Origin of the sequence: Pseudoalteromonas sp. S327, from assembly GCF_005886415.1 — a bacterium.
GTDB lineage: Bacteria > Pseudomonadota > Gammaproteobacteria > Enterobacterales > Alteromonadaceae > Pseudoalteromonas > Pseudoalteromonas atlantica.
The window spans coordinates 1-115,343 of sequence record NZ_PNDP01000003.1; the positions used below are offsets into that span (position 1 = coordinate 1).

Annotated in this window: 103 protein-coding genes and 3 pseudogenes; 28 read left to right on the forward strand and 78 right to left on the reverse strand. The window is 40.3% G+C overall.

Translation table 11 applies throughout. The annotated features are described in order from the left end of the window. Window positions 1-181 precede the first annotated feature (181 nt). The 5 genes from CWB60_RS01565 to CWB60_RS01595 form a co-directional block, all read right to left on the reverse strand. Window positions 182-550: a DUF7079 family protein gene (locus tag CWB60_RS01565; RefSeq protein ID WP_064387087.1), complete on the reverse strand. Its 369-nt coding sequence runs from the start codon at window positions 548-550 to the stop codon at window positions 182-184. Between the two features lie 105 nt (window positions 551-655). Continuing rightward, window positions 656-1,168, reverse strand: coding sequence for a hypothetical protein (locus CWB60_RS01570; RefSeq protein WP_138579802.1), 513 nt, complete (start codon window positions 1,166-1,168; stop codon window positions 656-658). A 567-nt stretch (window positions 1,169-1,735) separates the two neighbouring features. Next, window positions 1,736-2,254 (reverse strand): hypothetical protein, encoded by a 519-nt coding sequence (locus CWB60_RS01580; protein ID WP_138579803.1) that lies wholly within the window; start codon window positions 2,252-2,254, stop codon window positions 1,736-1,738. Between the two features lie 348 nt (window positions 2,255-2,602). Next, window positions 2,603-2,854 (reverse strand): Rho-binding antiterminator, encoded by a 252-nt coding sequence (locus CWB60_RS01590; protein WP_004587073.1) that lies wholly within the window; start codon window positions 2,852-2,854, stop codon window positions 2,603-2,605. A gap of 17 nt (window positions 2,855-2,871) precedes the next feature. Further along, window positions 2,872-3,711, reverse strand: coding sequence for a DUF417 family protein (locus tag CWB60_RS01595; RefSeq protein ID WP_138579804.1), 840 nt, complete (start codon window positions 3,709-3,711; stop codon window positions 2,872-2,874). A gap of 357 nt (window positions 3,712-4,068) precedes the next feature. Between CWB60_RS01595 and CWB60_RS01600 the strand changes: the two genes are divergently transcribed. Next, window positions 4,069-4,434: a GNAT family N-acetyltransferase gene (locus CWB60_RS01600; protein WP_138579805.1), complete on the forward strand. Its 366-nt coding sequence runs from the start codon at window positions 4,069-4,071 to the stop codon at window positions 4,432-4,434. 3 nt (window positions 4,435-4,437) lie between these two features. On the opposite strand, the gene CWB60_RS01605 is transcribed toward CWB60_RS01600, so the two are convergent. The 4 genes from CWB60_RS01605 to CWB60_RS01625 all read right to left on the reverse strand — a co-directional run bounded on the left by CWB60_RS01605 (window position 4,438) and on the right by CWB60_RS01625 (window position 7,457). Further along, window positions 4,438-5,073 carry a trimeric intracellular cation channel family protein gene (locus CWB60_RS01605; RefSeq protein WP_138579806.1) on the reverse strand — a complete coding sequence of 212 codons (636 nt, stop codon included), beginning with the start codon at window positions 5,071-5,073 and terminating at the stop codon, window positions 4,438-4,440. 172 nt (window positions 5,074-5,245) lie between these two features. Then, a complete protein-coding gene (locus tag CWB60_RS01610) occupies window positions 5,246-5,665 on the reverse strand; it encodes a hypothetical protein (RefSeq protein WP_138579807.1) in 420 nt (139 codons plus the stop codon). A 309-nt stretch (window positions 5,666-5,974) separates the two neighbouring features. Continuing rightward, the gene (locus CWB60_RS01620; protein ID WP_096042782.1) at window positions 5,975-6,154 is read right to left on the reverse strand and encodes a hypothetical protein; all 180 of its coding nucleotides are present in this window, start codon (window positions 6,152-6,154) and stop codon (window positions 5,975-5,977) included. Window positions 6,155-6,302: 148 nt separating this feature from the next. Then, window positions 6,303-7,457: an iron-containing alcohol dehydrogenase gene (locus tag CWB60_RS01625; protein ID WP_096042781.1), complete on the reverse strand. Its 1,155-nt coding sequence runs from the start codon at window positions 7,455-7,457 to the stop codon at window positions 6,303-6,305. A 221-nt stretch (window positions 7,458-7,678) separates the two neighbouring features. Here CWB60_RS01625 and CWB60_RS01630 point away from each other — a divergent pair, with 221 nt between their 5' ends. Then, window positions 7,679-8,578 (forward strand): LysR family transcriptional regulator, encoded by a 900-nt coding sequence (locus CWB60_RS01630; protein WP_055255486.1) that lies wholly within the window; start codon window positions 7,679-7,681, stop codon window positions 8,576-8,578. 183 nt (window positions 8,579-8,761) lie between these two features. Here CWB60_RS01630 and CWB60_RS01640 read toward each other — a convergent pair whose 3' ends face one another. From CWB60_RS01640 to CWB60_RS01680, 9 genes are all read right to left on the reverse strand, one after another. Further along, on the reverse strand, window positions 8,762-9,154 hold the full coding sequence (locus CWB60_RS01640) for a DUF4019 domain-containing protein (protein ID WP_096042779.1): 393 nt from the start codon (window positions 9,152-9,154) through the stop codon (window positions 8,762-8,764). Between the two features lie 108 nt (window positions 9,155-9,262). Further along, window positions 9,263-10,276 (reverse strand): MBL fold metallo-hydrolase, encoded by a 1,014-nt coding sequence (locus CWB60_RS01645; protein WP_138576527.1) that lies wholly within the window; start codon window positions 10,274-10,276, stop codon window positions 9,263-9,265. Window positions 10,277-10,285: 9 nt separating this feature from the next. Further along, a complete protein-coding gene (locus CWB60_RS01650; RefSeq protein ID WP_138576529.1) occupies window positions 10,286-12,184 on the reverse strand; it encodes a TonB-dependent receptor domain-containing protein in 1,899 nt (632 codons plus the stop codon). 211 nt (window positions 12,185-12,395) lie between these two features. Further along, window positions 12,396-13,130 (reverse strand): DUF5020 family protein, encoded by a 735-nt coding sequence (locus CWB60_RS01655; RefSeq protein ID WP_004587064.1) that lies wholly within the window; start codon window positions 13,128-13,130, stop codon window positions 12,396-12,398. A 30-nt stretch (window positions 13,131-13,160) separates the two neighbouring features. Beyond that, complete coding sequence (locus CWB60_RS01660) at window positions 13,161-14,537, reverse strand: uracil-xanthine permease family protein (RefSeq protein WP_138576531.1); 1,377 nt, start codon at window positions 14,535-14,537, stop codon at window positions 13,161-13,163. 76 nt (window positions 14,538-14,613) lie between these two features. After that, a complete protein-coding gene (locus tag CWB60_RS01665) occupies window positions 14,614-15,681 on the reverse strand; it encodes a BMP family ABC transporter substrate-binding protein (protein WP_138576533.1) in 1,068 nt (355 codons plus the stop codon). Between the two features lie 67 nt (window positions 15,682-15,748). Next, the gene (locus tag CWB60_RS01670; RefSeq protein ID WP_024032830.1) at window positions 15,749-16,675 is read right to left on the reverse strand and encodes an ABC transporter permease; all 927 of its coding nucleotides are present in this window, start codon (window positions 16,673-16,675) and stop codon (window positions 15,749-15,751) included. Window positions 16,676-16,677: 2 nt separating this feature from the next. Next, on the reverse strand, window positions 16,678-17,781 hold the full coding sequence (locus tag CWB60_RS01675; protein ID WP_138576535.1) for an ABC transporter permease: 1,104 nt from the start codon (window positions 17,779-17,781) through the stop codon (window positions 16,678-16,680). Next, a complete protein-coding gene (locus CWB60_RS01680) occupies window positions 17,778-19,337 on the reverse strand; it encodes an ABC transporter ATP-binding protein (protein ID WP_138576537.1) in 1,560 nt (519 codons plus the stop codon). The genes CWB60_RS01675 and CWB60_RS01680 overlap by 4 nt, the downstream gene beginning before the upstream one ends. Before the next feature lie 200 nt (window positions 19,338-19,537). Between CWB60_RS01680 and xdhA the strand changes: the two genes are divergently transcribed. Genes xdhA through puuE form a run of 8 tightly spaced genes read left to right on the forward strand, consistent with a single transcriptional unit; the run spans window position 19,538 to window position 28,595 of the window. Then, complete coding sequence (xdhA, locus tag CWB60_RS01685; protein WP_138576539.1) at window positions 19,538-21,037, forward strand: xanthine dehydrogenase small subunit; 1,500 nt, start codon at window positions 19,538-19,540, stop codon at window positions 21,035-21,037. Continuing rightward, window positions 21,024-23,363: a xanthine dehydrogenase molybdopterin binding subunit gene (xdhB, locus tag CWB60_RS01690; protein ID WP_138576541.1), complete on the forward strand. Its 2,340-nt coding sequence runs from the start codon at window positions 21,024-21,026 to the stop codon at window positions 23,361-23,363. Before xdhA ends, xdhB begins: the two co-directional genes overlap by 14 nt. Beyond that, the gene (gene xdhC, locus CWB60_RS01695) at window positions 23,356-24,246 is read left to right on the forward strand and encodes a xanthine dehydrogenase accessory protein XdhC (RefSeq protein ID WP_138576543.1); all 891 of its coding nucleotides are present in this window, start codon (window positions 23,356-23,358) and stop codon (window positions 24,244-24,246) included. The genes xdhB and xdhC overlap by 8 nt, the downstream gene beginning before the upstream one ends. Further along, entirely contained in the window at window positions 24,243-24,743 is a 501-nt protein-coding gene (gene uraD, locus CWB60_RS01700) for a 2-oxo-4-hydroxy-4-carboxy-5-ureidoimidazoline decarboxylase (protein ID WP_138576545.1), read from the forward strand. The genes xdhC and uraD overlap by 4 nt, the downstream gene beginning before the upstream one ends. Next, entirely contained in the window at window positions 24,740-25,078 is a 339-nt protein-coding gene (gene uraH, locus CWB60_RS01705; RefSeq protein WP_138576547.1) for a hydroxyisourate hydrolase, read from the forward strand. The genes uraD and uraH overlap by 4 nt, the downstream gene beginning before the upstream one ends. A 2-nt stretch (window positions 25,079-25,080) precedes the next feature. After that, window positions 25,081-26,445: a guanine deaminase gene (guaD, locus tag CWB60_RS01710; protein WP_138576549.1), complete on the forward strand. Its 1,365-nt coding sequence runs from the start codon at window positions 25,081-25,083 to the stop codon at window positions 26,443-26,445. A 4-nt stretch (window positions 26,446-26,449) separates the two neighbouring features. Continuing rightward, a complete protein-coding gene (locus CWB60_RS01715) occupies window positions 26,450-27,655 on the forward strand; it encodes a urate hydroxylase PuuD (protein WP_138576551.1) in 1,206 nt (401 codons plus the stop codon). Between the two features lies 1 nt (window position 27,656). After that, window positions 27,657-28,595 (forward strand): allantoinase PuuE, encoded by a 939-nt coding sequence (gene puuE / locus CWB60_RS01720; protein WP_138576553.1) that lies wholly within the window; start codon window positions 27,657-27,659, stop codon window positions 28,593-28,595. Between the two features lie 136 nt (window positions 28,596-28,731). Here puuE and CWB60_RS01725 read toward each other — a convergent pair whose 3' ends face one another. The 4 genes and pseudogenes from CWB60_RS01725 to CWB60_RS01740 all read right to left on the reverse strand — a co-directional run. Further along, a complete protein-coding gene (locus CWB60_RS01725; RefSeq protein WP_138576555.1) occupies window positions 28,732-29,421 on the reverse strand; it encodes a response regulator transcription factor in 690 nt (229 codons plus the stop codon). Between the two features lie 171 nt (window positions 29,422-29,592). Next, window positions 29,593-31,095 (reverse strand): trehalase family glycosidase, encoded by a 1,503-nt coding sequence (locus CWB60_RS01730; RefSeq protein ID WP_138576557.1) that lies wholly within the window; start codon window positions 31,093-31,095, stop codon window positions 29,593-29,595. Between the two features lie 16 nt (window positions 31,096-31,111). Further along, on the reverse strand, window positions 31,112-32,350 hold the full coding sequence (locus CWB60_RS01735; protein ID WP_138576559.1) for an MFS transporter: 1,239 nt from the start codon (window positions 32,348-32,350) through the stop codon (window positions 31,112-31,114). A gap of 164 nt (window positions 32,351-32,514) precedes the next feature. Beyond that, window positions 32,515-33,525, reverse strand: a pseudogene (locus CWB60_RS01740) (LacI family DNA-binding transcriptional regulator); the annotation flags it as partial. Window positions 33,526-33,804: 279 nt separating this feature from the next. On the opposite strand from CWB60_RS01740, the gene CWB60_RS01745 reads away from it, so the two are divergent. After that, window positions 33,805-36,054: a TonB-dependent receptor gene (locus CWB60_RS01745; RefSeq protein ID WP_055255504.1), complete on the forward strand. Its 2,250-nt coding sequence runs from the start codon at window positions 33,805-33,807 to the stop codon at window positions 36,052-36,054. A gap of 33 nt (window positions 36,055-36,087) precedes the next feature. On the opposite strand, the gene CWB60_RS01750 is transcribed toward CWB60_RS01745, so the two are convergent. The 5 genes from CWB60_RS01750 to CWB60_RS01770 form a co-directional block, all read right to left on the reverse strand. Further along, window positions 36,088-36,609, reverse strand: coding sequence for a hypothetical protein (locus CWB60_RS01750; protein ID WP_126009363.1), 522 nt, complete (start codon window positions 36,607-36,609; stop codon window positions 36,088-36,090). A gap of 58 nt (window positions 36,610-36,667) precedes the next feature. Beyond that, the gene (locus CWB60_RS01755; RefSeq protein ID WP_138576561.1) at window positions 36,668-38,218 is read right to left on the reverse strand and encodes an EAL domain-containing protein; all 1,551 of its coding nucleotides are present in this window, start codon (window positions 38,216-38,218) and stop codon (window positions 36,668-36,670) included. 126 nt (window positions 38,219-38,344) lie between these two features. Further along, on the reverse strand, window positions 38,345-38,968 hold the full coding sequence (locus CWB60_RS01760; RefSeq protein ID WP_249318297.1) for a GDSL-type esterase/lipase family protein: 624 nt from the start codon (window positions 38,966-38,968) through the stop codon (window positions 38,345-38,347). Then, window positions 38,968-39,480 carry a DsrE family protein gene (locus tag CWB60_RS01765; protein ID WP_138576563.1) on the reverse strand — a complete coding sequence of 171 codons (513 nt, stop codon included), beginning with the start codon at window positions 39,478-39,480 and terminating at the stop codon, window positions 38,968-38,970. Before CWB60_RS01765 ends, CWB60_RS01760 begins: the two co-directional genes overlap by 1 nt. A 64-nt stretch (window positions 39,481-39,544) precedes the next feature. Further along, window positions 39,545-40,018 carry a flavodoxin family protein gene (locus CWB60_RS01770; RefSeq protein ID WP_138576565.1) on the reverse strand — a complete coding sequence of 158 codons (474 nt, stop codon included), beginning with the start codon at window positions 40,016-40,018 and terminating at the stop codon, window positions 39,545-39,547. A 77-nt stretch (window positions 40,019-40,095) separates the two neighbouring features. Between CWB60_RS01770 and soxR the strand changes: the two genes are divergently transcribed. Continuing rightward, window positions 40,096-40,557, forward strand: coding sequence for a redox-sensitive transcriptional activator SoxR (gene soxR, locus CWB60_RS01775; protein ID WP_138576567.1), 462 nt, complete (start codon window positions 40,096-40,098; stop codon window positions 40,555-40,557). Window positions 40,558-40,571: 14 nt separating this feature from the next. Here the strand turns inward: soxR and CWB60_RS01780 are convergent, their stop codons facing one another. The 32 genes and pseudogenes from CWB60_RS01780 to tagH form a co-directional block, all read right to left on the reverse strand. Beyond that, on the reverse strand, window positions 40,572-41,738 hold the full coding sequence (locus tag CWB60_RS01780) for a lipase family protein (protein WP_064387120.1): 1,167 nt from the start codon (window positions 41,736-41,738) through the stop codon (window positions 40,572-40,574). Window positions 41,739-41,761: 23 nt separating this feature from the next. Next, window positions 41,762-42,280: a DUF6795 domain-containing protein gene (locus CWB60_RS01785; protein WP_249318299.1), complete on the reverse strand. Its 519-nt coding sequence runs from the start codon at window positions 42,278-42,280 to the stop codon at window positions 41,762-41,764. Between the two features lie 145 nt (window positions 42,281-42,425). Further along, window positions 42,426-43,205: a hypothetical protein gene (locus CWB60_RS01790; protein ID WP_138576569.1), complete on the reverse strand. Its 780-nt coding sequence runs from the start codon at window positions 43,203-43,205 to the stop codon at window positions 42,426-42,428. Between the two features lie 82 nt (window positions 43,206-43,287). Beyond that, window positions 43,288-43,554, reverse strand: coding sequence for a hypothetical protein (locus CWB60_RS01795; RefSeq protein ID WP_138576571.1), 267 nt, complete (start codon window positions 43,552-43,554; stop codon window positions 43,288-43,290). Window positions 43,555-43,630: 76 nt separating this feature from the next. Further along, window positions 43,631-44,110: a hypothetical protein gene (locus CWB60_RS01800; RefSeq protein WP_138576573.1), complete on the reverse strand. Its 480-nt coding sequence runs from the start codon at window positions 44,108-44,110 to the stop codon at window positions 43,631-43,633. Window positions 44,111-44,330: 220 nt separating this feature from the next. Next, window positions 44,331-44,636: pseudogene (locus tag CWB60_RS20850) on the reverse strand (hypothetical protein); the annotation flags it as partial. A 90-nt stretch (window positions 44,637-44,726) separates the two neighbouring features. After that, the gene (locus tag CWB60_RS01810) at window positions 44,727-45,197 is read right to left on the reverse strand and encodes a hypothetical protein (RefSeq protein ID WP_138576575.1); all 471 of its coding nucleotides are present in this window, start codon (window positions 45,195-45,197) and stop codon (window positions 44,727-44,729) included. Further along, complete coding sequence (locus CWB60_RS01815; RefSeq protein WP_138576577.1) at window positions 45,184-46,074, reverse strand: N-acetylmuramidase domain-containing protein; 891 nt, start codon at window positions 46,072-46,074, stop codon at window positions 45,184-45,186. Before CWB60_RS01815 ends, CWB60_RS01810 begins: the two co-directional genes overlap by 14 nt. A gap of 793 nt (window positions 46,075-46,867) precedes the next feature. Then, window positions 46,868-47,353, reverse strand: a complete 486-nt coding sequence (locus tag CWB60_RS01820; RefSeq protein WP_138576579.1) for a hypothetical protein — start codon at window positions 47,351-47,353, stop codon at window positions 46,868-46,870. Continuing rightward, window positions 47,350-52,173 (reverse strand): RHS repeat-associated core domain-containing protein, encoded by a 4,824-nt coding sequence (locus CWB60_RS01825; protein ID WP_138576581.1) that lies wholly within the window; start codon window positions 52,171-52,173, stop codon window positions 47,350-47,352. The genes CWB60_RS01820 and CWB60_RS01825 overlap by 4 nt, the downstream gene beginning before the upstream one ends. Continuing rightward, entirely contained in the window at window positions 52,173-53,024 is an 852-nt protein-coding gene (locus CWB60_RS01830; protein WP_138576583.1) for a hypothetical protein, read from the reverse strand. Before CWB60_RS01830 ends, CWB60_RS01825 begins: the two co-directional genes overlap by 1 nt. Further along, window positions 53,021-54,046, reverse strand: coding sequence for a hypothetical protein (locus CWB60_RS01835; RefSeq protein WP_138576585.1), 1,026 nt, complete (start codon window positions 54,044-54,046; stop codon window positions 53,021-53,023). Before CWB60_RS01835 ends, CWB60_RS01830 begins: the two co-directional genes overlap by 4 nt. Before the next feature lie 2 nt (window positions 54,047-54,048). Further along, complete coding sequence (locus tag CWB60_RS01840) at window positions 54,049-54,339, reverse strand: PAAR domain-containing protein (protein ID WP_096042749.1); 291 nt, start codon at window positions 54,337-54,339, stop codon at window positions 54,049-54,051. Between the two features lie 37 nt (window positions 54,340-54,376). Beyond that, window positions 54,377-54,733 (reverse strand): hypothetical protein, encoded by a 357-nt coding sequence (locus CWB60_RS01845; RefSeq protein ID WP_024032868.1) that lies wholly within the window; start codon window positions 54,731-54,733, stop codon window positions 54,377-54,379. A 7-nt stretch (window positions 54,734-54,740) separates the two neighbouring features. After that, complete coding sequence (locus CWB60_RS01850; RefSeq protein WP_138576587.1) at window positions 54,741-56,618, reverse strand: type VI secretion system Vgr family protein; 1,878 nt, start codon at window positions 56,616-56,618, stop codon at window positions 54,741-54,743. A gap of 74 nt (window positions 56,619-56,692) precedes the next feature. Beyond that, window positions 56,693-57,172: an Hcp family type VI secretion system effector gene (locus tag CWB60_RS01855; protein WP_055015742.1), complete on the reverse strand. Its 480-nt coding sequence runs from the start codon at window positions 57,170-57,172 to the stop codon at window positions 56,693-56,695. A 238-nt stretch (window positions 57,173-57,410) separates the two neighbouring features. After that, window positions 57,411-60,014, reverse strand: coding sequence for a type VI secretion system ATPase TssH (gene tssH, locus CWB60_RS01860; RefSeq protein ID WP_138576589.1), 2,604 nt, complete (start codon window positions 60,012-60,014; stop codon window positions 57,411-57,413). 22 nt (window positions 60,015-60,036) lie between these two features. After that, window positions 60,037-61,026 (reverse strand): type VI secretion system baseplate subunit TssG, encoded by a 990-nt coding sequence (tssG, locus tag CWB60_RS01865; RefSeq protein ID WP_096042746.1) that lies wholly within the window; start codon window positions 61,024-61,026, stop codon window positions 60,037-60,039. Then, on the reverse strand, window positions 61,023-62,849 hold the full coding sequence (tssF, locus tag CWB60_RS01870) for a type VI secretion system baseplate subunit TssF (RefSeq protein ID WP_138576591.1): 1,827 nt from the start codon (window positions 62,847-62,849) through the stop codon (window positions 61,023-61,025). Before tssF ends, tssG begins: the two co-directional genes overlap by 4 nt. Continuing rightward, the gene (tssE, locus tag CWB60_RS01875) at window positions 62,846-63,331 is read right to left on the reverse strand and encodes a type VI secretion system baseplate subunit TssE (RefSeq protein ID WP_138576594.1); all 486 of its coding nucleotides are present in this window, start codon (window positions 63,329-63,331) and stop codon (window positions 62,846-62,848) included. Before tssE ends, tssF begins: the two co-directional genes overlap by 4 nt. A gap of 17 nt (window positions 63,332-63,348) precedes the next feature. Next, window positions 63,349-64,125 carry a type VI secretion system accessory protein TagJ gene (locus CWB60_RS01880; RefSeq protein WP_096042743.1) on the reverse strand — a complete coding sequence of 259 codons (777 nt, stop codon included), beginning with the start codon at window positions 64,123-64,125 and terminating at the stop codon, window positions 63,349-63,351. 2 nt (window positions 64,126-64,127) lie between these two features. Continuing rightward, window positions 64,128-65,654, reverse strand: a complete 1,527-nt coding sequence (gene tssC, locus CWB60_RS01885; protein ID WP_138576596.1) for a type VI secretion system contractile sheath large subunit — start codon at window positions 65,652-65,654, stop codon at window positions 64,128-64,130. A gap of 36 nt (window positions 65,655-65,690) precedes the next feature. Further along, window positions 65,691-67,181 (reverse strand): type VI secretion system contractile sheath large subunit, encoded by a 1,491-nt coding sequence (gene tssC, locus CWB60_RS01890; protein ID WP_055015749.1) that lies wholly within the window; start codon window positions 67,179-67,181, stop codon window positions 65,691-65,693. Further along, window positions 67,178-67,681, reverse strand: a complete 504-nt coding sequence (tssB, locus tag CWB60_RS01895; RefSeq protein ID WP_055015750.1) for a type VI secretion system contractile sheath small subunit — start codon at window positions 67,679-67,681, stop codon at window positions 67,178-67,180. Before tssB ends, tssC (CWB60_RS01890) begins: the two co-directional genes overlap by 4 nt. A 16-nt stretch (window positions 67,682-67,697) precedes the next feature. Then, complete coding sequence (gene tssA, locus CWB60_RS01900; RefSeq protein WP_096042741.1) at window positions 67,698-68,810, reverse strand: type VI secretion system protein TssA; 1,113 nt, start codon at window positions 68,808-68,810, stop codon at window positions 67,698-67,700. Window positions 68,811-69,031: 221 nt separating this feature from the next. After that, the gene (locus CWB60_RS01905) at window positions 69,032-69,829 is read right to left on the reverse strand and encodes a PP2C family protein-serine/threonine phosphatase (protein WP_138576598.1); all 798 of its coding nucleotides are present in this window, start codon (window positions 69,827-69,829) and stop codon (window positions 69,032-69,034) included. Next, the gene (tagF, locus tag CWB60_RS01910) at window positions 69,822-70,550 is read right to left on the reverse strand and encodes a type VI secretion system-associated protein TagF (protein ID WP_024032881.1); all 729 of its coding nucleotides are present in this window, start codon (window positions 70,548-70,550) and stop codon (window positions 69,822-69,824) included. The genes CWB60_RS01905 and tagF overlap by 8 nt, the downstream gene beginning before the upstream one ends. Next, complete coding sequence (tssM, locus tag CWB60_RS01915) at window positions 70,532-74,041, reverse strand: type VI secretion system membrane subunit TssM (protein WP_138576600.1); 3,510 nt, start codon at window positions 74,039-74,041, stop codon at window positions 70,532-70,534. The genes tagF and tssM overlap by 19 nt, the downstream gene beginning before the upstream one ends. A gap of 10 nt (window positions 74,042-74,051) precedes the next feature. Continuing rightward, on the reverse strand, window positions 74,052-75,332 hold the full coding sequence (gene tssL / locus CWB60_RS01920; protein WP_138576602.1) for a type VI secretion system protein TssL, long form: 1,281 nt from the start codon (window positions 75,330-75,332) through the stop codon (window positions 74,052-74,054). A gap of 20 nt (window positions 75,333-75,352) precedes the next feature. Then, window positions 75,353-76,681, reverse strand: a complete 1,329-nt coding sequence (gene tssK, locus CWB60_RS01925) for a type VI secretion system baseplate subunit TssK (RefSeq protein ID WP_138576604.1) — start codon at window positions 76,679-76,681, stop codon at window positions 75,353-75,355. Window positions 76,682-76,695: 14 nt separating this feature from the next. Further along, window positions 76,696-77,160 (reverse strand): type VI secretion system lipoprotein TssJ, encoded by a 465-nt coding sequence (gene tssJ / locus CWB60_RS01930; RefSeq protein WP_024032885.1) that lies wholly within the window; start codon window positions 77,158-77,160, stop codon window positions 76,696-76,698. Window positions 77,161-77,175: 15 nt separating this feature from the next. Beyond that, a complete protein-coding gene (tagH, locus tag CWB60_RS01935; RefSeq protein WP_138576606.1) occupies window positions 77,176-78,450 on the reverse strand; it encodes a type VI secretion system-associated FHA domain protein TagH in 1,275 nt (424 codons plus the stop codon). Between the two features lie 504 nt (window positions 78,451-78,954). Between tagH and CWB60_RS01940 the strand changes: the two genes are divergently transcribed. Both CWB60_RS01940 and CWB60_RS01945 read left to right on the forward strand, forming a co-directional pair. Further along, a complete protein-coding gene (locus CWB60_RS01940; RefSeq protein WP_138576608.1) occupies window positions 78,955-80,928 on the forward strand; it encodes a serine/threonine-protein kinase in 1,974 nt (657 codons plus the stop codon). Between the two features lie 134 nt (window positions 80,929-81,062). Then, on the forward strand, window positions 81,063-81,419 hold the full coding sequence (locus CWB60_RS01945) for a PEGA domain-containing protein (protein ID WP_024032889.1): 357 nt from the start codon (window positions 81,063-81,065) through the stop codon (window positions 81,417-81,419). Between the two features lie 38 nt (window positions 81,420-81,457). Here the strand turns inward: CWB60_RS01945 and CWB60_RS01950 are convergent, their stop codons facing one another. After that, entirely contained in the window at window positions 81,458-81,841 is a 384-nt protein-coding gene (locus CWB60_RS01950) for a DUF1294 domain-containing protein (protein WP_024032890.1), read from the reverse strand. Window positions 81,842-81,894: 53 nt separating this feature from the next. Between CWB60_RS01950 and CWB60_RS01955 the strand changes: the two genes are divergently transcribed. Then, window positions 81,895-82,425: a hypothetical protein gene (locus CWB60_RS01955; RefSeq protein WP_138576610.1), complete on the forward strand. Its 531-nt coding sequence runs from the start codon at window positions 81,895-81,897 to the stop codon at window positions 82,423-82,425. A gap of 63 nt (window positions 82,426-82,488) precedes the next feature. On the opposite strand, the gene CWB60_RS01960 is transcribed toward CWB60_RS01955, so the two are convergent. Further along, on the reverse strand, window positions 82,489-83,031 hold the full coding sequence (locus CWB60_RS01960; protein ID WP_024032892.1) for a carboxymuconolactone decarboxylase family protein: 543 nt from the start codon (window positions 83,029-83,031) through the stop codon (window positions 82,489-82,491). Window positions 83,032-83,163: 132 nt separating this feature from the next. Between CWB60_RS01960 and CWB60_RS01965 the strand changes: the two genes are divergently transcribed. Next, window positions 83,164-83,751, forward strand: coding sequence for a TetR/AcrR family transcriptional regulator (locus CWB60_RS01965; protein ID WP_024032893.1), 588 nt, complete (start codon window positions 83,164-83,166; stop codon window positions 83,749-83,751). A 96-nt stretch (window positions 83,752-83,847) separates the two neighbouring features. Here the strand turns inward: CWB60_RS01965 and CWB60_RS01970 are convergent, their stop codons facing one another. The 5 genes from CWB60_RS01970 to CWB60_RS01990 form a co-directional block, all read right to left on the reverse strand. After that, window positions 83,848-85,968, reverse strand: coding sequence for a methyl-accepting chemotaxis protein (locus tag CWB60_RS01970; protein WP_138576612.1), 2,121 nt, complete (start codon window positions 85,966-85,968; stop codon window positions 83,848-83,850). A gap of 99 nt (window positions 85,969-86,067) precedes the next feature. Further along, window positions 86,068-87,285 carry an organoarsenical effux MFS transporter ArsJ gene (gene arsJ, locus CWB60_RS01975; protein WP_138576614.1) on the reverse strand — a complete coding sequence of 406 codons (1,218 nt, stop codon included), beginning with the start codon at window positions 87,283-87,285 and terminating at the stop codon, window positions 86,068-86,070. A 31-nt stretch (window positions 87,286-87,316) separates the two neighbouring features. Then, window positions 87,317-88,327: an ArsJ-associated glyceraldehyde-3-phosphate dehydrogenase gene (locus CWB60_RS01980; RefSeq protein ID WP_096042729.1), complete on the reverse strand. Its 1,011-nt coding sequence runs from the start codon at window positions 88,325-88,327 to the stop codon at window positions 87,317-87,319. Window positions 88,328-88,365: 38 nt separating this feature from the next. Then, window positions 88,366-88,719, reverse strand: coding sequence for a metalloregulator ArsR/SmtB family transcription factor (locus CWB60_RS01985; protein ID WP_004587025.1), 354 nt, complete (start codon window positions 88,717-88,719; stop codon window positions 88,366-88,368). 188 nt (window positions 88,720-88,907) lie between these two features. Then, entirely contained in the window at window positions 88,908-89,336 is a 429-nt protein-coding gene (locus CWB60_RS01990; RefSeq protein ID WP_004587024.1) for an organic hydroperoxide resistance protein, read from the reverse strand. A 135-nt stretch (window positions 89,337-89,471) separates the two neighbouring features. Between CWB60_RS01990 and CWB60_RS01995 the strand changes: the two genes are divergently transcribed. Continuing rightward, a complete protein-coding gene (locus CWB60_RS01995; protein ID WP_138576616.1) occupies window positions 89,472-89,930 on the forward strand; it encodes a MarR family winged helix-turn-helix transcriptional regulator in 459 nt (152 codons plus the stop codon). On the opposite strand, the gene CWB60_RS02000 is transcribed toward CWB60_RS01995, so the two are convergent. Further along, complete coding sequence (locus CWB60_RS02000; RefSeq protein ID WP_029773656.1) at window positions 89,919-90,818, reverse strand: LysR family transcriptional regulator; 900 nt, start codon at window positions 90,816-90,818, stop codon at window positions 89,919-89,921. The genes CWB60_RS01995 and CWB60_RS02000 overlap by 12 nt on opposite strands. A 113-nt stretch (window positions 90,819-90,931) precedes the next feature. On the opposite strand from CWB60_RS02000, the gene CWB60_RS02005 reads away from it, so the two are divergent. From CWB60_RS02005 to astB, 3 genes are all read left to right on the forward strand, one after another. Then, window positions 90,932-91,942: a zinc-binding alcohol dehydrogenase family protein gene (locus CWB60_RS02005; protein ID WP_138576618.1), complete on the forward strand. Its 1,011-nt coding sequence runs from the start codon at window positions 90,932-90,934 to the stop codon at window positions 91,940-91,942. A gap of 2 nt (window positions 91,943-91,944) precedes the next feature. Next, the gene (locus CWB60_RS02010; protein WP_138576620.1) at window positions 91,945-93,048 is read left to right on the forward strand and encodes an L-dopachrome tautomerase-related protein; all 1,104 of its coding nucleotides are present in this window, start codon (window positions 91,945-91,947) and stop codon (window positions 93,046-93,048) included. 412 nt (window positions 93,049-93,460) lie between these two features. Beyond that, on the forward strand, window positions 93,461-94,807 hold the full coding sequence (gene astB, locus CWB60_RS02015; RefSeq protein ID WP_029773659.1) for an N-succinylarginine dihydrolase: 1,347 nt from the start codon (window positions 93,461-93,463) through the stop codon (window positions 94,805-94,807). Window positions 94,808-94,893: 86 nt separating this feature from the next. Here the strand turns inward: astB and CWB60_RS02020 are convergent, their stop codons facing one another. After that, window positions 94,894-95,748 (reverse strand): mechanosensitive ion channel family protein, encoded by an 855-nt coding sequence (locus tag CWB60_RS02020; protein ID WP_126009447.1) that lies wholly within the window; start codon window positions 95,746-95,748, stop codon window positions 94,894-94,896. A gap of 346 nt (window positions 95,749-96,094) precedes the next feature. On the opposite strand from CWB60_RS02020, the gene CWB60_RS02025 reads away from it, so the two are divergent. After that, window positions 96,095-97,093, forward strand: a complete 999-nt coding sequence (locus CWB60_RS02025; protein WP_138576622.1) for a DUF4382 domain-containing protein — start codon at window positions 96,095-96,097, stop codon at window positions 97,091-97,093. Between the two features lie 228 nt (window positions 97,094-97,321). Beyond that, a complete protein-coding gene (locus CWB60_RS02030) occupies window positions 97,322-98,002 on the forward strand; it encodes an SDR family oxidoreductase (RefSeq protein WP_096042718.1) in 681 nt (226 codons plus the stop codon). Window positions 98,003-98,133: 131 nt separating this feature from the next. On the opposite strand, the gene CWB60_RS02035 is transcribed toward CWB60_RS02030, so the two are convergent. Both CWB60_RS02035 and CWB60_RS02040 read right to left on the reverse strand, forming a co-directional pair. Next, on the reverse strand, window positions 98,134-98,397 hold the full coding sequence (locus tag CWB60_RS02035) for a Txe/YoeB family addiction module toxin (protein WP_024032911.1): 264 nt from the start codon (window positions 98,395-98,397) through the stop codon (window positions 98,134-98,136). Then, window positions 98,390-98,644, reverse strand: coding sequence for a type II toxin-antitoxin system Phd/YefM family antitoxin (locus CWB60_RS02040; RefSeq protein WP_004587013.1), 255 nt, complete (start codon window positions 98,642-98,644; stop codon window positions 98,390-98,392). Before CWB60_RS02040 ends, CWB60_RS02035 begins: the two co-directional genes overlap by 8 nt. A gap of 132 nt (window positions 98,645-98,776) precedes the next feature. On the opposite strand from CWB60_RS02040, the pseudogene CWB60_RS02045 reads away from it, so the two are divergent. After that, window positions 98,777-99,067 (forward strand): annotated as a pseudogene (locus CWB60_RS02045) (SDR family oxidoreductase); the annotation flags it as partial. A gap of 154 nt (window positions 99,068-99,221) precedes the next feature. Here CWB60_RS02045 and CWB60_RS02050 read toward each other — a convergent pair. Next, window positions 99,222-99,458 carry a hypothetical protein gene (locus CWB60_RS02050; protein WP_138576624.1) on the reverse strand — a complete coding sequence of 79 codons (237 nt, stop codon included), beginning with the start codon at window positions 99,456-99,458 and terminating at the stop codon, window positions 99,222-99,224. Window positions 99,459-99,550: 92 nt separating this feature from the next. Further along, window positions 99,551-100,396 (reverse strand): hypothetical protein, encoded by an 846-nt coding sequence (locus CWB60_RS02055; RefSeq protein WP_138576626.1) that lies wholly within the window; start codon window positions 100,394-100,396, stop codon window positions 99,551-99,553. A gap of 400 nt (window positions 100,397-100,796) precedes the next feature. Between CWB60_RS02055 and CWB60_RS02060 the strand changes: the two genes are divergently transcribed. Beyond that, on the forward strand, window positions 100,797-102,110 hold the full coding sequence (locus tag CWB60_RS02060; protein ID WP_138576628.1) for a M20/M25/M40 family metallo-hydrolase: 1,314 nt from the start codon (window positions 100,797-100,799) through the stop codon (window positions 102,108-102,110). Window positions 102,111-102,125: 15 nt separating this feature from the next. Here CWB60_RS02060 and CWB60_RS02065 read toward each other — a convergent pair whose 3' ends face one another. Next, on the reverse strand, window positions 102,126-103,025 hold the full coding sequence (locus CWB60_RS02065; protein ID WP_138576704.1) for a LysR family transcriptional regulator ArgP: 900 nt from the start codon (window positions 103,023-103,025) through the stop codon (window positions 102,126-102,128). A 105-nt stretch (window positions 103,026-103,130) separates the two neighbouring features. Between CWB60_RS02065 and CWB60_RS02070 the strand changes: the two genes are divergently transcribed. Continuing rightward, window positions 103,131-103,733, forward strand: coding sequence for a LysE/ArgO family amino acid transporter (locus CWB60_RS02070; protein ID WP_024032917.1), 603 nt, complete (start codon window positions 103,131-103,133; stop codon window positions 103,731-103,733). A gap of 59 nt (window positions 103,734-103,792) precedes the next feature. Here the strand turns inward: CWB60_RS02070 and CWB60_RS02075 are convergent, their stop codons facing one another. From CWB60_RS02075 to CWB60_RS02085, 3 genes are all read right to left on the reverse strand, one after another. Continuing rightward, window positions 103,793-104,590: a response regulator gene (locus tag CWB60_RS02075; RefSeq protein WP_004587007.1), complete on the reverse strand. Its 798-nt coding sequence runs from the start codon at window positions 104,588-104,590 to the stop codon at window positions 103,793-103,795. Window positions 104,591-104,711: 121 nt separating this feature from the next. After that, window positions 104,712-105,428, reverse strand: a complete 717-nt coding sequence (locus tag CWB60_RS02080) for an SIR2 family NAD-dependent protein deacylase (protein ID WP_138576630.1) — start codon at window positions 105,426-105,428, stop codon at window positions 104,712-104,714. Then, complete coding sequence (locus tag CWB60_RS02085) at window positions 105,425-106,441, reverse strand: Kelch repeat-containing protein (RefSeq protein ID WP_138576632.1); 1,017 nt, start codon at window positions 106,439-106,441, stop codon at window positions 105,425-105,427. The genes CWB60_RS02080 and CWB60_RS02085 overlap by 4 nt, the downstream gene beginning before the upstream one ends. 427 nt (window positions 106,442-106,868) lie before the next feature. Between CWB60_RS02085 and CWB60_RS02090 the strand changes: the two genes are divergently transcribed. Genes CWB60_RS02090 through CWB60_RS02100 form a run of 3 tightly spaced genes read left to right on the forward strand, consistent with a single transcriptional unit; the run spans window position 106,869 to window position 111,508 of the window. Then, on the forward strand, window positions 106,869-108,929 hold the full coding sequence (locus CWB60_RS02090) for a TonB-dependent receptor plug domain-containing protein (RefSeq protein WP_138576634.1): 2,061 nt from the start codon (window positions 106,869-106,871) through the stop codon (window positions 108,927-108,929). 8 nt (window positions 108,930-108,937) lie between these two features. Then, complete coding sequence (locus CWB60_RS02095) at window positions 108,938-109,471, forward strand: YfiR family protein (protein WP_126009467.1); 534 nt, start codon at window positions 108,938-108,940, stop codon at window positions 109,469-109,471. Window positions 109,472-109,474: 3 nt separating this feature from the next. Then, window positions 109,475-111,508, forward strand: coding sequence for a bifunctional diguanylate cyclase/phosphodiesterase (locus CWB60_RS02100; protein ID WP_138576636.1), 2,034 nt, complete (start codon window positions 109,475-109,477; stop codon window positions 111,506-111,508). Window position 111,509: 1 nt separating this feature from the next. Here the strand turns inward: CWB60_RS02100 and CWB60_RS02105 are convergent, their stop codons facing one another. Then, window positions 111,510-112,145 (reverse strand): methyltransferase family protein, encoded by a 636-nt coding sequence (locus CWB60_RS02105; protein ID WP_138576638.1) that lies wholly within the window; start codon window positions 112,143-112,145, stop codon window positions 111,510-111,512. A 98-nt stretch (window positions 112,146-112,243) separates the two neighbouring features. Beyond that, window positions 112,244-115,171 carry a TonB-dependent receptor gene (locus tag CWB60_RS02110; RefSeq protein WP_138576640.1) on the reverse strand — a complete coding sequence of 976 codons (2,928 nt, stop codon included), beginning with the start codon at window positions 115,169-115,171 and terminating at the stop codon, window positions 112,244-112,246. Between the last annotated feature and the right edge of the window lie 172 nt (window positions 115,172-115,343).

Genomic DNA, 115,343 nt, shown 5'->3' on the forward strand with positions numbered 1-115,343 from the left:
TGAATAGTTGCGTTTGAATAGCTGTATTTAATAAATGCGGCTGATATAACTTTTACTTAGTTAAAGCCAGTTAGTGCTTTAAAATCGAACTGCTGAACAATGCGTCACTGCTACGCTTAGTATAAATACCTGACTAGTAAAAGCCTCATAAAATTAGCTAATTAGTATGGTGTTCAGCCAGTTATTTACTAATGTCTTTTCGATATTTTGTTATACCGCTGGCTATTTCTTTCCACCAGTTGTTAGCCCCAAAATGCAAAAACTTATACTTAGTTGGTTTAACTCTGCCTGCGTTTGCAATTATTAACTTTGATAACTGCTCAATATCATAGCCAGTCCACTCAGGTATTGGCTGTGCAAAATTCTGATTAACAGCAGGGTAAACCTCATTCCAGTAGATATACTCTAATTCTAAAATTGAATACTTAGATTTAGCACACGTAGCTATAGCGTTTTCTAGCTCATCAGATGGCTCAATATCCATCCAAAACATTTGCAACGCATCCCAAATAGGTTTTCTATCTTCTGAATCTAATCGTGGATTATCCATAAGCCACTAACGCCTTGTAAAGTTTAAAAATAAAACCTGCCATTAATAACAAAGTGAACTATTTTCTGTGTTCAGCTATTTAAGTATGCTTGTTATTGCTACAGGTTAAATAGCTTTTCGCATTTTATTTAATAACTCGTAGCATGCTTTATACAACAGTATTTCCATGTCTTTTGTATGATACAAAGGGCCCCAGCGAAAGAATCCTCTTAAGCTAAACTGTTTGGCAATAAATTCGCGCCATGTAATAGACTTAGAAACACTAAACGTCTTAATCGTCTTGTTGTGCTCAATGTTATACAAGCGCGACACTAATTTAACTTTTGGTCGCCAAAAAAGCGGAATAATAGCAGTATCAAAGTCCACAGTGAATGCATCGCCACCATGCAAAGTAACTATAACCACATCTAAACCAATATCTGACTTTTTGGGCTCTTTAATAGACGAAATACTATGAAGGCAAAATACCTCTTCAAGCTTCTGGTACATATGATCTTCAATTGAATCGCCCGTCATATAAAAAGACGACTCTATTTTAGAAAAGTGGCTGTTATTAACCACAGCTAACGATCCCAAATAAACATTGGGCTTTTCAGCGCTAAACCAATCAAATAGCAAATTCAAACTCCTTTTTACTTATGCCAAATAAATAGGCTGTAAGATTGTTGGTTAAGGTTAGAGTGAGAAAGCAAAACCAGCAGCTTAGGTTCTACTTAACAATTTTTTATTACGCTAAATTTTTTACTACGTAATTGAACACCAAATAACGTACCTAATAAAACAGCGATTACATGCAGCAAAGCAGAAATTAAATATGTTAAAGGCTCCATTGTTATTTCTAACAGTATATATAGTAAGGCACCGACACTTAAGTTAATAAACAATTAAAGAGGCACCAAACCCGAAGACGTAATGAGTATAAATGTATGATGTGCTTTGAGTCATCTCATCAAAGCAAACAATCTGTGTTGCTATTGTTGATAAAGCAACTAGCAATAAATACAAGCCTACTGAAAAGAGTAAACCCCTAGAGTATTTCAAGATAATCCTTTAGCAATATAATTAGGCTGTAGATTTAAATGCTAACGCCGCGTTAAGCGGACTAAAATTGTTGGTTATAATGTGGAGCGAAGCGGAGGCTAACCAATTATTTTAGTTCCGTTTAAACGCCTTGTTAGCCAATAATTATTTAAACTCTATAAACATTTCAGTCTTTAAAAAGTCTGGGTATCTTGGTATTTGATACTTATCAAAGATTTCTTCCCAGTTTGAAAATGAATAAAATAGAAACATCATTAATAATTCATTTTCACCATTGGGCTTTTCAATGATAAAAGAGTCACGGCTCTGTGTATTCGAACTATATTGACCATCAGGGGTGATAGTAACCAATTCATCTTTAATTTCGTTTACCTTCGAGACGGTACTGGTTTTTTCTGTCCCGAGACCAAAATGCTTGGAAGAATTGGCTATGTCTCTACACCACTGTAGTCTTTCATAGTTATTACAAACTTCATGAAATTCATTTTTAGGAATTGAAAGATATTTGATACACCAATCTCTTAATGAATGTGCCGTTATACAGTAATTGAAAAGATGATCAGCACTATCTTCTTTAGAGTCTGTAATCCAAGCTCTTCTTCCCTCTCTAGCAAGCTTTAAGAAAAGATCTTTCGGTTCTTGATAAAAGCTTATGACAGACACACTACCTCCGGTTGGCTAACAGTTTATTGAACACCAATTTGAGGGTTTATAACTCCCCAAAACGGCGCATATTACATTGCTCAATAATTCCACTAAATAACTGTAATGTAAACAAGCAATTAGACAGTAGTGAAAAAGCCTTTGTTATTTTGCACCAAAACGACTTTTAATAATGTTATTGGACAACGTCACAATAGCTGTTTATATGCACAGTTTACTCTAAAGGTAAATTTTGCCTTTGTGCATTTAGCACGTATGAGTTAAAGCATTGGCGAGATAAGCGAGCCTTAACATAATAATGAAACAGGCCCGCTGGAGTGTTTATGATAAAACGAATTGGTTAGTGATTTACTTTACATCAAAGTTCACATGATCAAAGTAAGGGTTACTCTCACGCGCTTTAAGTAGACTAATTGTAGTGAGCACAATAAGCTTTAGCTCGCCATTTACGTTAATGGCAATGCACTCTTGTTTGAGTGCATTGCGTTTTGTATCAGTTGCTACACCACATACACTATCACCATTTTTTAAAATAAGCTCAACGCTTAAATGGTGCATACAGGCAATTTCGATGTAATCGTAATGGTTGCAACTGATCATAACGTCCTCTTTATATATTATTTAGCAGGTTTAAGTAGCATTAAAGTGGCAATAACAATTAAGTTACCTACATACCATAAATCTTTAATTACAAATTGCCCTAAACGCTCTAATAACGTGCTTGAGCTAAACGCGCCGTTTGCGGTAATTAAAAATGTTTGGGTCATTAAAAATACACTTAAACACGCTAAGCCACTAACTATAATGAGCTTTTTATTGTTAAGTAAAATGCCCGCACCAAGTAGTACAGCAAATAATACATCAAACCCACCAATGATATTTGATGCGCCTTGTACGCTAAATACCGTGTATAACCACGACATAAAAGGTGAGGTTTCTACTAGGCCTACAATGGCTTTGGCTTCAAACTCATAAAATTTCATGCCGCCAATCCACAGTAACACCATAGCAACCGGTATAAAGTTTAAAAGTACGTGTTGTTTGTCTGTTAGCTTATTTTTATAAAACAAAAATAAATACAAAGGGATAACAGCAAAGTATTTAATAATGCCTTGCCCACTGCCAATAATTGGAAAGCCGCCTAACTGTGCCATCCAGCGGTTACTGGCAAATAAGGTAAGTAAAGGCACTATGCTAACTACTAACGCGAGTATAAGTGCAGGCATCGGCTTTATTAATTTTAAATGCGCAGCTAAGGTTGCTGCTGCCAACGCAATCATAGCGCTGCCTGTGAGCAAACCTAATGTATTGTTACTTAGTAAGGTATCAAGTTCATAAAAACTAAAGGTAGCTGAGAGTGTGTTTGGATTTGCACCTAAAGCAAACGATACACCAAGTAATGCAAAGCTAAGTGTAAGTAAAAAGGTGAGTGCGTTATTTGTGTGTGTTATGTTCATTGTGTGCCCATTAAATCTGTAATGGCTAATAAAGACCTAATTTTTACAAAAAGTGATTCAACTAAAGTTAAATTTTTTAATACAAGGAAGGACATTTTGGTTTTTACGTTTACAAAAGCCACGCGTGAAAAGAGGTTTAACCTGAGCTTTGGTTAAGAGATTTAGATATAGTTGGTTAGTAATGTTACTGGGTCTGTTTTCTCTAGCTAGAAATTTTAAGTGAAAACAAGGCGAATTTGCGCGTCAATAGCTAGCCTATTGCAAGTAAATTCAACGCAGTTAGCGCTAAAAATAGCTGCTTGAGATAGATTTATTAGCCAAGGCTCAGGTTATTAATTAAGTCTTAGAAAACTTACTATGGTAGAGCACCTCGAGGTGGCCGGCTTATTTTTAACTGAGCAACAGCATAATGAAAGGGTTGACGAGCAATACGATTGCTCTCATCTTATACAGCTTAATGGTGATACTATAGGTACGCTAAAGTACAAAATATGGGGTAGCCACATTGAAATAATGCAATTACAAATACACCCCAACCATCAAAATAAAGGCTACGGCAGAGGCGTTATTGAGCAAGTAATTAAAACTGCACAGTTAAAGCCTATCAAACTAACAGTACTTAAAAACAACCCTGCTAAAACACTTTATACTCGACTAGGCTTTAAGATCACTGGGGAAGATAACTATGAGTACCATATGCAAACTCAGCCTATAAATAACTAAGAGCTACTCTCTTTGATCTTTAAAATCTTTTTTTCTGAAAATGGTTAGGTGCCAGCCCCATTTAAGCGAGCCTAATCTTAAAAATACAGTGGTAAAAAGTGAGCCTAAAATACACCAAATGTAATCGACTTCTATGGTAAACAGCGCAGCATAAACTAGGCCGCCTACTAAACAGGCTGAAGCATAGGGCTCGTTTCGCATAACTGAGGGTACTTCGCGGCAAATTACATCTCGTATTAGGCCGCCAAAAATCCCTGTGGTGATCCCCATTGTTATCGCTATTACCATACCTGTACCGCTTATTAAGGCTTTTTCTATCCCCATAATATTAAATAATGCCATACCTATAGCATCGACTAATAAAAAGTAATAGTTATTTACATGAGGTAAGTAACGCACAAAAAATATGGTGACAATAATAGCGGCGTAAGTTGAGTATAAATACTCAGGCGTAGCTATCCAAAATATAGGTTTATCTAAAAGTATGTCTCTTAGCGTGCCGCCACCTAAAGCTGTAACAGTTGCGACCACCACTACCCCAAAACCACTTATGTTTTTTTCGTAGCCTAGCAGTGCTCCTGCAACCGCAAAAAAAGCCACTCCGAGCAGCCCCAGCACCATAAAGTATTCAGCAGTCATGTGCATTCCCTTTTAAATTTTATACATTGGTGTATCAATTTATATGCCAGATGTAATTAGCAAAAGCCAAAAGCGAGGATTAAAAGTACATTTAAAAACAATGGGTTAATAAATTTTTGATAAAATTAATGATGGGTTATTGTGATATGCGATATTTAAAAAGGTAATTATTTTAAAAGTGAGTAGTTTTTACACATTTTTTATAAGTAGGACTGTAAATTAAATTATTGCGATTAACCCATTCATAATAAGCTAAATAGCCAACAAAAAGAGACTCTAAAATTAATAGGCTTATACCCTTCCAACTTGCAGAATCTAGGTATATAAAAATGAAACAGATGCAAATCAATGTCCAAAATGTGTTAGCTAAAGCTAATAATTTAATGATCAAAAAGCTTCTTTTTCTTTTAGAAGCCAACAATAATGCCAGCGCACCATAAAGCATATTAGCTGCTGTAATAAATTGAAGGACATATAGAGGTAAAGAATAAACTTCGTGAAACCATCCTTGTAAACTAAACAACGTTAAACCTGCAAGTAGCCCTGCGACACCGTCAAGAAAGAGTATGTCGAATTTTTTATATGTAACCACTTTTAGTATCTTTCAGCTTTTAGTTGAGCTGCCTTTTTTAGTGCCCACCAGCCAATTATTTGGCTCATTAGTATACGTACGGGAAAGTAAATAACGGCTGGAATGCCGAATAACCAATTAGCAAAGCTTTGCGGCATGACATAAAAAGCAACCTGCTTCACCCAATATCTAATACCAACCCGCAATAATACTTAATCATTTTTAGGGGCTAAACGTGTCGCTATCTGCGTTAAAAAATTCTCATTTAGAATAACTAAATAACGAATTTTTTGCCTAGCTATCAACACGTTTATCTATCCTCAAAATAGATCACTTAATTAAGCGGATTGGTATAAACTCTACATACTGCGCTAAAAAATCATTAAGTGATAAGCTCAAAAGTGCTAAATTATTACTTATTAAAACCCATAGTGCATACAAGCCAAGCAGGCCATCGCCCACACTACCAATATAAGATGAGTAACCAATAAATAATAACAAGCCGCGCATGGTAAGTCCCTGTTAGCTGTATCGTTAAGTTAAATAATAAACTCGCTTAGTTAATTGCACCATTTAGCTTTTAGCTTTTAGCTTTTAGCTTTTAGCTTTTTGAGCAGAAAAAATGGCGCTAAAAAGCGCCATTCAAAAAACAATTAAATTAAAGCGCTAGGCTTAAAATTTTCTTCGCTTTAGCTATGTCAATATCGCCATGTTCGCCAAGGGCTGTCATGCCGTTACGCTCAAGGTTGTTGGCAACGGCTTCAACCGCGTCTTCACCTAGGTCGTAATCGCCAAGTTTTGTTTTAATGCCCATTTGCTCAAAAAAGTCTTGAGTATGTTTAATGGTTGCATCAATCAGCTCGTTTTTGTCTTGCATATCAAGGCCAAATACACGCTCACCTAACTGAATAATTTTAGCGCGTTTTTGCTCTTGCTGAACAAACATTAGCGGTGGTAATACAATTGCAAGTGTTACAGCGTGATCTAAGCTATAAAGCGCTGTTAGCTCGTGGCCAATCATATGCGTAGACCAATCTTGCGGTACGCCTTGGCCAATTAAGCCATTTAGTGCCATCGTTGCCGACCACATTACGTTTGCACGAACATCGTACTCTTCTGGGTTTTCAAGGGCTTTAGGGCCTTGCTCAATTAGCGTAGATAAAATGCCTTCTGCAAAACGGTCTTGCAGTGGCGCATTAACTGGGTACGTTAAGTATTGCTCAATAACATGTACAAACGCATCAACTACACCGTTAGAAATTTGGCGAGTTGGCAGTGAGAATGTATACGTAGGATCAAGCACAGCAAATTGCGGTTGTACAATTGGCGTACCAAAGGCACGTTTTTGCTGGGTTTCTTTACGGGTAACAACCGAGTTACCGTTGCTTTCTGAGCCAGTAGCCGGAAGCGTTAATACCGCGCCAATAGGTAATGCGCTTTTTACTTCTGCGCCATTAACTAAAATATCCCAGCCGTCGCCTTCGTATTTTGCTGCTGCCGCTACGTATTTAGCGCCGTCGATAACACTACCGCCGCCTACAGCTAATATAAAGCTAACGTTTTGCTCTTTCACAATTTCTACAGCTTTTGAAAGTGTTTCGTAAGTTGGGTTTGGCTCAACTCCCGAAAACTCCACAAAGTCCACACCTTCAAGTGCATTTACTACATCGTCATATACGCCGTTCTTTTTGATCGAACCGCCACCGTATAAAAACATGACCTTGCCTTGGCTTGGTACGCGGCTTGCGATCTCATTAATTTGATCTTTGCCGAATAAAATCTCGGTGCGGTTTTTAAATGCAAAATTTAACATATTTGTACTCTACTTGGTTACGGGGCTCAGCCCCTAGTGCTCATTGCTTTATAAAATGGGAATTAATAGTTAACTTTCAAGTAATTAATTACCTATTTTATAAATTAAATATGAAAATGTTTAATGTCTAACTGAACGAGCGCAAGTGTACGCGCACTTTACAATAAGTAGAATTCAGTTAATCTTGCTTTACCCATCGGATTTCTGATACCTAATGTTTTATGTCTTATTTTGTACAATTACGCACCTTTGTTGAGGTATATCGTTGTAAAAACATCTCTCGGGCTGCTAAAAATTTGGGGCTTTCGCAACCAGCTGCAACCGCGCATATACAAACAATGGAGTCGGTGGTAGGTAAATCGTTATTTGAGCGGCGTCACCGAGGCGTAGAACCAAGTAATGCCGCCCACGATTTAGCAGGCCAAGTGGCAAATCACCTTGATGCTATAGAGCAAAAAGTCGCCTCTGTACGCACCCGTTCTAACGATGTGAGCGGAACGATTACACTGGCTGGGCCCGCCGAATATATTAGTTATGTTGCCTCAGCACAGCTGGCAAATTTGTTACAAGCAGGCAATGTTGATGTGGTCGTGCTGCCTGGTAATCGTGAGCAAATTTATTCAGCGCTTGATACTGGCGTTGCCGATATGGCTATTACAGCCTCCCTGCCCGATAACAAAATTTACGACTTTGAAGTGCTCGACAGCGAAGAGCTAGTACTGGTGGCGCACCGTTTATTAGCGCAAAGCTTAGAGGGGCAAACCATTACGCCAGCACTTTTAAATACGCTGCCGGTGGTCAGTTACGACAGTCAATTACCGCTTATACGCCAGTATTTTGATATTGTATTTAAGCAAAGCTGTACGTCAAAAATAATTGCCCGCTGCCCCGACATACGCGCGCTCGCCGGCATAGTAAGAACTGGTGTAGGCTATACCGTGCTGCCTGATTATATATGTCATGACGATATTCAATCGGGTAGGTTAATTAAACTTGGTCCGCAAGGGCCGGAAAACAATTTGTACTTAGCGTGGCGTAAAGGGGCGCTTGCCCACCCACGGCTTAATTATGCCCGCGATGTGTTAATGGCTTTTTCTAATATTAATAAATACGCAAAATAGTTTTTTAACTTATACCAATCCGCATAATTAAGTGATCTATTTTGAGGATGGGTAAACGTGATGATAGCAAGGCAAAAAATTCGCTATTTAGTTGTTCTAAATGAGAATTTTTTAACGCAGATAGCGACACGTTTAGCCCCTGAAAATCATTATGTATTATTACGGATTGGTATTGAACGCTGGTTATTTAATAAAATAGCCAACCGCGCGCCATTGCCCACTGCTTTTACTTAATGTAAGGGTTTCCACCGCAAGCCTTGCTGAAAATTGCGTTTTAAATTGCACAATAAGGTATTTACCTTGCGGGGCACCAGGTAAAGATGAGTAAGCATTAGCACTTATTTGTTCTCGCGTAGCCACTTTACCTAGTGGCGCACGCACTGTGTTTAGGGCGCTTTTCCAGTTTGCTTTACTTAATTGCGATTTAAATAACGCATCGGCTTGTTGCCAACTTTTTGTGTATTCACCCGCATCAATTAACTGTAACCAGTTTATTGCTACGGGCATATTTTTAGTGGTTTCGGCCCACACTGAGCAGCTTATAAACAAGCATAAAATTAAAATGAGGGGTTTCATCATTCTTCCTTTTAATCTGGCGTTAAAAGTAAATATAGATACTCCAAATTACAACACATTGGTTAAATGGTTAACCCCTAATATTAAAAACTTTTGCAAATAAGTGCCTTACTCTCCTTTAATTTTTAAAACCTGCGCGTAAGTGCAATCGCTCAACATAGAAAAACCATGCGAGGCTTGCTCTTGGCCTATTACAAATGGATGCGCCGCCTCGGGGGCTCTATTTTTAAGTTGCTTTATGCGCTCATACGAACCATCGCGTTTAGGGTGGTTTGATATAAACACATCTACACCGGCCTGCATTGCCACATTGCCAAAACGTTTAGCGGCAACACTGTAAGCGCTAATTCGCTCAATATCAGGCCCATAGTTTAGCCCAGTCCCTCCCCACAGGCTTAGCATATGTTTTTTGCCGTTATCGTATACTGGGAACAACAACGAAATAGTGCCAGGGGTGTGTCCAGGCGTTAAATGAACGCCAATGCTGGTATCGCCAAGCGTAATTGTATCTGCCTCTTTTGTGCTTATATCTCTTGTTGGCCGTTTGCCCCAACGTGGGCTTTCAAAATCAAGCTTTGGTTGTTCTAAGCGTCGCCACTCAACCTCACTCATTACAACACGCGGTTTGTATTTATTAACTAAGTACTCTTGCCCACCGTAATGATCACCATGCCCATGGCTAATAATTAAATACTTAATATCTTCGGGGTTTAAGCCTAGTGTGAGCAAACCTTTTTCAATGTAATTTTTAGCTTGTTCGTTGTTATTTAGCGCATCAATAACAATAAGCCCTTGTGATGTTTTAACTACCCAACTTGCCACTCCACCAGTACCTACATAATAAAGGTTGTCAAACACTTGTGTAGGTTCAATCGTTGATGAGCGCCGTTTACTACCCAACTTTTTACTGCGCTTTTTACCTTCATTATTAGTGCGAACACGCTTTGTTAAATCACGTAACGGGTTTTGTATATCGCATAGGCTTGTTAACCCCGGAAACTCATCAGCGTACTGCATGCCTTTTTCGACATAATCTTGCGCTGTTAATTGTGTATTTTGCGCAATAGCCGGGTACGTAGCTAAAAAGCTAAGTACCACAGCAGATAATATAAATTTTGGCATAAAAACCCCTTATAGTTTTGTATCTATAGCTAGCCAGTAGCGTCGGCCATCTTCTACATAGCCGTATTCATCGTAGCTGGTTGCTTTATCAAATATATTGTAAATACCAAACATAACTTTAACGTTACCGTTTACTTGCCACGCACTGCCTATATCTGCTGTTGCAATAGAAGGGGCTGAGGTTAAACGGCTAGTTATAGAGGCTGCTTCGGTTTCTTTACCGCGGTAATTAGCACGTGCCCACGTATTAATATTATCGCTTACATCCCAGTTAATATTTAGCGTTGCTAAATGTTTAGGTATTTGCGTAAGTGGCTGGCCTTTATTGTCGCCACTGCGTTGCTCAGAAAACGTATAGCTGTAGCTAGTTGCAAGAGTAATATCTGCACTTAACATTGTTTCTATATTTAGCTCAGCCCCATAAGTCACCGCTTTATCAATATTGATGTTATAGCGGTCGGTTTCATCACCACACACTGTGATAGGACATAAAACGGTGTTAATTTTGTCTTCAAAGCTATTATGAAAAACCGTGATATTAGTTTGAAAATCACTGTTAGCATAATACACAGCCGCTTCTTTACTGACGGATGTTTCGGGCTCTAGGTCACCATTTCCATATAAGTCGCCACCGCGGCTGCTTTGGATCCAATTAGGGCTAAGCTCGCGTAAATCTGGCGCTCTGTAACCGGTAGCTACGCCCGATTTAAAGGTCCATGCCTCATTAATATTCCAAACTCCGTATAGGCGTGGACTCAAGTGCGGATCAAACTGCTCGTTATCATCAACTCGTAAACCCGTGGTAATGGTAAAATCGGGGTGTAAGCTCCACTCATCTTCAGCAAATAGCGACCATTGTTTGTTATCGATTTTAGTAATAGTGGCTGCGTTTGTTGTTTTGTCATCAAGCTTTTCTTGTTCAAATGCGCCGCCTAATGTTACATGGTGGTTTTCAAGTGCAATTGACCACTGCGTATTTGCTAAGGTATTTTCGATGGTTATTTCACGGCCTTCGTTTTCAACCGACTCTTGTTGAATATACGAATGCGCAGCGCCCCAACTATAGCTACCTTTATGTGCTAACGACCACGTGCTGCGGTTATTGTTCGTTTCGCTAGAGCTATTTCGATTAGGTAACGATAGCCCCGAGGTAGAAATACGTTTTTGATCGTGTTCGCTGTATTCAAGCGATATCACATCGTGCTGCGTGGCTGTTAAATGCAGTGTACCACTGTAACTTGTCAGCTCTTTTTCACCGTAACCGCGCTCAATTTCATCTTCTTCACGCTCTTGGTAAAGAGCCGAAAGGTTAACGCTTAATAAATCTTTTATTAATGGCCCCGCTGCATATATTTGCCCTTGGTATTCATCACCCGAATTACTGTTTTCTTGCTGTGTGGTTTCTAGGCGAACATTAGCATGCCAATTGTCGTAATTTTTACGGGTTATAACATTAATAACGCCGCCAATTGCATCCGACCCATACAACGTAGACATAGGCCCACGCACAACTTCAATACGTTCAATAGCGTCTAGTGGTGGCAGCCAATCTTGCTCAAAGCCACCGCTGCCGCTTGGTTGTGATTCACGCCCTGACTGCTTTTTACCGTCTACCAAAATAGCAGTGTACTGCGCTGGCATGCCACGCACGCTTATATCTTGTCGCGAGCCACCACCGGTGACCGTAACCCCTGCAACATCGTTAAGTGCATCGGTTAAGTCTTTATAAGCGCGGTTTTCTAGCTGCTTTTTGCTAATTAAGGTAATAGAAGCTGGCGCTTGCGCTAAGGTTTGTTCAAAGCCTGAGGCGGTTACTACTATTGTTTCTATATCATTGTTAGCGTTAGCCAAAGTGTAAAATGGCGCAACAGCAATTAGAGGCAGAGCTAAAGTATTTTTCAGAGTCATTACGTGGTATTTAATTAGTTATTTTGCGTAATGATAACAATTATCAATAACTTCGGCAATTAACATTTCATTAATTTACAATAAAGCTTAATCAATTAAGCTGCAGTTACTCCAGTGCCATTATTAACAATAAGCCAATTTTATTGCGTTTATTGTACAAAAAAGGCTGCATTAACTAGCAGCCTTTTTGTATTCTGTATCGCTTAAGGTTTTAAAAATGCCATTTAACCATCAAATTTGGGTTGTGCTCTGTTTGACCATCTACACCAAACTTATTTTTCCAATATACGTATTCTATACCTACATCAAGGCGACCTGTGTCTAGGCCAAGCATAGGAGCAATGTTGTATTTAAGTTGTGAGGTAAAGTTAAAACCGCCTTCACTTTTACCAAACATAGTGTCGGTACTGTCAACAATATCTAAAAAGCCATCGTATCTAAAGTTACCCTTGTTATAGCCCCACGTTACGGTTATTTGGTTGTTATCTTCACGCTCTATGCCAATATCGTCCTGAAAACGACGGTAATAAGCCACATTAAAGTATTGAAACCCTGGTACATCTAACGATACGCCGCCACCTAATAAGTAGTTATTTTGATCGGTATCGCCCGAGCCATATTCTGTTTGTAGGCCTAAAAACACCTCTTTAACAAAACTGTTTTGTGGCTTGTAAAGCGTTGGGTTTATGTTTAGTTCTCCGTATACTTCATCTGGGTTACTTAATCTATCCATAAAAAAGAAGGTACCGCCCCATGTATGCCCCGATGCATGCTCAATGGTTACTACGCTTCTGTCATCTTCCTCCCCCGAGAACGGCTCGAGGTAATCGGCGCCGGTCATGGCGGTTATACTAAAATCTGACCACAGCTCTTTTGCCGACACGCTACTTGAACACACCGCGATAGCACTGACTAAGGCTAATTTTTTAATTGTTGTAATTTTCATTGTTAATCCCTTTGTTATAATTTTATTAGTCTAGTTAAGATGATCTGTACTTGCTGAATAATTTTCTGGTAAAACAAGCGTCATAACGATGGCGGTTAAACCCGATACCGTTACAGCGCTGCCAAAAATAGCGGTTACCAGCTTAGGCGCATTTATAAACATTTCGGGCACAAAGCTAACCCCTAGCCCCATACCTAAGCTCACCGCAATAATAAGTAAGCTACGACGATTTATTTTTTCGCTTGCAAGAATTTTTACCCCTGCGGCTGCCACTGTGCCAAACATGACAAGCGTTGCACCGCCTAGCACTGGTTTAGGAATATTTTGTAGCACGGCACCAATCACCGGAAATAACCCTAAAATAATCAAAATTACACCAATCCACAGGCCAATGTATCTACTTGCTACACCGGTTAACTGAATAACGCCGTTATTTTGGCTAAAAGTAGTATTAGGAAACGTATTAAATGCGGCAGCAATCATTGAGTTAACGCCATCGCCTAAAATACCTCCGCGTATACGCGCTAAATAGCTTGCGCCTTTTACCGGTAATTTAGACACCGCACAATTTGCGGTTATATCGCCTGTGGATTCAATGGCGGTAATTAGGTATAAAAAGCTAAAGGCAATCATGGCGCCAAAATCAATGTTAAAACCATATTTAAAGGGTAATGGCATGGCGATTAAATCAAATTCGCCCATTTTAAATTTGGCTATACCTAAAATAAGTGCAAGTAACCAGCCTACTAACATGGCAACGACTACAGCGGTAAGCCTTACCCACTGATTTTTGCTAGCATTTAGTAATACCACCAGCGCCACCACCGAAAAGCCCACAATTAAGTTGCTTGGTGAGGCAAACTTTTCAGGCATATTAGTTAATAACCATTGCCCGCCGCCTATGTCGGTCATACCTACTTTAATGAGGTAAACCCCAATGGTGGTGATCACCACACCGGTCACTACAGGCTTAATTACTTTGCCAAGCTTTTCTATAAAAAAGCTAATAAATATCTCTACAAAGGCTGCTAAAAAACACACAGCAAAAATGGTGGCAAGTACTTCATCGATTCCGCCTCCAGTGGCTTTTACGGTAAAACCGGTTGCCAAAATAGTGCCTAAAAACGCAAAGCTGGTGCCTTGTACGCATATAAGCCCTGAGCCAATTGGCCCCACACGGCGAGCCTGAATAAAGGTACCAACCCCCGATACAAACAACGCCATACTAATTAAATACGGTATTTCGCTACCAAGCCCCAACACGCCACCAATAATAAGTGTGGGCGTAATAATACCTACAAAACTTGCCAGTACATGTTGCAGGGCAGCAAAAAAAGATTCGGTCAGCCCTGGTTTATCTTCTACTGCGTAAATTATGTCTTCTGAGATTGCTTCTTGGTTTGACATAGTCAACATCCTTTTAGCGCTTTAATATGGGCAAGGTATACGCCTTGCCCAGGTTTTAATTTAAATACAGTGGCGCTTATTTAAGCTGCCCTTCAACACCCTCTACATAAAAGTCCATACCCAGTAAGGTTTTATCATCAATTGTTTGCCCCGCTTTAGTTACCAGCTCACCTTGCTGATTGTTAATTGGGCCGCTAAATGGATGAAACTCGCCGTTGGCAATTTTGGTTTTAATCGCCTCTATCTCTGCAACAACATTGGCAGGAATGTCTTTACTCAGTGGCGCTAAGCGGGTCATACTGGCATCTATGCCTTTCCATACATTTTGCGATTCCCATTTATCGTCAAGTACTTGCTGCACGCGCTCGGCGTAAAACTCATCCCAATGATGCACTGGCGCCGTAAGGTGCGCTTTTTTACCATAGCCGCTCATATCTGAGTGGTAACCAATCGCGTATATTCCGGCGGCTTCTGCGGCTTGAAGTGGGGCGGGTGAGTCGGTGTGTTGGGTAATAATATCAACACCTTGGTCGATTAAACTGTCGGCAGCTTCGCGCTCTTTACCAGGGTCAAACCAGCTATTAACCCACACTACTTTTACTTTTGCGTTAGGTTTTACTGAGCGCAGGCCTAAAGTAAACGCGTTAATACCGCGTATTACCTCAGGAATAGGAAACGCGGCAATATAGCCAATACTGTCAGATTTACTCATGTGCCCAGCAATAACACCGGTTAAGTAGCGCCCTTCGTAAATACGGTCAAAATAAGTGCCCACATTTTTAGCGCGTTTATAACCTGTTGCATGCTCAAACTTTACATTAGGAAAACGTTTAGCCACTTTAATGGTCGGGTTCATGTAGCCAAACGAGGTGGTAAATATTAAATCGTGCCCGCTTTTGGCTAGTTGTGTAATAACTCGCTCTGCATCGGCGCCCTCTGGCACGCTTTCTACAAAGGTGGTTTTTATTTTTTCGCCAAATTTATCCTCTAGGTAGCGGCGGCTTACATCGTGGGTGTAAGTCCAACCAGCTTCGCCAATCGGGCTTACATATACAAACCCTACTTTTACGCTGTCTTTTGCCATTGCACTCGCGCTTAACCCTAAGCTAAGTGCTACGCCAAGCGCTGTTATTAGTTTTTTCATTGTTATTCTCCGTGTTGTATTTTTAATATCCTGTTGAAGGCTTATTGTTACTCTTTGTATAAAATTTTTAATGGCCCTTATGCCAAGGTTTACCTAGCCACATGGGTTCGTACATTTTTAGTTTTTGTTTATTTTTACTTAGCATAATCAGTACTATAAGCGTTGCACCATAAGGCAGCATGGCCAGTAAATTAGAATCCACCGCTAAGCCAAGCGCCTGTGCCACTAAGTGCATAATGCTGGCAAAACCAAATAAATAAGCGCCTAGCATTACCCGCTCAATTCGCCAACTTGCAAATACCACTAAAGCCAGTGCTATCCAGCCTCGACCCGAGGTCATGTTTTGTGTCCAAAGAGGTGTGTAAGCAAGCGATAGGTACGCCCCTGCAATACCCGCCATTGCGCCGCCAAACATCACCGCTAAATAGCGAGTACGCATTACAGGCAAGCCTAAGTTATTACCAACGCCTGGGTTTTCACCAATAGCGCGTACCGCAAGCCCTGCCCTGTGGTATTTAAAAAATAAATAAGCGCCAAGTACTAACGCCCAACTTAAATACACAATGGCATCTTGCGAAAACAGCGCTTTACCCAGTAGCGGAATATGCTCAAACCCTGCAATTGCTAAAGTAGGTAAGGCATTAATGGTTTTGCCCTCGTAATCAACGCCTAAAAATGCCGACAAGCCCGTGCCAAAAATAGTTAGCGCTAACCCCGCAGCCACTTGGCTAGCATTTAAATTAAGTGCTACAAACGCAAATACTAACGACGCCATAACCCCCACAAGCGCAGCCACGCTAAAGCCTATAAAGAGGTTGTCGCATTGGTACATGGTTATAAACCCTGCCACCGCGCCTAATAACATCATGCCCTCTTGCCCAAGGTTAAGTGTGCCGCTTTTCTCGCATACCATTTCACCTAGAGCCACCAGCAATAAAGGCGTGCCGGTGCGAATAGTGGCGTATAAAATATTTGTGAATACCTCTAAATCCATGTTTAAGATTCCTGTGCGATGGGTGTTAGCTGCGTTTTTTGTTGTTTAAATGGCAGTAACAATTTAATGCGATAACCAATAAGCACATCGCACGAGAGTAAATAAAACAGCATTAAGCCCTGAAAAATGCCGGTAATGGCATTAGGTAGGCCAATTTCTATTTGCGCCATTTCGCCGCCCATATAAATAAGCCCCATTAACAGCCCTGCTAAGGTGATCCCAAGCGGATGTAAGCGCCCTAAAAAAGCCACAATAATTGCGGCGTAACCATAACCAGGGGATATTTGCGGCACTAATTGCCCAATAGGCCCAGCCACTTCGCCAGCCCCTGCAAGCCCAGCTAACCCGCCACTTATTACCAATACACCGGCAATTAAAAGCGCGCGTTTATAGCCCGCCATTTTGGCCGCCGATGCATCAAGCCCAAGTACTTGTATTTGAAAACCCACAAAGGTTTTACTAATAAACACCCATGTGGCACACAGCGCTAATAGCGCAAATGCAAGCCCTAAATGAAGCCGAGTGCCATCAAAGATCACCGGCAGTAAAGTGCTATCGCCAAATAAGGCGCTTTCAGGAAAGTTATAACCGTATGGGTCTTTTAATGGACCGTGTACTGACCACAGCAACACATTAACGGCAATGTAATTGAGCATAATGGTGACTAAAATTTCGTTGGTGTTTAAACGTAATTTCATAAAGGCAGCTAAGCCTGCCCACAGCATGCCACCGGCAATACCTGCAAGTAATGTAAGCCCTAATGCAAAGGAACTTGTAGAGTCAACAAAGTTAACAGCTACGGCACTGGCGCATACGCCGCCAATCAGTAGCTGCCCTTCAGCACCTATATTCCACACCGACGCCCTGTAACACAGCGCTAAACCATAGGCACATAATAAAATTGGAATGGTCATTACTAATAGCTCGGTAACGCCGTACCAGTCAGAAATAGGCGCTACGAGCAAGGTATATAAGGCATTAAGCGGGTCGTGCCCTAATAAGGCAAACACCACATAACCTGTTATTAAAGTGAGTAAAATGGCTAAAACAGGAGAAAGATAACTCCATGTTTTTGAGCGCTCTACGCGGGGTTCAAGCTTTATCATGCCGGCGCTCCTTGCGATGTTATTTTTGCTATGTTGCTTTTAGTGTCGTGATTAAAATCGCCCGCCATCCACTGCCCTAATTGCACAAGTGGTACACAGTCGGTATTTAAAATAGGCGAGAGTTTGCCATCGCAAATTGCACCAATTCGGTCACAAATTTTATAGAGCTCGTCTAAATCTTCTGAAATAACCAGTACTGCACAGCCTTCGTCGCGCAGCGTTAAAATTGCCTCGTGAATGGCAACTTGCGCGCCAATATCTACACCCCATGTTGGGTGTGACATAACCAGCAATTGTGGGTTTTGCTCAACCTCTCGGCCAATAATAAACTTTTGCAAATTACCGCCCGAAAGGCTTGCTGCGTGAGTACGGTTGCTGGGGGTTTTTACGTTGTATTTTTTAATGATTTTGTCGGCGAGTTGGCTAATTTTTTGTTTTACTAAAAAGCCTTTTTTAACTAAACCACTATCAAAACTGGTAAGGAGTGCATTGTGCGCTAAATCCATATCAGGGACTGCGCCGCGCCCTAGCCTGTCCTCGGGTACGCATGCAAGCCCGAGCCTGCGCCTTTTTAGAGGGCATAACGCATCAACAGCTGTATTTTTAAATTTTATTGCGTTGCTATTTTTTTGCGGCTCCTCTCCCGAAAGCGCTTTTAATAGCTCCTCTTGCCCATTACCGGCAACCCCTGCAATACCGACTATTTCGCCTTGTTTTACGGCAAAGTTCACGTTTTTAAGCGCAATATCAAATAACGCCTGCGCACTGGTTGATAAGTTATCGACTGTTAAAAAATCACCAGTGCCAGTCGCTCTGCGCGTTTGGTTACTTATTGGTGTGCTATCGCCTACCATTAAGCGAGCTATTGATTCGCTGGTTTCGTTTTTAGGAATGCAATGCCCGCTTACCTTGCCAGCGCGCAAAATAGTGGCGCTGTCGCAAAGCGCAATAACTTCATGCAACTTATGGCTAATAAACAACACCGAGCAGCCTTCTTTTTTAAGCGAATGCAGGGTTTTAAACAGTGCATCTACTTCTTGCGGAGTGAGTACCGAGGTGGGTTCATCTAAAATAAGCAGTTGAATATCTAATAATAAACACCTGACTATTTCTACTCGTTGGCGCTCGCCCGTTGAAAGCGTAGACACCAACCTATGCGGGTCCAGCGGCATGCCGTACCTAGCCGATGTTTTACTAATTCTGCTGGCAAGTGTGCTGCTATGCCCTGCTAAATCGCCCAGCGCTAACGCGATATTTTGCGCAACTGTTAGGGTTTCAAATAACGAAAAATGCTGAAACACCATACCTATGCCTAATTCGCGGGCATCGGCGGGTTCTTTTATGTCCATTTTGCGGCCATTAAAAAACATGTCCCCTTGGTCAGGTTTAACTACACCGTAAAGCATTTTCATTAACGTGCTTTTACCTGCGCCGTTTTCACCAAGCAGGGCATGTACCTCACCATGTTTTATTTTTATTGTTACGCCGTCGTTGGCTATACATCCGGGGTACTGCTTTGTCATTCCCTGCATAGTAAGGCGATATTTATTGTCCATTATTTAAACCTTTCTTTGTGCTTGTTGGTTAAATAAGCTAGCCTAGAAACTTAGCTGACCAAGCGGTCAACAATGGCATGGTATCTGCAATTAACTTACCAAGATGAAAAAGTTTTTTTCTTAGCAGTACCAAAACAACAAGAAAAAATATACGCCAAGCCTTTACATATCAGGGCTTTATAAAAGTTAAGGGGGTCTGTGTGATTACGTTTTTATTAAATGACACGCCAATAGAAGTAGAAGAATGCGCGCCGAATCTCACCATTTTGGACTGGCTTCGCACCAAAAAAGGGAAAATGGGCACCAAAGAAGGGTGTGCAACAGGCGATTGTGGCGCATGCACAATTTTAGTTGGCGAAGAAAAACTAAATTCAAACGGTGAGCCAGTTTGGCACTATAAAACCATGAATAGTTGCCTGCTTTTATTAGGTAATGCACACGCAAAACACATAGTAACCGTAGAGGCTGTAACAACTGGGCTTTACCCTACACTTAACGATTTACACCCAGTGCAACGCGCATTGGTTGAGTGCCATGGTTCGCAATGTGGTTTTTGTACCCCTGGCATAATAATGAGCATGTTGGCGCTTTATATTAATAACCCGAGTTACCCAGGTAAAAAAGCCGCTATTCATGCGCTAGGGGGAAATTTATGTCGTTGTACGGGTTACAGCCCTGTTTTACTTGCAGTTGAAAAAGCTTATAGCTACGAGCGTAAAAATGAGCCTTACTCTGCCATGGCGGCACAATTTAAGGCATCACTAAATATAGGTGATGACATTCCTTGTTTAAAAAATGGCGCTCGTACGTTTTATTTACCGCAAAGTGCAGCGCAACTTGTTGAGCTTAAAGCGCGTTACCCACAGGCACACCTGGTTGCTGGTGGCACCGACTTTGCCATTGAGCTTAGCCAAAACATGCTATTGCCCGATATTATTATATCGCTTAGCCAAACCAGTGAGCTGTGCACTTTAACCGATAACAGCGGTGAGCTACATATTGGTGCAGCACTCCCTTACAGCCAATTTGTTGAAGCGTTTTACACTTACTACCCTGAGTCTAAAGAGCTGTTTGAACGCCTTGGCTCTAACCAAGTACGTAACAGTGGCACCTTAGGTGGCAGCATAGGAAACGCCTCTCCTATTGGCGATCCTGCCCCTTTACTCATTGCACTTAATGCCACTTTAGATTTATTAAGCACTGCAGGCACACGCACAATAAACGTGGCTGACTACTTTGTTGATTACAAAAAAACAGTCATTAAAAGCGATGAAGTCATTAGCAAAATTACCGTACCTAAACGCCCAGACTCGTTAAAGCTTGCCTGTCATAAAATTTCAAAACGCTTTGAAGATGATATATCTACTGTGTGTTTAGTGCTGGCTATAGAGCAAACGCAAGGCGTAATTAGCAATGCCCGCTGCGCCATGGGCGGTATGGCTGCCATACCAAAACGCGCCGCACACATAGAGCAAAAGCTTAATACTCAGTCCTTGCAAGTAAGCACGTTTATAGATGCCGCTAGTGCTATAAATGATGACTTTGCTCCCATGAGCGATGTACGTAGCAGCGCACATTACCGCACTACGGTAAGCAAAAACTTGCTACAGCGTATTGGTATTGAGTTTTGCGGTGCACAGCCAAGCAGTAAAAATAATAACAACATTGCCATTACGAGGATTTCACATGCGTCACTTTGAAATGGATAAACTAAAAGCCCAAGGCGGAAGTGTTGGCCAATCTAAGTATCACGAAAGCGCAATAAAACAAGTATGTGGCAATGCAAACTACGCCGACGATAACCCTGAGCCCCATGGCTGCTTGCACGCCTACCCAGTGCTTGCGCCTATTACCAGCGGCTTTATTAAATCAATTGATACAAGTAAAGCGCTTGAAGTGGAAGGCGTTATGCGTATTTTATCGGCCGATGATGTACCCGGTAAGCTTGATATTGGCCCAGTATTCCCTGGGGATGTGCTATTAACCAATCACGAAATTCAATACCACGGACAACCTGTGCTGGTAGTGGTTGCCAAAAGCTACGCCATTGCGCGCCGCGCTGCTCGCTTAGTGGTTATAGAATGCGAGCAAACCACCCCCATACTTGATATTAAAGAAGCGATTAAAAAAGAGCACTGGGTAAGGCCGCCGCATTCACTTAACCGCGGTAATAGCGAGCAAGCCATTAATAATGCAGCCCACCAACTTAAAGGTGAAATACACATAGGCGGGCAAGAACACTTTTACCTTGAGGGGCAAATAGCACTTGCTCAGCCCGACAACGATGGCGGTATTCATGTTCAGTGTTCTACACAGCACCCAACAGAGGTGCAGCACTTAGTTGCTAAAATTTTAAAAAAGCCATTTAGCTTTGTAAACGTAGAAACCCGCCGCATGGGCGGAGCCTTTGGCGGTAAAGAAACCCAAGGCGCGCCGTGGGCTTGCCTTGCAGCACTTGCAGTTTACTACCTTGGCTGCGCCGTTAAAATGCGCCTAGCCCGCAGCGACGACTTTAAACTTACCGGTAAGCGCCACCCATTTTATAATCAATACCATGTAGGGTTTGACGAAAAGGGCCTGATTGAAGGCGCTGATGTAACTGTAAATGGGTTTTGTGGTTATTCGCCTGATTTATCTGATGCTATTGTCGACCGTGCAATGTTTCATGCTGATAACGCTTATTACTACCCAGCTGCCACCATTAAAGGGAATCGCTGTAAAGTAAACACCGTAAGCCACACTGCATTTAGAGGATTTGGTGGCCCGCAAGGCATGATCATGGGCGAGCTAATAATGGACGACATAGCCGCTAAATTAGGTAAAGACCCGCTTGAGATCCGAAAACTTAATTTATACAAAAAAGGCCGCGACACCACGCCGTATCATCAAACAGTAGAGCAGCATATTTTAAAAGATATGATAAGCCAGCTTGAGGAGTCGGGTGATTACTGGGCGCGAAAAAAGGCAATTAAAACCTTTAACGCATCATCGCCTATAATCAAAAAAGGCCTTGCGATGACGCCGGTTAAATACGGTATATCGTTTACCGTACAGCACTTAAACCAGGCGGGTGCACTCGTACATGTATATAGTGATGGATCAATTCATTTAAACCATGGCGGCACCGAAATGGGCCAAGGGCTTAATACAAAAATAGCGCAAATAGTAGCCCATGGCTTTGGCGTTGATTTTGACGCAGTAAGCATAAGCGCTACTCGTACCGACAAAGTACCAAACACCTCGCCAACCGCCGCATCAAGCGGGACTGACCTAAACGGCATGGCAGCGCTAAACGCGGTAAATACCATAAAAGAGCGTTTAATAGACTTTATAAGTGAGCACTTTGAAGTAGACAGCCAAAGTATTGTATTTAAAGATAACCTCATTACCTTTAGCAAAGGCGAAATTAGCTTTAGCGAACTTGCAAACCTTGCTTATATGAATCGTATATCGCTTTCATCAACCGGTTATTACGCAACGCCTAAAATTCATTACGATAGAGCGAAAGGCGAAGGCCGGCCATTTTTTTACTACGCACACGGCGTAGCACTGAGTGAAGTAGAAGTAGATACGCTGACAGGCGAAAACACCGTAACCCGCGTTGATATACTGCACGATGTGGGCAGCTCAATTAACCCTGCACTTGATATAGGCCAAATTGAAGGGGCTTTTGTACAAGGTATGGGCTGGCTTACCACCGAAGACTTACAATGGAATGATAAAGGCCAGCTTGCAAGCTTTGGCCCTGCTAACTATAAAATTCCTGCAATTGGCGATACCCCTGCCGAATTTAATGTAAATTTATATAACTCGGCCAACCCAGAAACCACGGTATTTAGATCAAAAGCGGTTGGCGAGCCGCCGTTTATGTTGGCCTTTAGTGTGTGGAGTGCTATTCGTAATGCTATAAGCAGTGTGGCTGATTACAAATACACCGCCCCACTTGATACACCCGCCACACCTGAGCGTGTATTAAATGCAATTGAGCAAACCGCTAGCTGGTTTAAGGAGCAGCAACATGGCTAATTTAAATGAGTCGTTCCAGGGTTTTCATACGCAAAATTGGGCACAAGCTATAAACGAGCACGAACAAAGCGGCACTAATTATGTTATTGCCACTGTGCTTGGCACCAATGGCTCAACCCCACGTGGCACAGGCTCTAAAATGGTAATAAGCGGCGAGCACATTTACGACACCCTTGGCGGTGGTCACCTTGAATACGCAGTAATAGAAAAAGCCCGCGAGCTACTTGCCAAAGGCGAGGCCGCCCAAGTGATAGAGCAATTTAACCTAGGCGCAAATTTAGGCCAATGTTGCGGGGGAGCTGCCACCGTTATGCTTGAGTGCATGCAATGCGAACGCTTTACCCTCGACATATACGGCGCAGGCCATGTAGCACAGGCGCTTATTGGTATATTGGCGCAATTACCGATGCGTATACGCTGGATAGATAGCCGCGCCGATGTATTCCCGCAAGTTATTCCTAATAACGTAATAAAAGTGGTTGATGAAGAGCCAACAGAGCAAGTAAAACGTGCGCCAAAGGCTAATAATTACTTAATATTAACCCATAACCACCAGCTCGACTTTGCACTTACACAAGCCATTATTAAACGCGCTGATGCTAATTGGCTTGGTGTAATTGGCTCAGATACTAAAGCAAAACGCTTTAAACAGCGCTTAGCCCATCGCGATTTTACCACCGAGCAAATAAAGCAAATGACCTGCCCTGTAGGGCTTGAAAATGTAACGGGCAAGCTCCCTATGGAAGTAGCAATATCAATTAGCGGGCAGTTAATTGGCCTTTATCAGGCTATGCAAACCCATGCGCCCAAACGCCAAGGCCTGCAATGGCGTGCACTTAAAAATGCCTTAATTAGCACCACGCACGAGGAAGAAAACGCATGAGTAGCTTAAAAATTAACGACCTAAATGCAGCGCAAGCGCATCAAGCATTAGAGCATTGTTGCGCCGCCCCTAACTGGGTAAGCGGTATGCTAAATATCATGCCATTTGAAAATAAAGAGCACTTATTTAACAGCGCGCAAAGCGTATGGTATAGCCTAGGGGAGAGCGATTATTTAGCCGCTTTTGAAGGCCACCCGCAAATAGGCGATTTATCAACATTAAGTAAAAAGTACGCCGCTACAGCACAAAAAGCGGGGCACGAACAATCAGGCATGAGTAAAGCAAACGAGCAAACCCTAAAAAAAATGATTGCGCTAAATAAAGAATACCTCAGTAAATTTGGCTTTATATTTATTGTGTGTGCCAGTGGTAAAAGTGCTGAGCAAATGCTTGAACTTATTGAGCAGCGCATACACAACACCCGCAGCACAGAGCTTAATATAGCCGCGGGCGAACAAGCCAAAATAACAAAAATAAGATTGGAGTCATTGCTATGAATAAAAGCCCTATCACTACCCATATTCTCGATACCAGCACAGGTAAACCGGCTGAAAATGTAGCTGTACAATTGTTTTTACTCACTAATAACGAGTGGCAATTAATTGCTCAAGGTAAAACAAATAGCGACGGGCGAATTACCGACTGGCTCAACACAGACGTAGAATTTGCAACCTATAAACTGGTTTTTGACTTAGATAGCTATTATGAAAACCAAGAAACACCTGCGTTTTACCCTGAGGCGCAAATCACCTTTAGATTACAAGATAAAAAACACCATCATATTCCGTTATTGCTTAGCCCATTTGGCTACTCAACGTACAGAGGCAGCTAATTATGAGCACCCACAACAATAATAAAATAACCGTAATGTGTGCCAACATACTCGATTTTGTTGACGACCCCGCCATCGCAGGCGAAAACGCCCATCGCTATTTTGAAAAAGGCGCGTTAGTTATTCAAAGCGGCAAAGTGGTTAACCTTGGTTACGAGCAAGACATACTGTCAAGCATTGATAAGTCAGCCACTATTATTCGCCACGATGGTAAATTAGTAATGCCCGGCATGATAGACACGCACATACATTTGCCGCAAACCGAAATGGTCGGCGCTTATGGCGAGCAGCTTTTAAGCTGGCTTACCGAATACGCCTTCCCCACTGAAAAAAAGTTTACCTGTGAGCATTATTCAAAAGACATATCTAACCGCTTTTTAGACGAGCTACTTAGAAACGGCACCACTACCGCATTGGTATTTGGCACTGTGCACCCGCAATCGGTAGATGCGTTTTTTAACGAATCTCAAAAACGTAATTTACGTATGATTGCCGGTAAGGTAATGATGGACAGAAACTGCCCAGATGATTTATCAGATTGTGCGCAAACCAGTTACGATCAATCAAAAGCACTGATAGAAAAATGGCACAATGTTGATAGGTTAAGCTATGCAGTAACACCACGTTTTGCGCCCACATCAACCCCAGAGCAACTACAAAAATGTACTCAATTATTAGAAGAATACCCCGACACCTACCTACATACGCACTTATCTGAAAACAAAGACGAGTGCGAATGGGTAAAAGGGTTATTTCCTGAAGCCGAAGATTACCTTGGCGTGTACGAGCAAGCTAAAATGGTGCGTAAACGCTCGGTATTTGCCCATAGTATTCATTTATCTGAGCGTGAGCTGTGCTGCCTTGCCGATAACAACGCGGCTATATCGCACTGCCCTACCTCTAACTTATTTTTAGGCTCGGGCCTTTTAAATTTAAAGAGATGTGAAGAGCATGGAATAAATGTGGGTATGGGTACCGATGTTGGCGCAGGAACAAGTTTTTCTATGCTACAAACGGGTAACGAAGCGTACAAAATTCAGCAGTTACAAGGTCAAAAGTTCTCAGCATTTAAAGGTTTTTATTTAGCCACCCTAGGCGGCGCACGTGCCCTTGATTTAGAGGGCACCATAGGTAACTTTAATGTAGGCTGCGAGGCCGACTTTATTGTAATGGATTACGCGGCCACCTCGTTTTTAAAATTCAGAATTGGCCATGCCAAAACCCTTCACGAACAGCTTTTTGCCATGATGATGCTAGGCGACGACCGCTGTATTGAACAAACCTACATTATGGGTAAAAGCGTGTATAAACGCGACGAACAAACCCAGTTTGCAGCCACACCCACACCCGATTTAGAAGAGGCATAACCCGATGGAAAACTATTTATTTGAGCTTGCTCATTTGGTGTTTAGATACTTTCACGTGGTAGCAGGTATAGCGTGGATAGGCGCCTCATTTTATTTTGTGTGGCTTGATAATAACTTACAAACACCGCCACAATGGAAACAAGATAAAGGCATAAAAGGCGATTTATGGGCTATTCATGGCGGCGGCTTTTACGAAGTGGCTAAGTATCAAAATGGCCCAGAACAAATGCCCTCTACCCTACATTGGTTTAAGTGGGAGGCCTACACAACCTGGATCAGCGGCGCGCTGTTATTTACGCTGTTATATTATGTGGGTGCAGATGTGTATTTACTTGATGCCAGTAAAAGTGAGCTCAGTAAGTTTGCGGCTATTGGTGCATCACTTGGTTTTATAGGCTTAGGCTATGGTGTTTATCGGTTATTGTGTAAAAGCCCGCTTGTTGAAAACGGCAAGGCATTTATTGCCCTAGGTGTAGGCTTTTTAGCGTTATGGACGTATGGGGTTGATCAGCTATTTAGTGACCGCGCAGTGTATATTCATGTTGGTGCATTAATTGGTACCTGTATGGCCGGTAATGTATATCACATTATAATGCCTGCACAGCGCTACATGGTAAGCGAAGTAGAAGCTGGGCGCATTCCTGATTCAGCGCCGGGCTTAAAAGCAAAGCAATGCTCAGTACATAATAACTACGCCACCCTACCCGTTATTTTTATTATGCTAAGTAACCATTTTTCGTATACCTATAGCCATAAGTTTGGTTGGTTAGTGCTTATCGGCTTTTTTATTATTGGTATGTGGATACGCCACTTTTTTAATTTAAAGCACCAAGGTGTTAATAAGCCTTCAGTACTAATAAGCGGTATTGCCGCGTTTTTTGCGTTAATGCTAGCCATAGCACCGTGGCCAAGTAGTTCTGTAAACGCGAATAATGAGCTACAAGCAAGCATAAGTGATGCGCAAGCATGGGATATTATTAATAAACACTGTACACAGTGCCACAGTGAAACCCCTACATCGAAGCTTTTTCAAACCGCGCCGCTCGGCTTTAAGCTCGACTCACTTGCTGATGTAAAAAAAGCCAGTGCACTTATTCATACTCGCGCCGTTATTACCAAAGATATGCCATTGGCTAACATGACAAAAATGACTGATGCAGAGCGTGAAATGCTTGGCACTTGGCTTAGTGCAGTAAAAAAGGAGCAGTAACATGAGCGAGCAATTTAAACATTACCCGCGCGATTTAATTGGTTATGGTGCACACACTCCGCATGCCAACTGGCCTAATAAAGCCCGTATAGCCGTGCAAGTAGTATTAAATTACGAAGAAGGCGGTGAAAACTGTGTACTGCATGGTGATGCAGGAGCCGAAACGTTTTTATCTGAAATAGTCAGCGCTCCCCATGTAGAAGACCGCCACATAAGCATGGAGTCTATTTACGAATATGGCTCGCGCGCAGGCGTGTGGCGCTTACTTAAACTCTTTAAAAAATACGATATACCGGTCACCATTTTTGCTGTGGCAATGGCCCTTGAGCGCCACCCCGATGTAGCTAAAGCCTTTGTTGAAGCTGGGCACGAAATTGCAAGCCACGGCCTGCGCTGGATTAATTATCAACATATAGATAAACAAACCGAGCGCGAGCACATGCAAAAAGCCATTGAAATCATTCAAACGCTTACCGGTAAAAAGCCCACAGGCTGGTACACCGGGCGCACAAGCCCTAACACAGCAGCCCTTGTGGTAGAAAATGGCTCGTTTTTATATGATGCCGACGATTACAGCGACGACTTACCCTTTTACAGTATTAAAGAAGGTAAGCCACAGCTAATAGTGCCCTACACGCTTGATGTAAACGACATGCGCTTTGCCGCTGTGCAAGGCTTTAATGCCGGCGATCAGTTTTATAATTATTTAAAAGATGCCTTTGATACGCTTTATGAAGAAGGCGACCCACAAGGTGAAAACGCCCCTAAAATGATGTCGATAGGGCTGCATTGTCGCTTAATTGGCCGCCCAGGGCGCATTAAAGCCCTTGCACGGTTTTTAGAATATGCTAAATCGCATCAGCAAGTTTGGTTTGCCACGCGTGAGCAAATAGCCGAACACTGGCTTAAAACTCATCCGTATAATACCAATCCGCAATAGTACTTAATTATGCGCATTGGTATAATAAAGCCTAGATGTGAACCGTTAAAACTAAACACTAATAGCTTATTAGAGTTATCGTAAAACAAAAAAAGCCCAGCAGTGCTGGGCTTAAGGTCACTTTAGGAGTAGTGGTTTACTTAGCCATAGGTAATAAAACCGATATGTAACGCTGAGCCCAATTTGCTAATTCAACACGGTTACGAGAATTGGTTTTTTTAAAGGCACTGTACAAATGCGTTTTAACGGTGTGGTCACTTATATTAAGTTTATCGGCAATGGCGTTATTGCTCGCCCCTTGAGCAATTAAGTGAATAACCGATTTTTCACGTTTAGTAAGGTGCGCGTAATCCCCTTTTTTGAGGGTAATGTCTTCTTGTAGGCTATTAAACGAAGAGGCAACCGAGAGAATATCTGAAAACGCTTTTGATATAACCTTTCGCGTAAACCATAACTCGCCTGAGGTTATTCTAACTAGCCCTTTAAAAATAGTTTCTGGTGCATCTGATTTATAAAACACACCATTAAAATGATTTAACAGTAGGTTTTTTTCGCACACGGCATTGGGCTCTACATTAAATAAGACAACTTTATGCTTTTTAGCGAGGCAAATTAAGTCGGCAGGCAGCAAATCTAACCAGTTATTTTTAGCGCCATCAATTAAAAATAAATCAAACTTGTCCCTTTTCTCGTTTTTAGGGATCACGTCGTCCATTTTAATATCGCCAAAAATGGCTTGCATGGTTTTTAATACAGTTGTGTAGCTTTCACAGTGAAAAGAAGATTGAAACGTGGTTTTTACAAAAACGGCGTGTGGTTGTAGCATAGATTTCTTCCTTGAAATGTTTACACCACACTACCGAATTTATTAATCACTTACAATGCACCTGGGCATTATTTATACACGGCATAAAACAATCACCAATAATATTTAGTTAATAGTTACAATAACTTAATGAAAATTAGTGAATTATTTTCATATAAAACACTGCTCTGATCAGTCTTCACATAACGTATAAAAGCGGTAGGTAACCCCGTTAGTCCAGCCAAAACCTTGCTGTACTACGTATTCTCCGCCCCCTGCTTTTAATTGAGGCACGCACACATTGTATTTTTCTAGTAGGCACTGATTAACAGAAAAGTCGTTTTCTACCATTGTTAGCCAGTTTTGCATTATACGTTTACTAAGATCACTAAAACCGTAATTATTAAGCCCTTTAACAGCAAACCACTGCAGCGGAGCCCACCCATTAGGGCTATCCCATTGCTGTGATGTAGAGGTAACGGTAGTAACTATGCCGCCGGCCTTTAAAAAGTCGCGGCTTAGTCGCTCGGCAATATGTTGAGCTTGTTGTTCAGACGCTAAGTTAAAAAATAATGCAGTACTTGCGGCAGCGCTTAACACCTTAGATTGACTCGCTTTGTGATGATTATAATCAACAAAAAAGTGTTGTTGCTCACTCCACATGTATTTATTAATCAGTGTGCGGCGAGCTGCTGCGTAGTCGCTAAATAAATCGGCTTGTTGGCTATTACCTAGCAGCTTATTAAACTTACTAAGCTGTTTTTCTAGGTTATAAAGCAAACAATTAAGATCAATGGGTAATATATCGGTCGTTTGTATAGAGCTAAGTGAATTAGGCTCAGCTAGCCAGCGAGAACTAAAGTCCCAGCCAGATTCACACGCTGCACGTATATGTCGATAAAAGTCGGGCTTTTTATGCTCAGCTAAGCCCTCTGCGAGTGCCAGATCTTCTCTCAGGGATTCTGCCCTAGGGGCTGCTTCATCGTCCCAATAACGATTTAACTTGCCACCGCATGGCATTTTTACAACTCGCCTTAGTGCCGTTTTCTCGTTAGTAAGCTCTTCTGCGCCTTGCATCCAAAACGCATACTCTTTTTCAAGCGCATCAACACATTTTTCAAGCCATGCTACATTATTGGTTTTGCTGTGTTCGTGCTGCCATAGTAATTCAACCATAAGCGCTAAAATAGGTGGCTGTGAACGCGATAAGTAGTAACTGCGGTTGCCATTTGGAATACACCCATAATCGTTTATAAGGTCGATAAAGTTTTGCAGCATATCTTCAACAATCTCGGGTTTATTAGCATCAATTAAGCCGAGCGCTGTAAAGTAGCTATCCCAGTAGTATATTTCCTGAAAACGCCCACCAGGCACAATGTAGCTATGCTTTAATGCTAATAAAGAATCGGCTTTAGGTTTATCAGCCGCCCGTCTCAAACCATGCCACAAAGAGTTAATGTAGTGTTTAACACTTGCGGTATCTGGCTCACTTTGCATACGTAGTAAGGGGGTCGTAATAAAGTGAGCATTTACAAACTCTTTTAATTGGGCTTGATTAAGTGGTGCTACTTGCTCGTAGTGTTTACACGCACTTTGCCAGCTGGTTCGTGCAGTTGCATCTGCAAATGTTTTACAGTCATCAAAAATATGTTGGGTCTGTACATCTTTAAATAACTGGCTCTCAAAAAAATTCATAACAATCCTAAATCAATTATATGCTGGCAGCGTGCTGAGAAATGGCGCGGGTGCGCTGTTTAAAAATAATCACGCTTATAAAAATTAAGCTAATGGGAATTAACGACAGGTAAAATGCGTGCTGACCACTAAAATGCTCAAATACGTAGCCTGTGATCATTGAACCAGTTGTGCCTCCAAGTGCTGAAAATACAACGATTAACCCTGTCATGGCAGCATGTTGGTGCTTTTCTAATGCGCTGAGCATTACCGAATTTAACACTGGATAAATTGGCGCCATAAAAAAACCAATGAGGGGCAAAACAAATGCAGCCAGTGGTGCATCAAATAGGCTAGTGATTGCTGTATTAGGCAGGTTTTCAGTTAGGGGTAACGTTATAATAATAAGTAATGCCATGGCGACTAAGCATCCGCACAGTACAAAAAACCAATTAATATGTTTCAGTACCTGCCCCGCAACTAAGCGACCAAACGCTAACGCCGCAGCAAAAATACTCGCTAACTGAATACTTATAGCCACAGGCAGTTGTAAAACTTGGTTATTAAAGGTTGGCAGCCAAGTACCTACACCTTGTTCAATAAGGACATATAAAAATGCACTTATAATAAAAATAAGCACCAAGGGCTGATACGTTAATTTAAGCATGGCTATAAAGTCACTCAAACTAGAGTCAGTTTTATTTTTATCGATTGCCGGCGCAATCGGTGCAATAACAACACTTAGTAATACAATTAAAGTAAGCGCAGCTAACGCGTAATAAACATTGAGCCACGCATTGCTTTGGCTTGGGTCTATAAAGGCGGTAAAAATCCAATAACCACTTAATACACCCACCATAAAAATGCCTTCGATGGTGTTTAAAAGTGACGAGTGACTATTCGCATCTTCGGTTACTTGGCCAATAATCGAATAAACAGAAACTTTGACTACCGCAAAGCCACAGCCTATCACTGCAAATAGCACTTTAAACATATAAAATTCGCTGATCAGTGCGGTGCTTAAGCACGCTAATGCAACGACCGCTAAAGCCCCTAACATTGCGAGCTTATACCCTAATCTAGGAATGAACGAGGCAACAACAAAAGACATTATCGCAATTGATAAGTCTTTAAACCCTTCCAAAACAGACGCCTCAGTTTTGCTAACGCCCAGTGTATTTATTGCCTGCAAAATGACTGTTCCTACGCTATTTAATAATATTGCGAAAATAAAATAGCTTGCAGCAATTGCTAGTGTGATTTTTGTTTTACTCATAGCTTGCCTTACTTATAACGCAGTGCGCCATAATGATTAAAGCTAACACCTTTGGGTAATTAGCGTGTGTGTTTGTGTCAGTGAATGTTGAGTTTAGTGTAGAATAAAAATCAATGCAATCGTTTGCATTTTAAGTTTTAAAATTTGTATCTACCATTCATAAATCAGCGTTTACTCGATTGGCGAGTTATTAATTCTATATCAATAACTTGAGATTCAACTTTTTGACCCATAAATTGTTGCATAAGCTTTTTAACTAAAAGTTCAGCCGCTAATTGAGTATTTTGTTTAATTGTTGAAAGCGACGGATGGCTAATATCTGCCATTGCTATATCGTCAAAGCCCACCAATGCAACATCGTTAGGGATACTGACATAGCGCTCTTTTAACGCCTTCATTGCACCTAAGGCAACCATGTCGCTACAAGCCATTATTGCATCAAAGTAGAGCCCTTTTTCGCGTAATAGACTATTAATTTCTTGATACGCCGAACTACTCGTAATATCAATAGAAACAACGTGCTGCTCTAGTTTATGCGTAGATAGCGCAGCCACATAACCGCGGTGTCTTTCGCTAATTTCACCGTGCTCTGGGTCGCCTAAAAATAAAATATTTTTTGCACCGTGTTCGATTAAGTGCGCAGTGGCTTGCATTCCACCTAGGTAGTTATCACTGCCTACAATAGGGTAGTTACTGGGTGTTTTAGGGTCTCCCCACACCACCAAAGGGATCCCCGCTTTAGCAGCCGCCTCTATATTGCGCTGATCTTTACCCTGCCCAACCACAATAATGCCATCGGCCCTTCGACCATTAATAAAGTAATTAGCCCAATCGTGCTGTGCCATTATTGAATTAGACAATAAAAGCTCTAGCCCTTGTTGATTAAGTGCAAGATTAATTTCGCTAACCACTTTAAGTAAAAATGGATCGCTAATCGATTGTTCGGTTTGTTCATCTAAGTTAATGATAACAGCAACAACATTTGTTTTTTGCGTTCGCAAGCGGCTTGCAGCGGTGTTTAAACTAAAATTATGCTCTTTAGCGAGTTGTTTTAATTTATCGCGTGTTTCTTGTTTTATTAACGGGTTGTCATTTAAAGCACGCGAAACCGTAGAGGTAGACACCCCTGCCAGCTTTGCTAAATCAGCTAATTTTATTTTTTTGTTATCCATGAAAACCCTGAGCCGCGTTGTATTAACTAATGTTTAATGTAACTAGCTGACAATATAGCATTATTAATTTTTTCTGGCTTGCCTCACAGGCTAAAAAAGCCATACCTAGGCTTTTACGCTCAATATTTCTACAAATATAATTCATAAATAATTTACAAATAAATATTGCAAACGTTTGCATTAATCTTTAAGGTTTCATCATATACAGCCTGTTTACATAAAAAATTTGTATACAGCGCAGTAAAAAACACACTGTTTAACACACTAAAAACGGGATCACACATGACATTCAATAAAGCAAAAAGTACATTAGCGTGCGCTATAACTTTAGCCTTGAGCTCACACGCCACCTTTGCACAAGAGCAAGCACAAGAAACCAAGGTAGAGCGAATTGTTGTTTCGGGCACACCTACCGGGGTCGGCATCAGAAAAATTGATGCAGGCTACGCTGTTACAAATATTGATAGCCAGCAAATTATTAAACTTTCACCTAAAAGCACTGCCGATCTGTTTAAAGCCGTACCTGGGGTTTGGGTAGAAAGCTCAGGGGGTGAATCTGGTGCCAATGTATTTGTACGTGGTTTTCCTGGCGGCGGTGACGCCCCATTTTTAACCTTAAGTATTGAAGGGTCACCCGTTTACCCAGCCCCTACATTATCGTTTTTAGAAAACTCTTCACTTTTTAGAATTGATGAAACGATTGAGACCATGGAGGCTTTACGCGGTGGGCCAAACCCTGTTTTATCAAACGGCCAACCGGGTTTAACAACTAACTTTAGGCTAAAGCGCGGTGGTGAAGACACCGAAGGCTTATTTAAATACACAACATCTGATTACGACCTACAACGAGTAGATGCTGTTATTAGTGGTGAAATTACTGACGATTTATACTTTATGGTTGGCGGCTATGTAAAAAGCTCTCCGGGTATTCGTGATGCAGGTTTTACCTCTGAGAAAGGCAGCCAATTTACCATTAATATCACTAAAGATTTAGATAACGGCGAGCTTAACTTTTATACCCGTCAAACAGATGACCATGGTGCATGGTACTTACCTACCCCACTTAATATTGAAGGGATTGACGCAGAATATACCCAACTTGGCACGTTAAACCGCCAAGCAACCATTTTTACCGGCCCCGATGCACAAGCACACGATATTGACTTAGGGGATGGCCGAGGCTGGGACGGCCATGTAACAGGCGGTAGCATTAAACTAGAGCTTGATAATGGTTGGCAATTTTCTGACCGCTTTAATATAACTAAAGGGGATGCCAATACATACGGGTTGGTGCCAAGTGGCTCAGCAACCACGGTTGGTGCAGTTGCCGATAATGGGCAAACCGCATTTGGTGCAGTAACCAATACTGAGTACGCAAGCGACACCCCAATACAACAACTTGGCCGCTGGGTTGTTTTAAAAGAAATTAGCTCATTTACAAACGATTTAGCGTTTTCAAAGCAATTTGATAATTTATCAGCCACGTTTGGTTACTACACAGCTAGTACATCGGCAAACGATTGGTGGAGTTTAGGTAATACGGCTTACCACGTACTAGAAGCCGGCGGCGAGTCGCTAACTGGCATTGAGTGTAATCAAAGCACTGATGGCTGCGATTTTAACTACGATATTAGCTCAACAGGTGATGCGCGCACCAATGCGTTTTATGTAACAGCTCAATACAAATTTGCCGACGACTTTACATTAGATGCAGGCGTGCGCCACGAAAGTCATGAAGTAGAATACAGTGTTGATGAAGACCTTGATGGAATTATTACCAAAACAGTTAACTATGATGAAAGTAAAACATCGTGGACAACGGGGATTAACTATTCAATAAACGATGACATGGGTGTATTTGCACGCGTAAACCGTGGTTATAAAATGCCTTACTTTGACGACTTTAGAGATAACTTTAGCGCTTATGAAGGCGGCGAAAAGCTAATTAAAGAAGTAACCCAAGGCGAATTTGGCTACAAGCTAATTTCTGACTCTACAGACTTTTACGCTACCTTGTTTGTTAACGAAGTAAAGGGCGATACATTTGTACGCCGCCCAGGTGTACCTGCAGAAATTTTAACAAACGAAGCGTACGGTGTTGAGCTTGATTATAACTTTAATCATCAGTCGGGTTTTTCGGTTAATTTAAATACCACACTACAAGAAACCGAAATAACGCAAAGCCCAACCAATGAAGGAAATGAATCTCAGCGCCAGCCAAAGTGGCAAGTGCGTATCACACCTAGCTACGACTTTGAACTACAAGGTATGTATGCCACGTTATATGGCACACTGTCGGCTGTTGATGACCGCTTTGGTAACAACGAAAACACGGTGACTCTTGATGGCTACGAAAAAGTAGACTTAGGTTTAATTTTAGAACCTATGGAAGGCATAAAACTACAACTGGCCATTGATAACTTAACGGATGAGCAAGGTATAACAGAGGGCGACCCACGTAATGCCGATGCCCCAAATGGCCGCTATATTATGCCACGCACTACGCGCTTTAGTGTAAGTTATGCGTTTTAAACACACTTAATACTAAAGGGAGCTTGGCTCCCTTTATTTTATTTTTTCGTTTAGTTTATTAAGCGCCTCTACCGAAAAGCCCCTATCGTAAAAATGTAAAATTTTACCTTTGCTATCTATTAAAACAACGCGAGTATTGTTTGGGTTTTTATTACCTGTAAATTTTTGCACAGCTTCACCATCTTCATAAATAGTGATTACCCCGCCCCAAAGCTCTTTTGGTATACCCTTGCGCATACCGCTGTCTATAAATGTACTAAACATACGCGGGGCCATACCTGCTATGGTAGGCAGTTCGTAAGTGGGTAATGTAACCCCTGTCATGTCTAAGCCAATTAACCAACGGTCTATGTCAAATTGGCTATCTTGTTTATAGCCAATGAGTAACAAGGTTTTATCGGCTTTAAAATCACTCGGTATGGTTACGCTTTTCTCATCTAGGCTTTGGCCGCTAATGGTTGGAAACTGCTTACCGGTAATTTGCTGATTTGGGTATTGAGCTGAGCACGCACTAAGCATTAACACCATAAATGCGCTGGCTATTATTTTAATCATTTTAAAACCTTACACTGTTATAAATATCATACTCATACGTGTATGAGGTAAAACACGTTTAAACCGTTTGCAATTTTAAATACGCTTTAAACTCTCGAAGTGCCATGGGTTTGGCATATTTCCAGCCTTGGCCATAATGTACGCCAGCTTGTTTTAGTATGGCTTCTTGCTCATTTGTTTCTATGCCTTCTGCTACACAGGTGTAGTTAAACTTACGTACCAACGCCATAATATTGGGGATCATTGAGGCCTTTAAGCCTTGTGTTGTTATGTCTTGTACAAAGGTGCGGTCAATTTTAAGCTGATGAAAGCTCAAGTTTTGTAGATTTTTTAAGTTAGAGTAACCCGTACCAAAATCATCTATCGATAAATTAAAGCCCGCCTTAACCAGCCTTTTAAAGTGGGCATGGGCAACTGTTGAGTCTAAGTATTCGTCTTCTGTTATTTCTAAACAAATAATAAAGCGCGAATCGGTGAGTGCCGGTATGTCTTTTAAAAGCGCAATATTGCCTGTTTCTACATCGTAGGGAAAAATATTAATAGAAATTTTAAAATTGCGCGGTAATGCCTCAACGGTGGTTAGCTCATAAAGTACTTTTTCAATCATGGCTTGGGTAAAGCGCCACGTTAAATTGGTTTTTCTGATAATAGGAATAAATTGATCAGGAAATAAAACGCCGTATTTATCTTCAAAACGGGCCAACGCCTCACAGCCAACCACTTTACCCGTTTGCAAACAAATAATGGGTTGGTAGGTCCAATAAAATGAGCCCTTTTTAAGGCCTTTGCGCACCCGCGTAATAGTTGAGCGCCTAGCCGCTAAGCTATAGTCAATTAACAGCCCACTTGATACACCCGCTAACGAAATTAAAATAAGCGAAATAATCAATAAAAATTGATTATCAGCAAAAAATTGGCTCCACGGAAGTTGTGCGGCTGCGCAGTACCCGGGGTTATTAGTACTGCATTTAATAATTGATTCATAAGGTAAAAATGAGTGATTTTTTACCTGCTCATAAACCCCTTTAGCCCCCGCTAAATGAAACGTCTCGCGCGTGTTTTTATAAAGTACTTCCCATTTGGTCGATACAATTACTTTATCGTTAAAAGCGCGCGTATCGACTATTAAATTGTAATTACCTTGCCTTACAATTATCACTTCCATTGCTCGGCCACTAAACAAAAGTAAATACAATTGTGGTTCGTACCTTACGCGCACAGGTTTATTATCGTATTTATCAATTCGAATGTAGTCGGGAGGATTATCGGTAATTGTAGCTGCCAGCTTTCCAGCACCGGTGGTGCAAACCAGCTCATTATTTGTAAAAAAGCCAATATCTATCACGTATTGTGCATCAAACAACGCGCGGCGCATTTCTATCAATGTATTGTTATTACATTGTTTAGCGTTTGCGTTATTTAGGCGGGTTAAAATTTTTCTACGTTCTGTTGCGGCAGCATCTATGTGTTGAACAATATAATTTGAATCTCGCGCTAACTGCCTACTTAGCTTTTGTGCAGCAAAGTACATCAGTGTGCTAGCACATATAATAAAAACCACGACACCGCTTAATACTGCAATTAAAGACCTACGTTGATATTGTTTCATAACACCTTTTTAAAGAAGCTGTGTGTGAGTCAGGTGCAATAATAATTGCATATCTGGGCATAAAAGCAATCAAGCTTGTAAAATAATTAAAGCAAATTACGTTTTTAATTTATTGATTTGTTTGCATTATAATTGCAAAACCAGGTGGCTGAGTATATCGCTAAGCTGCTTATGGCCTTGGCTATTTAAATGTATACCATCGCTCCCTAGGGGGGCGTTAAGGTGTGATATATCAACGTAATTAAGCGCGTGCTCGTGTGCTATACGTTTAAAGAGAGCGTTTAGGGGCAATAACTTTTGATTACAGTTTAAATAAATATGGCTTAATCCATGCTGAGGGTTAATAAATAAAGGACCAATAACAATTATGTTTGGTAAGTTAGCTGGCGAGTAAAATTGCTTAATAGAGCCAATAAAATGCGTAAGGCCGGTGGCTATATCTGCTGGGACTAAGTTAAAACGCTTTTTTAAATCGTTAGTGCCAAGTGCAATAATAAGCGTGTGTAAAGCGTGTTGCTGCAAATCGGGTTTTAAATAGCGAATACCATTAAGCTCCCCCGTAAAAGGCGGGTTATTCACAAGCGTACGGTTTGGCTGCCCCGACTCTATTACGCTAAAGCTGCTGCCTAGCTGTTGCTGTAACCGCGCCGTCCAACGGGTATTTTCATCATAGCGCTTTCCTGTTTCGGGGTTTAAGCCCCACGTATTAGAGTCGCCAAAGCAGAGTATATTTTTTGTTATTTGCGTCATTAAAATGGATTAAGCGTATAGCCTTGTTGTTGAAGTTGTGCGTGCGCGGTCATCGCAGAAAGCGACATTTTTACGCCATCAATGAGCAATTCAGGCGTTACTTTAAAGTGAGTAGCCGATTGCCCGCACACATACACCTGAGTGTTATTAGCAAGTAGCTGCTCAATTAACGCTTGGTTTTTATTATCAGCACTAAAGCGTTTTTTATATTCGCTGTTAGCTAACACATCAACGCTTGCGCTGCCGTGCACAACTAATGCAAGTTGAATGTTTTCAGGCTTTACACCATGCGCTACATGCATGTTAATAAAACGCGCTAACGAATTTATTGAATTATTTTGCTCGCCTTTTTTAGCACCATCGGCAACATCAAATGCTATTTTAAATACCGTAGAGCTATTAATTTTGTCATGCTCGGGTACATTATAATAATTACCAAACCCGTTAATTGGTTGCTCATTAGCATTAATAAACGGGCTAAAAAGCAGCACTAACCCTAGTAAATATTTCATAAAACAATCCTGTGTTTTTAAGCGTATTACTAAACTACCAGAGACAACCAAAAAAGGCTGCAATTTAAGCAACCTTTTGGGTACTTTTATGGTGATGATTAATAAACTGCATACCTAAATAACTAAACGTATTTTTAAATTGCTCTACAAAACACGCCGGCGCTTCAGTTGATGACGCATTAGAAAGCACTGAAAAATGCTTACTACGCAGCGTTCGTAATTTTGGTTTTAATGCTTCATCGTCCATGTAGTCGGTTATTCTATCAATAAATAACTTCATTTGTACCGTGGTGCTGTACCAATAAACGGGTGAGGCAAACACCCAGTGGTCATACTTTAATAGTGCTTCAAATACAGCGTAAAAGTCATCGCTTTTATAGTTTTTGTTATAACAGTACGGCGCTATTTTATAATCATCTAAACATATTATCCTTACATCGTTTTGCTCAGCAAAGCTGTTAACGTGTGCCTGCGTATTACCATTTTTACGTGCGCTTGAGTAAATAATAACAGTGCTGCGTTTAAGTTTTTGTTGCATTTAGTTAGCTCCTTTTTTAATGTTGAAAGAAGCTTAAAACCTCAACTTATATTGAGGTCAACCGGAAATTTAAAACAATGCCAATAGATCAAAAAAAACTAACCGAGGCTAACCTAACCGTAGGTTATGTCGCTAAGCGCAGCGGCGTAAAAGTATCAACCCTACACTTTTACGAAACAAAAGAACTCATACGTAGTTGGCGAAATAGCGGCAACCAACGTCGCTATAAAAAAGATGTGCTGCGCCGTATAGCCGTAATAAAAGCCGCACAAGCCATGGGAATAACACTTGATGAAATTAAACACACCCTGGCCACATTACCTGAGCAGCGCACTCCCACACAAAAAGACTGGTCAGCCCTTTCAAAGCAATGGCAAGCACAGCTTGATGAGCGCATAGCGTATATGCAGCGCCTACGCGACCGCGTAGATGGCTGTATTGGTTGTGGATGTTTATCTATGAGTAAGTGCCCTATTTATAACAAAAATGACCACTTAGGCGAAAACCAAAGTGGTGCTATTTTGTTAGAGCGAGATTAAGATTTAAATTAAGGTTAATCTAAGCCGCTAAGCCCTTCTCTTGCAGCTCTGTATAAAGCGCCTAGGGTTGAGTCGAATACAGATTTTATAAAGCTATAAGTCAGCTCCACCGCTTTACTAATTACTTTGCCTGCAAACACTAACATATGCCCTAATAAACCTAAGGTTTGTGTTGCAAACGAGGCTGACGCTTTAGCTATTTTATCAAGCGTTCGCGCCAACATATCGTAAAAAGTGAGCCCGGTTCCAATGGCTGCTTGGGCAGCAACTGCGCTGTAATAGCCTGCATCTTTTAAAAGGGTAATTAATGCAGCACCTAGTTTATCTGCCCAATGTGAGGTAAATGATGCTTGATTTCTGTCTTCAAATTTTAAACGCACAGGCATGTTTAAAAAGTGATTAGCTTGTATAGTTAAGTTGTTCCAATTATTGCTATTGGCAGTGTTTAAGTAGCCAGGCGTACCAGCAAGAGTATGAGCAGCACCTTTTAAACCTTGCCCACTATCTAAACGTATTTCTTGCCCATTGTGCGGAGCATGTGAAAAAGGCCATAAAGGCACTTTAGCCACTGGGTCTGCCCCATGTGTACAGCGGTAAATTTTATCGATTCTAGATGTTGCTGCGCGAGAAAAGTTTTCAAGCCCAACACGCGGCGAACCAAACGTATATAATTTTACAGGAAGTGAATACTCAGCTTTGATCCAATCAGCAGAAAGCGTCGCTAACGCACCACCCAAGCTGTGGCCAACTAAATGAACGCAACCCGTTACTTTATCTTGAATATTCGCTGCTATAAACTCTTGCAGCGCAGGCTTCATACTATAAAAAGTCTTATTAAAACCAGCATGCACCATACTGCCATTTGACCCACCACTCACACCAAAGTGCCCATCGGTTAATCCATCTCTTAGCGAGTTAGTTCCCCGAATAGTTATAACCGAATCGCCCTCATACGCGCCGAGCCCATGCCCTACTAAAGCAAAGCCTGTGCTTAAATTAAATAAATGAGAAAAAAAGCTGCCCGTTACCCCTTGTACTGCACCTGGATTAACTGAAAAATTAAAATTGTCGCGCAAAGAGGCATGAAGTGTGCGATTGAGTAAATTAGTGGTTTTAATACTTTTTGCTTTATAAGCAAGGTTTGCTAATTGTACGGCTTGAGTGGGTGTCAAAGTATTCATATAAGTTCCCTTTAAATAAATAGTTAAAGTTTACATGATGTGTATATCGCAAAAGTGTGGCTTGTATCTTCTTTAATTGGAATATCGTAAGTTTGTGGCTCTTGGCCAATATCACACTCTAAGTGTGCAAGAAGTGCTTTAAGTGTATCGCTATCTTCATGAATTGAAACAAGTGTGTACCACAAAACAATCCCTTCTGGCGTGCCGTTTTCTAAATAAATATGTTGAACCAACGAGTCGTTATCAAACATATTAGAAGGTTTACCTGTTTTTATTGTTTTTTCTGTGAAGGTAAAATAACCCTGTTCATCTGTTGTGGTTTCATCAACGTATTCATCGCCATAGGTAAGTGAGCGCATCACTTTAGTGTTTGCAACTGGCCGCCCATTATCTAATAACTGCCCTTTTACTGGAGCCGATAAATAAAATTCTTGTTTATTAAAAAAGCCAAACATATCTGCACAAGCCTGTGATGTAGTAAAAAAAACAACGGCAATAGAGACTATTACCAATACAAAAATTTTTAAGCGCGATAAAAACAAAGCAAACTCTCTCCCAAGGCCTAGCTATAAACTACTTAATATATATGGCTAATTAATTACACCAGCCATATTGATACTGAAAAAGTAAGGGTCTAATTAGGTACAATTATATTGCATGTTTTTTAACCAAAAAACAATCACTAATCTAATTATAAAATAGTGTATATATTAATTTACCAATGCCACTAAACATGATGCCGCCCATAAGCAAAAAAGCATACATAATACTAATAGCTCCGGCTGAAGGATCGCTCTTTTTATCAATTTCTATGCATGCCGTACACACAACAAAAAATATAAAAAAGTTAGCTATCACACCTAAAATAAAAGCATTGCCAAATAACGGTGATACGCCAGCTAAAACTGCACCCAAAATTAACAGCGAGCCTGAAGTTGAATGTTTATCAAACCGGCTTTCAATTATTTTTATAGCTAAAGTGATTAACATAGATAGTAAAAAGTATAGCGTTGGCCAAAACTGATAATATAAATACCCCCAGTTTAAAAGCTCACCTGAAGTTGATGAATAAGCTTGCTGGCCTATGTCGGCCGCGGAACCATTCGCGGCATTTTCGCTAAAAAGATACCCTATCCCACCAATAATTAATTTTATAAGCCAAAAAAATAAAAAACTGGCAATAGTAAACCCGATAGCGTCATCCCTTGTTAATCGTTTTTTAGCTTTGCTTTTTACAATAATGGCGAGCATTAAACCTAGTAGGCATACACTTCCTAAATAAAGTAACGCCTGCCAAAAGTTATCAGAATAAAATACAGCTAACCCTGGTGCTATAAAAAGATACATAGCATCTTCGTTATCTAATGAACGGCTTGGAGTACTCCGATCTGACTCTTTAAAAAGAGCTAAATATACAAATAAAGGCTGTAAAAACAGCATTAAAATACTCGTGGTGATAAGGCTCATAGATCATCCTTGATGAGAAAAAATTAATGCAGCACTAGTGCTGCATTAATATTAAAAATTGAGTGTGTAATTATGATGGGGGTTATAGGTTTATTTTTTGAAAGTATGTTTTAAGTTTTAAAAGCCCTGACTCAAGTTCAAATTTTTGTATTTTAGGATTTTTGAATTTAAACCCATTAGAAATATGGGTATTAATCATCGTCGCCATACCCTCAAAGCCAGCTGGCGCACTAGCAACTAAATCGCTCAACAAGGGCATGATAAGCACTTGATGCTCTTCTATTAAAGTTGGGTCTTCGTAAATATCGTAAACAAGGTTAGTTAATGTTTGTTGGTTTTGTTGTTCCATATCATTTCTATAGCGCCTTAGCTTAGGCGTTCATAGCTCCCTAGAGTTCTAAATTGAATAAAGGTAAAAAAAATTATTACTTTTTGTTCCTTCGGTTACTTTTTGCCATTTCTTTTTCGACAGCAGCACGAGCGTCTTTTATATCTTTAAAAAAATCATACTGATATTTAATAAGACCTTGGTATTTTTCACCTTTAATTAAATAAAAAGAGAGCAACATAAAGGCTATATTGCTAACTGTTGCAATATAATACCCATTACCTTCTAAAATTATAAAAGTCGGTAAGCAAATCACAGCTAAAAATAAAGCATAGAATTTTAATATATTTGCGCAAAAAAAAGAGCCTTGGCTTACTTTAAAATTTATAAGGCAAAATGCTACCCCTGTAGAAAATAAAATTCCTAACAGCCACTCAGGTTCTGTATCAAAGTATTGCATTAACACAGTCATTCCGGAGTATACAGTACCCAAAAGTAAGAGCACTGTTACTAATAGAAACCTTCGTAAAAGCTTCCATGGTGGAAATAATAGAAATACCTCATCGTTTTTAGACACTACTTACTCAACTCCTCATATACTTCAGTTGCAAGTAAAAGCTAAACTGTGCCATAAAAATTTTTAGATTAAGAACCTATCTTTCCTAATAAATTTATTTTATTTAACCCATAAAATAGAATTTTACTGCTGTTAAATTTAAATTAAACGCATAAAAATCGCTGCATGATGCAGTTGTGATTTATTACTAAAGTTTCACTATAATTGATTTAGTTTTATGCGAGTAGCTTTCGCCCTGTATATATTTCTGTGTAAGTACAGTACCTCTACACAGTTTATGCCAACGAATAATGGTCACTTTATCATTCAGCTTTTTTGTCATCTACATACAGAACCAAGTGAGTATGGTTACTAATAACAGCATAAGGACCACATCAATACAAAATATCTCGGCTAACTCAAGCAGCTTATCTTCAACCCAGCCTCGTCGATGTTCATAAGATTGACCTGTAAAATGCTCTTCACCGCACAAAAAAGCACGCCGAACACAACGCGAGATACAGTGGTAATATTTTGTATCAGCCAAACTTCAAAATTAAGATGAGTGCTAGTTTATTCTGCCATCTAGTTTATTCTGCCAATTAACACCCACTATTTAAAGTGGGTATCATGTTATTTATTCTAAAGGTGGGGCTGAATAGTTACGATGCACTTTAAAATCATCAATAGCAGATAGCTTGCTAAAACTTGAATCATCACAAGTCCAATATTCTTTTTTGCCATTTTTTTGTATGGTGACTGATTTTTCCTCTGTAACCGTATCAAACTCTTCACTGTAGTAATCACTTACTACGACGTCACCATTAGCTTGCGTAAAAGTCATACTATGCTCTGTAACTAAAGAGCGGTGATAACTGGACTTACTTATATCACTGAGTGAAATGGAATTGATGAGGTTGCTTCCATCAACATTAAACGCCTCCAATTTAAATGTTCCATTCACTTCACTAACAACAATTTCGACTGGCTTAGGTGCATCAGCTTGACACTTAAATATAATCTCAGCCTCACTTTGAGTCGCATTACATGATGCAACAAAAAATAGCGGAAGAATAAATAAAGCCTGAAAACGGTTATTTTTTATCATATTTTTCAAATGCCTTTTGCAGTTTAATATCGTATTGGTTCTCCGCATATTTTGACCCATTATAGCCTTTGGCAAATGCAGCCCAATTTAGCGTGAGCAGGTGTTTCTCTAGGCCTTTATGTTTCACAAAGTTAACAAACGCATCAAGTTGCTTTCTTTCAGAGCTAAACATTGTTCGTACAAACTCCTCAACATTAGAAAACCCTGATGCACGATAGTTAAAGCCCATAATTTGAAAACGCCCCCAAGAAGCTGATTTTAATGCCTCTGTTGAATTTAGAGTCATAGCCTCTTCTAGTCTTGTGTATTCTCTTGTACCACCTATGTATAAACTACGATTCCAGTGTCTGCTAGATATAGATGGATGACCCTGATCATATATATGATTTGTATAGCGAGAAAATATATGTGCTTCATATAAGATCTTTGGTTTACCATTGGAAAAAAATGCATCACCAGATGATTCAACATCGGCGACAGCTTTAATAGCTGCAACTTTACATCCTAGTTCCTTTGCAATATCTTGATAATCCGATTCTGATAGTTTTTTAACATCTGTAGAGGCAACTGGTAGCTTAAAGTTATTTTTAACTACAAGGGTTATAAGCTTTTCGTTAATTTTTCTATGGGTGCGTCCATTTGGATCTATTTTTCCATCTGGGCGTACCATGTTTACCACTTTGCTTTGAAACAACTTAATAGCCGCTACTGTTTTAGAGTTTTCAGGGCGTGAGCCTAAACGACCGTCTACGGTAAGTTTTCTAGTGGGCGCTATGAGGTAAAGAAGTGAATTTAAAGCGGTTTGTACGGTTTTTACATCGTTTAAATTGTTAGCGCCGCCCAATCCAACAGATTGAGTTATTCTGATTACTGCCATCGAAGCATCCTTTTCTTTAATGTTATATTTTTAATTACAATGTATTAGTAGTAAATTAACACCCACTATTTAAAATGGGTGTCTAGTTTATTCCGCAAAATACACAGAAGGATGCTTAATTATGTGTATTTAACATGCCAATCACACCCGAGTTTACGACTTAAGACAGCCCGTCGAAGACGTAGGTTTTAAAACCTGAATGGGTGTTTGGGCACTTAAGTCGTAACATACGCTTATCCTGTATGTACTTCACTTATAATGAAACAAAAAGCGCACGCTAACCAAGGTTAACCAGATAAAGACTCGAGGCTTAATCTCGCTTGGGTGAATATTTTTTAGGTCCCTTGGTACGAATCTCATTAGGAGCATGGCGCATGATAACCATGACACCATAGCTCGAATATATGTCAGTACCTTTGCTTTTCAGCAAGCTTGTGACGCATCATTACTGTGAAATGGGATACATGATAATAAAATAAAGGCATCAATTTTGATGTTTATACATTAGCTCGTCTTGACTTCAGGGGTGCGTCCATATATGTCTTGTTTATTTTTATGTTATATACAGTAGTAATAGTTTGTATCAAGCAAACCTACTTGACACTTACTTGCGAATGCCATAAAACACCCTGCTAATTTTTCACAATAATTAAACAGTAGTCACTACTTAAAGAGCAAAATTTAGGATGGGTGTCTTGTTTATTTTTAATTACAATGTGTTAGTAGTAAATCGACACCTACTATTTAAAGTGGGTTGTTATTATTTATTCTGCTATTAAAGTGCGTTGTTATTCTATTCATATAAAACGGAATATGCTCCATCATCACCTAAAACTAGAGCCCCAAATTCATCGAGCATACCCGTTCCGTTAAAGATAAGCCCTTCTAATTCACTAACAAATTTTAAAATAAATTTATAACTAAAATCAGAGTATTCGGTAGATGATTTGATACTAATTGAAGAATTACTCTCTGATAAATGTTGCTGTATAAACTCTTTATTGGAGATTGCATCTGTTTCTATTCTCCTAAAAAAATTATAAGCACCTATAATAGATTTGGAGACTTTATCTCCCCCCTGCTTTCTAATTAAAACATAAAAATCTATATATTCTTGTGAGTGAGTAATTCTGTATCTTTCACCTAAACTGGAATCATTATCCAATTTCTCTAAACTTACAACATCACTAACAGTACTGTCTAAGTAATTAGCAACCACATCGTAATTATCCAACTTACAAAAAACACTACATTGATTTGTCTCTAAAAAAGCATTCATTTTTTTCTACCTCCAGTTTCAGCTCTACCGCCATGATGACCTGTTTTAGCATGAATATCCTCGTCAACCAACTGTAATGTATCTTCACCATGATGATGCCAAGTATAATCACTTATTTTAGGTGATTCAGTATCAATTTCAGTCAACTGTTCTTCTGTAAAGTTATCTCTAAGTAAAGGATTGTCTTTTAATTCATTCTTTAATTGTTTAGTTGCTTCTCTAAACTGCTTATCATCACTAGTTTCTGGTCCGACCATATTCTGAGGCAACTTAGCATCATACATTGAATCAAAAATAGGCTGGGCATCTGCATCAAATTTGACTCCTGTCACTTCATGTGACTCACCAGTGATAGCATATTTTGATCCTCGTTTAAGCCTTCCATTATGGAATAAGTGGGGGTGTGTTTCTTGTGTTATTTCGGAACGTTTAAATTTTTTCTTTTTAAGACTTTTATCTGGCATTCCTTGCGATAGCCAATCTTGGAGTGTTCCTTCTCCACCAGTAGCTTTCCACATTCTAAATTGTATATCTTGCTGAGGATCAGTAGTACTCCACTCATCACCATCTACTCCAACTGCTTTATAATAAACCTCATCGCTATATTTAGAGTAGGTAGTTCCATCAGGCGCAGTCAGTTCCTCTAAAGCTCCACCCGTTGATGAGCTATATGCTAGCAAGGATACTGTACCTACGGCCTTTGCTAACCAAGGTGCAACTGTCGCTAACAATGATCTTTCAGCAACAAATGAAGCATCATTAGCTGCTGCCTGAGCTGCGATTCGTACGACATTTGTGGTCGTTGGATTAGCTATCGGCTGAATCGGGACAGCCTTAGCTACGGCTAAAGCTGCTAACCCTTGCTTAATTTCTTTTGGTGTAAGGTTGCCCTCTTGAGCTGCTAAATATAATTTTTCCGAAAGTTTAGGGCTTATACACCCGGTAGCAACATTTACAGCAAGCGCATCTTTTAAGCTCTTTTCACCCTCTTCACACATCAACCCAAACGGATCTACCCAATTAACCGGATTCGGTGCATATTGATAGTGGTTTATCCCACCCACAAGCCCTATCGGATCTTGATTTATAAAGCGTTGCTGCTTGGGGCTGTAGTAACGGTAGCGGTTGTAATGTAAGCCACTCTCTTCATCTAAATACTGCCCTTGAAAGCGGATTGGCTGAGTGAAGCTGTTTTCTTTATTAAAGTCAGCACCTGATTGTGGCTCTTCATAGCCATACACATCGGCTTGGTTTTCCCATACGACTTCTGCTTTGTTATTGGTTACAAAACGTGGGGTATTCAGTTGGTCTAGGTGGTAGTAGTACACCTCACCTTGTTTAATTAGTGCTACTGGATGAAATTGATTTGGCAGGTTAATATACCAAGTATATTCACCGTGCTGGCATTCACCGATTAGCTGGTCGTTATCCCAAATGTAGTCAATTTTACCGTGCTCGGTGTGCTTGGCGATACGACGCCCGAGAGGGTCGTAGTCGTATTGCGTGAGCGTGCCGTTGTTGTTAAAACAGCTTAACTGGTTAAACGCGTTGTATTCACGGCGGGTTTTTATGCCTTTGCCGGTTTCACGTATTTGGTTACCAAACTCGTCGTAGTAAAAGTCGCTGTCGCCAAATTGTGTTAGGCGGTCGGCGTCGGTGGCACTGTTTATTGTGGTGTTGTTAATGCCTTTATTGTTTATTACTGAGTCAGCATTGCTACTATTTTTACTACTACTTTCACCACTATTTGGCGCTAACTCATTGTATTCACTATGCGTGGCGCGTGTTAAATCAATAGAAGAGCTGGCTGTATGCTCGTTACTGGCAGTATCATGTTCTATACCCTGCTCGCCTGTATCTCTAAGGTCTGCATCGCTTGTGTTTGATTGAACAGTCTGACTTTGCGGGTTACCAAAGCTATCCCACTGGTAGTGCGTGGTTGTATCAGCACGTGAGCTTGCCAATGTTTGTTTTACTAACTGACCTAAGCTGTTGTATTCAAAATTGATGTTTTGGCTGCTTACGCCTTCGTTTTTACGGGCTATAAGCTGATTTACACTGTCGTAGTTGTACGTACAGGTATCAAATAATGTTTGTGCTGGGTGCGTGAGCTGTTGCTGCATTAAACGGTTGAATACATCAAACTGTTGAGTAAGGGTTATGCTGTTACCAAACTGTTGGGCTTTAATATTACCTTGGCTGTCGTAGCTTAATGTTACAAGCGGCTTTGCAAGTTCTACCTCTTTGCTGTTGGTTTGCAGTAAGTTAATGCCGCTTAGCTGGCCAAACTGGTTGTAGCTGTATTTAAGCGTGGTTGAGTCTGGCAGGGTAAGAGTTTGTCTTCTGCCGTATTCATCGTAGCTGTACTCTAGGGTATGCGCTTGTTGCTGGTTATTAACTTGCTCGGCGCACAATAGCCTGCCGCCTTTATCAAACTGCTGCTTAAGTGTTGATTGCGCATTATGTGCACGAGTAATTTTACCTTGCAGGTTATAGCTGTAGTAATTGGCGTTATTAACAATATGTGAGTCGCTTGCAAGGCTTGCATGCTGCGCAGTTACGCGGCCAAGGCTGTCGCGCTCTATTTTTACATGGCGTTTGTTGCTTTGCGTTACTGAGGCTAAGCGGTTACAGGCATCGTATTTATACTGCTGTAGCGTGCCATCAAACCCTGTTATTTGTGTTGGGTTTTCGTTCGCGTCGTAACTTATGCGGTATACGCGGCCGTCGCTTCGCTCGATGGCTGTTAAGTTTCGCTCTTTGTCGTACGTTAAATGCAGTGCGCTGCCATCGGGCTGAATAACACAGTGCGGTTGGCTTAGCCCTTCAAAGTGTTGCTCGGTGGTGTCGCCTTTGCTGTTTTGCGAGCTAATTAACCGCCCTGCTTCGTCGTAGCTAAAGTATTGATGCTGCTTATTTTCAGGCTCGTTTTCATCAAAGGCAATTGTTTGTGTAAGCTGGCCATGCTCATTGTATTTATATTGGGTGAGTAAGCCTGCGTTATTAAGTGTGGCATTTACGCGGCCTAGGCTGTCGTAGCTGTAACGTATTAACTCATCGTTATGGTGTTTTGCTAAAAGCTCGCCTTGCTCGTTCCAAATAAACTTGGTGATTTGACCATTTTTATTAATATGCTGGGTTAACTGGCCGAGCTTATCGTAGCTGTATAATGTGGTGCGGCCATCACCAAAGGTTTCGCTTTGTAATAAGCCAGCCACACTGTATTTACGCGTAATGGTTTGGCCATCAGGTAAGGTAGTTAATACACGTTGCCCAAGTTGGTTGTAAGCAAAATGGGTTTGGCTACCATCTGGCTGCGTTATTGTTTCTAATTGGCCGAAAGGTGTGTAGCTATAGCGCGTTGTGCTGCTATCGGGCTTTATTTCACTGAGTTTTTGGCCTTGCGCATTGTATGTATATTGCCAAACGTTGCCGTTAGGGTCGGTATGTTTTACCAATTTACCTTGTGCGTTATGTACAAAGTGCTCTTTGTGGCCTCGAGAGTCTATACAGGTTGTTTCACCGCGCTCAGGGTTGTATTCAAACTGGTAGGTATAGGTATTGTTATCGCCCCACTGCTTTATACATTTAGCGCTGGGTGAGTAGCTATCCCACTCAAAATGATGGCTAAAGCCACTGGCTCGGGTACGCTTTGTTAATAAGTTAGCGGCGTTATACGCGTAGCGCTCAGTTTCGTTTTGCTGATTAGTAGACTGAACAAGGTTTTTGTTTTCGTCGTACTCGTAGCTTGCAAGCAATGGCGATAGCAATTGCTGTTTGTTGTTTTTATCGGTGCAGTACGCTGCTATTTTACTTAATAAACCTTGCGCGTTGTAGCTAATAATACAGCCGCGCACTTTGTTTACTTCTATACGGTGTAGGCGCTCTTTAGCATCGTAATAAAACGCGATGCTTTGGCCTTTTTCGTTAATTATTTTTTCAAGCAGCCACGCGCTTTCGCCTGGTTTAAACGTAAGGTGTTGGTCATCTGGTGTTACAAGTACTTGCTTACCATTTGTTTGGTAATGTAGCGCAAGGTTACTACTTAACTGATAGCTTGATTGGCCAGGTTTCACTTTTTCAAATTTATGTTTAGCGCCGTGCTCGTCTTGGTACTCTAACCAGTAAGTGCCTTTTTGCTTAGGGCCCACTTTTGGCGGCGGCAAATAATGCTCTGTAAGGCTTGCCATAAAGTCATGGCGCCAACCATTACCCATTGTTGTGCATACATCAGCATGAGATGAGCGATACAAACGTCGCCACACTAATTGGCGACTGCCTGCTAGGGTAAAATCGATAAGCGGGAGAATTTCTTCGCCAGAGAGCATTGAAACCGGATCTGAGCGGCACTCTTGATTTGTAATGGGCTCTTCACTTGCGGTGTTATTACTTGCACCACCCGTATTTTTAGCGGGTGCTTGCGATGCGCTTTTACCTGATGCGGTTGAGCTTGATTTATTGCTCGACTTTTTGCCCGCTGAGCCACTATTAGTATTATCGCTTACTTGAATGGCCGACTTTGCTTTTTGGTGGAAACACGTTACTGCGCCACTTACTAAGGCTTGGGTAAGTACGCTTGCGGTTTCGCGAGCTGATGCGCTGCGTGGGCAGTTAACGCCAGCACTATTTAATAAATTAATTACGTCGAGGCGTTTGGCAGCGTCACCTGTTAACGCACCACCAATTTGAGCTATTTGTTGTTTAGCCGTTTCAGGGGTGTTTGCCACAGTTGGCGCATAACCTGACGGCGTTTGGCCTTTGCCAGCAACTAGGCAAATGGGGTAACTCGTTCCTTGTAAAACAACCGTATTACTTTGCATTAGTTGTGTACTTCCTCACTTATCCATAAGTATGATGCTGCGGCCTGATATTTTGATTGTTCTTGAGAAATCACTAAAGCGTGTTTAAAGTGATTTACAATAGCCGGGCTTGAGGTCAATTGATATAAATTGACGAGTCCTTCAAGCGCACCAATTTTACCTAATTTGTAATTAGGTAATTCATAATGTGTATGCTCATTAATTAAATTACTGAGCAATTGTAAATTAGTCAGCCATACATCACTTTGCTGATGTATGCCGTTGCCAGGTGCAAATATAAGATCTATATGGTCTTTATTATCCTGTGAGATTTTTGAAAATATACCGCCTAGTTGGTCGTGCTTTATAAAATCTATTGAAGGAGCAAATTCATGACTAGTTTGCATCCAGCCAATTTGAGCCGTTTCAATAGTCGCGAGTGCACCACCTACTCCTAAGTATACCCACTCATTGTTTTTATCGGCTTTATAGGTAGCATCAATGGCTATCACGTTTGCCTTATGCCATTTTTTTTGCACCGCCAACTGCACTAACGTATTAGCACCAACAGCGCCATAAAATAATAAGTGCTCTACATGCTCAGGGAACAACTGTTTAAAACTTTTTGCTAAAAGCTGCTTTAACTCATCTTGGTACGCAAGTGCTGGCAATAACCATACAAGTGGCAAGTTTGAGTCTTCTACTTTTGCAAAAAGTTCTTTCGCTTTTACTATGCAATCATAAATACAGGCATTCCATGATTGCCAAGTAATACCGCTAGGTGGGTTTGGGTTATCTGCATATAGCAGTGTATCTATGTCTTGCGACAAAGGCGTTGAAAAACAGCTTACGTTTACATTAAACGCCTTCATGCTTGCGCCTCTGCTTTTACATTTTTAGCCATCGATTTGTAGTAAGTATACAAATTAAATATTGCTTGGCTATAACAGTCCATTGCCGACATTTCTATTGCGTTTAACCTTTTATTAAGAGATTTTCCAGCTACAAACCTTTGTAAGCAAAGCTCCTCCTCGTATTTAGGCCAGTTTTGCTGTAACTGCTGTTTAAAAGCCACTAGTGCTTGCTGTTCAGCATTAAATGCACTTACTTGAATGTCATAGCTTACGAGTAAATCGAGCTTATCACCGAGCATTCGCCTTATTAAGGCAATAATAGCTGTTGGGTTTTCTACTTGGTTTAACGACATACACGCTAAGGGCACTAGCTTTACATAGCCACTTTGTAATAGCACATGTAACGTGTCATCTACTGTTAAAACATTGCTTGCGTAATTACTTAATGCGTTTACTTGTTCCCAACTTAGTGATAATAAAAAAAGCGACATTAACAGTGAATTAACAAGCTTACTTTTACATAGCTCATCAAACACATGTTTTAGCACTTGTATGTTTGCATTAGAGTTGAATGCACTGATAAGCGCCACTGTTTCGGCTGATGTTGCCTCTTGTTCGGTGCTATCAGCCAATGCAAAATAAATAGTATTTAAGTCAATTAATGCAATTAAATTAAAGCTGTGTTGCTGTAATAAAACTTTATAAATAACAGCCTTTGCTAAGTCATGCAGGGATGAGCTGTTGAGCAACGAGTTTATAAAAGCCAGGTTAATTGTTTGCGGTAAATTAGCCATAACCTCTATACATGCCTGCGCAGTCACATCAAGGCTTTGCTCACTCGTTACTAATGTATTAATTAAAGTTAAATCGGGTTGTGTAAAGTGTTGAGGAGTATTATTTTTTTTAGCGGTTAGCCACGTTGTTTCTAACAGCTTTTTTTTAAGTGTTTTTACATAACCTACAGAAGTAAACGGGCAGCACTGCGCCTTACTAATACAGAGCAATTGTGCTTGATGATTACTTATGTAAGTAGACAGCAAGGTTAGCCACCTATTAATACAGTAGGGTTACCAACAACAATTTTTCCGCCGTGGGAGCTATCATCACCCATTCGAGCTGCGGGTTTACCGTTAATTTTTACGCTACCAGAGCCTGACTTTATGCTGTCGGGTGGGCCAATACACACTAACATATCGCCTTTACGTGCTGCGGGCATGCTACCTATTAATACATTAGTTGAGCCTACCACAACAGGGCCGCCAACATGCGGGACTGTACCTGTGGTTTTAGGGCATACATGCATATGACCAATTGTAGCTGCGGGCTTACCCATAAAGACTCCTTGTCTTATTTACTTTTTGACAATAAAACTAATCAAATAAAGGAATAATTAATAATTTACTTTGAGAAACTAAACCCGATAAGGTATCAACTAATTCTGCCTTACTATAATCCGAAATTGATACCGGGCTTTGTAATGCGTACTGATATAAAGCAGCTATGGTATCTTCACTATTTAAAGCATTATGTAAATTACTTAAAAACTGATTAGCATAATAACCATCCATAGCTTTTAAATGCGTTAATGCAGGATTTAGCAATGGATCATCTGGCCTATTTATTGGCAAACAAATTAAATACGGCAAACCGTAACGGCAATATACAACGTAACCATTATTATTAATGCCATTTCTATGCCCTGTATAAAAGCTATTTATTATTTCCATAACTGCACTAATTTAATTTAATCATGCCGGCAGATAAAGCAATGGCGCTACCATCAACTTTAACGTTACTGCCTTTAATGTCTATATTAGTGCCTTCTATAGTTATATTACCGCTGCTGCTCATTTTAATTTGTGCAGAGCCTGTTTTAATTACTATTTCGTCACCGGCTTCAATATTAAGTGTTTTACCCACTTTTAACGTGTCGTTTTCACCTATATCGTCACTGCGATTTTTAGCCACTTTTAGTGTTTCATTATTGCCAATATCAACTTTTCGATCGTTGCCAATTTCAATATTATGGTCGTGATCTGTTTTGTCGTTTTGGTCATTTTTTACGTAAAGCTGCTTATCTTTTTCTGCTTGAATATAAACCAGCTCGCTGCCTTTTTTATCCTCAAACCTTAGCTCATTAAAGTTATCGGCTCCGCCTTCTTTAGTAGAGCGTGTTTTAATACCACTTTGTGTTTTTTCGCCAGGCAGTGCATACGGAGGCATTAAATCTGCGTTGTACACTGCTCCGCTAATAATTGGTTGGTCTGGGTCACCATTTATAAAGTCTACAAGTACTTCTTGGCCTACCCGAGGGAAGAAAAACGCTCCCCACTTTTTACCTGCCCAGTTTTGCGCAACACGGATCCAACATGAACTTTTTGAATCTTTTTTACCTTCTCGGTCCCAGTCAAATTGCACTTTTACGCGACCATATTGGTCAATCATTATTTCATCGGCGCTGTCGCCAGTTACGATTGCCGTTTGCACACCGTTTATAACTGGTTTTTTCTTATTTATTTGCGCTCTGTAGGGTATATCTTTGGGTACACATTCAAAATGGTTCGAGTACACTTCTTCAGCACTTGATTGCAATGCACCCGATTGATTAGGTATTGTTATTGACGTCATCATAGAGGTAATGACAAATGTTTTACCTTCAAGACGTGGGTCTTCGTGCTTTTTAAAGCTAAAAAGTTTACCCACAGTGAATGAGCGACAGTCACTACGACCACTAGAAAGCTTCATGTCTCGCTGTAATGACTCAAGCTGAACAGATGCTAAGTTAGCTGCACGCGGGTGGCACTCTTGCTCGCCAGTATATTCAAAAATTTCTGATACTGATTGCGTCGGGAGCTGTGGGTTTGCTTGCTCTCCGTCTGGGTAGCGTGATGGCTGCTTAAAGTCGTAACCAACGCGTTTAAAGCTGCCAGGTGCAATGCTTAAACCGCCCTGCCAACGCGATACGTGTGATTCGCTTAAATGGCCAGTTGAATAAACAACTTTAGCTTCGTCACATACCTCGTATGCAGTTATATCATCTGCAAGTACCAGTGTGTGGTTGCTATTGGTGTGCTCAAAAAAGTAAAAAATACCTTCTTGCTGAAAAAGTCGTTGAATAAAGTCAAAGTCTGACTCTTGGTACTGAACACAGTACTCGTATTTAGGGTATGTCTTGCTGGTTTTATCACTAAAGGCAACATTATGTTGACCAAATAGGTCAGCAAATATTTCTTTAATAGTTTTCTTTTGGAATATTCGGCTGTTTTTACGATTGCGCATTGATGCTGCGAACGGAACGATAGTTGCCTGATAATCTATATAGTTTTTTTGTTCTTCTACATCAGCTGTGCGGCTACCATTTGATACTAAATGACTTACTATTCCGTGATAGTAACGTTCACCACCGCCTTGAGCATTTTTTACTTTAATAGATACAGGCTTACCTACTAAATCTTCGTGCGCTATTTGTTTACCAATCGTGTACATATTGGCAGACATAACAAATAAATCTGACATTGCCTCTTGGGCAACAAATCGGGTTAAATAGAGGGCATCTTTACCAGCAGGGGTGCTAATTTGAATTACGTTATTATCTTGTGTTGCTTGTTGCATTCCTTGCCTTTCCCATCCTAAAGATCAAAAAAAGCTCTGAGCAAAAGCTCAGAGCCATTATAAGGTAACAAAAATTACATTTGTTGACCTTTAACACCGCTGTAACCGTATACAAGTGGAGCAGTAATGTTATTTTTGTCGTCTGTTGGAGTAACAGTCATCATCATTTCTGTGTAGCTGATAGTGATTGTTTCAATAGGACGATCGTTTTGAACTGATACAGAGTAGCTAGAAATCATTGCATCTGTAAGTTCGATTTTCATGATTTCTTCAACTTTATCACCTTGCTTAGTGATATGGAAAATAGCTGGAAGGCCTTTACCAATAGTTGCTTCTTTGAAAAGATCCGGAGATGCTTTATCTTGAAGTTTAGTGATAGTTACATCGCCAAGACGAGTAGAGCTAGACTCACGGTCCATTGCTGTACCAGTTGCTGCACTAATTTCACGGCTTACATTCCAATCTAAAGATAATACTGTGATTAAATCTTTGAAAGACTCAGCCGTAGTTTCGCCTTTGATTGGACCGTATTTTAAATATGTATTTGCTTGCATTTGATAATGCTCCTTTTAATTAAACAATGTTATCCATTTAGACTGGATTATTTACTTTGGTTTCCCAAAAATTCCTTTGAAATCATTATCTTTAATACAGCAATGAAAAGGCCTTCAGATTCCTTTCCTTAGATGAAGACAATGTCTCAAAAATTCCATGTAGTGAATTAAGGCAACAAAATTATAATACCCTAAAATCAAAGAAACAACCTTAATACAAAGTTAATTTAAATAAACTTTAATTTAACTCAATATTAAATTCATTATCTTTTACAGCCAACTTTATACTATTTATTTTTTTATCATCAATCATACTAGAAAGTAAAACTTCAGATAATAATGGTAATAATTTATTTTGCAAAATAGTGTGTATGTTCCTAGCACCGGACCCTGCATTTTGGCAATTATCAATTATATATTCTATTACGTCATTTTCATATTTAAGCTCAGCATCGTAATGCTTGTTAACGCGTTGAACAATTTTTGCTATTTGTAATGAGGCAATTTCTGAAAGGATATCGTCACTTAGTGGGATGTACGGAATTACATTAATACGACCTAAAAAAGCAGGCTTAAATGAAGCGAGTAAATCATCTTGTAATGCTTTTAATAAGCCTTTAATACTTGGCTTACTTTCTTCGTCTTCAAATAAGCTCATGGTGGTATCAGTACCCACATTTGAGGTCATAATTATAATTGTATTTTTGAAGTCGATATCTCGACCTTCACCGTCTTTTATTGTACCTTTATCAAATACTTGATAAAAAATATCTTGCACACCAGGATGTGCTTTTTCCATTTCATCAAGCAGCACTACGCTGTATGGTTTTCTTCTTACGGCTTCGGTTAATATGCCACCTTCGCCATAACCTACATACCCAGGAGGTGAACCAAGCAGTAGTGATACTTTATGCTCTTCTTTGAACTCAGACATATTAATAATGGTGACATTTTCTTCACTGCCATACACTTCTTGTGCAAGCGAAAGTGCAGTCTCGGTTTTACCTACACCACTTGGACCTGCCAACATAAAAATACCGTTAGGTCGGCTTTCATCTGCTAGTTGGGCGCGAGATGTTTGCACTACCTTAGCGATTAAATCTAACCCATGGTCTTGCCCTACAACACGTTTTTTCATTTGCTGTGCAAGGTTTAAAATGCCATGTATTTCATCTTCGTGCATTTTACCTACAGGTATGCCAGTCCAATCTGATATAACCTGTGCAATAAGCTCTTCATCCACTTGCCAATGAACCATATTATGTTCAAAAGCAGTTAACTTTTCTTTACTCTGCTTAAGATTGGCTAAAATTTCATCTGATGAATTTTCTTGATCTGAGTTAATAGACTCGAGCGCCTTATTAAGCTCAGCAACAATTTCTTTTTCTACTTTAAATTGCTCTGTTAATGGCGCTAACTGCTCTTCAATAGTTACAAGTTCAGTTTTAAGTGTGTCTAGCTGCACTGAATGATCTAAACCTGTTTTCTGTTCACGGTGTAGCATCTGCACTTGTGTTTCTATTTCGCTTAATCGATTTACAAGTTGCTCTATAGTGTTTGGTGTAGAGGCTTGGCTCATTGCCACCCGCGCGCAGGCAGTATCTAATAATGCCACCGCTTTATCGGGTAGTTGCCTTGCCGTAATATAGCGATGCGATAAGTGCACTGCACTTTCGAGTGCTTGTTCAGAAATAAATACTTTGTGGTGTTTTTCCATTACGGGCACTAAACCACGTAACATAGCCACTGCTTTTTCTGGCGTTGGCTCTTCTACTTTTACCACTTGGAAGCGGCGTGTTAGAGCAGCATCTTTTTCAAAAAACTTTTTATATTCAGCCCACGTTGTAGCAGCAATGGTTCTAAGTTCGCCGCGAGCAAGTGCTGGTTTTAATAAGTTAGCAGCATCGTTTTGGCCTGCGGCTCCACCGCTACCAATCATTGTATGAGCTTCATCAATAAATAAAATAACCGGGTTAACTGAATTTTTTACTTCGTTAATTAATGATTTAAGACGATTTTCAAACTCGCCTTTCATACCTGCGCCAGCTTGTAATAGTGCTAAATCTAAGCTGTGAATTTTTACATTCTGCAGCACGGACGGTACATCTTTTTGTGCAATTCTTAAAGCTAAGCCTTCAACTACGGCTGTTTTACCTACACCCGCTTCACCGGTTAAAATAGGGTTGTTTTGACGGCGTCTGGTCAAAATATCAACCATCTGGCGAATTTCGAAGTCGCGTCCTAAAATAGGATCTATTTTTCCGGCTTTTGCTTGAGCAGTTAAATCAACAGTAAATTGGTCAAGGCTCGGGGTTTTAGAGTTTGTAGCCGATTGGCTAGCCGTGTTTTGTACTGAATGATTACGCTCTTGCGATTGAGCAACTATTTCTGGCCACGCATGAAGCAACTGCCCTGGCTCTATTTTATTAAATAACTTACTGCAACGGGTTACTAAGCTAGATAAGGTATCGTCTTTTACAAGCGTATAAATAACGTAGGCACTGCGAATGTGATTATCTGTAAACTCAATACTGGTACTTAACCAAGATTGCTTTAATAAGCTAGTAACATGTACAGATAAACTAGGTGATGACTCACTACCGGTTTTAAACGCTTCTAAAGATTGATTTAAGTCTTGTTTTACTTTTTCAATATCAATGTCAAAAGAGCCAAAAATAAGTCTAACATCATCTAGTTGTTGCTCAATCATGGCAAGTAACCAGTGTTCAAGCTCCACTGTAAAGTGGCTTCTGCTATTACAAATTGCAACCGCCGCCTCTAGGCTTTTTCTGCAATCAGGGCTTAGTTTTTCAACTAATTTATTGAGTGTCATCGAAGACATACAGTGTTCCTTTTAATTTTAATTATCCCTTAAACGATAACTTAGTAGGGTTAGATTTTGATTTGTTATTTTGTACTGCTAAAAAAGAATTAATTCCAAGTTGGGCTTTATCCTCTAAAAGCTGGGCTGTATCTAAACATGTAAAATCAGCTTCAATTATTAAACGAAACTGAATAGAGTTTCCTATATAATCTTTTGTGATTTTTTTTGCCAATTGAAACAACTCACCCCTTGGTAAAAGTTGTTTGACTTTGCAAGGCTTATTGGGTTTTATATGCACTTCTATGCTAGAAGACACATCCCATACCTGCTTACCTATCACTGAATCAACCCCGAGCCGCGCATGTTGACCCTCATACATAACTTGACTAGCTAAAGCCGTTTGTTCTTGCAACTTTAGCTCATACCACTGACCAACCATCTGATTTATTTTTACTTCACAGCCAAGATAAGAACCAAGCACACTTTGTAAGTCAAAAGCATTGCGAATTTTTCGGCTGTACAAACCTGAAAAGTGCAACTGATGTTCATTATACCCACCACTTAATAGCCCCAACATTTGAGTATACGGGTCTTTTTTTTTGTCGTTATTTATATGATTTAGTGAAGGTTTATATTTTTTCCAAGCTCGGTAATACAAAGAAATCAGGCGATGGTTAAACATGTCATAAAAATCGCGCATGGTTGTGTCTTTATAGCGCAGCCTTTGCATAACCAGTTCGCTATAAAATTGCGGTAATGCACCAGAGCAGCCAGTTAACCCCATAAATGACACCTGTATATTTACTTTATGCAAGCCATCTTCAAAACCAGCTTCTTCAAGCTTAGTAATTGAATTTCCCGGGTAGCCAAACTTTTGTGTTGCCGTAAATTTTATTAATTCTTGTTTTGGGTTGCTATCGTAGCCAACGTGGCGATAATCAAAGCCACGCTTTTTAAGCTGGTTTTCAATTATGAAAACCGCTTTATAAAAATCGACTTGAGAAGCTTGGGCGATCAGTTGCTTTATCATAATAGTGGTCTGTCACCTACGCGCGCAGGCCACTGATAATATATTTGCTCTTGCTCTTTTAAACGCAAGCTCAAACGTGTGTAACTATTTATAGCGGCAAACTGAGCAAAGAAATGATCCAACACTGCGGCAAAAAAGAACATGCCACTGCCCGAAAAATCATCGTTAGCAAAAGTAATTTCTATTTCGCTGCCAGTTACAAAACTTACCCTGCCTTTTTGAATAACACGCGCGGTTGCAGGCTCAATACTAACGCGATATATATTATCTATTAGCCCTTTGGTTTGAGGCGATGCTCTAAAGTCATATAGACGAAGTACTTCTTTTAATTTATTACACGCATCTTCACCGCTAAACGTATCGAGTGTTAAATGATTAACAAGCTGCCAGCGCGTTGCATCGGCTAATACGGGTCTAACTGCATGTGTAAAAGGTGCTAAACAACGAATTTTTTTAATTACATCGCCGCGCTCTGGCATCAGTAATCCAAGCTCATCATCGCCAAATGGCATACTTGCAGGTAAATTACGGTTGCTACACTGTGCGCGTACAGTGAGTACAGAGTTACCTTCACCATATTCCATAGCGCTGTTTTCAAATTTAGCATCTACCAATGACATAAATGTCTCGGTGCCAGACTCTACATAACCGCCCGCCCACGACGCTGTTTCTCTTCTTATATGCCAAAATAGGTCTTCGTGACCTTGATAATTTGGATGAGTTTGACCATAAAATGGCGCAACGACTTGTTTATTACCTTTGTGATCAAACGCTATAACCTCTGAAATACCAATCACTTCAGAAATTTCTGAGTCCATATAACGCGGTGCAAGTTGATACTCGTATTCACTTATCTCAGGGCGAATTGGCTCAAGTTCTTGTTCAAATAAGTTAATTATTGGCGTGCACCCGAGTAAAAACATATCCTCATCAACCTGTTTCTCAAGCTCACTTGACTCAGTATCAAGGTATATATAGATATCACATTTGTTGGCGTTTTTAGGTAATGCGCCGCGTATACCTTCAAGTTCAAAAAAACGAAACTTCTCAGGAAAAGTAAAGTTTTCGACCAATAAACGATAACCGGCAGCAGAGCGCTGAGAGTAAGGCACAACCGCTTCGTGTGTTTCAAACCCGACCGCTTTTAATTGGTTTTTTGATAAGTATTTAATGCCTTCTACGCCATTATCTATGGCTATACCAATGCTGTGTTTGAATAACAGTTCGTACACTTTAAGAGTATGGTGCCACTGCCCGTTTATATATACGCGAAGTTTTTCTAAACCAGTTTCTGCAAGCGAAACGCCCTTGTATTCACCGGTTAGCTCTAACTTAAATATAGACTTTGCCTTTTCATGCCAACGCGGCTTAGGCGCTACAAAAGGGCTGTTATCAAACTGGGCTTTAGTGATTTCAATGGGCCAAAGGTAGGTTTCGTAACAGGTTTGAAACTTACATTGCTTCATAGAATCAACGTTAGTTTCAACTTCACTTGCTCTTGGGATGACAACACCCGCGGTTGAAAGGTTTTCGGCTTCTAATTTTACAATCGACATAGAAGGGATAGGTGCTTGATAATCTGGTAGCATCTGCCCTAATAAAGCATCCGTTAATTCAGGAAAACTGTCATCTAGCTTTTGTCTAATATTGGCTGTTAAAAATGCAAACGATTCAATAAGCCGTGATACATGAGGGTCTTCAACATGATCTTCACTAAGCTTTAAACGCCCAGCTACTTTTGGGTATTTCTCAGCAAAGTCTTTACCTAAATGACGCACAAATGCTAATTCACGATTGTAATATTTTAATAATCCATCGTTCATAATGATGCCTCAATAATCTTCATACCTAAATTTACGGGCTCTACCTCAGAATCAAAGCTTATAAATTCTGGCTCAGGATCAGCGTATAAAAGCGCATTAATACGCAAGTTTAAAACGCGATTAACCGGTACTTCTTCATCAGTAAATACTTCAACTTCTAAAAATCGTGGCTCAAATTTTAAAATAGTGTTTCTAACTGTCTCGCATAGCAGTGCTCGACCTTCGTGAGAACTGACCGACATACTTGAAAAATCGGGTAAACCGTACGATAAACACGACGTTGAAAGCTCACTATATTGTGTAGGCCACGTATGCCACTGGATTCGGGCGTTAAGCAGTGCTTCTATATCTCTTCGCACACTTTTACGTAGCTCACTTATTGTGATCCCCTCTGTACGCGATGGTGCATCTTGAAAGTCAGGTTCATCATCAATGAGCCTGTCTAAAATTGATGCCTGAAGCTGCTGCTTATGTTCTATCATTTTTGCTCAAATATAAATTATGCTGCTTCTACAGCATTAACTTTTAAATTAGGAATTGTGATCGCCTCATCATTAATAAATAGCATTTTCATGCCTTTACCAATAATGAATTCATCTTTGAGTTCAACCCAATCAGAGACCTGACCTAATTTTTCAAGGTCCGATTCAGCATTGGCATAGACAAGGGGTAAGTGTGCTGTACCTGAAGGGCCTTCTTTAATCGTTATTTCAACACGTAGCCAAATACTTTCTAATACTGAACTTACAGGCTCTACCTTTAACGACTCAATTTCATCAAAATTTGCCAAGTAAAATTCACCATTTGTGCCTAGAACTTCTAAATAAGGATTTAATGTATCGTCCAAGTCGCGTGCCACAGACTCTGCATCATTTAACGAACTTACTCTTAAGGTTTCCATTTGTGCAGAAAGCTCAGCGGCTTCGTCTATTTCACCATCTAACAATGCCACATGCATTTTTAAAAACAATGTGTCTATCTCATCAGCATCATGAAATAATTTAGGGATCCCTTTACCTTTGTAAAAGTCTATTCGTGATTGCTGAGCACGGATCAAATGTCTAAGATTTACAGCACCGACAGCAAACTCAGGATTCTTTTGAACCATAAAGTCGAGTTGTTTATCAGCTTTTTCAAGCTCACCATTTATACAAAGTAGCTCAGCGTAGCTACTTCTGATATCAAAATTTAAAGGCTCATCTTGAAGCTCTGCAGCACATAGGCTAAGTGCTTCAGTTAATTTTCCCTCGCGGATTAAGCTGTGTATTTTCTTCATGGTTATTCCTTTATTTTGTGATGAGGACTGAGCTCTGTTATTAATTTAATGCTCGAGACCATTTGATCTAATTGAAAATGGGGTTGTAATTGTAAAACAGAAAAAAAATGACCCGGATTTGCTTTGTTTTCACTTACTTTAATGCGCGCATTGCTCAGTGGGTATTTACTTCTGATTTGCTCTGATGCAGAGTCTGATGCGGTTGTATAGTTATTTATCCACGCTTGTAAATCACGCTCGCATGCATGAGCATTTATGTAAGAGCCCACTCTATCGCGTGCTAATATTTTTAAATAATGTGCAAAGCGTGAAACACATAAAATGTATTGCAACATAGATGAAAGGCGCGCATTAATATTAGCTGCGCTGGATTCGTAATTATTTGCTTTTTGTACCGATGCGTTGCTATAAAAAACGATGTGCTCTGAGTTAGTAACTGATGATGCTGGGATAAATCCAAGTTCAGAAAACTGCTTTTCAAATTTGCTAGTCACCAATAAATCGAGTGGCGGTTTTGCCTCTTTTTGGTAGGTATCGTTTGCAAAACTATCTTTTGCAAGCCCTGTAACTAGTCCTTTTGACACTTTTCCTGGCTCAATACCTCTAATATGCCCAAACCAACCACTATCGCAATAGGCTCTAATTATTGTTGATACAAACTGAAATGCAGCGTTACCCCATAACATATCTGTTTCGGGGCTTTTAATTTGTTCTTTAAAGTAAAAATCTTGATGGCGTTTACCATCGTTAGTGTAAGGTGCTCTGACTAAAACGTGCGGTAACGTTAAACCAACAAAGCGTGCCTCTTCCATTGATCTAAAGCTTTGCCATTTTACATATTCAGGTTGCTCAAATTGATTGAATAAATCTGCGTAGTACCCTAGATCAGAAAAGTTATCTGCGCCAAAAAGGTTTGGAGACGCTGAACATATAAATGGTGAGAATGCAGCAGCTGCAGTGCGCGAGATTTCTTTAATAGTATCAATGTCGTTATAAATAGTGCCATTAGAGGGCATATTACTAATTTCGTAGTCGCCAATTACCACACCAAAAGGCTCGCCACCGGCGCTATCAAATTCACTTTGATAAAGTAATTGAAAAAAGTAACTTTGGTCGAAATCTATTGCTTTATTGACATCTTTAGAGAGGGTTGCCCAATCACAGTTTAGTACCTTTATTTTTACTTTATTTTCTTTGTCAAATTGCTCTGTTTGAAGGGTTAACCAATATAAACTCCGCCAGCTTGCTTCTAACTTTTGAAATCGCGTGTGGTGAATTATATTATTTAGTTGCTGAGAAATTAGTTGGTCAAGTTCTACAATTATTCTTTGTAAATAAGGACCAAGCGATTCTTTGCTCCAAGAAATGGGAGAATCAGAAGAGCCTTCAAGCCACAATAACAGTGCCTTATCTAAGTTTTTTTCATATAGAAAACGCTCTAATAAAGCATCATTATCGCTAATTCTAGACTGCGACTTTTGATGAAAAGCGTAGTTTTGATTTATAAATGAAAACTCTTCGTGATTCATTTTACTGCATTATCCTTAACGCTAAAGATTGGCTAATTAACCAATCTCTGGAATTTTAGCTACAAGGCGTAATGAAGAAGTAAGTTCTTCCATTTGTAGCCAAGGTCTTAACCATGCCACTGCGTTATAAGCACCTGGCTGACCTGGTATTTCTTTAACTGATACTTTCGCATCGGCTAACGGGTAGCGTGCTCTGATATCTTGACCACCACCCTCTGTCGCATTTACGTATGATAAAATCCAACGGTTTAGCCATGACTCAACATCTTCTGCTTCCATAAAGCTACCAATTTTATCACGCGCCATCACTTTTAAGTAATGTGCAAAACGAGATGTGGCCATTAAATAAGGTAAGCGTGCTGAAATTGCAGCATTAGCTGTTGCATCAGGCGTTGAATATACTTGTGGTTTTTGACAGCTTTGCCCACCAAAGAAAACAGCGTAATCAGTATTCTTGTAGTGACATAAAGGTAAGAAACCAAGTTTACTAAGCTCTGCTTCACGACGATCTGTTATGCCAATTTCCGTTGGGCATTTAAGATCCGGATCACCATCATCACTTGTGAAAATATGCGTTGGTAAGCCTTCAACTTTACCGCCACCCTCAGCACCACGAATCGCAGTACAAAAACCGTATTGTGAAAACGCCTTGGTCATATTAGTGGCCATTGCGTAAGCTGCATTACTCCAGCAGTAGTCACTATTTTCGGTACTTACTGAGCGCCCTGCTTTTGGTTCAACTTCAAACTCTTCATAGTTAAACTCTTCTACAGGTTTAGAAGCTGCACCATAAGGTAAACGTGATAAGAAGCGAGGCATAGTTAACGATACAAAACGTGAATCATCGCTGTCTCTGAACGAGCGCCACTTTGTGTACTCTAATGATTCAAACACTTTTTCTAAATCTCGAGGTTTAGTTAACTCTTCCCAGTTATCAAAGCCGAATAAAGAAGGTGACGAAGCTGCAATAAATGGACAGAAACCAGCCGCTGCCACGTTCGACATTAAGCTTAACGTTTCAACATCTTCTGGGTGGTTAGTAAATTCATAGTCGCCCACAATTGTGCCATAAGGTTCTCCGCCTGGTGTACCAAACTCAGATTCGTAAATCTTTTTAAATGTTTGGCTTTGGTCAAACTCAACTGCTTTACTCAAATCTTTATGCAATTCTTTTTTCTTCATGTTTAAAACACGAATTTTAAGCGTTGAGCTCGTTTCAGAATTCATTACAAGGTGGTGTAACCCACGCCAAGAACCTTCTAGCTTTTGAAACTCATCGCTATGCATGACAACACTAAGCTGTTTTGATATTTTTTGATCAATTAATTGAATTGCTTCATTAAATGTCACAGTCATGTTTTTATTCCATTGAACTGTGCCTTTTAATGCCTCTTCAGTTAACGTTTTAAGAAGCTCTTCTGCGCGACTTGCATCAGTTTGCTTAGTAGCACCAATTGCTTGCTCCAATAACGATGAACTTGCCTCAGCTGTTGACTCTAATTCAGTACTTAGTTGCTCTGCACTCATTTTTCAGTCTCCTCTAGCTTAAGTTCCTTAGCGATAGAATCAAGGTTCGAAGTATTACTTAATACTTCTTCTAAAACATTTTCTAGCTCTTCTGAACGGTCAATCTTAGTCATTAGATCGCGTAATTTATTACGCGTTTCCATTAGTTTACGCAATGGTTCAACCTGATTCACAACAGCCGCAGGCTCAAAATCTTCAATCGATTTAAAGTTAAGACTAACATTAAATTGAGAGTCATCTTCACTTAAAGTGTTTTCAACAACTAAATTTAATGAAGGACTCATACGCTTCAAAACATCATCAAAATTATCACGATCAATCTGAATGAAACGTCTATCTTTTAATGGCTTTAAAACTTCAGTGTTATCTCCTGAGAAATCCCCCATTACACCAACAACAAATGGTAATTCTTTTTTTACTGCTGCACCCTCAGTTTCTACATCATAGGTGATGTGAACGCGAGGCTTACGTACTCGTTTTAATTTATCATGGATACTCATAGAGAACTCCTTTTACTTATGTTTCAGTTTCGCTGATCTTAATGCCAGACAACTTAAAGTACCCGGTCCTAGCATCACTATCTGTTATCAATTCATTTAATAATTCAGGCAGCGATAATTCGCTCCATCGAATCACTTGTTCTATCGTGTAAGACATTGGAGAATGCGGTTCGGTTTTTCTAAAAAACGCCGCTATTTCTTTAAGCTTATTTATTGCATTCTCACGTGAATCAATTGCTTGGCTAATGGCCTTTTTAGGCGCCTCAACTGCATCCTGCTCTTCACCGTTTTGAGTGAGTTGCTCTTGTGTTTGCTCTGATATCAACGCCTGTTCAGCTGCAACAAGTTTGTCTGCAGCAATATGGTTAACAGCCGCCAAACTTACCTCAAGCGCTTGTTTAATATTTGAGGTAGGTTGCGGTTGCCCCGTCACTTTATCCATCACGTCACTAAGCTGGGCAAACTCAGAAATCGCCTCTTCAATATCTTGTTTTAATGTTACAAAAAATTCTGTACTTGTCTCTGCAGCACTTTTTTCGATTAATTCAAAATCAACCGCGCCCTGTGCTAGCTTTTTCTCTCTTTTGTCATCATTAAGCCTCGAAATATCATAGCCTTGCTGATACTCCCAAAATGTAAAAGGGTCTAAGCTAACACTGTCGGTTAAAAGTATGCTTTTAATGGGGATAATCAGAGTCCCCTCACCTGCGGAACCATTCAATCCGCCAAGCGCTGATACTTTGTCTGAAATTTCATCGTCTGCATCAAGGGAGGGATATAGCGCGTCAAAATAATTATCTAATAATTGGCTGGCCACTTTAAAGCCAAAAGCAAGTCCTTTAAAACCATGAATTCGACAAAGGGCTTCAATAAACCACGCTAAATACTCAATATCTTTGCTTTCTGTTTTTAGCGCGTTGCTGCATTGTTCTAATAAAGGTAACCAGTCGCGGGCAAGTGATGAAATACCCTCCTCGTCTACTAGCGCGTTTCTTTCTGCGGCACGAAGTTGGTTTCTTAAATCTTTTAAGGCGTAATAAGTCGACGTAGGAGAAACATCCGAGCGCGGGTCTAAGCCTGCGATTTCAGTTTCAGAAATAGGGGAAATATACTCTTCAAATACAAACATTCCGTCGTCCTAATAATTATCCATAAAACTCCAATAAAGCGGAGTGGATTTCATATTACATTCTTTATATTAAAATACAAGCCCAGTTACAATTGAGTTTAAATCTTAATTGTTGTTTTTATAAAAATAATTAAAATATAATATACTTAATCAATCCATGCCGGAAATTAAAGTAAAAACTCTAAATCAAAAAAGATAGTATTCTTTATATTTAAGATTAACTACTTAGTAAAAAGTGGAATTGTAGCTTCATCTTGAATTTTGTATGTTTCCGATTTGCTACTAAAATTTTCATGGCCATATTTAATTATAATAAAGGTAACATTATCGCGTGCACCTCTAACTAAAGAAGAATGCATTAGCGCCATACCTGAATCAATAATACTATTAGGTTCTAATGACAAACATATTTCTTCATCAGACAATTCGCCTGTTAAGCCATCTGAACAAAGTAAGAAAATATCATTAATATTTGCTTCACCTTGTACTACATCTACTTTAACTTCGTCTGTAACGCCGACAGCACGGGTAATCACATTCGAAAGCGGGTGCGTTTTTGCTTCCTCAACTGAAATTACGCCTTCATCGATAAGATCGTTCACTTGGCTATGGTCCCGCGATATTTGCTGTAATTGACCATTTCGTAGCATGTATGCCCGGCTGTCACCTACCCATAAAACGTAATATTGATTATCTTTTATAAATAAAGCAGTTACTGTACTGCCCGCTGTTTTGCTTCCTAAGTACTGAGCACTGTATTCATTTAATTGACGATTTGCATCTTCAATAGCTGAAACAATATGCGAAACGCTAAGCGTAGCTAGTGTCTTTTCTTCAACTTTTGCTCTAATAACATCTACGACTAGTTGGCTTGCAACTTCACCCGCTTCATGTCCACCCATTCCATCAGCTACTACCCATAAGTTATGGCTATTAATTTCAACATGAGAGTCTTCATTTAATTGCCTAACTGCACCGCGATGAGTTATTGCGTAACTTGTACTTAAATTGCTAATCACTATTTTTTACCTGTGTGTAATTCCATTCCCAATGTTTCCATCGGCCATCTAACATAGCAGCAACTTGGTTAACAGGCGGTAGTCCTGAAGTAACAAGCATCATAGGCTTTATATTGCATGAACCGTGTGTCCACCAAACACTATAATCACCATGCTTTTTATATAAAAGTGCATGAAGGGCGTCTTTTAAAACATCACTTGATAGCTCATCACCTGAGAACTCAAATGCTTCACCTTCTTTATTTTTGTCGCTAGAGGGAGAAATACTAAGCTGCTTTTTAGGCGCTATAAGGGTGCTTATCGATTTAGCAACGTCTTTTCGCCAAGTAAAAAGGTCAACAGAGCTATCGAGCACTTTAAGTACTGTGTCTTCGTACTCTAAGGAGAAAACGCCCGAATTTAATACTTCTATCGGCGCAACTTCTAATGTACTGGCCACTGTAAATGGATAATGACGCCCTACTGCATCCATGCTCGGTAACAGAGTTCCCATTACACCTTTATCACCGACAATATTTGGCGATAATGCAAAATGCCATACAGGGCCTGTTAGGTAGTTATCTTGCCAATTGTCACCCAACTGTTCTTTGCTTACAGCAATAGCTGCTTGCAGCCATTGCTCCCAGTGCTCTGAAAATTCTTTCGAAACGCTGTCTTGAACAAAGTCCCCTAAGCTAGGGACTTTGCCAAGGTAGCCTATATTTATAATCGGGTCGGACATGAAAACTTCTCTACACTTTTATTCCAAAATGGATGTCTAATTGATTTTGGCAATAGCTCAACTTTTGCGTTGTTACCCATGAGAGAAAAATGTAACTCTAAATCCTCACGTGTTTTTGCTCTTTTAGCGCTTAACTCATCCAACATGCGATAAAGCGACCATTCACCTTGGTAAGTTGTATTTACAGAGCGGCCTCCATTAGGTGGAGTGAATACAACTCGCGTTTTACTTTGTCCACTTGCGCCTGGCCAAACAAAGTTAGTAACTCTTAAAGGGCCATGGCGGTAAATCATTGATTGACCGTCAATTTCAATCATTAAGCTCGATGTAGTTTTATCCAACGATAGCGGACGTAAGCCAAACTCAATTCTAGGTGTTGCACTTCCACCATCGAAGAATACCATTTGAATTTGATGGGCTAGTTCAAACATGGCTAAAGTATCAGCGCTTATGCCAATGTCTTTTTCAAACTTCCATGGACTCGAACTCATATCCACACTTGGCGCTACATAGTTAGTGAAGAAGCTATCAATAGTGCCATCTGGTCCAAAGAAGCGTGTAAAGTCTTTCATATTCACTTCTTTTTGTGCATAAGGAGAGAAAGGGTATCGGCCCACAATAGCTGCGTTGTACTCACGTAAAACTTGGCTTTTCCAAATCTCATTTAGGTGTCTGTTAGCGCTATTTTTAGTGATATTACTGGTATCTCTGCTTATATCTAATAACCAGCTATTAAATGGGTAAGGTAGATCACGGCTTTGGAACTCAAGCTGGCGAATGAAACTTGGTTTACTTTTTCCACTGATCTGATCTTTTATCGAAGATTTTAATTGATCACCTCTATCAAGCTTAGTGAGATATACATTAAGCTCTCTGAGGTTTTTCTGAATGTTATCTAATTGCTGAGCATCAATATTTATAACATCCTCAAACGCTTCTTCAACCTGATAACCTGGTAGTTTAATGTCAAACTTAGGCGCTTCGTCAGGTAAAAAACGTTTAATTCTGTTAGCTTTAGTTTGCATTGCAATTTCAGCGGCATTAGCGGCAACTTTACCCGCTGCTTTTTGATTCTCTGACACCGGCAGTTTGGTTAGTTGCACATTTTTTTGTACAGCCATAATAATGTTTTTAATCGGTGCTTCTGAGCCTGCAAGTACATCAGTAATATTCACCCCCTCAGCAGGTGAGCTGTACTGATTCAGGCTTAAATCGTCGATAAATGATTGCCAAAAGAAGATATAATCTTGGAAATAACGCTGCTCTAATTTCTTTTCAATTTCTTCTTTAGAAATATCATAGGTGCCCGTAGCTTCCTCGCCATATACCCAGCTGCTTGCCATCAAATTACCAAGCATTTTACTTTTTTCAACATTAAAAATGCCGTGAAAACCGTTAAAGGTATATAAACCAGGAATACTTCGAGTCAGCTCACCGTTGTTTCTGAATGTGAATTTTTGCGCGCTTTCAAAACTAATAATGTCTGTTAATCTAAACGGCGGAATGCTGCTATCAAGAAAATCAGCTTGTAGGCGTTGGTATGCTCTTTCGGCTATTGGTAACTTAGTTAACTCAGCTCTAGCTATACGCACTGCTTGATTATCTATTTTTGTTTGACTAACCCCCAGCTCTAATAAGGCAGCAATGTGGTTCATTAACTGGTCACGAGTTAGCGCATTTTTATCACCTGGTAGGTTTCTTTCAAGGTATGCATTAAACCAAGCCGAAATGTCTTCACTTTCAAAGTACTCAGGTTGGAATAGCATTAAATAGCACTTTAGCGTCTCGTATAAATAGCTAAGGTGCTCTGGATGCGCTTCCATTTCTTTAATTAACGTATTGGCTATATAAGGTTCTAAATACGTTTGTAGAGACCTGTTATAGGCTTGTGTAGATGACTGTTTAATTTCATTAAGCTTATTAAAACCTATCGACTGAGATTCATCGTCATCAACTAACGCAGGATTGTTAGCTGGTAAGTTTCTTAGCGCATTGAGCCTGTCGTTTAATACTAATAAGTTACTTCTATCAAACGAGGCTCCATCTAGCTCCTGATAATTTTCAATGGCTTCATCTGTAGCAGCCATTAAATTATTATTCCATGCAAAGCTAAAGTACCACGAAATAGAAAAACCAATTACCGCAATACTGGCTAAAGAAATACTACCTACTCTCAGCCATTTGTTTTGCTTATCGTGATGTTTGTTAGTACTTGCTAGGTTTTGCTCAGGGAAAATCACACCTTCTAAAACGTTTTTAATAAAGAAGCTTTTCGATTGATTTATATAGCTAGAATCTGCTGAGTTTACATCATTTAAAAAACTAGCTGGCTTCCCTTCTTGAGTTGCACTGGTCAAATACACGCCCCTAAACATAGGGAGTTCTTCATACGCGTTAGGGGTAAAAATTTCTTTTAAAAACGCATCGCCCACACCTTGAAGCACACGAAGTTGTCTCGGAAATTCAAAAATTTTGGCTCGTATTTCTTCATTACGCTCGTTAATCAACCTACGATTAAGCATTTCTGTCAGCTTTGAAATTAACGCGTGAAACTCTTTATTAAACGCTTCAACTTGAGTGTCTTTATCTAGGTCTAACTCAAAAGTAACCCCCCAAACTTGCTCGCATTCCTCTTCTGTAAGCTCGCCAAAAAACTCTCTAAAACCTTCAATTAAATCAACTTTAGAAAGAATGACGTATACCGGAAAAGTCATACCCAACTGATTTTGTAACTCTTGTAAGCGCTGTTTAATTGCGCGGGCATGCAGATTACGCTCTGTTTTAGTTTGACTCATGAGCTCAGAAATACCCATGCTGATCATTACACCATTAATGGGCCGTAGAGGGCGGTATTTGCGTAAGAGCCCTAAAAAGCCTTCCCAGGCGCGCGAGTCATGCTTTGCGTGGCTACTTTGTGTTGTGTATCTTCCTGCGGTATCGATAAGTACGGCTTTATTAGTGAACCACCAATCACAGTTTCGTGTACCACCAACACCATGGACTAAATCAACACCTAACTTATCTTTTAACGGATAGTCTAAGCCTGAGTTATTAATAACTGTTGTTTTACCGGCCCCTGGCGGGCCAATCATAATATACCAAGGTAATTGATATATATTTTTACCTTTAAATAGCTTTACATCTTTGAGTAAATTGATAGCTTCATTCATGCGATTTTTTAACGTGGTGATCTCTTCATTCACCTCGTTACTGCTCGACTCATCGCTTTCAATTAACTCATCGGCCATTTTCTCATCGCGTTTGCTTTGTTGCGTTAAGCTATAAATTTTGGTGATAGCAAACACTAAAATAACAAACAAAATAGTTAATAGCCGTGCTGCTACGCTCTCTAAAGGTATATAGTCGGCAATCGCGATAAGCGGACCACCAAACCAAATTAATAAAGATAACGCCAAAAAGCCGATAATTAACATGGCTGTTTTAGAAGTGAGTACGTAAGTAATTTTTTTTATTTTGTGTGAAAAACTCATGTCAGCCTCATTAAAATAATAAATCGATTTCAATTCGTCGGTTTAGTGACCGAGAAGCTGAATCTGAATTGCTGGCGATAGGCTCTGCTGCACCTTTACCCTCAGGCCATAAACGGCCACTTAGGTTTGTACTTTTAGCCATAGAATTGGCAACTTGCGTTGCACGCGCTAATGATAGATGCCAATTTGATGGATATTTATCGGTACGGATAGGCGTATCATCGGTATGTCCAGTAATTAAAATACGGCCTTTTGTCCCTTCTAAACTACGTGCTAGCTTTTCTAAAATAGGTTGAATGGACGGTAATAATTTCGCATCGCCTTGATTAAATAGACTTTCATTATTTATTGAAATTCGTATACGGTCTAGATTTTTCTTTACTGTAACAATCCCCATCTGAATTTCTGTTTGCAGTAACTGCTCAAGTACTAATAACTGCTTATCTTTTTTATCTACACTTTCGTTTTGCGCTATAGGATGAATAACAGCCAGCTTATCGTTAAGTGAAGTAACGCCATCGTTGAGTTTCATGTTGATAAATAAGTAAACCATTAACAGCACTAAGCCCAGCACTGAAAAAATCACCCAAAGCGGAACTTGATTTCTAAGCTCTACGCCAGCGGCAACACGCTGCTTCCAATTAGGTGAAAGTTTATTGTTCAATGGGCCATCTAATTGATTTAAAAGGTGATACATTTGAGAGCGATATTCTTCTATTTTGGTATCGCCACCGTTGTCTAGCCTGTATTTACCTTTAAAGCCTAAGTTTAAGCAATGGTACTGCAACTCAATAAATTGTTTGTGCTGTTCAGGTTGAGCCAGTGCATTATCAAGCAGGGTGTAAAAGTATTCACCGCCAAACGTTTCTTTATGAAACGTCGATAGTAAACTCTCATCAGCCCACTCCATTGAGCTCCATTTAGAATTTAAAACTGATTCATCTAAAATCGCACACAAGCAGTAACGCGAGTTAGTGATTACATCTTTAGAAAGCCCCTGGTTGCGCACTTCAACTTCAAAGCGCTTTACAGCCTCAACACAGCGATGCTTTAAAGCAGCAATATTTGTCATCTCTTTAGCTTGGCTAATCGAAATTACTATTGAAAAACAATCTGTAGCCGCTTCTAAAAGTGGGTTTTTAAAAATTGAAACTTTAGACGTATTAGCAACACTGCTGGCAACTGGCTCAACAGACATCACTGTTTTATCAGCATCGTTATCAACATTCGGAGTGTTTGAAGTGTCACGCCCTAGTCTACCAGGGCGAGGTTTTATAATGGTTTCATCCATTGAAACTCTTCCTTTAAAAGTTAGGTTCTAATTGCCCAAAGGCTTATTTGTAGCTCTGGGTAATTGCCCGATAAGTGGATAGCGATACCACCACTTGAACGAAGTTTTTCCCAATGTTCACCCTGCTTGTTTAACTCAAAGTAATGAAAACCCGCATGGTATGGGATTTGGCGCGGTGCCGTTGGTAAGTTACTAATGGTAATACCAGGAATTTGGTTATTAACTAAGTCACGTATGGTTTCTACACTACCAATCTTAATTTGTGAGGGCAGTATTTTGCGCAGCTCTTCGTGCGGTACACTTGCTTTGATCGCTAAAACAAATTGTGCCGAGTTAAGTACAGATTTATCTTTTAGTGCGCCAAACGAAATACCAAACTTGCTTTGCTCTAATTTAATTTCTGTCGCAGTTTGTTCAATAACATGACTTAAAGATTGATATAAAAAATTAACTACTTCAGAAAATACTTTGCCCAAATTTTCATGATCGTACTTAGGCAGCTTTGGTACTCTTTTATTCGCAGTACTAAAAGTAGATAGCTCGCCAGCAAGCTCAATAAGGCGGGTATAAAATACATTTGGGTGGAGGTTATTCACGCTAAGTAGATTGTCAAAAACAGCATCGTATTTATTAAGGGTTTGCAGCATGATAAAGTCGGCAACAGAGGTACTCCCTGCATAACCTTGGCATAAACGCACAGAAATACTCTCTGCACGCTGTTTTATCATAGAGCCTATTTCTCTTACTAAACCGAGTAACGGCTTGCATTGACCTACTTTTAAAGAGGCAGGTATGTATTTAGTGTCAAGCTTAATGCTTCCTTCATTGCTTACTTCAATAATGCGCGCCACAGGTAGCAAAATATACCCAGCGAGATCATCAGATGAAAGTACAAGCTTGCTATAAATTTTAGCAACCTGAATTACCTCTTGAGATTGAGCTCCCAAAGAGTCGTCACTAACTGTTAGATCATTTAGCTTATAGCGCGTGACGATATTTTCATCCAGCGCTGAAATATTAATACCACTGTTTTTGATTGCCGGGATAGCAAGGTATACCACCTCATCATACACGTCTTTACTAACCACTAATGGCTCAGGTAAAGGAGTAGACTGTGGCATTTCAATTGGCAGTAAATCAGGCGTAATAGCACTTAAAGACTCAAGGGCAAACTGTCCTGAGTTCAATAATTGTGTGTCTATACTTATATCAATTATGCCCCATGGATCAGATAAATTCCCATTGCATAATTGATTTATTAAGTTAGAAAAATGCTTATCTGATTGTTGAAAATGTTGCGGCCTTAAGAACATCCCTTCAGTCCACGCAACACGAGTGTTATCACCCATTTTACAAATCCTTTTTATCGCTCTCTCATGTATGTTGCAATTGCTTCAACATTCACATCTATATCGTCATAGCCTGTTGGGTCAACCTCTATAACGGCCCTCCACCTTGCTTGGTCGATATCTCTATAGGCCACAACAACACCCACATAACGGGTATTTCTGTTAAGGCTCATTTTGTATTTTTGTACTGAGTTTGGTTGTAGCTCTAACTCATCTTTTTTAAGTAAATCTGGACCCAGTAGCTTTTCAGGCGTTTCGTATAAGCTAAAAAAGTCCTGCGTATCAAAAATTGTTCGTGAACTAAGTTCAAATATTTTCATAACAACTGGCGACGGTCTCTCTGATGTGTCTGGGTTTACATCTTTAGAAACATTAATAATTAAATCAGTTGAAGGCGGCACTATTTTATTTACGGTGGTACACCCAACCGTCAAAAAGAGTAGGCTAATGCTCATAAAAAAGAGCTTAAGTTTAGACATTATTTACTTTCCTTCCTAAAACGTTTCTTGAGTTTTATCATTGTAAGCCTTTAAAAAATCGTCAGATAACGCCATAGCGCCTTTAGCATTAACATCATGCGCTAGCTCTTCATGAAGGCTTTGGTATATCTTCCAACATTTTGCTTCTGACTGGCCTGGAATAATCTTTAATACATTAGAGTTTTCATTTACTTGCTGGGTGATCTGCTGGGGAGAAACCTGCTCTAAAATCCCTTTAAGTACACCATCAGCTCCTGCTAATAAAGCATGTTCATGTCTTCGTGTATCAGTAAAACTTTCTTTAATCGATTCACGAGACGACAGGAAGCTTGCACTATTTCTTATGAATAAATTCTGAATAACATCATCAATATCAGCAGAAAATTTTATAGGGTTATTTTGCTTTGTTTGAAACATGGTTTGATTCAAACGTAATTGATTTTTTACCAATGCTCGTTGTCTTAATGACTCCATCAGCTCGTTTAATAATAAATTTAAACTTTGCCCCATTTCAAACCACAACTCTGGTGTATTGAGGGCATTTTGAAGCTCTGTTTTAACACCTAAACCTTTTAAAAACGCCTCCGATAAAGCGGAATTAGCGCTTGCGGTACTAGCGTGTGTTTGCGCTTGTTTTACTGGCTGCTTAACGGGTTCTGGTGTTTTTTGTGGCTCAACTTTAACGGGTTGTTCTGCCACTGCAACATCATCAAAATGGTTTTGCGGTGAGACTGACACATCAGGGTTCATTAAATGTGATAACCCATCCCAATTTTCAGGAATTTGATTATCAGGCTGTGCCATGTTTTCTTCTTTCATTGAAACAGCAGGCATTGACTCATCTAAAATAGATTCATTTAAAAATAAGTCACTTGAAGAAAAATTATCTATTGCAGGTGCCGGGGCACTATTTCTTAGTGCAAAGTCATCCGTATTTGGGCGTGCTTCATTGTATGCTGTCGTAGATTGAGAATCAGCTAACTCGACCTCAATTTGAAAGTCCCCCACTGTAATCACATCACTGTGTGCTAAACGGTGTTTATTACCTTGACCAAGCGCAGACACGCCAAAATTAACAAACGTTCCGTTAGTAGAGGTATCGTATAAGTAAAACGAATCCCCTTCTTTTTCAATACGGCCGTGTTGGCTAGAAATTATTTTTTCAGGATCAGGCAAGTGCCAATCGCACGCTTCCGAGCGGCCAAAAATAAGAGAGTGTTTAGTTGTTTTAGAAGCTTCAATTTCAGGCGAGAGTCTATGATAACTAGTTATATTTAGTATCAGTTCCATTTGATAAGTTAGTCCCATAAATCTACATTTTTATTAGGATAAAGTAGAAGCGAAACTATTGTCAACATTGAAATTAATATATAAAAATATACACATATATTTAAATTTGAAGACAATGATAAATCTAATAAACCTAAAAACATGAAATCCAATAATTAAATCACCGTTTGAATGTTCCTTTTCCAGCACACTGTAACAAATTTAATCCCAAACAAAATAAAGTGATAAATTACCGATGAATGTACCTTTTACGCCTTTTACAGCGCTTTTACAGCGCTTTTAAGCACGTTATTTTTTAAGTTTAAAAATAAAAACAAATTTTAAGTTAGTTAAAACAGGCGACATAATTAATTTTGTATGAAACTTCTACGCTAGAAAGATTGCTAAAGTAATCTTTTTTTGTAAAAATACTGCCGTTATCAAAGGGAGAATTGATAAAAACGATAAAAACGATAAAAATTCACCTTTGCAATTATTTATATATACACAATAAAAGGATTTATAATGAGCGGTATCAATAATTCTAACGATAAAACTCAGATAGCGTCGCTTGATTCAAATCTCAAAAAACCCCAAGCTAAAAATAAGCTCAATCTAATTGGCAAAAAAATATCTGCTCGTTACTTGGTTGAAGAATTAATTGGCCAAGGCGGTATGTGTTATATCTATCGCGCAAGGGATTTATTTTTAGAAAGCCCAAGCCGCCCTGAAGTGTTTGTTGCGATAAAGGTGTTACTCGAAGAGTTTTCACACTCAGAAGAGGCCATCACTCTCCTAAAAGATGAAACCACTAAAACACAACGGTTAGCTCACCCTAATATAGTTAAAGTCTATTCAGCAGGTTCAGATGGCGATCTTCACTATGTAACAATGGAGCTTGTTGAAGGCGAAACACTTGAGCAAATAATAAAAAGAAATAAACCCACTGGCATGGTGTTTAAAAAAGCCAAAGTAATTTTAGAGCAGTTAGCTGATGCACTGATTTACGCGCATGCACGCGGTGTTATCCACAATGATTTAAAGCCATCGAATATTATTTTTGATTCTAACGGCAACTTAAAAGTACTTGATTTTGGGATTGCAAAACATAAAACCATTGAAGATGCCTATGCTGTTCAAAACCAACAAAATGCCGCAGTTGTAGGTGGTTACACCCCCACCTATGCAAGCCCGGAGCAACTTAAAGGTGCAGAAGCATCAGTTAAAGATGATGTATTTTCTTACGCATGTATAGCCCTTGAACTATTAAGCAGCAAACATCCATTTAACCGCGTAGCAGCTGATAAGCTAGCAAAAGAGACATCGGCAAAACGCCCTAGTAACTGCCCATTATGGTTGTGGGGTAGCTTAAATAAAGCAATTGCATTAAACGCTTCTGATAGATTAAGTTCACTCGACCCCATTACTGCTAAATTAAACCATAATTACAAACCAGCTATCGCACTAGTAGCAAGCTTAGTGGTTGCTACAGTATTAGCAGGGCAATATTACTTATCTAACGATAACAATGTAAAACAGCTCGAAGCAAAATTAGATAATGCTCAGGCTATAAATCAGCAAGTAAAAACGTGGATGTCGTGGAGTGGCCCAAGCATACTCGATAAGCTTTCTGAAATACCGCCGCAATACGAAGTTTTAAAGCAAGGCTTATTGCGTGTAAATCAAGAGAGTGTTTTGCAAAGCTTTGATGGTATGGCTAATCAGCTAAATAATAGTGGTGATAAGTTTAAGAACTTCGACGAAACAATAGATGTATACACTCAAGCGCTTGAATACTACCCAGATTCAGAAAAGCTTTCTGTGCAACTGGAAAGCATTTTAAGAGAAAGACAATCTATTATTTTTGATATTACATCGCGAATTAATTTACTTTTAGAGCAATCTCGTTATAACGAAGTTGATAACAATAGTATTCCTCAGTTAATTCTTGATTTACATGAGGTAGATAAAACTTATGTTTATCAAGTATCTCCTACCCACTTCGAAAACTACAAAAAAGCGTTAGAAAACGCAATCGCTAAAGATGATGTAGTCACTCAAAGTTCTTTAATATCCGTTGGTAAAGCCATTTTGGATAAAAAACAGAAATCTGAAGTTAGCTTTGAAAGTTTACTACAAAGAGAGTCTGCAATAATCGCGTTAACTGATTATCAAGATAAACTTAATCAAGGTAAGGAGGTAGTCTTCCCTTCAAATGCTGCTTTAGTGTTTTATGAACAACGCTTCGAACGCTATTCTAAGCAACTAACTGTTATAGATAAATATAAAGATTTAATTGCACTAGAGGAGTTAATTGACTCAGAGTCGACTATTTTGCCCAATGATTTTCCTTTATTAGTATCTATCAGGCAAGAATTGTCAAAGCGCTATATCACAATGGCCAATAGCTTAATGAAAAAAAGAATGTATCGAACAGCTGAAACATTAGTTGAGCGAAGTGAAGCTATAACAAAGTCCTTAGATAGTATTATGCTGTAGCACCATTAGTGTATTTGAAAGTTTTTAAATAATAAATATAAAAGCTATGAATTTAGGAAAGACAAATATTATCTACTTTATTACTTCCTTACTTTCATGGCCCTATTTTAAAATAATAATTTTACGGAGCTCACATGAAAAAAATAACCGCACTTGCAGCATTACTCATCTTAAGTGGCTGTGCAAACACTTCAAATATGAATGAAACTGAACAAAAAGTTGAAGACAATGTTGCCGATGTTCAGGCTGAAGTAGCCGAAGTGGTTGCTCCAATCTCACTTACCGTAATTACTAACCCTAATGACGCTCGCGTACGTATTATGAATATCAAACCGGTATACCAAGACGCGATCGAACTAAAAGAAGGTGAATACGATATTGAGGTAAGCAAACCAGGTTACCAAACTTATCGTAAGTGGGTTGTGGTTGATAAAAAAACCATACTTACAGTAGAGTTAGATGAAGTAGCCAAAACTGAAGCTGCAAACTAAACACCGTGTAAAATTGTATTTATGCCTTTAAATATACATTAATTTAAAGGCATAACTCTCACGTTTTCTGCAAAAAATGTAATAGCCCCTATTACACTCACATTCCCAAAAATACACAGCCATAACACCACTATAAAACGACGTTTTTGCGATTTATGCCTAAGCCATTGCTGTGCAATGAGTGCGCCGGGCCAACCGCCTAGTAACGACAGTAACTGAAGCGTGCGCTCGGGTGTGCGGTTTACTTTTTTATGCGCTGATTGTTTAGCTTGTCGTTTATCCCATGCGTACATTATAAAAGTAAAAAAGCTTAAACCTGTAAAGTAGCTTGGTATATAAATGCTCATATTATAAAGCCAATGAGCTTGCCAAACTGCGACCAAAAAAAGCAGTGAGAAGGTGATTAATGTTTTCTTTATCAATTCATGATCGCCTATACTAAAAAGAGTTAAACCAAAATAATAAGAGCCAAATTATGACATACTTTAAAGCCCTATTTTTAGTATTATGCTTATACGCCTTTAATAGTTACGCCGCTGATACCCCAAGCAACCTTGATAAAGAACTCGCTGTATTTAAACCTTATTTAGGTACTTGGCAGGCCGATTTTGACGTACCTAAAGGCGCAAAACCTGTACAAGATGTTGGCCTCTGGGAGCGCGCATTAAATGGTAAAGCTATACATACCAAGCACTCTATTAATGAAGGTGAGTATGGTGGGGAATCAATGATTTTTTACGACAGTAAAAAAGAGTCAATGGTGTTTTACTATTTTACTACCGCAGGTTTTTACACAAAAGGCACCATGAAAGTGCTCAGCCCTACCCAATTTGTAGCGTATGAAGAGGTAACAGGCAGTAAAGAAGGTATTACTAAAGTGCGCTCGATCAGCGAGCTAAAAAACGATACGTTTGTAGTTTCAACTTCTTATTTAAAAAAGGGTGAGTGGACTAAGCCCGAGCAGCGTACTTATACACGCAGCACTAAAGCCGTTAAATTTAAATAATGGCCATTCGCTTACAATACAAAAAGGCAGCCTAAGCTGCCTTTGTTATTTATAAAACCGCTATTATTTAGCAAACTTTTTAAATGGTTCGTCAACTGGTGTATCAGCAAGGTGGTTAGTGTAGTTGCTCATTACTTTTTGCGATAAGCCTACAACAATTTCTAGTAGTTGCTGTTTACCGTAACCTGCTGCAAAAAACTTCTCAATTTGCTCATCGCTAATTACGCCGCGATCGCGTGTCATTGCAAGCGTTGTTTCACGCAGTGTTTCAAGTTTTGCATCTGCAAGTGGTGTTTTGTTTACTAGGGCATCAACAATATCTTGGTCTACATTCATTGAAGCGGCAATTGCGCTGTGTGCTGGTACACAGTAATGGCACTCGTGCTCAACATTAATTGTTTGCCATACCACAGTTAGCTCTTCTGCGTTAAACGAGGTGTTTTGAAATAACTCATGCAGTACTTGGTAACCTTTAAGTAGCGTAGGCGCTTCGGCCATTACGGCATGAAGGTTAGGCAACATGCCAAATGCTGCTACTGAATCAGCCATAAGCGATTTTGATTCTTCTGGTGCGTTGTCTTGAGTATATAACGTAAATTCTGCCATGTTCTGCTCCAATAAATTAATGTGTTTGAGTAACCTGGTGTCAGGTTAAGTAACTTCGAGACACATATTATTTGATTTTGAACGACTGTTCAAGTTAAAATTGAGCATACGTTCAAAATAGTTGAGATTAAAATGGCAAACAAAGTTAAATTTGAGCGCGATAATGTAATTCGCGTTGCAAGCCAATTATTTTGGGAAAAGGGGTTTAACGCCACCTCAACCCGCGATTTACAAGAAGCCATTAACATGCGCCCAGGCAGTATATATGCGGCGTTTGGCTCTAAAGAAGGCCTATACAGCGAGTCTTTAAAAGACTACACAGTACAAATGAAAAGCCAAATTGACGGGTTTTTAGCAAGTTCTGACTCTGTTTTAGGTGGTTTGCGTGCGTTTGTAGAAAACGTAATTATTAAAACCAAAGACTGTAGCCCAAGTGCTATTTGTATGTTGGTAAAAGCAAACAGCGAATTTGCAGAAAAAGACGCCTCGTTATACGAGCTAAGCTTAGACCTATCGGCAAAATTTGAAGCCTACTTAACCACCTTATTTGCTCAAGCCATTAAAAATAATGAGCTAAGCAGCAACCTTACCGCGCTTGAATACGCGCAATTTTTTCAGGTGCAATTTACTGGGCTGCGTGGCTATTTTAACCGCCCAGGGGTTGAGCAATTAGCGCAGCCAATGATCAACCAAATGTTTGCCTTGATCAAAAAACTATAACGTTCCGCATTACTAACTTCTAAAAAGTCTCAACTAAAAAAGCGGCTAATTGCTGTGAATTAGCCGCTTTTTATATTTGCTAGGGTTGAGCTTTACTTACGTTTTAAGTTTATTAAGCTCGCTATCTTGCTGCGCTACCAGTGCATTAAGCGCTTCGCTACTATCGCCAGCTTGGGTAGATAAATCAGCAAGTTGCGACGCAGCATCTGAAATAAGCGTAAGGTTACGGTTTATCTCTTCGGTTACTAAGCTTTGTTCCTCAGCTGCGGTGGCAATGTGGGTAATTTGATTAGTAATTTCATCTACTTTTACTACCACACTGTGCAGTGCTTCAAACGCCACTGAGGTTTCGTCTACTGCGCTTTGCGCGCGTACTACGCCTTTTTCAATTACGGTCGATGCATTACCTACTTCTAACAATAAGCTATCTATAAGTTGGCTAATATCATCGGTAGATGAGCGTGTTTTAGACGCCAGTGCACGTACTTCATCGGCAACTACCGCAAAGCCTCTGCCGTGCTCGCCAGCGCGTGCTGCCTCAATGGCGGCATTAAGTGCAAGTAAGTTGGTTTGCTCTGAAATGGTTCTGATCACATCTAAAATTTGCGTAATATCTTTACTACGCGAAGCCACTTTTTCAACCGCTTGGTTAGCTTCTTTTATTTCTTCAGACATGGTTTTCACTTGGCTCATAGCCGATGACAAGCTCGACTCACTGCTAACGACTAAACCATTTATTTCATCCGCTTGTTGAGCAGATTGCTCAGAGGCTCTGGCAACTTCAAGTGCGGTGGCGCTCATTTCGTTCATAGCGGTCACTACGCTTTCAATTTCTTGAAACTGCGATTGCACATTATGTTTTGTATCAATAGCGATATGCTGTGCTATTTCGCCTTGCTGTTTTGTTTGCGACGATACATCTTTAAGCTCTGCAATTAAGCCACGTAACTTAGCTAAAAAGGCATTAAAACCACCCGCAAGCGCAATTAGCTCTGCGTGGGTATCTACATGGAGTGTGTGAGTTAAGTCACCTTCTGAGCTGGCAAGGTTATCTACACGCTGTTGAATTTGCTCAAGGGGTGCAACCACAGTGCCCACTACCACTTTCATAATAATAAAAGCAATTAAAGCAATAACAGCACCGGTTATTAAAATAACAACACCGAGCTGATTGGCCGAGTCACTCATGTTTTTAGCTAAGGCATTAGGCCCCTCTAGTGCTAAATTACTTGGCACTTCAATAAGTAGGCTCCACTGAGTGTTAGCCAGCTTAATGTTAATTGGGTAGTTAACTAAATACTCGCTAGGTGTTTTAAAAAGGCCATGTTGCCCTTTAAATTTAACCAGCTCACTGTAAGTATTGCTACTAACCGCCTCTTTAAATGGGCGGCCTAATTTAGATTTATAATGACTGCTGCCTACAATTAAACCTATATCACTTAAAAGTGTTACTTTTGCTTGGCCGTTATAAAGTTCGCTCGAAAGCTTTTCGGTTAAGCCCTGAAACGTAGGGAGCGTTAAATCAACGCCTGCTAAACCAATAAAGCGGCCCGATTTAGTAATAGGTACGGTTAAAGAGGTAAGCATAACCGAATCGCCAGAAGGTATTTCGTAAAGGTAAGGTTCCATAATACAGGGCTTAAGTGTATCTTTTGCGCATAAATACCAATGCGCTTCACGAATACCAAATTCGTTTAACGAGGTCAGGTATTTATCGGCAGCGTTAGCTACTTTTTGCTGCTCAATAATGCCGTTTTGGTCACGCGTTATATATACTTCTAACGTGCCATCGCCATTAACTGAGTGTTTATATCCTTGCTTAAATTGCGCGTCTTGCCCATCAAAGGCATTGGCTTCAAACTGCGAATAAATTGACGATAAAAACCGATTTTTTTCAAGTATAGACCGGTTAATGCTCACTACCGTGTCGCGGTTTAATGTTTGAGTATTAGCCGCATCACCAAGTAATGCAGCTAATGAGTTTGGAATTCGGTAAGCTTCGTTGATAAATCCGGCAATTTTTTCGCCGTAAGCAGCCGCGTTTGCGCTAAGCTTTTGCTCAACTTCGGCCACGATATAATTTTCAGATTCTTTAGCGAGCGCCTCGCTGTTTGATGACATTTGCCACCATAAAACCCCAGAAAGTACTAATACTGTTAAAAATGTACTCCCTACAGTTATCCATAATAACTTTTTTGCTAACGTGAGTTCTCGCACTTAAATTACCTTTTGTTAAAACACCCCTACAGTTTAATATACAAACTGCATCAAGCCATCAATAACATAAAATAATTTAAGTTTTTTGAACAATTAAGCCTAACGCTTGGCCAAAATAGCAGTGGTTATCGTGGCACCTATGAGTAAAGCAACGCTCACCCACAAACACGCTACAAAGCCATAAACCTGAAACACCCACCCCGAAAGCACTGTGCCCAGTAAACGCCCCATGGCATTGGCCATGTAATAAAAGCCAACATCAAGCGATACACCATCGCTTTTAGCAAAGCTGACAATTAAGTAACTATGCACAGATGAATTAACGGCAAATACACCGCCAAAAATAAGCAAACCTATAATCAGCGTGGCATGCACGGCCACATCAAGTTGCATAAAAAGTGCTAATAGTGCTGTTACACCACTTAGCAGCAACACCCATAAATAGGCATGTTTAACGGTATCAACGTTTGAGTTACTGGTGCCGGTAATACGCGGCGCTTGCGATTGCACACCACCGTAGCCAATTACCCAAAGTGCCATAAAGCCACTTACCCACCAAAAGTTCCAGTTAAACTGCTGGGCTAAATAAATAGGTAAAGCCACTACAAACCATACATCACGCGCGGCAAACAAACATAACCGTGCTGCGCTTAATAAATTTATTGCACGGGATTTAGAAAATAGATCTTTAAACTTAGGCTTATTTTTAGCCTTGCCCATGTCGCCTTTTAAAAATACAACGCTAATAATCCACGCAATAGTGAGTAATAAAATTAGGGCTTTTAAAGCACCTACAAAACCCAGTACCGTAAGGAGTAAACCACCTAAAAAGAAGCCGACCCCTTTTAACGCATTTTTTGAGCCCGTTAAAATAGCCACCCATTTATAGAGCTGGCCTTGGCCGCTTTCTCCCTCGGGCACTAAGTGTTTAATGGCGCTTTTGGCGCTCATTTTATTTAAGTCTTTTGCTATGCCGCTAAGCGCTTGCGCGGCCATAACATAAGCTACGGTGAGCCATTCACTTGGCGCGCATAACATGGCAAGCGCCATTATTTGCAGCGCCAAGCCAAAGTTCATGGTTTTATTAAGGCCTAAATGAGCCCCTAGCCAACCGCCCACTAAATTGGTGATCACACCAAAAATTTCGTAAAGCAAAAACAGCATGGCAATGGCCAGCGCACCATACCCTAACTGATGAAAATGCAGCACCACCAGCATACGTAGTGCGCCATCGGTTAAGGTAAATGCCCAGTAATTACCGGTAATTATTAAATACTGTTTTATTGCTGTAGGTAAATTAGCGAGTTGCTCAAACATGGTTAACGCCCTTAAAACCTTTAATTAATGGTTAAACCAAGTCACTTTTAGCAACTTTAAGCATAAGCTCGGCAGTACGATTAGCGTAGCCCCATTCGTTATCGTACCAAGCGTATAACTTAAGCTGGGTATTATTAATAACCATGGTAGAGAGCGCATCAATAATGCTACTGCGTGGATCGGTTTTGTAATCAATCGATACCAGCGGTTTTTCTTCGTAACCTAATACGCCAGCAAGCTCGTTTTTAGACGCCTGAGCAAACCATTCATTCACCTCAGCGGCAGTTACACCACGCTCAAGCTCAAATACACAGTCGGTAATTGATGCGTTAGTTAAAGGTACGCGTACGGCATGGCCATTTAACTTACCTTTTAGCTCAGGGAATATATGCGTAATGGCTGTTGCACTACCGGTTGTGGTAGGTATTAAACTTGTCCCGCACGAACGAGCACGGCGTAAGTCTTTATGTGGCGCATCAATAATAGTTTGGGTATTGGTAATATCGTGAATAGTGGTCATTGAGCCGTGCTTAATGCCTACTTTTTCTTGCAGTACTTTTACAATAGGCGCTAAACAGTTAGTCGTACACGAAGCCGCAGTCACAATTTTGTGCTCATCTGGGTTATATAAATTATCGTTAACGCCCATAACCACATTTAAAATGCCGTCTTCTTTTACCGGAGCGGTTACCACAACGCGCTTTACACCTTGTGCTAAATATTGATTTAACAGCTCAGTGGTTTTCATTTTACCGCTGGCTTCTATTACAACATCGCAATCTGACCAATCGGTATCGCTAATGGTTTTGTTATTGGTAACGGCAATAGTATGTTTACCCACACTAAAGCTATTCTCGTTTGCTGTAACATTTTGGGCTAAACGCCCGTGCACTGAGTCAAACTCTAATAAATGGGCATGTGTTTTAGCATCGCCCGCTACATCGTTTACTTTAATAAATTCTACTTCTGGCCACTCTAAAGCCGCGCGCAGTGTTAAACGTCCCATACGGCCAAAGCCGTTAATACCTACTTTAATTGTCATAATAAATACCTTTAGTAAAGTTATATCAATTTGCTTAATTAACAGCAGCTTGCTGCACGCTCTGGGCGATTACCCATAGCATTGAGTCGATTTAAATCGTCGTTATAAAACGCAGAATTTTCGTTTCGTGTTTGCGTTAGTACGCTAAGAGCCCATTGTGGCAGGGCTTTATTAATACTGTAATACACCCATTGATTTTGCTTACGGTCGCTCAATAAGCCACATTGCCTAAGTTGCGCTAAATGGCGCGACACTTTAGGTTGGCTCAGTTCCAGCGCAGCAACAAGCTCACACACACATAGCTCTTGCTCATGGCTAATTAATAACATGGCTTTTAAGCGCGTATCGTCGGCTAAGCATTTGTAAAATTGAAGTGGGTTGAGTTGTTCCATAGCATCCTCGTTTAGTTAGTGTGCATACAATAAAACAAAATAAGAATATATGAAATAGTGAATATACGAATTTTCGTATATTTATTTAAAAGCCCGCTTCAATTAATGTGATCTCTAGTAAATTGCAGCACACAAAAAAGCCCAGTGGCAAAACCACTGGGCTGTTCAAGCATTAACTAATCAGTTAATTAAATAACCGAAAGCTCTACTTCAATGTTACCGCGTGTAGCGTTTGAGTATGGGCATACTTGGTGTGCTTTATTTACCAGCTCTTGCGCTGCTGTTTTATCCATATCACCGAGTGATACTGCTAATTTAACTGCAATGCCAAACCCGCCTTCAATCGCGCCAATAGATACTTCAGAGTTAATGTGTGTATCACTTGGTAGCGCAATTTTTTCGCTACCTGCTACAAATTTTAGTGCACCAATAAAGCACGCTGCATAACCAGCTGCAAATAATTGCTCTGGGTTAGTGCCTTGTCCGTCGTCACCACCTAGCCCTTTTGGGGTTGATAAGTTTACATTTAAACGGCCATCGTCTGATTTAGCTACACCTTCACGACCACCGGTTGCAGTTGCTTTTGCTGTGTAGGCAACGTTTTGTAATACATTCATAGTGAACTCCAAAGTTTATCAATTAATTTAATTTGCATGCAAAATAATAGGTCAAGTAATTAGAGATTGCAAATACTTTGCATGCAAATTAAAATGTTTTTTAAGTTGAAGGTATTAACGCACTAGGAGTTAGGTATGTCATTTGAGCAATTAAAATTAAAAAATCAGCTTTGTCATAGGTTATATATGGCATCAAATAGCATTGCACGTGCTTACCGTGAGCCTTTAGCTGCACTTAATTTAACGTATCCGCAGTATGTAGTAATGATGGCGCTGTGGGAGCAAGACAAAATAACCATAGCGCAGCTAATAGATAAAACCGCTATTGATGGCGGCGCTATGACCCAAATACTCAAAAAAATGACCGAAAAGTCTCTGCTGGCTGTTATTAAAGATGAGCACGATAAGCGTAAGCGCCTAATTCAGCTTAGCCAAAGTGGGCAAGCCCTTAAAAACGAAGCTGCTGATATTCCAAAAAATATATTATGTAAGTTTGAAAGTGTAGAGCCCACACAAGCCAAACAGCTAATGCAGCTGCTTGATTTAGTAATAAGCGATTTAACAACTAAAAACGATGATGAGTTAGCCAACTAACGCGGTTATTTTTTGTTGAATAAACGCCCTAAATGCGCTGATCACCGGGGTCATTTGGCGCCGATCGGCGTACATCATATAAAGCGGTAGCGGATCGCTTTGCCACTCGGGGCATAAATGAACGAGCTGCCCGCTTGCTAAATCATCAATAACATCTAAGTACGACTTATACGCAATACCTTTGCCTTCTAGCGCCCAGCGCCTAACCATTTCGCCATCGTTAACTATGTGTTGGCAATTTAGCTGCACTTTTTGCACTGCGCCATTTTTATAAAATCGCCACTCTTTAAACACTTCGCCAAAGCGCATAAAGGTAATGGTGGTGTGCTGCGTTAAGTTAAGTGGATGTGTAAGCAATCCATTGTTTGCTACATATTCAGGAGAGGCCACTAAAATACGCGCATTATTTAAAAAAAGTGGCGCTGCAATTAACTGCGAATCTTTTGGTACACCAAAGCGCAGTGCGATATCAATTGATTGGCTGTAAATGTCGCTTACTTCGTCACTTAAGTGCAATTTAAGTTTTACATGCGGGTAGTGTGCTAAAAACTCATTAAGCCATTCACTTAGTTTATTGCGCCCTAAGTCGCACGGGGCCGATACCTGTAGCGTTCCCGTTACTTCGCCCACTGCGGTTTGTACTGCAGCTACCCCTTGTTGAATAAGCGAAAGGGAGTCTTTGGCGTAACTTAAAAACTGCTCCCCTGCCACACTTAAGCGTAAGCTGCGGGTAGAGCGAATAAACAGCACGTTTCCTAAATCTTTTTCTAGGCGCTTAATAGCTGCACTTACCGCCGCTGGGGTTTGCTCGTTTTGTCGTGCAGCTTCAGAAATACTGGCGCAACTGGCTACATCTATAAAAGTTTGAATATCGTTAAATGATCGCATATTTTCAATTAAAATTTGAAAGTGCTTTAGTTTTTCATGTCTTTTTCTATTTTTCAACTGAGCTATAGTGCTTATAAGTTAAAAACACTTGGTTAAAATCATCAGGAACGCACATGAAAGCATTTGGCTACACCAAAAACTCTAAAACGCTTACAGCAAGCTCTATACAAGCAATTGAACTTGATACCCCAACTGCCACCGGGCACGACCTACTTATTGAAGTAAATGCTATTTCGGTAAACCCTGTAGATACAAAAATACGTGCAAATGTAGCGCCAGAGCAAGGTTACAAAGTATTAGGTTGGGACGGCGTAGGCGTTGTAAAAGCCGTTGGCGAGTCGGTATCGTTATTTAATGTGGGAGATCGTGTATTTTACGCCGGCGATTTATCGCGCCAAGGTAGTAATGCGCAATTTCAATTAGTTGATGAGCGTATTGTAGGGCGTGCGCCTAAAGCATTAACCGACGCACAAGCCGCAGCGCTGCCGCTAACCAGTATTACCGCTTACGAAATGCTATTTGATCGCCTGCAAGTGCCTAAAAATAAGCAAAATACTCAGCAATCTATTTTAGTTATTGGCGCTGCAGGAGGCGTTGGCTCTATTTTGGTACAGCTTGCAAAGCAGCTTACTGGGCTAAAGGTGGTAGGTACTGCGTCACGCGAGCAAAGCGTAACTTGGCTTAAAGAGTTAGGAGCGGATCATGTGCTCGATCATACTAAAAACTTAAACGAGCAGCGCCTAGAGCTTGGTTTAGCTGAGTTTGATTACGTTATTGGCTTAACTCATACCGACCAATACCAAGACCAAATAGTGGAGTGTATTAAACCGCAAGGTAAATTTGCGCTAATAGACGACCCTTCATCGTTCGATATTTTAAAGTTTAAGCGTAAATGTATATCGGTGCATTGGGAGTTTATGTTTACCCGCTCGCTATTTACTACCGCCGATATAACAGCGCAGCACACCTTACTTAATGAAATTAGCGAGCTGATAGACTCAGGTACACTTAAAACCACGCTTGGGCAAAATTTAGGCCCAATAAACGCCGCTAATTTATATAAAGCGCATCAAATTTTAGAATCGCACACATCACGCGGTAAACTTGTTTTAGAAGGCTTTTAAGCATGAACCAGATTAAAAAAATACTTTTAGCAGCAGCCTGCAGCACCGCATTTTTAACCAGCAGTGTGTTTGCTAATACCGCTAATCAAAATGCTGATTTAAAAACAGTAGCCACATTCGACGCGCAGCACCCACCGGGTAATATTGCTATTACGCCCTCGGGTCGTAAGTTTTTATCGGTACATGGATTTTACGGCCAAAAACAAAAAATTATGGAGCTATTAAGCGATGGCACCACCAAACCCTACCCTAATGAAGAATGGGCATACGCGTACAAAAACGGCAAAGGCTTTTACGATGTACTTGGCATAAATGTATCTGCCGATGGCGTATTATGGATGCTTGATACATCAGGCCCTGATCATGCTGGGCGTTTAGTCGGTTGGGATACCAACAAAGAGCAGCTGCATAAAATAATTTATTTAGCTAAACCCACAATTACCGACACCTCGTTTTTAAACGATTTAGTTATCGATAATAAACACGGCGTTGTATACATTGCCGACACCGCACAAGGCAGCCAAGCCGCTATTATTACCGTAAATTTAAAAACAGGTGAGGCGCGCAGAGTCTTACAAAATAGCCCATACACCACAGCCGAAAACATCGACATGGTCATTGAAGGGCGCACCATGAAACTAGGCGGCCAACCAGCACGTTTAGGCGTAAACCCAATCACACTCGACCCAAGCGAACAGTGGCTTTACTTTGGCTCTATGTCTGGCACATCGGTTTACCGTATTGCCACAAGCGATATTAACAATAAAAGCCTGAGCGCAAGCGCCCTTGAAAGTAAAGTAACGCGTTACGGCACTAAACCAATTTCAGATGGCATTATTGTTGATGGCGGCGGCAATGTGTATGTTACCGATATAACCAACGGCGCAATTGGTGTAGTAAAACCAAGCGGTAAATACCACGTATTATTTAAAGACGAGCGCTTAAGCTGGCCTGATGGCTTTAGTTATGGCGCCGATCATAAAATATATTTTACCGTAGATGAGCTACACCGCTCGCCAGTATTAAATAACGGTAAAAATGCCAGCCAAGGAAAATTTAGTGTGCTGTCGTTCGACCCACTAGTAAAGGGTAAAGTAGGCCGCTAATTACCACGTATAAACCATACGCCACGCACCTGCTGCGTGGCTTTTTGGTGCAACTTTTAAGCCTTTTAGCCCCAAAATGGTGCTAAGCGCTCAAAAGTTATTTTTAGTGTTTTAATAAATATCTGATTTGTATTCATAAAATATTCAATTAACAGTTGGCATAATTCTTTCAAAGTACAGATGTGTTCAGTGAAACTTTCAAGGAAAATACCATGGCTAACCTATACCACACCCTTTACCTACTATGGCGTTTAGACATTAGCGTATGGCAGGTAAACGATCCGAGTAATACCCATACCACGTGCGATAAAGAGCGAGTTTACAGCCGATAAATTTCGTATTTATAGGCTTTGCAAGCGCGGCCATTGCGTTGTATTGTTAAGTAACTAAAAACAATATGATTGGAACGTGTATGCACGCCTTAGAAGTAAATTTTGATGGCTTAGTTGGCCCTACTCACAACTATGCGGGTTTATCGTATGGTAACGTTGCCTCGTTAAATAATGCGGCAAGTTTTTCAAACCCTCAAGAAGCTGTGTTACAGGGCCTTGAAAAAATGAAAGCCATGCACGACAAAGGCCTAACACAAGGTGTATTTGCGCCCCATGCACGCCCCGATTTAAACGTACTACGTCGCTTAGGTTTTACCGGCAACGACTCGCAAGTTATTCATAAAGCATTTAAAGCAGACCCTATTTTATTGCGCGCCTGTTACTCGGCCTCTGCAATGTGGACTGCCAATGCCGCTACTGTTTCTCCATCGCCAGACACCCTCGATGGCAAAGTGCATTTTACCTCAGCTAATTTAAACAATAAGTTTCATCGCTCCCTAGAGCCTGCTACAACTACCCGCTTACTAAAAGCCATGTTTAATAACGATAGCTACTTTGCACACCACACGCATTTACCCGATCAGGGCTTTTTTGGCGACGAAGGCGCAGCTAACCATACCCGACTTTGCGACAGCCACGGCGAGCAAGGCCTAGAAATGTTTGTATTTGGTGCAAGTGCCTTTAACAGCCAATTACCAAAACCGGCTAAGTTTCCTGCAAGGCAAACACTTGAAGCCTCAGAAGCCATTTGCCGATTACATAATTTAAAAGAATCGAGCCAAATTTTACTGCAGCAAAATCCAGATGTAATAGACCAAGGCGTGTTTCATAACGATGTAATTGCAGTAGGTAACGCAAACGTATTGCTTTGCCACCAGCAAGCATTTTTAAACCAACACGATGCCCTGCAAGAAATTCGTGATGCCTACACCGGCAGCAAACAGCTATACATAATTGAAGTACCTACCGATAAAGTAAGCATTAGCGATGCAGTAAGCAGTTACTTATTTAATAGCCAATTAGTAAGCCTAGACGATGGCTCAATGCTATTAGTAGCGCCACAAGAGTGCCAACGTAACAGCGCAGTAAACGCCTACATTGAAGAAATGATTTTAGCCGATAACCCAGTAAACCAAGTGCAGTTTTTTGACCTGCGCCAAAGTATGCAAAATGGCGGCGGCCCTGCCTGCCTGCGTTTACGTGTAGCCCTTAACCAACAAGAGCTAAGCGCAGTAAACCCAGAGGTTATTTTAACCGATACTAAATACACACAACTTTGTGACTGGGCAAAGCGTAACTACCGCGATAAGCTAGGTGCAAGCGACTTTGCCGATTCAGCCCTACTTACCGAAAGCTACCAAGCACTGGATGAACTAACCCAGCTGCTTAATTTAGGCTCGGTATACGACTTTCAATTAGAAGGTTAATACTCGTCAGCAAAAAGCTAATACAAAAATAGCGAGCCAAGGCTCGCTATTTTTATTTGTGCTTATGCTAATGGAGTTTAAAGGTTTTATTTACCGTTATTAACCGTTACTGCCGATGCCATCGACTCAGATATATGCAGCGTACGCTGCGGAAACGGAATACTCAGCCCCGCGCCTTCTATGGCTTCTTTAACGCGTTTATTTAAATCCCACACGGTTTGCCAGTAATCGCCATTTACAGCCCATGCACGTAATTGAATATTTACTGCGCTTTCGCCTATTGAGGTAACCATTACTTTAGGCGCTGGCTCTGCGAGTAATCGGCTTTCTGATTCGGCAACTTCTTTAAGTACATTTAAGCCAACATCAATAGAGTCGGCGTACGAAATTCCCACCACTATATCCATGCGCCTTTTACCGTTACGGGTAAAGTTTTTAATGTTGCCGCCCCATACTTTTCCGTTAGGTGATGCGATATACAGGCCGTCGGTGGTTTTAAAAATGGTCGTAAATAAGTTTATTTCGTTCACTGTGCCAAGCGTACCGCTCGCATCTACAAAATCGCCTATTTTAAATGGCCTAAGTATTAATAGCATAATGCCGGCTGCAATATTACTTAAGGTGTTTTTAAGGGCTAAACCAATCGCTAAACCCGCCGCGCCCATTAGCGCTATTAAACTTGCCGTATTAACGCCAAAAATATCTAAAATAAACAGCGTAGCAATTATGTAAACTAAATACCCCGCAATGCTCGATAAAAGCGGCAGTAGCGTTTCGTCTACTTTTTTTAATGGCGACTTAGAATTTTTAATCGCTTTTTTTACTGAACGCGCAATAAGCGCACTCGCAACTAAAATAGCCAAGGCTAATACCACTTTGTAACCTAAAGTGATGATTGTTTCTGAATGGCTTTGCCAAAACACAATAAGTTTATCTTTCATACATATTCCAACTATGGGCTGATTATCAGCAAGAATTAAATCTATACACTTCAAAAGAAGTGGCGGGAGTATATAGTAAAAATTTTAAAGCGATAGCATTAAAATAAGGGGAAGGTGTGCCTATATCAGCAAATTAATTGGGCAAAGTTTTTCTTTTTTTCGCTTAAATTTTCACACTTAAAACCTTAGTGCTCACAAACTAGTTAACCTATGGCGTACATACTTTTGTTCAAAAATGCGCAAAGTAAAATAAAGATTAATTTCAAGTAACTATTCTAAAAACCAGTTCAATCTAAATTCAGCTTAGCCCTTCTACAATCCGCTTTATAAACTAAAGGAGTAAATCATGAATTTTAAATCAACATTAGTCAGCAGCGCCGTTCTTTTTGCATTAGCCGGGTGTGGCTCTTCAAGTGATGACAATGACACAACACCGCCACAATCTAGCGACAAATCAACCTTTAGCCTTGGTGTGTCAGATGCGCCGGTTAGTGGTTTAAAAGCGGTTAACGTCGTGTTTGATTCAATCACTATTAAAACACAAGGCGATGAAGAATTTAGTTTTGAAACCCGAAGTGAAGCTGACGCATCTCAACCGCAAATGGTTAATTTGCTCGATTACACCGGGGACGATGTTTTTGAGCTGCTTGACGATCAAGAAGTGCCAGCAGGCGAATACTCGTGGATCCGCGCTCAGGTTATAAATGGCGATACTAATAACCTTAGTTTTACATCTCACGTAGTATACGAAGACGACAGCATTGCTCCGCTCGTGGTAAAAAGAAAAGGGAATGATGGTGTAGGCGAAATACAACTCGATGGCTTTACACTTAACCAAACTGATAACGACTTTGTTTTAGAATTTGACCTAAAAAAATCGCTGGTCGATCCCCAAAATAATGAGGAGATCTTTTTAAAACCTAGAGGCGTACGATTACAAAATCTTTCTGAGTCACAAGAAATTGAAGGCACAGTAAGCCAAGCGCTTATTAATAACTGTGAAACAGACAATATCGCCACTGCTGCTGCAGATTCAACGTTTGGACACGCCGTATATTTATATTCATCAGATGCTCAAATACCTAAAGATATATACGAAATAGATGAGCAAACCCCAGAAGATGCCCCACTTGCGACCGCAAATGTTGTATTTGATCAAGACGATAACCAATATGAGTTTGAGCTTGCTTTCATTACACCGGGAGACTACCAACTTGGCTATACGTGCACCGCACATATAGACGATGCAGAGCTAGAAGATACTGATTTCACTGTTTATCAACTTAAGCAAATTAGTGTACCGCAAACTGAGGACCTTTCAGTTAGCTTTGACATAACACAATAAACGTATAGCGCACTTTAAGGTGCGCTTTTTTTATAAAAAGTATAACAAAAACGAACACTCCACCTTTGCAAAAACCCATTAAAGCCACTCATCTCACATCATCCAAACAATTCATTCGAAAAGTGACCTGCATTCAAGCCCCGTTAACCCAGAACTGGTACAGTTAATAGCACGTATTAGTTAAACCGTTCTTATCATTTTGAATATGTAAACATAGGAGAAATAATCATGGCGAAAGAAAAAGTAGTTCTAATTACAGGTGCCTCTAGTGGCATAGGTGAAGCGAGTGCAAAAACATTGGTTAATAACGGCCATAAAGTCATTCTTACCGCCAGAAGTGAAGATAAATTAGCTGAACTAGTTGAGTCGTTAGGTGAAGATAACGCACTGAGTGTACCCGCAGATGCCACCGACTTTACCGAACTTGAAAACGTAGTAACAAAAGGGCTTAAAAAATTTGGCCGACTAGATGCCGCATTTGCCAACGCAGGTATGGGCGTTTCAACCGCAGGCACTGAAAAAGGCGACCCCGATGAATGGTCAACCATGATAGACGTAAACATTAAAGCCCTGCTGTGGACGGCAAAAGCAACCTTGCCTCATTTACGTCAAAACAAAGGCCACTTTATATTAACCAGCTCAGCCGCTGGCCGTAAGCCAATAAAAGGCTCTATTTACGGTGCAACTAAATGGTTTGCTTACGGGTTTGGGCAAAACTTAGCTGAAGAAATGAGCGAGTGGAATGGCCGCTGTACCACCATAGCCCCTGGCATGGTAAACACCCCATTTTTTGATGAAGCTAAACCCGACAAACTCGACCCACAAGATGTAGCCGACGCCGTACTGTTTGCCATTGAAGCAAACCAGCGCAACAACGTGCGCGAGATATATTTAATGCCGACTAATTAACGCTGATTGGTTGAGTTTGAGCTATCAGGTTTAATGCCAATGGCGTTAAACCTGATGGTTGTTTTTGATAAATACTGGCTGGATAGAATGAAGAATTTAAGATGGATGTCTTGTTTATTTATCTTGTTTATTTAGTAATGGTAACGGCACGAGATAACTGTAATTGCTGTATCATCCACGGCATATACCAAACGATTTGTATCATCTATTCTGCGAGACCAAAAGCCTGAAAGATTTTCTTTGAGGGGTTCCGGTTTTCCAATCCCATCAAATGGAGAACGCTTAACATCAGCAATTAGCTTATTTATACGTTTCAAGGTTTTCTTATCTTGAGTCTGCCAGTAGACATAACTATTCCAAGCTTCATCAGTCCATGATAATAACCTGTTACTCATCAATAAGTTCTCGTGGAGTCGTTTTGCCCGCTTTATACTGCGCAATTGAACGGTTTAAATGTTCAGCGTTCGCTGGAGAGCGAAGTAAATGAACAGTTTCCATAAGGCTGTTGTAGTAATCTAATGACATTACAACCGCATCTTCAGTATCACGACGAGTGATTACTGTCGTATCTGCATCATTAATTACATTATCCAAAACGGCTTTTAGACTATTTCGGGCTTCGGTAAAAGACACTATTCTCATTTTGCACCTCACTTGTACATTATATAAGACAAGTTTAGCTGGAAAATTATTACATGTACAGGATACTGTGCATTACTTTGTTGTGGTAGCAAATTTCTAAACAAAGCGCACTGACATGTGGGCTAAAACAAAGGCCACTTTATATTAACCAGCCCAGCTGCTGGCCGTATGCCAATTAAAGGCTCTATTTACGGCGCAACTAAATGGTTTGCTTACGGATTTGGTCAAAACTTAGCTGAGGAAATGAGCGAGTGGAACGGCCGCTGTACCACCATAGCCCCTGGCATGGTGAACACCCCATTTTTTGATGAAGCAAAGCCCGACAAACTCGACCCGCAAGATGTAGCCGACGCCGTACTGTTTGCCATTGAAGCAAACCAGCGCAACAACGTACGCGAGATTTATTTAATGTCGACTAATTAACGTTGTTTGGTTAAATTTGAGCTGTCAGGTTTAATGCCAATGGCGTTAAACCTGACGGTTGTTAATATCGAATACATTTTTAATGCCACTGAAAAAATGAAATAAAAGCATTGGTCGTCTAGAGTTTTTGTACACGTACTGAGAACTTAAAAAATTACTTTAATTCACCATAAATGTAGTTATTTCTATGATCCCAAAGTTCTATTTTTTTCCCTTTTAAATCACCGTATATGTAGTTGTTCTCGTGATCCCATAATTCAAACTTAGTTCCTTTTAATTCACCATAAATATAATTATTTCTATGATCCCACAATTCGATTTTATTATTAGGCTTCAATTCACCAAATATGTAGTTACTACTGTGATCCCATAATTCAATTTTAGAATTCATAATATCTCCATGTACATATAACGCCCGAGGCACGCGTGGCTTTGTAATGAAGAGAAGCCTCAACGGAAAAGCCATCGCTGTGACTGAGCTTGTTAAATTCCTAGCACTCGGACTTGCAATATTGTGGAGTAAAGCCACAAAATCAGTTGAGCGCTACGTTTTTCTGTATTAAACATAACTTCACTACCGTGAAGAATTTTATTTCTCGTTTTAGGAATAGTTTCTTCCGAGTCGCCTGCAACAAGCTCATATGTCTTAATTTTTGAATAGTATGATTGCAGTTGATCTTGTCGAGTTATTGCGTGTTCAAGCTTAGGCACTAAACCCGTTAAATTAGATTTATTGTTAACAGAACCGTCCTCTTTGACTGGGTTTGTTTTCCTTTGATTTATAATGATGTAATTAGCTTTCTCAAATGATTCAGTCAGAACACCTTCAATCTGCCCATAGAGCAAGCAAATACTACCAGCATAGTGACCACTGTTATGTAATTCCAAAGCTTCTTTTATTAAAGGCAATCGATTTTCATCTAGTGTCAAATTGGAATAAAAATTAATAAGTGAGGATTGAAAAGCTTCGCCAGATATTACATCAAGAAGAGAAATTGCACTGGGGTCTTGTTGAAGATCTATAGTTTCAAAAATATGTGCTAATTCAACAACGTCATTCGCAATTTCGAAGTCAGGATCATTTAACCCATAAGTGATGTTATTTATGTAAGGCTCAAGCTGAGGATAAATCTCAGCAAATTGAACCCATAACTCAATACTTTCTCTATGCTCTTCGATAAATTTAGATAACGCTTTGTTCAAAGCCACCGCAATTTGCTGCCATTGCTTAATGTGTGGCTCCAGGGCCTTACGAGTAGCAACCAATCCTGGACCAAAGTCCTCTTTCCACCAAGTCAAAAAATCCTTATGTTCTGGTTGATTACTCAATATACCCTCCTCTGGAATTTGACAATTAAGTCTACGACATTTGCCGTTTATAAACTGCGAAATGTCCCTATTTTATACTGATTTCATCCTAGCTATAAAATAAACACCTGTAAACAAATAGTTAGCTTCGCCTTACTTTTCCTAAATACAGCAAAACCCTAAAATGGTGGGGTCCAGTAATATCAGATATATAGCTGTGTAGTTGTACTAGTTGATTATTAATTAACAGGTTATATTTTAAATATCTGCGTTTAAACCAGTAACGCATACACCCATTACCCCTTAACCTTGTAACTCATTGTTGCTTATAAAATTAGTTAAAAATCACAATCTACTTCTATTGAACCCTTTGTATTTTTACTTCATATTAGCTGAACTACTTTTCAATTATTAGGCTGTTATGTCACTTTTAAAATTTAGCCAAGCACTTATATTTATCTTTGCGAGTACCCTACCGCTTACAAGCCATGCGGCACTTAATAAAAACGAGCGTGAAATAGTAAAACAAGTTGAGCAGAACATGCCGCAAGCGCTTGAAGAGATAAAACAAGCGGTAAACATTAATAGCGGTTCGCTTAATATTGAAGGCGTAAAAAAGGTAGGCGCGCTTGCAAGCGAGCAATTAAAAGCCATAGGTTTTGAGGTTGAGTGGCTAGATGGCAGCGCGTTTAACCGTGCAGGGCATGTACTCGCTACGCACAAAAGTAAAAACCCCGATGCAATAAAAATACTGATGATCGGCCATCTTGATACCGTGTTTGCTAAACACGATAACTTTACTACCTATAAACAAATTGATGAACACACCGCCAGAGGCCCAGGTGTAGCCGACATGAAAGGTGGTAACACTATTATAATTACCGCACTTAAAAGCTTACAAGCGCTCAATTTACTTGAAAACGTAAGCGTAAAAGTGCTGCTTACCGGCGATGAAGAAAGCAGCGGCCGCCCGCTTAGTTTATCTAAAAAGGCCATTGTTGATGCAGCAATTTGGGCTGACGTAGCGCTAGGTTTTGAGAACGGCGATAACAATATTAAAACCGCTATGGCGGCGCGCCGTGGTTATACCGGCTGGACGTTAAATGTAACGGCCAATGCTGCACATTCATCGCAAATATTTAGTGACAATGTGGGCTATGGCGCTATTTACGAGGCGTCGCGTATTTTAAATGACTTTAGAGAGCAACTAGCTACACAACCTAATTTAACCTTTAACCCTGGGCTTATTGTGGGCGGTACTGATGCACAGTACGACAGTGCTAACTCGTCAGCCACGGCTTTTGGTAAAAGTAACGTAATTGCGCAAACCGTGCATGTAGCGGGTGATTTACGGGCGCTTTCGCCAAAGCAGGTAGAAGGCGCTAAAAAAGTGATGCAGCAAATAGTGGCTAAAAGCTTAAATGGTAGCCACGCTGAGCTTATTTTTGAAGACGGCTACCCACCAATGGGGCTCACCGAGGGTAATAAAAAGCTGCTTGCACTGTATAGCCAAGCAAGCCAAGACTTAGGCTATAACAAAGTGGAGACTGCAAACCCACGTAATGCCGGCGCGGCTGATATTTCGTTTGCTGCAAACCATGTTGATATGGCGCTTGATGGCCTAGGCCTCATGGGCAGTGGTGCGCACACTAAAAACGAAACCGCCGATTTAACCTCACTTAATAAAAACATCGCTAAAACAGCACTGCTTATTTACAGATTAGGGCAGTTATAAACGCAGGCTTAGCCTTTATAGGTTAATAGGCTCTAACCGTTTGCCTGCTACTTGCAATGCAAACTTACGCAACGTTTTAAGCTGCGGGCTTTCGGTTTGCCAATAGTGCCAATACAAAGGTGTATCAATATAATATTCTGGGAATAAATCGACTAACTCGCCTTTTATCAGCGAGTCTCCTAGCTGTAAGGTAGGTAATAGCCCATAACCTAGGCCTGCTATCATGGCTTGTTTAAATCCCTCTGACGAAGGGTAAATATGGGTAAACAGTGGGGCTGAGCCATTAATATCTTCTAAAAACTGGTGTTGTAGCTTGTCATACTCACTAAATACCAAGCACGGTAAATGCGCTAATTGCGAAAGCTCAGTAAGCTTATGTTGTTTTATAAAATCGGGGCTTGCAATGGCTTTGTAGCGTATGGCGCCAAGTGGGCTAACTAGGCCGCCATTAACGGGCTCGGGGGATGAGCTAATACACACCATAACCTCGCCGTCTTTCATTCTTTTATGGGCAATGGATTGATCTTCACTAATGACTTCAAAGCGTAATTTGCACGCAAGCTCTGTATCTAATACGGCGAGTGCTTCGGGCAGCCAGGTTGCAAGCGAATCCGCATTAGCGGCAAGCTTTACGCTAAGCGGGGTGTTTAAATCTGTGTGCTTGTTAAGTGCCTCTACATTAAGGGCTACTTCTAGCTGCAATACTTGCTGTAAATGGTTAAGTAAACGTTTACCAAGTGCCGTGGGCGTTGGCGGTTGGGTTCTTATTAATACGGGTTCGCCTAGTTTGGCCTCAAGCTGATGAATACGCCTGCTCACCGCCGATTGGGTAATAAATAATTTTTTTGAGGCCTTTTCAAATCCGCCTTCACTTATCACGGCACTAAGCGCATTGAGTAACTGGTAATCAATCATGAGTTTTACGCATATAACAACAAATATATTCATTGGATTTGTAACAGAATCCCCCCTACCCTGCAAGGCATTGGATAACGGGTTTTATTTGAGTGGATTTGAAGTATGTCGTTTTTGTCGGGTGTGATGCTGGGGCTGAGTTTAATTATTGCCATAGGGGCGCAAAATATTTGGATTTTAAGCCAATGTATGGCGGGCGCTAACCGTTTTGTTTTAGCTGCGGTTTGTATACTTTGCGACGCCACGCTAATTATTGTAGGTGTATTTGCCGCTAATGAGTTAAAGCTATGGCTGCCGGGGTTATTACCGTGGTTAACGTGGGGTGGTATAGCTATGTTACTTTACTTAGCATTTGGCTCTGCGCGCAGCGCAATTAAAGGCACATCGGGGTTAAAAGTAACTCAGGTAATAAAAGTGAGCTGGTGGAAAACGGCCCTTGCGGCCTTTGCTATAAGCTTACTAAATCCACATGTTTATTTAGACACCGTATTACTACTTGGCAGCATTGGCGCATTACAACCCGCGCCTATGCACTTTGCTATTGGTGCTTGTGTGGCCTCTGTTATTTGGTTTAGTAGCTTAGTGTTGTTTGCGCCAAAATTAAAAAAGGTTTTAAGCTCCCCGTTTAGATGGCGCGTATTTGATAGTTGTATTGCGGTTATTTTATGTTTTGTGGCGTTTCAGTTATATAACGTGCCAAGCCAATAAGCCAAAACAGCGGTAGTTATGTATTTAATTACCGCTGTTGTTAGCCGTTTTTTAAAAGACTAAGACATTATTTTATAAAGTAATTCTCGCACTGTGGCCGGTTCAAACGGTTTATCGCAAATGGCATCAACTCCTGCTTGCGCAATATTAGCTAGGTGAGTGTCGTTTGCCTCTGAGCTCACCATTAAAATAGGAATATGCGAGTAAGCATTTGAGCCACGTACAGTTTCGGTTAGTTCGCGACCATCCATTTCTGGCATGTTGTAATCGGTAACGATTAAATCGAACGATTGCTCACTAAGGTGCGCTATGGCTTCTTTTCCGTTTTCGGCTTCTACCGGTTCGGGGATCCCCATGCCAGCAAGCACGCGTATTATGTGTTTACGAGCAAAGCGGCTGTCGTCTACTACAAGTACGCGAAGTAGCGTTACATCAAAATGATCAAGATCTACTTCTTCTTCGCTTATTATATCGAGAGTTGCTTTGAGTGCGCGAGTAATGGCTTTTGCGCTAAAAGGCTTAGGTAAAATAGCCAACACACCGGATTGGCGTAGTTGCTCAAGGTACTTTTTATTACGCTCGCTCGATATAAGCATAAAAGGTTGATGTTCAGTGGCGGGGTTAAGTCTTATTTTTTGCAATAATGAGTCGGCGGTGCCGTCTGATAAGTACATCGAGCTTATTACTAGGTCTGGGTGGTAACTTTCAAGTAACGATAAAACCTGCGCTTGAGTAGCCGCAGTTTCTACTTGTTTAACACCACTTTCTGCAAGCGATTTTATTATTATTTTTTGCTGAACCTCTGAAGGCTCTACAAGTAAAATGGACAAGTTTGCTATTGCAGTTAGGTCGCTCATTCAAGTCTCTTTGGTATTGTTATAATGAGGATAATAATAACATTATTGACTCGTTAATATTATATAAAGAGATTGTAATATTTAAGAAAACATTAGCAATCTCTTTAAAATATAGCACTTTCTAATTAGATTGAATGTATTCTAATGCATTCATTTTTTTGTACGTTACGTTGCTGTGCATTAGGTGAACAGGGTTAGGGTCTACCACTTCTACAGGTATGTCGTAATTACGGGCTATTTCTAACGCCATTTGGGTGATATTTACACTAAACGAGGTGCCCATAAATACAATTTTATCGGCGTTGAGCATACGCTGTTGTGCTTCGGTTATTCTGTAAAGCTCGGTGTAAAATTCATCGAACAACAACACAAAAGGCTTAAACGAATGATTAAGCTCCGGTGTTTGGTTTTGAATATTAAATAGCTCAAAAAGAGACTCATGCAGGCGGCTTTCATCTACACTATCCCATGGAGTCATAAGCGGTTTAACGGCTTCGCCTTGCTCATGAAATAGCGTCATTTGATCGAGCCTGCCGTGTATAGCAATGTAATTTTTGTTACCGGCTTTGCCATCAAGGCCATCTATATTTTGGGTTATTAAGTTTTTATCGCTCAGCCAATGGTGTACTTCATTCGGGCCATGGTTACGATAGGCTGCAAAACGGTTGTAATACCAAGCTAAAAACTCGCGTGGATTATTTTGATACATAGCACGCGTGGCCATTTCCATGGGCGTATAATTTTTACTGCCTATAGTCCAAAAGCCATCTTCGCCTCTAAATGTAGGTATGCCACTGGCAGCGCTTACCCCTGCACCGGTAATATAAAGTGTATTCACTGTGCTACCTCGTAACCTGTTACATCGCTTATTACTTGTTGTTGGTTGTTCATACCGCCAATACGATATAAAAAACCATTGTGCTCAAGTAGGCCGCGGTGATCCATGCTGCCTTCGGCTAAAGGCGGTAAAACTTGCCATGTATTTTGCTCAATATTAAAACGCCACACATGGTTGCTCGCCGGAGCTGGCTGTTTATTGTAGCCAATACCGTTGTAGTTATAGGGGTTATTAGAGCCGCCCAGCATGTAAATATTGTTATTGTAGCTAGTAGCAGCCATACGGTAATGCGACTCCCCCGTAGGGTGGGGCAAAGTACGCCAATCTATTTTTAGCGGATTGTTGGCATTTATTGTGCCTTTTAAACACTGAGCAACACCTGCAAACGAGCGGCGAGAATCTGGATTTGCTTGGGTTTTAACGCCATCGCAAATAATAATGGTATTACCACTAATAGCAGCCGCTTGGCCAAATACTGGCTCACCTAAAAAAGGCGACGCCTGCTGCCATGTATTGTTTTTAGTATCGTAAACTTGTACTAAATTTACGTTGCCATCGTTATGCCAGCCGCTAATAAGGTATATGTAATGTTCTTTGTAGCTTAGCGCTACGCTGTCATCAACCGGTACTGGCATGCTTGCAAGGTGTTTATACGTATTGTTTTTTATATCGAAACGGTACACATCGGGGCTTGAAATTTCAGTATGGTCGCTATCTACCGTGTAGCCACCAAATATATAAGCGTATTCACCTAAGCCAACAGCAGTACTGGCTAAGCGCCCCGTTAATGGCAAACTTGAAGGCACACTCGCTTGTTGCTGCCATGCGCTGTCGCCCAGTTTTAGCGAAAATACCTTATTGTGTACTTCGCTATGTTGTTTGTTTTTACCAAGCCCCATAAAACTCAAAAAATAGCGTTGGTTTTCAACAGTAACCTTAGCTACGGCATTGTTTGCAACGGGTTCGGGTAAAGCAGGAAGGCTTGCTAACGCAATAGAAAAAAGAAGGCTCATAAAAACAAATAATATAAAAGTGACTAATACACTTAGGGTAAATTATTTTACCTGTATGAACCAGCTAACTATAAGTAATTTACCTTATTAATGCGTGTGTTTAGGTGTGCTGCGTTTTACAAACCATCTAATAATTAATGGTGTAGCCAGTGGGCTAAATTAGATAAGCGAATTTACAAGCAGCGCCTAATGTACACTGCATTATTACTTGATTTTGAGGCTTTATTTGTTAATTTTATTTAAAAACTACAAAACTTTAATAATTTAGCGTTGAGTTTTAAAACGTCCTTACTACTTAGTAATTTATGCTAGTTAGCCTAATAAAGTGTACTTTTAGCAATATATAGTATGCTAATATTTTGTGGTAACAAATGTTTTACAAAAATATATCCTGTTTTTGATTTTTGATCCCTGTGGAGAAACCTAGGTGAAAATACCTAAAAAGTTATTGTGCTCACTTATTATTGCCTCACCAATACTTGCTGCAGAACCATTAAACGACGATGATTTAGACCTTGACGCGTTAATGGGAATGGATGTTCAAGCAACTTCTGCAATGAAACGAGCACAATCGGCCTTTAACACCGCCTCTTCTATTTATGTGCTAAGCAAAGAGCAAATTACAAGTTCGGGCGCTACCTCTATCCCTGAGGCATTAAAAATGGTGCCAGGCCTTACCGTAAGACAACTTGATAACAATCAATGGGCTATTTCTGCACGCGGTGTTGCTTCACGTTATTCCAGCAAATTATTAGTAATGATAGATGGGCAAAGCCTATATACCCCCAAATTTGCGGCTGTGTATTGGGAGTCGTTGCATGTGCCTTTATACGATATAGAACGCATTGAGGTTATTCGTGGTCAGGGCGGGTTGTTATGGGGTAATAACGCAAATAACGGCGTGATCAATATCATTACTAAAAATAGCTTAGATACACGCAACACTTACGCTAAAGCAATTACAGGTAATCAAATAAATGCCGACATAAGCCTTCGCCATGGTGGTGATATTTCTGATATTGGTAGTTACAGGGGCTACTATAATACTAAAAATACCGCACCTTCTAAAAAAGGCAGCCGCATAAAACCTAATGACTTTACTAAACAGCACGCTGGCGGCTTTAGAGCTGATTTTACGCCAAGCGATGAGTGGTCAATCCTCCTGCAAGGGGATCATACCCACACAGAGCACGGCCAAAACCTTACTGGGGTAGTAGATGCGTCTAACCGCAGTCAGCAGTTTCCAACTATTGCAGATAGGCGCGATACGCGATTAATGACCCGTGTTGAGCATCGCCTTTCAGATAATGCAAACCAAATGCTGCAAATGTCGTGGCTTAAACAACATGGTGAACAACCCTATATAAATGAAGATTTTGAATCGATTGACGTTGATTATCAAATGAACTTTATTACCGGTGCACTCCAGGTAGATTGGGGGCTTAATTATCGATTTAATGATATTTCTTTTCAAGACAGCATTTTTATTAATAGCGATAAAGACCTAGAAGACCTTCATCAATACGGTGCCATGCTGCAAGCGCAATACAGTGTTATTCCAGATACGTTAAACCTCATTGTAGGCACAAAAATAGAGCATAACGATTTAACCGGTTGGGAAAATCAACCCCTTGCCCGCTTTACCTATCAGCCAAATAGCGAGCACCTAGCATGGGGTTCAATTTCACGAAGCGTGCGTATTCCTACACTAATTGAATTTAACGATAACTTTAGAGTAAATGGCCAAAAAATCTCAGACGTTATTGGCATGCAGTCGGGTATTGCTGAAATAGATCAATACCATATAGCTACATTTTTAAATGGTAACGATAAAGTAAAAGCCGAAAATTATATCTCGTACGAGCTAGGCTACCGTATATCAAAGGCGCAGTGGTCTTTAGATGTTTCTGCATTTAATACGCAAGCGGATGATGTGGCCGTAATTAGCTTAAACCCTCATGTAGAACAATTTATACCTGCATTAAACTTTTACTTAGCCGGGGAAGTGTCACAAGCATTTGCGGCGCTTCAAACAACAAGCTTAGATTACGACTTTGTTTCGGTAGGTGAAACCACCACAACCGGCGGTGATTTATTGTTCTCGATGCAACTAATGGACAACTTAAGCAGCGAAGTTGGCTACAGCTATACAAAAATAGATTACGACTTACCTAATGCAACGCGCCCTACTATTGGCTACGACTCAGTAAACAGACAATTATTTACTAAACTGAATTACCAATTAAGTGAGCAGCATTCTATTTTTGCCACGCTAAGAGCCGAAAACTCAAGCACTTACAATACAGATAACTACACCGCTGTAGACCTTACATGGAACTGGAAAATAAACAATAACTGGGCCACAGCAGTATCAGGCAAAAATTTATTTGCAGGCTCACACATAGAATACGCCAATACTCGCGAAACATTTACGGTTCCTAATTACATAGACGAGTGTGTTACGTTTTCTGTTAGTGCAACATTTTAATAGAGCCAATGCTTAAGCCTTTAAATCGATTGCTTTACCTATTTTTTTGCCTTGCGCTTTGTACAAGCTCGAGCGCGTTTGCGGTGCAAAAAGAATATGTGCTTAAAGCAGGCTTTTTATATAACTTTGCCCGCTTAGGGCAATGGCAATCTGCACCCGAAAACGGCTCCGACTTTTTAATTTGTAGCCCCGACAGCCAATTTATAGCAATAGCAAATGCCGCCCTAGAAAACAGAAAAGTACATGAACGCCACTTACGAAATAAACTAACTCCCCTCGAGACAACTGCACTTGAGGGCTGTGATATAGTATTTATTACTGATAATACCTATAACATGTGGTTAGATGCCCACCCCGCGCTTAATTTAAAAAATACAATGATAGTTGGCGAAACCGATGGCTTTATAGCCGCACAGGGCCATATTCGATTTTTCCTTTCAAGTAGTAAGGTGCGCTTTGAAGTTGCCCCAAGCAAGCTTAAAAAAGCAGGCATTACTATGAGCTCAAAAGTGCTGCGCCTAGCACGTGTAGTTGAGGGGTAAATAATGAAAAACTACTTCTCACTCAACTCAATGAGTAAAAAGCTGCTGTTTATTTTAATGAGCGTTGCGCTTATTTCTACCGCTACCGTTACTGCTGTGTTTAGCGCGTATGAGCTAAAAACCGCAAAACAAGAACAAACACAAAGCCTAAAATCACTCTCGCAAATATTAGCCCCCAATATTAGTACTGCTTTAATATTTTACGACACCGCCGCAATAAAAGAGCTGATTGAGCCGTTATTAATGCGCTCCGATATTGTATCGGTAGAAGTGATAAACAATTTTAGCCAACAACTTGCAAGCGTAACATCGCCTAAATACAGCCAAGAAAGCTCAGCCCCGCATACAATAGAAGTAAAAACAGTATTAACAATTGACGCTCAACGCTACGGTACGCTGATTGTGCGTGCCGACGACAGTGACCTAAACGACAGAGCCGCTTTTTATGGCCGGTTTATTATTGTATTAATGATTTTTAGCTTTATTTTAAGTTTGCTTGTATCGCTAATGCTCAGAAAACGTTTTTTAAACCCCATTTTATATTTAGCACAAACAGCAGAGAAAATTACCTCATCTAACGACTATAGCCTACGTGCTAAAGAGCTTTCAAAGGACGAAGTGGGTAAGCTAACAAGCTGTTTTAATACCATGCTGCAAACTATAGAACAGCGCGACAACCTGCTAGAAAACCAAGTAAAACGAAGAACAAAAGAGCTCGAAAATGCCAATGTTCAGCTGCATCAATATGCCTATCAAGATGGCTTAACCGACCTACCTAACCGCCGTTATTTTTATGAGCACCTGCAACAGCTTGTAAGCACACCTGAACAACCATTTTCTTTGGTATTTATTGATTTAGATGGCTTTAAAGAAGTAAACGATAGCTTAGGCCACGACTTTGGTGATTTATTACTTCACGAAGTGGCTAAGCGACTTCGCCGCTGCTTAAAACAGCAAGACATAGTGGCGCGCTTAGGCGGTGATGAGTTTACCCTAATACTAAAAGGAATAAGCGATACAACAGCGGTTTCGCACATTGCACACGATGTAATGAAAAGCCTGACCCGAACAATAACCATAAAAAACGAACATGTGCAGGTAACTGCGAGTATAGGCGTGGCGTTTTTTCCGCATGACGGCATATCGGTCGAAACCTTAGTTAAACGAGCCGACCAAGCGATGTATTTGTCAAAAAGTAAGGGGCGAAACAGGTTTGAGTTTTTCTCATACGAAATGGAAGAACTGGCGATTGAAAAGCGCCGCCTTATAGAAGAAATACGCATTGGCTTAAATAACAATCAATTTGAACTTTACTATCAGCCAATATGGGACCCCCATTCACGTACGCTAAAAAAAGCTGAAGCGCTGATCCGTTGGAACCACCCAGAGCGAGGCATTATTGGCCCTGTTGAGTTTATCGATATAGCAGAGCAAAATGGCTTGATAAAAGAGCTAGGCGAATGGGTTAAATCGCAAGCTGTTCGCGATGCGGTGCAGTTTAATAAACTAAGCTATACACCGGTGCAAATTAGTGTAAATACCTCGCCTTTAGAAATTGATCGCGACGGTATTTGGGTTACCCAATGGGTAGAGGCGTGCAAACTGTATAATTTGCCACCTCATACTATTTTAATTGAAATAACTGAAAACAGCTTAATGGACCCAGATAACGCTATTCAGCACCATTTAAAACGCCTTAATGCGCTTGATATAGACATTGCCATTGATGATTTTGGTGTTGGGTACTCATCGCTTGCGTACTTGCAGCAGTTAGACATTGATATACTTAAAATAGATCAATCGTTTATACAAAATATCGAAGCCAACAGCAGCAGTATAGCGCTAATTAAAGCCATAATTACTATGGCGCATAACTTAGGGGTAGAAGTGGTCGCCGAAGGGGTAGAAACACCAACCCAACAAGCACAATTAATCGCGCTGGGCTGTGATTACATTCAAGGCTACTTATATTCTAAACCGCTTTCAAAGCAAGATTTTATAAATAGCCATCTGCAAATAAAAGCAACCGTTGAATAACCTACAACCAGCGCGGTACGGTTTGCTTATATTTTAGGTAGTCATTATTAAAACGCGTTACTAAATGCGCTTCTTCAACAGCTATTTGTCTATAAAGCGCATATAAGCCCACAGCAAGGCAAATTAAGCTAAATAAGCTTGGTAATGCTAAAAAGAACCCCAACTGAGCAGTTGCCACACCAACATACATAGGGTTGCGCGAAAAACTATATAACCCGGTAGTTTTAAGTGTTTGAGGCCCATTTGGGTCTATACCCGAGCGCCAAAGTGACGCCATATGAAAATGAACAACCATACTGAGCACAAAGCCCGCCGTGAGCATAATATTGCCAAACATAACACCCGGCCACCCATTTAAGGTATAAAACATACCTAAGTAGTTATCGGTGGCAGGCACAAACACACGCAGCACACACACAAACCATATAGCAGCTCTAAAAAACTTAAACGCCATATGATTCCACCAGCTAGTACAAAACTTAGCGCCAGGAAAAATAACACCCGCAGGCGTTGAACGGTTTTTATAAATAATTCTAACGGTGTAAAACCCCGCCACAAACGTATAAAAAAGCGCTAAATACACACGCGTAAACTCGATTAGCGAAGCAGAATCATCTATCAACGGTTGGTAACTCATTAATTTATTTTCTTCATCCTTTTATAATAATTTCATCATAATAGTCATGCTATTCATTAACAAGGTTAGTGTGCTAAAAACGTATAGTGGACTTTTATTTAAAAACTATAATTTATACCCGCGTAGTAGCGCCTACCTGAGTAACTTGAACTTAATAAACGCGCATCGCTATCATTACCTAAACGCGTAACAGTTTCCGATTTAGTTAAGTTAATAACAGAGGCTGTTAAACTTAAGCCATCAGATATATTAATGGCGGCATTTACATCAACTTGCTCGTAAGGGTCTTGGTATACATTTAAACCGCTGTTTAAGCCAAGTACTGTTTCACCGCGTTTATTATACGACGCGCGAAGAGTAAAGTACTCGCCTTCGTAATAAGCGGAGGTGTTGTACTGGTATTTAGCGCTTCCTATTAAAGGTGATTGGCCAAATTCTTCACCATTTACACTCACATCGGCTTTATTGGTTTTGTTATAGGTGTAATTAGCATAAAAGCCAAAACCACCTGCAAATGCATGTTGAATAAATACTTCAGCCCCTTTTGATACCGCATCGGTGCCGTTACCCACTGTGCTGTATGGCGCAACGGTAATGAAACCGCTCTCTACTATATTGTCTTTGTCTGCAAACTCTTGCTGCATATCTATTACCAGCGGCACAACAAAGTTATCAACCTTTTTATGAAACAGCGCTAACCCCAATGCAGAGCCCTCGGCGTAATAATATTCAATAGATAAATCGGCCTGCACTGATTCAAAAGGTTTTAAATTTTTATTACCGCCACTGCCACTAAAACCTGCCAGCTCGTTAAATGCCGCTCTGTCTTCTGCCCATTCATTTGATACAAACGTAATACGCTGCTGAGAGCCTAAATCACTGTAATCTGGTCGTGCCATCACTTTAGCAATAGCGCCTCTAATTACTAAATCGTCGGTGGCATCCCACGCTATGTTAAAGCTTGGTAGAATTTGTGTGTCGGTGTTTTTTTGTGTAACCAACTGATAGTCTTCTACAAAACGCGCATCGCCAGTTACCGGCTCGCCTGTTTCATCATTGGTGTGATCAAGTTGATAAGTATATAAATCGGTAGAAGAGGTTAAGGTTTTAGTTTGTACTACGCGCACACCTAAATTACCTCTTACTTCACTAAATTCAAAATCGCCTTGAATGTAAAACGCTGATATTTTTTCTTCAATATCGTATACAAAGTTATCTTCTATGCGGGTATAAGGCGTGTAGTTGTCGGTTACTAAATCTCGGTATTTATCCCAATCTATGCTGGGCATTTGGTTTATATTAAACCCGCCAACTATATTGGTTTGATTAATAAACACATCCTCGGCAAGTGGCATACCGCCATTCCATTGGTAGCTATCAAATTGCGTTATACCTTGCTCACTCGCTTCACCTGCAGCAATATCAAAGTTAGGATCTAAAAAAAACGTATTGCCGGTCTCGCGGTGTAAGTTAGCTTGGCGATATTTAGCCCCGGTTCTAATCGTTTTTAAAAATCCCCAATCAACATAAAAGTCGATGTCGGCTTGATAATAATCCTCTTCGAGTTCGCTACGCACAAAGCTTGAATTTGACGAACCCGCATCACGCCCACCGCCTAAGCCACTTTGCAAGTTAGCTAATGTGTTGGGATCAATACTCAGCGATACATTATTTTCATTTAAAGACCACGCAGCGCTTTGCGATGCGTTTTGAATAACGGTTTCGTTTTCACCGGCATTTGAGCTTTTATAAGCGGCCTCCCAGCTTTCTTCAGGGCCGCCCTCAGATTGGGTGTTACCAATAACAAAGCGGGCTTTAAAGCTATCGCCTTCATAGGTTAAATTAAAATCGATAGTATCGGAGGTAGACTCTTCTCGTACATAACTGCCACGCATCCACGGAAATTGCATATCGTTTTCAACACCGCTAGCACTGGCATTGTATTGCATACCCGTTGCAATGGTGCCTGTTTCATCCAAGTTTACTGCGGTTAAAAAATCAGGATTGAGTGACCACTCAGGAATATCAATGACTGATTCGGTTCTGTCTTGTCCGAGTGTAAAGCCAAAGTAGTTAAACCCTAGCTCTAAGCGATTAGTTGGGCGCCATTGTGTACTAAATTGAATACCTTCACGCTCACGTTTTTCATTAAGCACAGAGCCACGTACAACTTGCGGAAACCACACGCCATCATAACGATTACCGCTGGCATCACTTATCGTATCCCAACCGTTATTGTTATCAACGGTATTTCCATTAATATCAGTCGGTTGACCGCCACCCGTGTAACGCCATACATTTGCATCGGTGCTGCCTGTTAGAGTGCGATTAGTACGCTCTTGATAGGTATAACCCACCAATACGCCAAAGGTGTCGTCGTCATTTTTCCATGAATATAAGCCACTAAATTGCGGCTCGTACTCTTTTGTCACATCGGCGTAAGTAGATTCAACGTTAAATACACCTGAGTTTGCCTCCATGCTTAAAGGCTTGCGGCTATGCATTAATACTGTGCCGCCCACGCCGCCTTCATCTAAACGCGCTTCTGGCGATTTATACACTTCTACGCTCTCTATCATGGCAGATGACAGTAAAGTGTAATCGAACGAGCGTGAAGGCTCCCCAGGTGATGAGGCTATAAAATTGCCATTAAGCTGAGTAAATGTGAGCTCAGATGATAAACCACGAATACTCACCGATGCCCCTTCTCCGCCATCGCGTTCAATAACAACGCCAGGTACTCGCTGCAACGAATCCGCTACATTTTTATCAGGAAATTTGCCAATATCTTCGGCAGTAATTGCATCCACCACAGAGCCAGACATACGCTTAACATCTAAGTTCTCAGCCATGCTTGAACGTATACCCCGTACTTCAATTACTTCCATATTTTTTTTAAGCAGTGTTTTAGCGTTTTGTGAGGCAGCATCATCAGCTAAGCTAAATGGGCTTGAGGTAATAAGTGATGCGCAAAATAAAGATTTGTATACTTTAGATAAAGGGTAATGACGTAGGCAATTAATCATTTTTTACAGCTATTCCATTTACATTGCTTAGGCTAAGCAAATCAGTGATCCATTAGCGTATTGCAGTACGTAATGGCAAATTGCTGCAAAGTTTACATGGCGAAACTTAATGTATTGTTAACGCTTGGCTTAATTTAGTCTCAACTGTGGTTAAAAAATGATTCGCAACTCA

What these genes read in the sequence shown, in the direction of transcription:
- tssJ (WP_024032885.1), bottom strand. Translation starts at nt 77,160, where the DNA reads ATGTCTAAACTTAAGCTCTTTTTTATGAGCATTAGCCTACTCTTTTTG.
- tssF (WP_138576591.1), bottom strand. Translation starts at nt 62,849, where the DNA reads ATGAACGATGGATTATTAAAATATTACAATCGTGAATTAGCATTTGTG.
- CWB60_RS01825 (WP_138576581.1), bottom strand. Translation starts at nt 52,173, where the DNA reads ATGCAAAGTAATACGGTTGTTTTACAAGGAACGAGTTACCCCATTTGC.
- puuE (WP_138576553.1), top strand. Translation starts at nt 27,657, where the DNA reads ATGAGCGAGCAATTTAAACATTACCCGCGCGATTTAATTGGTTATGGT.
- CWB60_RS02035 (WP_024032911.1), bottom strand. Translation starts at nt 98,397, where the DNA reads ATGAGTAACAGGTTATTATCATGGACTGATGAAGCTTGGAATAGTTAT.
- CWB60_RS02085 (WP_138576632.1), bottom strand. Translation starts at nt 106,441, where the DNA reads ATGAGCCTTCTTTTTTCTATTGCGTTAGCAAGCCTTCCTGCTTTACCC.
- CWB60_RS01880 (WP_096042743.1), bottom strand. Translation starts at nt 64,125, where the DNA reads ATGAAGAAAATACACAGCTTAATCCGCGAGGGAAAATTAACTGAAGCA.
- CWB60_RS02040 (WP_004587013.1), bottom strand. Translation starts at nt 98,644, where the DNA reads ATGAGAATAGTGTCTTTTACCGAAGCCCGAAATAGTCTAAAAGCCGTT.
- CWB60_RS01960 (WP_024032892.1), bottom strand. Translation starts at nt 83,031, where the DNA reads ATGGCAGAATTTACGTTATATACTCAAGACAACGCACCAGAAGAATCA.
- CWB60_RS01680 (WP_138576537.1), bottom strand. Translation starts at nt 19,337, where the DNA reads ATGGACAATAAATATCGCCTTACTATGCAGGGAATGACAAAGCAGTAC.
- arsJ (WP_138576614.1), bottom strand. Translation starts at nt 87,285, where the DNA reads ATGTTTGAGCAACTCGCTAATTTACCTACAGCAATAAAACAGTATTTA.
- CWB60_RS02105 (WP_138576638.1), bottom strand. Translation starts at nt 112,145, where the DNA reads ATGAGTTACCAACCGTTGATAGATGATTCTGCTTCGCTAATCGAGTTT.
- soxR (WP_138576567.1), top strand. Translation starts at nt 40,096, where the DNA reads ATGCCAATAGATCAAAAAAAACTAACCGAGGCTAACCTAACCGTAGGT.
- tssC (WP_055015749.1), bottom strand. Translation starts at nt 67,181, where the DNA reads ATGAGTGCAGAGCAACTAAGTACTGAATTAGAGTCAACAGCTGAGGCA.
- CWB60_RS02075 (WP_004587007.1), bottom strand. Translation starts at nt 104,590, where the DNA reads ATGAGCGACCTAACTGCAATAGCAAACTTGTCCATTTTACTTGTAGAG.
- CWB60_RS02095 (WP_126009467.1), top strand. Translation starts at nt 108,938, where the DNA reads ATGCTTAAGCCTTTAAATCGATTGCTTTACCTATTTTTTTGCCTTGCG.
- CWB60_RS01990 (WP_004587024.1), bottom strand. Translation starts at nt 89,336, where the DNA reads ATGAATGTATTACAAAACGTTGCCTACACAGCAAAAGCAACTGCAACC.
- CWB60_RS01840 (WP_096042749.1), bottom strand. Translation starts at nt 54,339, where the DNA reads ATGGGTAAGCCCGCAGCTACAATTGGTCATATGCATGTATGCCCTAAA.
- CWB60_RS02065 (WP_138576704.1), bottom strand. Translation starts at nt 103,025, where the DNA reads ATGATTGATTACCAGTTACTCAATGCGCTTAGTGCCGTGATAAGTGAA.
- CWB60_RS01640 (WP_096042779.1), bottom strand. Translation starts at nt 9,154, where the DNA reads ATGAAACCCCTCATTTTAATTTTATGCTTGTTTATAAGCTGCTCAGTG.
- CWB60_RS01955 (WP_138576610.1), top strand. Translation starts at nt 81,895, where the DNA reads ATGACATACTTTAAAGCCCTATTTTTAGTATTATGCTTATACGCCTTT.
- CWB60_RS01790 (WP_138576569.1), bottom strand. Translation starts at nt 43,205, where the DNA reads ATGAGCCTTATCACCACGAGTATTTTAATGCTGTTTTTACAGCCTTTA.
- CWB60_RS01980 (WP_096042729.1), bottom strand. Translation starts at nt 88,327, where the DNA reads ATGACAATTAAAGTAGGTATTAACGGCTTTGGCCGTATGGGACGTTTA.
- CWB60_RS01780 (WP_064387120.1), bottom strand. Translation starts at nt 41,738, where the DNA reads ATGAATACTTTGACACCCACTCAAGCCGTACAATTAGCAAACCTTGCT.
- CWB60_RS01665 (WP_138576533.1), bottom strand. Translation starts at nt 15,681, where the DNA reads ATGAAAAAACTAATAACAGCGCTTGGCGTAGCACTTAGCTTAGGGTTA.
- CWB60_RS01760 (WP_249318297.1), bottom strand. Translation starts at nt 38,968, where the DNA reads ATGACGCAAATAACAAAAAATATACTCTGCTTTGGCGACTCTAATACG.
- tssA (WP_096042741.1), bottom strand. Translation starts at nt 68,810, where the DNA reads ATGTTTGTATTTGAAGAGTATATTTCCCCTATTTCTGAAACTGAAATC.
- CWB60_RS01620 (WP_096042782.1), bottom strand. Translation starts at nt 6,154, where the DNA reads ATGCGCGGCTTGTTATTATTTATTGGTTACTCATCTTATATTGGTAGT.
- tssG (WP_096042746.1), bottom strand. Translation starts at nt 61,026, where the DNA reads ATGATAAAGCAACTGATCGCCCAAGCTTCTCAAGTCGATTTTTATAAA.
- CWB60_RS01750 (WP_126009363.1), bottom strand. Translation starts at nt 36,609, where the DNA reads ATGATTAAAATAATAGCCAGCGCATTTATGGTGTTAATGCTTAGTGCG.
- CWB60_RS01830 (WP_138576583.1), bottom strand. Translation starts at nt 53,024, where the DNA reads ATGAAGGCGTTTAATGTAAACGTAAGCTGTTTTTCAACGCCTTTGTCG.
- tssK (WP_138576604.1), bottom strand. Translation starts at nt 76,681, where the DNA reads ATGGGTGATAACACTCGTGTTGCGTGGACTGAAGGGATGTTCTTAAGG.
- tssE (WP_138576594.1), bottom strand. Translation starts at nt 63,331, where the DNA reads ATGATAGAACATAAGCAGCAGCTTCAGGCATCAATTTTAGACAGGCTC.
- tssM (WP_138576600.1), bottom strand. Translation starts at nt 74,041, where the DNA reads ATGAGTTTTTCACACAAAATAAAAAAAATTACTTACGTACTCACTTCT.
- CWB60_RS02030 (WP_096042718.1), top strand. Translation starts at nt 97,322, where the DNA reads ATGGCGAAAGAAAAAGTAGTTCTAATTACAGGTGCCTCTAGTGGCATA.
- CWB60_RS01605 (WP_138579806.1), bottom strand. Translation starts at nt 5,073, where the DNA reads ATGACTGCTGAATACTTTATGGTGCTGGGGCTGCTCGGAGTGGCTTTT.
- CWB60_RS01820 (WP_138576579.1), bottom strand. Translation starts at nt 47,353, where the DNA reads ATGAATGCTTTTTTAGAGACAAATCAATGTAGTGTTTTTTGTAAGTTG.
- CWB60_RS01815 (WP_138576577.1), bottom strand. Translation starts at nt 46,074, where the DNA reads ATGGCAGTAATCAGAATAACTCAATCTGTTGGATTGGGCGGCGCTAAC.
- CWB60_RS01985 (WP_004587025.1), bottom strand. Translation starts at nt 88,719, where the DNA reads ATGGAACAACTCAACCCACTTCAATTTTACAAATGCTTAGCCGACGAT.
- CWB60_RS01770 (WP_138576565.1), bottom strand. Translation starts at nt 40,018, where the DNA reads ATGCAACAAAAACTTAAACGCAGCACTGTTATTATTTACTCAAGCGCA.
- tagH (WP_138576606.1), bottom strand. Translation starts at nt 78,450, where the DNA reads ATGGAACTGATACTAAATATAACTAGTTATCATAGACTCTCGCCTGAA.
- CWB60_RS02050 (WP_138576624.1), bottom strand. Translation starts at nt 99,458, where the DNA reads ATGAATTCTAAAATTGAATTATGGGATCACAGTAGTAACTACATATTT.
- CWB60_RS01670 (WP_024032830.1), bottom strand. Translation starts at nt 16,675, where the DNA reads ATGGATTTAGAGGTATTCACAAATATTTTATACGCCACTATTCGCACC.
- CWB60_RS01655 (WP_004587064.1), bottom strand. Translation starts at nt 13,130, where the DNA reads ATGAAAATTACAACAATTAAAAAATTAGCCTTAGTCAGTGCTATCGCG.
- CWB60_RS01625 (WP_096042781.1), bottom strand. Translation starts at nt 7,457, where the DNA reads ATGTTAAATTTTGCATTTAAAAACCGCACCGAGATTTTATTCGGCAAA.
- CWB60_RS02000 (WP_029773656.1), bottom strand. Translation starts at nt 90,818, where the DNA reads ATGCGATCATTTAACGATATTCAAACTTTTATAGATGTAGCCAGTTGC.
- CWB60_RS01600 (WP_138579805.1), top strand. Translation starts at nt 4,069, where the DNA reads ATGGTAGAGCACCTCGAGGTGGCCGGCTTATTTTTAACTGAGCAACAG.
- tssH (WP_138576589.1), bottom strand. Translation starts at nt 60,014, where the DNA reads ATGTCTTCGATGACACTCAATAAATTAGTTGAAAAACTAAGCCCTGAT.
- CWB60_RS01855 (WP_055015742.1), bottom strand. Translation starts at nt 57,172, where the DNA reads ATGCAAGCAAATACATATTTAAAATACGGTCCAATCAAAGGCGAAACT.
- CWB60_RS01660 (WP_138576531.1), bottom strand. Translation starts at nt 14,537, where the DNA reads ATGTCAAACCAAGAAGCAATCTCAGAAGACATAATTTACGCAGTAGAA.
- uraD (WP_138576545.1), top strand. Translation starts at nt 24,243, where the DNA reads ATGAGTAGCTTAAAAATTAACGACCTAAATGCAGCGCAAGCGCATCAA.
- CWB60_RS01730 (WP_138576557.1), bottom strand. Translation starts at nt 31,095, where the DNA reads ATGAATTTTTTTGAGAGCCAGTTATTTAAAGATGTACAGACCCAACAT.
- CWB60_RS01645 (WP_138576527.1), bottom strand. Translation starts at nt 10,276, where the DNA reads ATGCCAAAATTTATATTATCTGCTGTGGTACTTAGCTTTTTAGCTACG.
- CWB60_RS01755 (WP_138576561.1), bottom strand. Translation starts at nt 38,218, where the DNA reads ATGAAACAATATCAACGTAGGTCTTTAATTGCAGTATTAAGCGGTGTC.
- CWB60_RS01845 (WP_024032868.1), bottom strand. Translation starts at nt 54,733, where the DNA reads ATGGAAATAATAAATAGCTTTTATACAGGGCATAGAAATGGCATTAAT.
- tagF (WP_024032881.1), bottom strand. Translation starts at nt 70,550, where the DNA reads ATGTCCGACCCGATTATAAATATAGGCTACCTTGGCAAAGTCCCTAGC.
- CWB60_RS01765 (WP_138576563.1), bottom strand. Translation starts at nt 39,480, where the DNA reads ATGAAATATTTACTAGGGTTAGTGCTGCTTTTTAGCCCGTTTATTAAT.
- xdhB (WP_138576541.1), top strand. Translation starts at nt 21,024, where the DNA reads ATGCGTCACTTTGAAATGGATAAACTAAAAGCCCAAGGCGGAAGTGTT.
- CWB60_RS01945 (WP_024032889.1), top strand. Translation starts at nt 81,063, where the DNA reads ATGAAAAAAATAACCGCACTTGCAGCATTACTCATCTTAAGTGGCTGT.
- CWB60_RS01590 (WP_004587073.1), bottom strand. Translation starts at nt 2,854, where the DNA reads ATGATCAGTTGCAACCATTACGATTACATCGAAATTGCCTGTATGCAC.
- CWB60_RS01735 (WP_138576559.1), bottom strand. Translation starts at nt 32,350, where the DNA reads ATGAGTAAAACAAAAATCACACTAGCAATTGCTGCAAGCTATTTTATT.
- uraH (WP_138576547.1), top strand. Translation starts at nt 24,740, where the DNA reads ATGAATAAAAGCCCTATCACTACCCATATTCTCGATACCAGCACAGGT.
- CWB60_RS02010 (WP_138576620.1), top strand. Translation starts at nt 91,945, where the DNA reads ATGAACCAGATTAAAAAAATACTTTTAGCAGCAGCCTGCAGCACCGCA.
- CWB60_RS01745 (WP_055255504.1), top strand. Translation starts at nt 33,805, where the DNA reads ATGACATTCAATAAAGCAAAAAGTACATTAGCGTGCGCTATAACTTTA.
- CWB60_RS02070 (WP_024032917.1), top strand. Translation starts at nt 103,131, where the DNA reads ATGTCGTTTTTGTCGGGTGTGATGCTGGGGCTGAGTTTAATTATTGCC.
- CWB60_RS01810 (WP_138576575.1), bottom strand. Translation starts at nt 45,197, where the DNA reads ATGATAAAAAATAACCGTTTTCAGGCTTTATTTATTCTTCCGCTATTT.
- CWB60_RS01650 (WP_138576529.1), bottom strand. Translation starts at nt 12,184, where the DNA reads ATGACTCTGAAAAATACTTTAGCTCTGCCTCTAATTGCTGTTGCGCCA.
- CWB60_RS01940 (WP_138576608.1), top strand. Translation starts at nt 78,955, where the DNA reads ATGAGCGGTATCAATAATTCTAACGATAAAACTCAGATAGCGTCGCTT.
- CWB60_RS02020 (WP_126009447.1), bottom strand. Translation starts at nt 95,748, where the DNA reads ATGAAAGATAAACTTATTGTGTTTTGGCAAAGCCATTCAGAAACAATC.
- astB (WP_029773659.1), top strand. Translation starts at nt 93,461, where the DNA reads ATGCACGCCTTAGAAGTAAATTTTGATGGCTTAGTTGGCCCTACTCAC.
- CWB60_RS01725 (WP_138576555.1), bottom strand. Translation starts at nt 29,421, where the DNA reads ATGCTACAACCACACGCCGTTTTTGTAAAAACCACGTTTCAATCTTCT.
- CWB60_RS02005 (WP_138576618.1), top strand. Translation starts at nt 90,932, where the DNA reads ATGAAAGCATTTGGCTACACCAAAAACTCTAAAACGCTTACAGCAAGC.
- CWB60_RS01715 (WP_138576551.1), top strand. Translation starts at nt 26,450, where the DNA reads ATGGAAAACTATTTATTTGAGCTTGCTCATTTGGTGTTTAGATACTTT.
- tssC (WP_138576596.1), bottom strand. Translation starts at nt 65,654, where the DNA reads ATGAATCACGAAGAGTTTTCATTTATAAATCAAAACTACGCTTTTCAT.
- guaD (WP_138576549.1), top strand. Translation starts at nt 25,081, where the DNA reads ATGAGCACCCACAACAATAATAAAATAACCGTAATGTGTGCCAACATA.
- xdhC (WP_138576543.1), top strand. Translation starts at nt 23,356, where the DNA reads ATGGCTAATTTAAATGAGTCGTTCCAGGGTTTTCATACGCAAAATTGG.
- tssB (WP_055015750.1), bottom strand. Translation starts at nt 67,681, where the DNA reads ATGAGTATCCATGATAAATTAAAACGAGTACGTAAGCCTCGCGTTCAC.
- CWB60_RS01965 (WP_024032893.1), top strand. Translation starts at nt 83,164, where the DNA reads ATGGCAAACAAAGTTAAATTTGAGCGCGATAATGTAATTCGCGTTGCA.
- CWB60_RS02100 (WP_138576636.1), top strand. Translation starts at nt 109,475, where the DNA reads ATGAAAAACTACTTCTCACTCAACTCAATGAGTAAAAAGCTGCTGTTT.
- CWB60_RS01595 (WP_138579804.1), bottom strand. Translation starts at nt 3,711, where the DNA reads ATGAACATAACACACACAAATAACGCACTCACCTTTTTACTTACACTT.
- CWB60_RS01850 (WP_138576587.1), bottom strand. Translation starts at nt 56,618, where the DNA reads ATGCAACAAGCAACACAAGATAATAACGTAATTCAAATTAGCACCCCT.
- tssL (WP_138576602.1), bottom strand. Translation starts at nt 75,332, where the DNA reads ATGGATGAAACCATTATAAAACCTCGCCCTGGTAGACTAGGGCGTGAC.
- CWB60_RS02025 (WP_138576622.1), top strand. Translation starts at nt 96,095, where the DNA reads ATGAATTTTAAATCAACATTAGTCAGCAGCGCCGTTCTTTTTGCATTA.
- CWB60_RS01565 (WP_064387087.1), bottom strand. Translation starts at nt 550, where the DNA reads ATGGATAATCCACGATTAGATTCAGAAGATAGAAAACCTATTTGGGAT.
- CWB60_RS01995 (WP_138576616.1), top strand. Translation starts at nt 89,472, where the DNA reads ATGTCATTTGAGCAATTAAAATTAAAAAATCAGCTTTGTCATAGGTTA.
- CWB60_RS02110 (WP_138576640.1), bottom strand. Translation starts at nt 115,171, where the DNA reads ATGATTAATTGCCTACGTCATTACCCTTTATCTAAAGTATACAAATCT.
- CWB60_RS01795 (WP_138576571.1), bottom strand. Translation starts at nt 43,554, where the DNA reads ATGGAACAACAAAACCAACAAACATTAACTAACCTTGTTTACGATATT.
- CWB60_RS02060 (WP_138576628.1), top strand. Translation starts at nt 100,797, where the DNA reads ATGTCACTTTTAAAATTTAGCCAAGCACTTATATTTATCTTTGCGAGT.
- CWB60_RS01675 (WP_138576535.1), bottom strand. Translation starts at nt 17,781, where the DNA reads ATGATAAAGCTTGAACCCCGCGTAGAGCGCTCAAAAACATGGAGTTAT.
- CWB60_RS01630 (WP_055255486.1), top strand. Translation starts at nt 7,679, where the DNA reads ATGTCTTATTTTGTACAATTACGCACCTTTGTTGAGGTATATCGTTGT.